At 54.7% G+C, this 114227-nt stretch carries 106 protein-coding genes, 5 tRNA genes, 3 rRNA genes, 1 pseudogene and 1 riboswitch (2 of these 116 cut by a window edge); of the genes and pseudogenes, 71 read left to right on the top strand and 44 right to left on the bottom strand.

Going from position 1 to position 114227, the window contains the following annotated elements; genetic code table 11:
- A protein-coding gene (gene moeB / locus K0J45_RS00230) for a molybdopterin-synthase adenylyltransferase MoeB (protein WP_220043826.1) crosses the window boundary here: on the top strand, nt 1–701 show its 3' portion. 67 nt of this gene lie to the left of the window's left edge; only the last 701 of its 768 coding nucleotides appear in the window; the start codon falls outside the window, past its left edge; it ends in the stop codon at nt 699–701.
- A 137-nt stretch (nt 702–838) separates the two neighbouring features.
- Here moeB and folM read toward each other — a convergent pair whose 3' ends face one another.
- On the bottom strand, nt 839–1546 hold the full coding sequence (gene folM / locus K0J45_RS00235) for a dihydromonapterin reductase (RefSeq protein ID WP_220043827.1): 708 nt from the start codon (nt 1544–1546) through the stop codon (nt 839–841).
- A 380-nt stretch (nt 1547–1926) separates the two neighbouring features.
- Between folM and K0J45_RS00240 the strand changes: the two genes are divergently transcribed.
- The gene (locus K0J45_RS00240) at nt 1927–3498 is read left to right on the top strand and encodes a BCCT family transporter (RefSeq protein ID WP_220043828.1); all 1572 of its coding nucleotides are present in this window, start codon (nt 1927–1929) and stop codon (nt 3496–3498) included.
- A gap of 103 nt (nt 3499–3601) precedes the next feature.
- Here K0J45_RS00240 and K0J45_RS00245 read toward each other — a convergent pair whose 3' ends face one another.
- The 4 genes from K0J45_RS00245 to K0J45_RS00260 form a co-directional block, all read right to left on the bottom strand.
- On the bottom strand, nt 3602–4321 hold the full coding sequence (locus K0J45_RS00245) for a 3'-5' exonuclease (protein ID WP_220043829.1): 720 nt from the start codon (nt 4319–4321) through the stop codon (nt 3602–3604).
- Between the two features lie 7 nt (nt 4322–4328).
- Nucleotides 4329–6218, bottom strand: coding sequence for a DUF294 nucleotidyltransferase-like domain-containing protein (locus tag K0J45_RS00250; protein WP_220043830.1), 1890 nt, complete (start codon nt 6216–6218; stop codon nt 4329–4331).
- Nucleotides 6219–6313: 95 nt separating this feature from the next.
- Nucleotides 6314–7219, bottom strand: coding sequence for a substrate-binding domain-containing protein (locus tag K0J45_RS00255; protein ID WP_220043831.1), 906 nt, complete (start codon nt 7217–7219; stop codon nt 6314–6316).
- A 23-nt stretch (nt 7220–7242) separates the two neighbouring features.
- Complete coding sequence (locus K0J45_RS00260; protein ID WP_011863863.1) at nt 7243–8088, bottom strand: formate dehydrogenase accessory sulfurtransferase FdhD; 846 nt, start codon at nt 8086–8088, stop codon at nt 7243–7245.
- Between the two features lie 294 nt (nt 8089–8382).
- Between K0J45_RS00260 and K0J45_RS00265 the strand changes: the two genes are divergently transcribed.
- The 13 genes from K0J45_RS00265 (at nt 8383) to K0J45_RS00325 (ending at nt 22748) form a co-directional block, all read left to right on the top strand.
- Nucleotides 8383–8853, top strand: coding sequence for a DUF3305 domain-containing protein (locus K0J45_RS00265; protein WP_144202355.1), 471 nt, complete (start codon nt 8383–8385; stop codon nt 8851–8853).
- A complete protein-coding gene (locus tag K0J45_RS00270; RefSeq protein ID WP_220043833.1) occupies nt 8853–9443 on the top strand; it encodes a DUF3306 domain-containing protein in 591 nt (196 codons plus the stop codon). Before K0J45_RS00265 ends, K0J45_RS00270 begins: the two co-directional genes overlap by 1 nt.
- Before the next feature lie 187 nt (nt 9444–9630).
- Complete coding sequence (locus K0J45_RS00275; protein WP_220045178.1) at nt 9631–11301, top strand: 4Fe-4S binding protein; 1671 nt, start codon at nt 9631–9633, stop codon at nt 11299–11301.
- A 10-nt stretch (nt 11302–11311) separates the two neighbouring features.
- A complete protein-coding gene (locus K0J45_RS00280; RefSeq protein ID WP_011863867.1) occupies nt 11312–11977 on the top strand; it encodes a TorD/DmsD family molecular chaperone in 666 nt (221 codons plus the stop codon).
- 167 nt (nt 11978–12144) lie between these two features.
- Entirely contained in the window at nt 12145–12345 is a 201-nt protein-coding gene (locus tag K0J45_RS00285; protein ID WP_011863868.1) for a twin-arginine translocation pathway signal, read from the top strand.
- Nucleotides 12346–12396: 51 nt separating this feature from the next.
- Complete coding sequence (locus K0J45_RS00290) at nt 12397–15246, top strand: formate dehydrogenase subunit alpha (protein WP_220045179.1); 2850 nt, start codon at nt 12397–12399, stop codon at nt 15244–15246.
- A 27-nt stretch (nt 15247–15273) separates the two neighbouring features.
- Nucleotides 15274–15864: a formate dehydrogenase FDH3 subunit beta gene (gene fdh3B, locus K0J45_RS00295; protein ID WP_011863870.1), complete on the top strand. Its 591-nt coding sequence runs from the start codon at nt 15274–15276 to the stop codon at nt 15862–15864.
- Between the two features lie 50 nt (nt 15865–15914).
- Nucleotides 15915–16922, top strand: coding sequence for a formate dehydrogenase subunit gamma (locus K0J45_RS00300; RefSeq protein WP_220043834.1), 1008 nt, complete (start codon nt 15915–15917; stop codon nt 16920–16922).
- A gap of 491 nt (nt 16923–17413) precedes the next feature.
- Nucleotides 17414–17611 (top strand): twin-arginine translocation signal domain-containing protein, encoded by a 198-nt coding sequence (locus tag K0J45_RS00305; protein WP_011863872.1) that lies wholly within the window; start codon nt 17414–17416, stop codon nt 17609–17611.
- A 17-nt stretch (nt 17612–17628) separates the two neighbouring features.
- Complete coding sequence (locus tag K0J45_RS00310; RefSeq protein ID WP_220043835.1) at nt 17629–20484, top strand: molybdopterin-dependent oxidoreductase; 2856 nt, start codon at nt 17629–17631, stop codon at nt 20482–20484.
- Nucleotides 20485–20504: 20 nt separating this feature from the next.
- The gene (fdh3B, locus tag K0J45_RS00315) at nt 20505–21074 is read left to right on the top strand and encodes a formate dehydrogenase FDH3 subunit beta (RefSeq protein ID WP_160795662.1); all 570 of its coding nucleotides are present in this window, start codon (nt 20505–20507) and stop codon (nt 21072–21074) included.
- Between the two features lie 68 nt (nt 21075–21142).
- On the top strand, nt 21143–22135 hold the full coding sequence (locus K0J45_RS00320; RefSeq protein WP_144202365.1) for a formate dehydrogenase subunit gamma: 993 nt from the start codon (nt 21143–21145) through the stop codon (nt 22133–22135).
- Between the two features lie 247 nt (nt 22136–22382).
- Nucleotides 22383–22748 (top strand): hypothetical protein, encoded by a 366-nt coding sequence (locus K0J45_RS00325; RefSeq protein WP_220043836.1) that lies wholly within the window; start codon nt 22383–22385, stop codon nt 22746–22748.
- Nucleotide 22749: 1 nt separating this feature from the next.
- On the opposite strand, the gene K0J45_RS00330 is transcribed toward K0J45_RS00325, so the two are convergent.
- Entirely contained in the window at nt 22750–23247 is a 498-nt protein-coding gene (locus K0J45_RS00330; RefSeq protein WP_220043837.1) for a type II secretion system protein, read from the bottom strand.
- 226 nt (nt 23248–23473) lie between these two features.
- Between K0J45_RS00330 and K0J45_RS00335 the strand changes: the two genes are divergently transcribed.
- The gene (locus K0J45_RS00335; RefSeq protein ID WP_220043838.1) at nt 23474–24853 is read left to right on the top strand and encodes a class II fumarate hydratase; all 1380 of its coding nucleotides are present in this window, start codon (nt 23474–23476) and stop codon (nt 24851–24853) included.
- 44 nt (nt 24854–24897) lie between these two features.
- Here the strand turns inward: K0J45_RS00335 and K0J45_RS00340 are convergent, their stop codons facing one another.
- Both K0J45_RS00340 and K0J45_RS00345 read right to left on the bottom strand, forming a co-directional pair.
- Nucleotides 24898–26001: a hypothetical protein gene (locus K0J45_RS00340; protein WP_220043839.1), complete on the bottom strand. Its 1104-nt coding sequence runs from the start codon at nt 25999–26001 to the stop codon at nt 24898–24900.
- A 181-nt stretch (nt 26002–26182) separates the two neighbouring features.
- The gene (locus K0J45_RS00345; protein ID WP_220043840.1) at nt 26183–27346 is read right to left on the bottom strand and encodes an iron-containing alcohol dehydrogenase; all 1164 of its coding nucleotides are present in this window, start codon (nt 27344–27346) and stop codon (nt 26183–26185) included.
- 204 nt (nt 27347–27550) lie between these two features.
- Between K0J45_RS00345 and K0J45_RS00350 the strand changes: the two genes are divergently transcribed.
- Nucleotides 27551–28417, top strand: a complete 867-nt coding sequence (locus K0J45_RS00350) for an AraC family transcriptional regulator (protein ID WP_011863881.1) — start codon at nt 27551–27553, stop codon at nt 28415–28417.
- A gap of 7 nt (nt 28418–28424) precedes the next feature.
- Here K0J45_RS00350 and K0J45_RS00355 read toward each other — a convergent pair whose 3' ends face one another.
- Nucleotides 28425–28946, bottom strand: coding sequence for a hypothetical protein (locus tag K0J45_RS00355; protein WP_220043841.1), 522 nt, complete (start codon nt 28944–28946; stop codon nt 28425–28427).
- Between the two features lie 373 nt (nt 28947–29319).
- Between K0J45_RS00355 and K0J45_RS00360 the strand changes: the two genes are divergently transcribed.
- Together K0J45_RS00360 and K0J45_RS00365 are read left to right on the top strand one after the other, a co-directional pair.
- On the top strand, nt 29320–30663 hold the full coding sequence (locus K0J45_RS00360) for a coproporphyrinogen III oxidase family protein (RefSeq protein WP_220043842.1): 1344 nt from the start codon (nt 29320–29322) through the stop codon (nt 30661–30663).
- A 99-nt stretch (nt 30664–30762) separates the two neighbouring features.
- Nucleotides 30763–31386, top strand: coding sequence for an HD domain-containing protein (locus K0J45_RS00365; RefSeq protein WP_220043843.1), 624 nt, complete (start codon nt 30763–30765; stop codon nt 31384–31386).
- Here K0J45_RS00365 and K0J45_RS00370 read toward each other — a convergent pair.
- Nucleotides 31383–31598 (bottom strand): hypothetical protein, encoded by a 216-nt coding sequence (locus K0J45_RS00370; protein WP_220043844.1) that lies wholly within the window; start codon nt 31596–31598, stop codon nt 31383–31385. The genes K0J45_RS00365 and K0J45_RS00370 overlap by 4 nt on opposite strands.
- A 293-nt stretch (nt 31599–31891) precedes the next feature.
- Between K0J45_RS00370 and K0J45_RS00375 the strand changes: the two genes are divergently transcribed.
- From K0J45_RS00375 to K0J45_RS00390, 4 genes and pseudogenes are all read left to right on the top strand, one after another.
- Nucleotides 31892–32179, top strand: coding sequence for a putative quinol monooxygenase (locus K0J45_RS00375; RefSeq protein ID WP_220043845.1), 288 nt, complete (start codon nt 31892–31894; stop codon nt 32177–32179).
- Nucleotides 32180–32200: 21 nt separating this feature from the next.
- Nucleotides 32201–32725, top strand: a pseudogene (locus K0J45_RS00380) (GNAT family N-acetyltransferase); the annotation flags it as partial.
- A gap of 153 nt (nt 32726–32878) precedes the next feature.
- On the top strand, nt 32879–33154 hold the full coding sequence (locus K0J45_RS00385; protein WP_258406811.1) for a GNAT family N-acetyltransferase: 276 nt from the start codon (nt 32879–32881) through the stop codon (nt 33152–33154).
- Between the two features lie 136 nt (nt 33155–33290).
- On the top strand, nt 33291–34151 hold the full coding sequence (locus K0J45_RS00390; protein ID WP_220043846.1) for a PfkB family carbohydrate kinase: 861 nt from the start codon (nt 33291–33293) through the stop codon (nt 34149–34151).
- A 202-nt stretch (nt 34152–34353) separates the two neighbouring features.
- Here the strand turns inward: K0J45_RS00390 and K0J45_RS00395 are convergent, their stop codons facing one another.
- From K0J45_RS00395 to K0J45_RS00410, 4 genes are all read right to left on the bottom strand, one after another.
- Nucleotides 34354–35811, bottom strand: coding sequence for an alpha/beta fold hydrolase (locus K0J45_RS00395; RefSeq protein ID WP_220043847.1), 1458 nt, complete (start codon nt 35809–35811; stop codon nt 34354–34356).
- Between the two features lie 264 nt (nt 35812–36075).
- Nucleotides 36076–37368, bottom strand: a complete 1293-nt coding sequence (locus K0J45_RS00400) for an ATP-binding protein (RefSeq protein ID WP_220043848.1) — start codon at nt 37366–37368, stop codon at nt 36076–36078.
- Between the two features lie 6 nt (nt 37369–37374).
- On the bottom strand, nt 37375–38109 hold the full coding sequence (locus K0J45_RS00405) for a response regulator (protein WP_258406736.1): 735 nt from the start codon (nt 38107–38109) through the stop codon (nt 37375–37377).
- A gap of 52 nt (nt 38110–38161) precedes the next feature.
- Nucleotides 38162–38611: a CC0125/CC1285 family lipoprotein gene (locus K0J45_RS00410; protein ID WP_220043849.1), complete on the bottom strand. Its 450-nt coding sequence runs from the start codon at nt 38609–38611 to the stop codon at nt 38162–38164.
- Nucleotides 38612–38745: 134 nt separating this feature from the next.
- On the opposite strand from K0J45_RS00410, the gene K0J45_RS00415 reads away from it, so the two are divergent.
- Nucleotides 38746–39438 (top strand): MOSC domain-containing protein, encoded by a 693-nt coding sequence (locus K0J45_RS00415; protein ID WP_220043850.1) that lies wholly within the window; start codon nt 38746–38748, stop codon nt 39436–39438.
- 81 nt (nt 39439–39519) lie between these two features.
- Complete coding sequence (locus tag K0J45_RS00420; protein ID WP_144202491.1) at nt 39520–39840, top strand: DUF4870 domain-containing protein; 321 nt, start codon at nt 39520–39522, stop codon at nt 39838–39840.
- Nucleotides 39841–39914: 74 nt separating this feature from the next.
- Here the strand turns inward: K0J45_RS00420 and K0J45_RS00425 are convergent, their stop codons facing one another.
- Together K0J45_RS00425 and K0J45_RS00430 are read right to left on the bottom strand one after the other, a co-directional pair.
- Nucleotides 39915–41831 (bottom strand): methyl-accepting chemotaxis protein, encoded by a 1917-nt coding sequence (locus K0J45_RS00425; protein ID WP_220043851.1) that lies wholly within the window; start codon nt 41829–41831, stop codon nt 39915–39917.
- 260 nt (nt 41832–42091) lie between these two features.
- Nucleotides 42092–43741, bottom strand: a complete 1650-nt coding sequence (locus K0J45_RS00430) for an electron transfer flavoprotein-ubiquinone oxidoreductase (protein WP_220043852.1) — start codon at nt 43739–43741, stop codon at nt 42092–42094.
- Between the two features lie 226 nt (nt 43742–43967).
- Nucleotides 43968–44102, top strand: a riboswitch (molybdenum cofactor riboswitch).
- Between K0J45_RS00430 and moaA the strand changes: the two genes are divergently transcribed.
- From moaA to gltS, 17 genes are all read left to right on the top strand, one after another.
- The gene (moaA, locus tag K0J45_RS00435) at nt 44090–45070 is read left to right on the top strand and encodes a GTP 3',8-cyclase MoaA (RefSeq protein ID WP_220043853.1); all 981 of its coding nucleotides are present in this window, start codon (nt 44090–44092) and stop codon (nt 45068–45070) included. It overlaps the preceding riboswitch by 13 nt.
- 111 nt (nt 45071–45181) lie before the next feature.
- Nucleotides 45182–45712 (top strand): molybdenum cofactor biosynthesis protein B, encoded by a 531-nt coding sequence (gene moaB / locus K0J45_RS00440; RefSeq protein WP_220043854.1) that lies wholly within the window; start codon nt 45182–45184, stop codon nt 45710–45712.
- Nucleotides 45705–46181 carry a cyclic pyranopterin monophosphate synthase MoaC gene (gene moaC, locus K0J45_RS00445; RefSeq protein WP_041509675.1) on the top strand — a complete coding sequence of 159 codons (477 nt, stop codon included), beginning with the start codon at nt 45705–45707 and terminating at the stop codon, nt 46179–46181. Before moaB ends, moaC begins: the two co-directional genes overlap by 8 nt.
- A gap of 61 nt (nt 46182–46242) precedes the next feature.
- On the top strand, nt 46243–46494 hold the full coding sequence (moaD, locus tag K0J45_RS00450) for a molybdopterin synthase sulfur carrier subunit (RefSeq protein ID WP_220043855.1): 252 nt from the start codon (nt 46243–46245) through the stop codon (nt 46492–46494).
- 1 nt (nt 46495) lies between these two features.
- On the top strand, nt 46496–46963 hold the full coding sequence (gene moaE, locus K0J45_RS00455) for a molybdopterin synthase catalytic subunit MoaE (RefSeq protein ID WP_220043856.1): 468 nt from the start codon (nt 46496–46498) through the stop codon (nt 46961–46963).
- Between the two features lie 33 nt (nt 46964–46996).
- Nucleotides 46997–47821, top strand: coding sequence for a molybdate ABC transporter substrate-binding protein (gene modA / locus K0J45_RS00460; protein ID WP_220043857.1), 825 nt, complete (start codon nt 46997–46999; stop codon nt 47819–47821).
- Nucleotides 47821–48501 carry a molybdate ABC transporter permease subunit gene (gene modB / locus K0J45_RS00465; RefSeq protein WP_011863902.1) on the top strand — a complete coding sequence of 227 codons (681 nt, stop codon included), beginning with the start codon at nt 47821–47823 and terminating at the stop codon, nt 48499–48501. Before modA ends, modB begins: the two co-directional genes overlap by 1 nt.
- Entirely contained in the window at nt 48482–49591 is a 1110-nt protein-coding gene (locus tag K0J45_RS00470) for an ABC transporter ATP-binding protein (RefSeq protein ID WP_220043858.1), read from the top strand. The genes modB and K0J45_RS00470 overlap by 20 nt, the downstream gene beginning before the upstream one ends.
- Nucleotides 49592–49694: 103 nt before the next feature.
- Entirely contained in the window at nt 49695–50054 is a 360-nt protein-coding gene (locus K0J45_RS00475) for a NirD/YgiW/YdeI family stress tolerance protein (protein WP_258406737.1), read from the top strand.
- Between the two features lie 150 nt (nt 50055–50204).
- A complete protein-coding gene (locus K0J45_RS00480; RefSeq protein ID WP_144202406.1) occupies nt 50205–50741 on the top strand; it encodes a PepSY domain-containing protein in 537 nt (178 codons plus the stop codon).
- Nucleotides 50742–50744: 3 nt separating this feature from the next.
- The gene (locus K0J45_RS00485) at nt 50745–51422 is read left to right on the top strand and encodes a response regulator transcription factor (RefSeq protein WP_011863906.1); all 678 of its coding nucleotides are present in this window, start codon (nt 50745–50747) and stop codon (nt 51420–51422) included.
- A 49-nt stretch (nt 51423–51471) separates the two neighbouring features.
- A complete protein-coding gene (locus tag K0J45_RS00490) occupies nt 51472–52731 on the top strand; it encodes a sensor histidine kinase (protein WP_011863907.1) in 1260 nt (419 codons plus the stop codon).
- A 12-nt stretch (nt 52732–52743) separates the two neighbouring features.
- On the top strand, nt 52744–53418 hold the full coding sequence (locus K0J45_RS00495) for a TIGR01621 family pseudouridine synthase (protein ID WP_220043859.1): 675 nt from the start codon (nt 52744–52746) through the stop codon (nt 53416–53418).
- A gap of 21 nt (nt 53419–53439) precedes the next feature.
- The gene (locus K0J45_RS00500) at nt 53440–53607 is read left to right on the top strand and encodes a YqaE/Pmp3 family membrane protein (protein ID WP_011863909.1); all 168 of its coding nucleotides are present in this window, start codon (nt 53440–53442) and stop codon (nt 53605–53607) included.
- A gap of 182 nt (nt 53608–53789) precedes the next feature.
- On the top strand, nt 53790–54191 hold the full coding sequence (locus K0J45_RS00505; RefSeq protein ID WP_220043860.1) for a RidA family protein: 402 nt from the start codon (nt 53790–53792) through the stop codon (nt 54189–54191).
- A gap of 101 nt (nt 54192–54292) precedes the next feature.
- Nucleotides 54293–54448: a DUF2986 domain-containing protein gene (locus K0J45_RS00510; protein WP_011863911.1), complete on the top strand. Its 156-nt coding sequence runs from the start codon at nt 54293–54295 to the stop codon at nt 54446–54448.
- A gap of 206 nt (nt 54449–54654) precedes the next feature.
- Nucleotides 54655–55878 carry a sodium/glutamate symporter gene (gene gltS / locus K0J45_RS00515; protein ID WP_011863912.1) on the top strand — a complete coding sequence of 408 codons (1224 nt, stop codon included), beginning with the start codon at nt 54655–54657 and terminating at the stop codon, nt 55876–55878.
- Nucleotides 55879–55930: 52 nt separating this feature from the next.
- On the opposite strand, the gene K0J45_RS00520 is transcribed toward gltS, so the two are convergent.
- Both K0J45_RS00520 and K0J45_RS00525 read right to left on the bottom strand, forming a co-directional pair.
- Entirely contained in the window at nt 55931–56182 is a 252-nt protein-coding gene (locus tag K0J45_RS00520) for a putative hemolysin (RefSeq protein WP_220043861.1), read from the bottom strand.
- 75 nt (nt 56183–56257) lie between these two features.
- Nucleotides 56258–58795 carry a M14 family zinc carboxypeptidase gene (locus K0J45_RS00525; protein WP_220043862.1) on the bottom strand — a complete coding sequence of 846 codons (2538 nt, stop codon included), beginning with the start codon at nt 58793–58795 and terminating at the stop codon, nt 56258–56260.
- A 207-nt stretch (nt 58796–59002) separates the two neighbouring features.
- On the opposite strand from K0J45_RS00525, the gene nfuA reads away from it, so the two are divergent.
- Nucleotides 59003–59581 carry a Fe-S biogenesis protein NfuA gene (nfuA, locus tag K0J45_RS00530; protein WP_144202418.1) on the top strand — a complete coding sequence of 193 codons (579 nt, stop codon included), beginning with the start codon at nt 59003–59005 and terminating at the stop codon, nt 59579–59581.
- A 33-nt stretch (nt 59582–59614) separates the two neighbouring features.
- Here the strand turns inward: nfuA and K0J45_RS00535 are convergent, their stop codons facing one another.
- Nucleotides 59615–60967 carry an MATE family efflux transporter gene (locus K0J45_RS00535; protein WP_220043863.1) on the bottom strand — a complete coding sequence of 451 codons (1353 nt, stop codon included), beginning with the start codon at nt 60965–60967 and terminating at the stop codon, nt 59615–59617.
- 22 nt (nt 60968–60989) lie between these two features.
- Between K0J45_RS00535 and K0J45_RS00540 the strand changes: the two genes are divergently transcribed.
- On the top strand, nt 60990–62036 hold the full coding sequence (locus K0J45_RS00540; RefSeq protein WP_220043864.1) for a polysaccharide deacetylase family protein: 1047 nt from the start codon (nt 60990–60992) through the stop codon (nt 62034–62036).
- A 58-nt stretch (nt 62037–62094) separates the two neighbouring features.
- Here the strand turns inward: K0J45_RS00540 and K0J45_RS00545 are convergent, their stop codons facing one another.
- From K0J45_RS00545 to K0J45_RS00600, 12 genes are all read right to left on the bottom strand, one after another.
- Nucleotides 62095–63141: a protein-glutamate methylesterase/protein-glutamine glutaminase gene (locus tag K0J45_RS00545; protein ID WP_220043865.1), complete on the bottom strand. Its 1047-nt coding sequence runs from the start codon at nt 63139–63141 to the stop codon at nt 62095–62097.
- A 28-nt stretch (nt 63142–63169) separates the two neighbouring features.
- Nucleotides 63170–64000, bottom strand: coding sequence for a CheR family methyltransferase (locus K0J45_RS00550; RefSeq protein ID WP_220043866.1), 831 nt, complete (start codon nt 63998–64000; stop codon nt 63170–63172).
- A 108-nt stretch (nt 64001–64108) separates the two neighbouring features.
- Nucleotides 64109–66703: a methyl-accepting chemotaxis protein gene (locus K0J45_RS00555; RefSeq protein WP_220043867.1), complete on the bottom strand. Its 2595-nt coding sequence runs from the start codon at nt 66701–66703 to the stop codon at nt 64109–64111.
- A gap of 22 nt (nt 66704–66725) precedes the next feature.
- Nucleotides 66726–67283 (bottom strand): chemotaxis protein CheW, encoded by a 558-nt coding sequence (locus K0J45_RS00560; RefSeq protein ID WP_011863921.1) that lies wholly within the window; start codon nt 67281–67283, stop codon nt 66726–66728.
- Between the two features lie 28 nt (nt 67284–67311).
- The gene (locus K0J45_RS00565; RefSeq protein WP_220043868.1) at nt 67312–69396 is read right to left on the bottom strand and encodes a chemotaxis protein CheA; all 2085 of its coding nucleotides are present in this window, start codon (nt 69394–69396) and stop codon (nt 67312–67314) included.
- Between the two features lie 21 nt (nt 69397–69417).
- Nucleotides 69418–69780 carry a response regulator gene (locus K0J45_RS00570; protein ID WP_011863923.1) on the bottom strand — a complete coding sequence of 121 codons (363 nt, stop codon included), beginning with the start codon at nt 69778–69780 and terminating at the stop codon, nt 69418–69420.
- Entirely contained in the window at nt 69777–70076 is a 300-nt protein-coding gene (locus tag K0J45_RS00575) for an STAS domain-containing protein (RefSeq protein ID WP_011863924.1), read from the bottom strand. The genes K0J45_RS00570 and K0J45_RS00575 overlap by 4 nt, the downstream gene beginning before the upstream one ends.
- Nucleotides 70077–70239: 163 nt before the next feature.
- Nucleotides 70240–70875, bottom strand: coding sequence for an SCO family protein (locus tag K0J45_RS00580; RefSeq protein ID WP_220043869.1), 636 nt, complete (start codon nt 70873–70875; stop codon nt 70240–70242).
- Nucleotides 70876–70879: 4 nt separating this feature from the next.
- Nucleotides 70880–71782 carry a heme o synthase gene (gene cyoE / locus K0J45_RS00585; protein WP_220043870.1) on the bottom strand — a complete coding sequence of 301 codons (903 nt, stop codon included), beginning with the start codon at nt 71780–71782 and terminating at the stop codon, nt 70880–70882.
- 12 nt (nt 71783–71794) lie between these two features.
- Entirely contained in the window at nt 71795–72778 is a 984-nt protein-coding gene (locus tag K0J45_RS00590) for a COX15/CtaA family protein (RefSeq protein WP_220043871.1), read from the bottom strand.
- Nucleotides 72778–73329 (bottom strand): redox-active disulfide-containing membrane protein, encoded by a 552-nt coding sequence (locus K0J45_RS00595; RefSeq protein WP_220043872.1) that lies wholly within the window; start codon nt 73327–73329, stop codon nt 72778–72780. Before K0J45_RS00595 ends, K0J45_RS00590 begins: the two co-directional genes overlap by 1 nt.
- Before the next feature lie 172 nt (nt 73330–73501).
- Nucleotides 73502–74263 (bottom strand): SURF1 family protein, encoded by a 762-nt coding sequence (locus K0J45_RS00600; RefSeq protein WP_220043873.1) that lies wholly within the window; start codon nt 74261–74263, stop codon nt 73502–73504.
- On the opposite strand from K0J45_RS00600, the gene K0J45_RS00605 reads away from it, so the two are divergent.
- On the top strand, nt 74262–74480 hold the full coding sequence (locus tag K0J45_RS00605) for a DUF2909 domain-containing protein (RefSeq protein WP_041406252.1): 219 nt from the start codon (nt 74262–74264) through the stop codon (nt 74478–74480). The two genes, K0J45_RS00600 and K0J45_RS00605, sit on opposite strands and share 2 nt — an antisense overlap.
- A gap of 15 nt (nt 74481–74495) precedes the next feature.
- On the opposite strand, the gene K0J45_RS00610 is transcribed toward K0J45_RS00605, so the two are convergent.
- The 7 genes from K0J45_RS00610 to yrfG form a co-directional block, all read right to left on the bottom strand.
- On the bottom strand, nt 74496–75371 hold the full coding sequence (locus tag K0J45_RS00610; RefSeq protein WP_220043874.1) for a cytochrome c oxidase subunit 3: 876 nt from the start codon (nt 75369–75371) through the stop codon (nt 74496–74498).
- Nucleotides 75368–75937 (bottom strand): cytochrome c oxidase assembly protein, encoded by a 570-nt coding sequence (locus tag K0J45_RS00615; RefSeq protein WP_220043875.1) that lies wholly within the window; start codon nt 75935–75937, stop codon nt 75368–75370. Before K0J45_RS00615 ends, K0J45_RS00610 begins: the two co-directional genes overlap by 4 nt.
- A gap of 1 nt (nt 75938) precedes the next feature.
- Nucleotides 75939–77549, bottom strand: a complete 1611-nt coding sequence (gene ctaD / locus K0J45_RS00620) for a cytochrome c oxidase subunit I (RefSeq protein ID WP_011863933.1) — start codon at nt 77547–77549, stop codon at nt 75939–75941.
- Between the two features lie 9 nt (nt 77550–77558).
- A complete protein-coding gene (gene coxB, locus K0J45_RS00625; protein ID WP_220043876.1) occupies nt 77559–79124 on the bottom strand; it encodes a cytochrome c oxidase subunit II in 1566 nt (521 codons plus the stop codon).
- 398 nt (nt 79125–79522) lie between these two features.
- Nucleotides 79523–80032 carry a cell division inhibitor SulA gene (locus tag K0J45_RS00630; protein WP_220043877.1) on the bottom strand — a complete coding sequence of 170 codons (510 nt, stop codon included), beginning with the start codon at nt 80030–80032 and terminating at the stop codon, nt 79523–79525.
- Nucleotides 80029–80646 carry a transcriptional repressor LexA gene (gene lexA, locus K0J45_RS00635; RefSeq protein ID WP_011863936.1) on the bottom strand — a complete coding sequence of 206 codons (618 nt, stop codon included), beginning with the start codon at nt 80644–80646 and terminating at the stop codon, nt 80029–80031. The genes K0J45_RS00630 and lexA overlap by 4 nt, the downstream gene beginning before the upstream one ends.
- Before the next feature lie 96 nt (nt 80647–80742).
- Nucleotides 80743–81417: a GMP/IMP nucleotidase gene (gene yrfG / locus K0J45_RS00640; protein ID WP_220043878.1), complete on the bottom strand. Its 675-nt coding sequence runs from the start codon at nt 81415–81417 to the stop codon at nt 80743–80745.
- 97 nt (nt 81418–81514) lie between these two features.
- On the opposite strand from yrfG, the gene nudE reads away from it, so the two are divergent.
- From nudE to K0J45_RS00665, 5 genes are all read left to right on the top strand, one after another.
- Entirely contained in the window at nt 81515–82060 is a 546-nt protein-coding gene (nudE, locus tag K0J45_RS00645) for an ADP compounds hydrolase NudE (RefSeq protein ID WP_011863938.1), read from the top strand.
- Between the two features lie 53 nt (nt 82061–82113).
- Nucleotides 82114–82926 carry a 3'(2'),5'-bisphosphate nucleotidase CysQ gene (gene cysQ, locus K0J45_RS00650; RefSeq protein ID WP_220043879.1) on the top strand — a complete coding sequence of 271 codons (813 nt, stop codon included), beginning with the start codon at nt 82114–82116 and terminating at the stop codon, nt 82924–82926.
- Nucleotides 82919–83374 carry a GNAT family N-acetyltransferase gene (locus K0J45_RS00655; RefSeq protein WP_220043880.1) on the top strand — a complete coding sequence of 152 codons (456 nt, stop codon included), beginning with the start codon at nt 82919–82921 and terminating at the stop codon, nt 83372–83374. The genes cysQ and K0J45_RS00655 overlap by 8 nt, the downstream gene beginning before the upstream one ends.
- A gap of 107 nt (nt 83375–83481) precedes the next feature.
- Nucleotides 83482–84153 (top strand): TetR/AcrR family transcriptional regulator, encoded by a 672-nt coding sequence (locus K0J45_RS00660; RefSeq protein WP_220043881.1) that lies wholly within the window; start codon nt 83482–83484, stop codon nt 84151–84153.
- On the top strand, nt 84144–86006 hold the full coding sequence (locus K0J45_RS00665) for an MFS transporter (RefSeq protein WP_220043882.1): 1863 nt from the start codon (nt 84144–84146) through the stop codon (nt 86004–86006). Before K0J45_RS00660 ends, K0J45_RS00665 begins: the two co-directional genes overlap by 10 nt.
- A gap of 58 nt (nt 86007–86064) precedes the next feature.
- Here K0J45_RS00665 and mnmH read toward each other — a convergent pair whose 3' ends face one another.
- The 3 genes from mnmH to K0J45_RS00680 all read right to left on the bottom strand — a co-directional run bounded on the left by mnmH (nt 86065) and on the right by K0J45_RS00680 (nt 89509).
- Nucleotides 86065–87183 carry a tRNA 2-selenouridine(34) synthase MnmH gene (gene mnmH, locus K0J45_RS00670; RefSeq protein WP_434086945.1) on the bottom strand — a complete coding sequence of 373 codons (1119 nt, stop codon included), beginning with the start codon at nt 87181–87183 and terminating at the stop codon, nt 86065–86067.
- A complete protein-coding gene (gene selD / locus K0J45_RS00675) occupies nt 87183–88226 on the bottom strand; it encodes a selenide, water dikinase SelD (RefSeq protein ID WP_220043883.1) in 1044 nt (347 codons plus the stop codon). Before selD ends, mnmH begins: the two co-directional genes overlap by 1 nt.
- Nucleotides 88227–88402: 176 nt before the next feature.
- Nucleotides 88403–89509: a fatty acid desaturase gene (locus K0J45_RS00680; protein ID WP_011863945.1), complete on the bottom strand. Its 1107-nt coding sequence runs from the start codon at nt 89507–89509 to the stop codon at nt 88403–88405.
- A gap of 142 nt (nt 89510–89651) precedes the next feature.
- Here K0J45_RS00680 and fabR point away from each other — a divergent pair, with 142 nt between their 5' ends.
- The gene (gene fabR, locus K0J45_RS00685) at nt 89652–90266 is read left to right on the top strand and encodes an HTH-type transcriptional repressor FabR (RefSeq protein ID WP_041406854.1); all 615 of its coding nucleotides are present in this window, start codon (nt 89652–89654) and stop codon (nt 90264–90266) included.
- 78 nt (nt 90267–90344) lie between these two features.
- Here the strand turns inward: fabR and trmA are convergent, their stop codons facing one another.
- Nucleotides 90345–91442, bottom strand: coding sequence for a tRNA (uridine(54)-C5)-methyltransferase TrmA (gene trmA, locus K0J45_RS00690; RefSeq protein WP_220043884.1), 1098 nt, complete (start codon nt 91440–91442; stop codon nt 90345–90347).
- A gap of 207 nt (nt 91443–91649) precedes the next feature.
- Between trmA and murI the strand changes: the two genes are divergently transcribed.
- Complete coding sequence (murI, locus tag K0J45_RS00695; protein WP_220043885.1) at nt 91650–92450, top strand: glutamate racemase; 801 nt, start codon at nt 91650–91652, stop codon at nt 92448–92450.
- 68 nt (nt 92451–92518) lie between these two features.
- On the opposite strand, the gene K0J45_RS00700 is transcribed toward murI, so the two are convergent.
- Nucleotides 92519–92977 (bottom strand): RNA recognition motif domain-containing protein, encoded by a 459-nt coding sequence (locus tag K0J45_RS00700; RefSeq protein ID WP_220043886.1) that lies wholly within the window; start codon nt 92975–92977, stop codon nt 92519–92521.
- A 616-nt stretch (nt 92978–93593) separates the two neighbouring features.
- On the opposite strand from K0J45_RS00700, the gene K0J45_RS00705 reads away from it, so the two are divergent.
- From K0J45_RS00705 to birA, 7 genes are all read left to right on the top strand, one after another.
- Nucleotides 93594–95136, top strand: a 16S ribosomal RNA gene (locus tag K0J45_RS00705).
- Nucleotides 95137–95340: 204 nt separating this feature from the next.
- Nucleotides 95341–95417, top strand: a tRNA-Ile gene (locus K0J45_RS00710).
- A 114-nt stretch (nt 95418–95531) separates the two neighbouring features.
- Nucleotides 95532–95607, top strand: a tRNA-Ala gene (locus K0J45_RS00715).
- A 245-nt stretch (nt 95608–95852) separates the two neighbouring features.
- A 23S ribosomal RNA gene (locus K0J45_RS00720) occupies nt 95853–98745 on the top strand.
- A gap of 229 nt (nt 98746–98974) precedes the next feature.
- Nucleotides 98975–99090, top strand: a 5S ribosomal RNA gene (gene rrf / locus K0J45_RS00725).
- Together the 16S, 23S and 5S rRNA genes with 2 tRNA genes alongside form the textbook arrangement of a ribosomal RNA operon.
- A gap of 577 nt (nt 99091–99667) precedes the next feature.
- Nucleotides 99668–100708: a UDP-N-acetylmuramate dehydrogenase gene (murB, locus tag K0J45_RS00730; RefSeq protein ID WP_220043887.1), complete on the top strand. Its 1041-nt coding sequence runs from the start codon at nt 99668–99670 to the stop codon at nt 100706–100708.
- Nucleotides 100701–101660, top strand: a complete 960-nt coding sequence (gene birA / locus K0J45_RS00735; protein ID WP_220043888.1) for a bifunctional biotin--[acetyl-CoA-carboxylase] ligase/biotin operon repressor BirA — start codon at nt 100701–100703, stop codon at nt 101658–101660. Before murB ends, birA begins: the two co-directional genes overlap by 8 nt.
- Nucleotides 101661–101723: 63 nt before the next feature.
- Here birA and coaA read toward each other — a convergent pair whose 3' ends face one another.
- Nucleotides 101724–102674: a type I pantothenate kinase gene (gene coaA / locus K0J45_RS00740; protein WP_011863952.1), complete on the bottom strand. Its 951-nt coding sequence runs from the start codon at nt 102672–102674 to the stop codon at nt 101724–101726.
- Between the two features lie 235 nt (nt 102675–102909).
- Here coaA and K0J45_RS00745 point away from each other — a divergent pair.
- From K0J45_RS00745 to rpoC, 12 genes are all read left to right on the top strand, one after another.
- Nucleotides 102910–102985 (top strand) — tRNA-Thr (locus K0J45_RS00745).
- Nucleotides 102986–102992: 7 nt separating this feature from the next.
- Nucleotides 102993–103077 (top strand) — tRNA-Tyr (locus tag K0J45_RS00750).
- Nucleotides 103078–103113: 36 nt separating this feature from the next.
- Nucleotides 103114–103187: transfer RNA gene (locus K0J45_RS00755), tRNA-Gly, on the top strand.
- A 189-nt stretch (nt 103188–103376) separates the two neighbouring features.
- The gene (gene tuf / locus K0J45_RS00760; protein ID WP_011863965.1) at nt 103377–104561 is read left to right on the top strand and encodes an elongation factor Tu; all 1185 of its coding nucleotides are present in this window, start codon (nt 103377–103379) and stop codon (nt 104559–104561) included.
- Nucleotides 104562–104843: 282 nt separating this feature from the next.
- On the top strand, nt 104844–105215 hold the full coding sequence (gene secE, locus K0J45_RS00765) for a preprotein translocase subunit SecE (RefSeq protein ID WP_011863954.1): 372 nt from the start codon (nt 104844–104846) through the stop codon (nt 105213–105215).
- 9 nt (nt 105216–105224) lie between these two features.
- Nucleotides 105225–105767: a transcription termination/antitermination protein NusG gene (gene nusG / locus K0J45_RS00770; protein ID WP_144204495.1), complete on the top strand. Its 543-nt coding sequence runs from the start codon at nt 105225–105227 to the stop codon at nt 105765–105767.
- A gap of 126 nt (nt 105768–105893) precedes the next feature.
- Entirely contained in the window at nt 105894–106322 is a 429-nt protein-coding gene (gene rplK / locus K0J45_RS00775; RefSeq protein ID WP_011863956.1) for a 50S ribosomal protein L11, read from the top strand.
- 4 nt (nt 106323–106326) lie between these two features.
- Nucleotides 106327–107028, top strand: a complete 702-nt coding sequence (rplA, locus tag K0J45_RS00780; protein ID WP_011863957.1) for a 50S ribosomal protein L1 — start codon at nt 106327–106329, stop codon at nt 107026–107028.
- Nucleotides 107029–107295: 267 nt separating this feature from the next.
- On the top strand, nt 107296–107793 hold the full coding sequence (gene rplJ / locus K0J45_RS00785; RefSeq protein WP_144204494.1) for a 50S ribosomal protein L10: 498 nt from the start codon (nt 107296–107298) through the stop codon (nt 107791–107793).
- 53 nt (nt 107794–107846) lie between these two features.
- Nucleotides 107847–108215: a 50S ribosomal protein L7/L12 gene (gene rplL, locus K0J45_RS00790; RefSeq protein ID WP_011863959.1), complete on the top strand. Its 369-nt coding sequence runs from the start codon at nt 107847–107849 to the stop codon at nt 108213–108215.
- A 238-nt stretch (nt 108216–108453) separates the two neighbouring features.
- Nucleotides 108454–112485 carry a DNA-directed RNA polymerase subunit beta gene (gene rpoB / locus K0J45_RS00795; RefSeq protein WP_011863960.1) on the top strand — a complete coding sequence of 1344 codons (4032 nt, stop codon included), beginning with the start codon at nt 108454–108456 and terminating at the stop codon, nt 112483–112485.
- Between the two features lie 82 nt (nt 112486–112567).
- Nucleotides 112568–114227, top strand: partial view of a DNA-directed RNA polymerase subunit beta' gene (rpoC, locus tag K0J45_RS00800; protein ID WP_220043889.1) — the start only. The gene runs 2555 nt beyond the window's last position; only the first 1660 of its 4215 coding nucleotides appear in the window; the start codon lies at nt 112568–112570; its stop codon lies off the right edge, out of view.

Below are 114227 nucleotides of genomic sequence, written 5' to 3' on the forward strand. Positions count from 1 at the left end.
CCATCAAGGCGATGGACTTCGAAGGCCAGGAGCGACTCAAGCAGTCCAAGGTGCTGGTGATAGGGGCCGGCGGCCTAGGCTGTGCCTCTACCCAATATCTGGCGGTCGCCGGAGTGGGTCAGCTAACCCTGGTGGATTTCGATACCGTCGAGCTGTCGAACCTGCAGCGGCAGGTGCTGCACCACGACGCCACTATCGGCCAGCCCAAGGTGGAGTCGGCCAAGACCTCCTTGATGCAGCTCAATCCCCATCTCAGGGTCGAGACCATCAACGCCGTGCTCGATGACGAGCAGATCCTGGCGCTGGTGGGCGAGCATGATCTGGTGATGGACTGTACCGACAACATAGTGGTGCGCGAGCAGCTCAATCAGGCCTGTTTTCAACATAAGGTGCCTTTGGTGTCGGCCGCTGCCATCCGCATGGAGGGTACGGTCACCGTATTCGACTATGGTGAGCAGAGCCCCTGTTATCATTGTTACAGCAAGCTGTTTGGCGACCAACAGCTGACCTGCGTCGAGTCGGGCATTCTGGCGCCCGTGGTGGGCATGATAGGTTGCCTGCAGGCGGTGGAAGCGATCAAGGTGCTGGCCAAGATGGGCAAGACCCTAAGCGGTCGCATCCTGATGATAGATGCCATGACCATGGAGTTTCGCGAGATGAAGCTGCCTAAGCAGCCTCATTGCCATGTTTGCGGTGTGTGAGCGTTTACTTACTGTTGTGGTGTTGCCTGAGAGTTTGATATCGCTAGTTAAGTAAGAAGCGAGGCTAAGGCCTCGCTTTTTTGTGTCTTACCACCGATTTTTCACGGCAAACTGACAATGTAGTTCTTGATTCAGGCCTATTTTAAGTGTCTGCCACCATCCAGTGCCAGGGAACGCCCCGTCACATACTGGCTCTGCATCAGGTAGTCTATCGCCTGCAGCACCTCGACTTCGCCACCCTCTCTGGCTAATACCGACTTGGCCCTGGCCTTTTCGCGATAGGCGGCATCGTCCTGCTCGTTGAAACAGATCAGCGCCGGGGCGATGGCGTTGACCTTCACCTTTGGGGCTAACTTGGCGGCGAAGGAGAGGGTCATGTTTTCCAGCGCGGCCTTGCTGGCGGCGTAGGCGATATGTTTCTTGCTGCCCTTTTGCGCCACATAGTCGGTGATATGGATGATATCCGTCATGGCCTGCTGGTTTTGCAGTAGCGGTGCTAGGGCGAGGTTGAGCTGGTAGGGCGCATAGACATGAACCTGCATCATCTGGGCGATCACCTGATCGGCGCCCGCTGGGTCATTGTCATCTAGCCAGAGCGAGGCGTTGTGGATCACCGCATCTAGCTGACGATAGTTCTGCTTCAGCGTCTGGATAAGCTCTTCGAGCTGGCTTTGAACGGTGAAGTTACAGGGGTAGAGGTCGGCGCCCAGTTCTGTGAGGGCATCTATGCTGGGGTAGTGGCTGCGATAGGTGCCTATCACCTTGTGTCCACGGGCGAGAAAGGCCTCGGCCAGATAGAGGCCAATACGCTTGCCTACGCCTGTGATGAGTATGGTTTTTTGCATCCTGATGCACCCTTTGATTCCCGATATTGCAGCCGATAGTAGCTTTCGCGGCTCGACGGATTCAAGTGTTTTTAGGGAATATGAGTCCTATCCTCGGCCTGATTCATGTGAATAGTCGTAAGTTTAATCTCTATCCATAATCACCTTTATTGTTTGTATTCAAATCAATGTGTCGTTCATCCATATGCAGTATAAATCGGGTTTTTAGCGCTTAAATTGGATCTAAATGGTCGAAAACTGGCTGTGATTTGGAATAAAAGCGCTATGGCGTTACAATAGTGCCGAATATTTCTATTGTATTGCTATGAGTTCAAATCATTTTAATCAAATCTAAATGATGGCCTGGTGGCGATTCTTTGAGGTCTTAACGGAGAGAATCGATGACGAAAGGTATTGATAAATACAGCATTGAAAGCACCGACTATACGATCGGCCAGGACAATGTGCAGAAGTGGGGGTTCGATGTACACAACCCCGTATTTGGGGTGAGTGCCGGGCTAATTGCCGCCTTCCTGCTGGCGACCCTGTTGACCGATGCCGAGACAGCCAAGTCTGTGCTCGATGGCATCAAGTGGAAGATTATCGGCGCCTTCGATTGGCTGTTTATCTGGTCGGGGAATATTTTCGTGATCTTCTGCCTGGGCCTGATCCTCTCGCCCTACGGCAAGATACGTCTCGGCGGTAACGAAGCCACCGCGGACTACTCCTTTCTCTCCTGGTTATCCATGCTATTTGCCGCCGGTATGGGGATAGGCCTGATGTTCTGGAGTGTGGCCGAGCCCGTGGCCTACTTTACCGGTTGGTATGAGACGCCGCTTGGGGTCGAGCCCAACACGCCGGAGGCGGCCAAGTTGGCGCTGGGGGCCACCATGTTCCACTGGGGCCTGCATCCCTGGGCCATCTATGGTGTGGTCGCCCTGTCGTTGGCCTTCTTCACCTATAACAAGGGGATGCCCCTCTCTATCCGCTCCATCTTCTACCCTCTGCTGGGTGACAGAGCCTGGGGCTGGGCGGGACATATTGTCGATATCCTGGCCGTGCTGGCCACCCTGTTTGGTTTGGCGACCTCGCTAGGCCTAGGTGCCCAGCAGGCCGCCAGCGGTATCCACCATGTGTTTGGCATAGATGCCGGCCTTGGGCTGCAGATGATAGTGATAGTCGTCGTGACCCTGCTGGCAGTGGTCTCAGTGGTGCGCGGGATCGACGGCGGCGTTAAGGTGATCAGTAATATCAATATGATAGTTGCCTTTGCGCTGCTGATCCTGGTGGCCATGATAGGTTACGCCGTCAGCCTGGGCAGCATTCCTACCACCCTGATGGCCTACGTGGAGAACATTATTCCGCTTAGTAATCCACACGGGCGCACCGATGAGGCCTGGTTCCAGGGCTGGACAGTATTTTACTGGGCCTGGTGGATCTCTTGGTCACCATTCGTGGGCATGTTTATCGCCAGGGTCTCTAAGGGACGTACAGTGCGTGAGTTCATTACCGCAGTGCTGCTGGTACCGACCGGCGTGACCCTTATCTGGATGTCGGTATTTGGTGGCATGGCGATCGATCAGGTGGTCAACAAGGTGGGTGAGTTGGGGGCCAAGGGCCTGACCGACGTGCCGCTGGCCATGTTTGAGATGTTCGATGTGCTGCCGTTCGGCACTCTGCTCTCTATCATCGCCGTGGTGCTGGTACTGGTGTTCTTTATCACCTCGTCGGACTCAGGTTCTCTGGTGATCGACAGCATCACCGCCGGCGGCAAGATAGACGCGCCTGTGCCACAGAGGGTGTTCTGGGCGCTGCTCGAGGGTGCAATTGCGATGGCGCTGCTGTGGATCGGTGGTACCGAGGCGATTCAGGCTCTGCAGGCCGGCGCCATCTCGACTGCACTGCCCTTTACCGTGATACTGCTGCTGATGTGTGTCAGCTTGCTGAAGGGGATGCGCACCGAGCGCTTCTAACGCGGGAATCGTGGAAAATAGAGGAGGCCCTTGGCCTTCTTTTTTATTGCCTGCGCCTATGTCAGAGCAAGTATAAACGGCAATACCAGAGCTTAGACAAGCGCTAGCACCAGAACTCTTTGATGGGGCGGTTGGGGTCGAAGTGATGGGCGATCTGCGCCTGCAGCAGCTCGGCGGTGGCGATGGCGTCGCTCAGGGCGTTGTGGGGCGGATAGCTGGGCAGGCCGTATCTCGACCGGCTCTGGCCCAATCGCACCGAACCCGGCTTGTCTCCTTTTAGGCGTTGTAGCAGGCCGCCGTGCTGGCGCTTCTGTATCTCAGACTCTAGCGCCATAGTATCTATCAGGGGGAACTCTATCCCCTGATGAATGCGGCGGATCAGTGCCTTCTCCAGGAATAATCTTTCTATTGCTTGATAGTGCACCACCATGATCTTGCCCGCCATCTGCTCCAACACCTGTTCGAAGATGGCGGATAGATCCGGTGCGTCCAGTATGTCGCTGTGGGTGATGCCGTGGATGATCACCGACTCCTCGGCCAGCTGTTCTCTTGGCCTGACGGTCCAGTGCTGGGCGCGATTGAGAAAGATCCGTCTCAGATTGAAGGGCACAGTGCCTATGCTGACGATATCGTCCTTGTCGACGTTCAGGCCCGTGGTCTCGAAGTCCATCGCCAGCAGCTCGACCTCCGCCAGCGGCGTGTCGGGGTCCGGCAGGCCGCCCAGGTAATACTGGCGTAAACCCTGATGCTCAGTGGTCTTGAGCCGCTGCTCAAATTTACCCGGCCAGTCGATGCTAGGTGGTGACAATAGCTTCTTCAGCATCTTAGGCTCACTTAAACTGGTTGCTGGCGTTGTAGCGGAACTTGAGGAAGTTCTGGGCGTTACTCAAGATCTGAAACGCATCCTTGAGGTTGCGGCGCTCGAAATCCGACAGGTGCTCTGGCTCTATGTTGTTGTCGGGATCGATTCCTTGTTCAACGTCTAGGGCCTGATGGCGGATGCGCACCATGGAGATGAACTCCATGGCGTCCCGCAGATCCTCGCCGCGCCCCTTAGGCAAGATGTTGGCGTCTATGATGTCGTCCAGACGCTCGAAGGAGTTGCGGGCGCGTGAACCCACCGCCAGGGCGTGTACCCGGATGAGATCCGCCAGCGGCGCCGTGCCGCGGCGCTTGAGGTTGATGGAGTTGTTGTGACGGCCATCTTTCTCCATCACGAAATCTTTGAAGAAACCCAGCGGCGGGGTGCGATTCAGGGCGTTGCGGGCGAGGCAGGCCAGGAAGCGGTTGTTCTTGCGTGCCCGGCGTACGATGAAGCCGTTGAGCTGCTCGGCCCACTTGAGGCGGCCATAGACGCCGTCGAGATCGAAGAAGATGGAGGCATTCAGTAGCGCCTTGGGGTTTGGATCGTCGATCCAGTCGGCGAAACAGGCCTCCCATTCTTTGCGCGTCATGCGCCACATGGGGTTGGTGGCCATGATATCCCCGGTGCAGTAACTGTAACCGCAGCTATCTAGCCCATCGCAGACGAAGTTGGCCAGCTGGCTGAAGTAGTCGTCGTGCTTCGCTTCGTCGAATTCGTCGTCGAGTATGATGGCGTTGTCCTGATCGGTGACGATTAGCTGCTCGTCGCGGCCCATGGACCCCAGTGCCAGGAAGCAGTATGGGATGGGCGGTGGGCCTAGTTTCTCTTCGGCCAGCTCGAGTATTCGCTGCTTGAAGCTGCGGCCGATCACCGACATGGCGCTACCCACCATGTGAGAGTTGGCGTCTTCGTTCACTAGGCGCACGAAGCTGTCTTTGACCTGGGTGGCGAGGGCGGCCAGCTCCTCCAGACTCTGTTGCTGGAAGATGCTGCTCACCAACAGCAGGGAATTTTGCGACTCGTATCTGACGATATCCGTGGCCTCGATGATGCCTATCGGCTTGCGTCCCTTGCACACAGGCAGATGATGCACGTTGTAGCGCAGCATGGTGAGCATGGCCTCATAGACATAGGCGTTATGATCTAGGGTGATCACCTCTGTGCTGACCACGCCGGCCAGCTCGGTGGCCGGGTCTATCCCCTCGGCCACGACTCGGGTGCAGAGATCCCTGTCTGTGATGATCCCAAGCAGCGGGCTGGTGTCGCCGTCCTCATCCTCCAGGACATTAGGGTCGATCACCAGGAGGGCAGAGACATTCTCCTGGGCCATCATGATGGCGGCCTGCTGTATGCTTTCGCCCTTGTGGATCACAGGGGCATCGCGGGTGAGCAATGTCTTCACCTTAGAGGTGGTCAGGTCATTCTGTTCGCTGGTGTTAGAGACTGTCTGGCGCAGGCGGGCGCTGTCCTCCACCTCGACGAAGTCGGCAAAGGTGTCGTACTGATCGTAGAGCTGCTGGAAGATCGCCTCTGGGATGCAATAGACTAGGGTGTCCTCGATCGCCTTGACCGGGAAGCGCACCTTGTTGTTGGTGAGCAGGCCCATCTGGCCGAAGAGATCGCCGCTGTCCAGGCGGTTATAGAGCTCCCCCTTGCGGCGGTAGACCTCCACCACGCCGCTGCGCACCATGTAGAGGTCATGGATCTGATCGCCGAAGTGGATGATGGGGGTGTCTTGGCGGTAGTAGGCGATCTCCACATGGTGGCTCACCATGGCGACCACCTCGTCGGGCAGGGCATTAAACGGGGGATATTGGCTTAAGAAGTTTTGGATCTCGTTTAACTCTGCTTCCATAGATCTGCCTGTGGCTGATTTTCTCCTGTCATGGCTAACATACTACCCCATAGACCAGGCTATGTGTGGCGCCTGGCCTAAAAAGATCCCTTAGCTTAGTGGGCCGTCCACAACATCTGGCCGCACTGGCTGAGATCATAGCCGCCGAGCTGGGCCGCCAGTTGGCGGGTCTGGGTGCTGCCGAGCATCTCGAACAAGGCCTGGAGCTGACGACGGAAGTAGATCCCCTGGGGCATCACGAAGTCGAAGGATTCGGTCACCAGAGGCACGAAGCTCAGGCCGCTCTCCAGCGCTACCGATTGACAGCCGAAGCCGATATCGGCCTCGTTGCGGGCGATGAAGCCCGCCAGTTCTCGCTCGCTATAGGCGGTGATCTGCGGATTGAGCTGCTCTATGCTGGCGCCTTGCTTGATCAGCCAGTGTTCTAGGTGTTGTTGGCTACCGGCGCCGGCTTGGCGGCCGACCCAGCGCCAGGGGAGGCCGATCACTTTCTCCTCTTCCTGGCATCTGTGGTGCATCTCGCTGCGCATCATCAGCCCCTGCTGGCGGGTGTAGCCGTGCACCATCACCCACTGTTGGTGGTTGGGGTAGCCCTTGAGCAGGGCGGGGTGACGTATGTTGCGCTCCTCCACATTGCCCCAGTGCAGGGTACAGACGTCGGCGTAGCCGCGCGACAGGAGATCCAGCCCCATGCGGGAGCCGGTTGAGCTATAGCTGATGAGATCGCTCTTGCCTATCTTAGACATGAGGCGGGCCACCAACATGGAGAGCAGGGGGTCGTCGCTTCCCGTGATATGCATGCGATCCGACAGCATGCCGCTATGGCAGGAGTCCATGACCCAACGGTCGATCAAAATCTTGGGAAACAACCATTTACCCGTCACCTTGGTGGCGGGCAAAATGCGGTCATTGGCCATGGAGTAGACCTTCTTCTCGTTCAGGTCGAGATACTCGGCGACCTGTTTGGCGCTCATGTAGACGAGTTCGCTGGGTTCAGTCATGGATAATCCTTTAACCTTCTCCGTTAACCTAGGTTACGCTTCGGCGGTGTGGCATCAAATTCGATATTTTCCGCACCATGATAGATGAGGAAGTGGCGCCCCTTGGCGCGGGCGATCATGGTGATCCCTAGCTTCTGGGCCAGTTCCAGCCCCATCTGGGTGGCACCGCTGCGCGAAAGCAGGACGGGGATGCCCATCTTGGCCACCTTGATCACCATCTCTGAGGTGAGACGCCCTGTGGTGTAGAACAGCTTGTTGCCGCCGCCCTGTTGCTTGAGCCACATCTCGCCGGCGAGGGTGTCGACCGCGTTGTGACGGCCGACATCTTCGACGAAACCGATGATCTGATCGCCCTCGCACAGGCCACAGCCATGCACTGCACCGGCATTCTTATAGGTCTCGTTGTAGGCGCTGATGTTATTGAGCAGGCTGTAGAGCATGCTCTGTTTCAGCTGCGGCGTGGGCAGGCGAATATCCTCGACGCCATCCATGAAGCCGCCATAGACAGTGCCCTGGCCGCAACCTGTGGTGACTGTCTTCTCCGCCAGTTTCTCTTCCAGGTGCGCCGTCGACTCCTTGGTGATCACCGCCGCCGAGTTAACCTCCCAATCCACAATCACAGACTCGAGCTGATGGACGTCGCTGATGAAGCCCTGGTTCTTCAAATAGCCCAGTGCCAGCGCTTCGGGACGGGCACCCAGTGTCATCAGAGTCACTATGGGGCGCCAGTTCAGGTAGAGGGTGAGGGGGCGCTCGCAGGCGATATATTTGTCGACTACTTCGCCCTGCTCGTTGATGGCTTTCACCGCCATGGTGAGCGGGGCATCAGCTTGGGTCTTGACCAGTGTGGGGTGTTTGAAACTTGTCATTGCTCTCGTCTTGTTGCATTGGGGCGCATTGAGCATAGCAAGTATCGTTCCTACGCAAGGATTTCGAGTGTAAATGCGTGATCCAGGCGTCGACTTTGTGCGATGTCGCCCTTTTCTGTCCCGGCCAAAATGGCTTTTAGGACAAATTGTCCTACGCTTGTTAGGGATTTGATGATCCAGTTCAAACTATTCCCCTTCTAGCGATGGCATGTAAATTGCTTTGTTAGGTCTATCGCTAACCCAATGCCCGGCGAATCAGCAATACGCCGGCCTGCTAGGCAAAACGGAGACGCAATGCAACATACCGAAAGTCAATGGCCCATGTATGTCTCACTGAAAAAGGTGGAGAAACAGATGGGGCGCTGGACCGCTGAAAGTTGGGAATTAGATCAGATAGTTCCCGCCACTCAGCCCGCGCCTGCCGGGGCCCACATAGTGATGCTTGAACTCTACAAAGATGAGCGCGGCAGCTATCGCATCAACCTGGATATGGACAACGCCATGCTCTACGTGGTGTGCGACGAGCTGGAAGATGGCACCTGGGTGCCCGCCTATATCTCGGCCGACCAAAATGTCGCAGCCGGTTGCCTGGAGGGTGACACCCCAGTGCTGAACTTCCCCATGCCCAAGGCGATCGCCTGCTGGATAGAGGCCTTCATCACCCGTCACGGCGAGGTGGAGATCTGCGCCCATAGGCGCAAGCATGTCAATCGCCGTAAGAACGAGGGGCCGAGTACCAATCCGGATAGGGGGCTAGTGTCCTGATGAGTGATAAGCCAAGCGGACTCTTCGCACGCTGGACCCAGCGTCGCCAACAGGTGCAGGCCGAGGAAGAGGCGGCGCGTCTGGCCGAACAGGCCCAGGAAACGCCGGTCGAGCCATCGCTTGAGGCCGAAGGTGCGGATGGTGTCGAAGCTAGCGACCAAGTCGCTCCCGAAGAGAAGAAGATACTGACCGCCGAGGACCTGCCGGATCCCGAGAAGATAGAGGTGGGTGGCAGCTTCGCCAGTTTCATGGCCGACAACGTCGATCCTGATGCCAAGACGGCGGCCCTGAGGGCGCTTTGGAAGCAGCCACACTATCACGAGATCGATGGCCTGCTGGAATATGCCCTGGACTATACAGATCAGCCCAAGTTGACCGCCGAGGTATCGGCCGAGTTAGCCAAGAAGGTCTTCAGGCATCTGACCAAGGATGAAGAGGCGGTCGAGGCGGCTGCCGAGACGGCGGAAACCCAGCTAGCACAGCAGGAAAATGCTGCGGCGCAGGTCGAGGACAATTTGGACAGGGCATCCGACGAGGTGTCCCAAAATGAACCAGAAATACAGGCCTCAACCAAGCCTCCTGTTGTTTAAGGTAAGTTTAGAGTGCTTTTAAATCCATAAATTTGGTACGTGATTTGCTGTATTAACGACAATTAACAACGAGTTAGATAATCGTTGAACTCAGGGTGAAGCTGGCGCAACAAGCGCATGCCGTTAGAGCACAACAGCCACCCGGCTGATACAGCAGCCAAATACTGCTTAGGAACGCAATGTGAGCATGCATTTAGAGACGAGCGACAATTTGGCCCACCTGAAGCAGGTGCGCCAGCAAGTGTTGGGACAGACACAAATCCTGCAAAACCTGATCCCACCTACAGTGAGTTACACCACAGAGGGCAATGTGTTGATCATTGGCCCGGAAGACTTGGCACGCCTGGCGGCCGACAAGCTGGCCAACATGGGTCAGCGCGCCATTCTGGCTAACGAGTCGATCACCAGCCAGGATGAAGACCACCTGGAGAAGGTGATGAACGCCGCCGAAGATGTCGAGAGCTATTACAACAAGCTTATCGAGATCAAAGGCTTCCTGGGTCAATTCCAGGTCAAGGTTGAGCACGACAACGGCACCGCTGACCTCAGCCTGGTGGCCATTCGTAAGGCCCATTTCGATCTTATCCTCGACCTTAGCCAAGCGCCCTGCATCAACCTCGAGATGCTGCCTCCGGGTTACTTCTACGTGGGGCAGGATGAGGCCAAGTTGATGGATGCCATCGCCCAGTTGCCCGAGCTGATCGGTGAGTTCGACAAGCCGCGCTACGTCAAGGTGAACAGCGATATCTGTGCCCACCACAGAAACGGTATCGATGGCTGTAACCGCTGCCTCAACTTCTGTCCCGCCGATGCCATCGCCAGCGTGGACCATAAGATAGAGATCGACCCTTACCTCTGCCACGGTGCGGGCAGCTGTACCAATGCCTGCCCGACCGGCGCCATCAGCTATGACCTGCCGACGCCACAGGCGCTGCACTCCTACCTGAACAAGTTGGTGACACGTTTTCGCAGTGCGGCGCAGACCGCGCCTGTGATCCTGTTCCACGATGCCAGCCTGGGTGCCACGCTGATCGGCGACGAGCTGCCCGGTGCCATCTTGCCGGTGGAGCTGGAGGAGATCACGGTCGCCAGCATGGATCACTGGATGGCGGCCCTGGCCTGGGGCGCGCGTCAGATCTTGGTGCTCAACACAGAGGCCACGGCGCCAACCCTGACCCAGATGCTCAACGGCGAGCTCAAGCTGGCCAACGAGATCCTCGACGAGATGGGTCAGCCACAGCGTGTCAGCGTGGTTGAGGCCAGTCAGATTGCCGACCTGGCCACATTGATCGAGCCGAGCGCCAGCTGGCCCATGATAGTGCCGGGCGAATTTGCCGCCACCACCAAGCGTGAGACCCTCTACGCGGCGATCGATCACCTCAACAGCCAGGCGGCCTCTACCGATGCCTGCCTGAGCAAGAGTAATATTCCTTACGGTAAGGTGAGCGTTAATACCGATAACTGCACCCTGTGTCTCTCCTGTGTGTCGACCTGTCCGACTCAGGCGCTGACCGACGGCGGTGAGAAGCCGGCGCTCTATTTTGTCGAGCAAGCCTGCGTGCAGTGCGGCCTGTGTGAGTCGGCCTGTCCGGAGAAGGTGATCAGCCTGACACCACAGATTAATTTCGATGCGACTGCTCGTCAGAGCCGTCAAACCCTGAATGAGGAGGCCCCGTTCGAATGTATTCGTTGTGGTACCCCATTCGCCACCCAATCCATGGTGCAACGGATGCTGGATGTAGTCGGCGGACACAGTGCCTTCAGTGCCAATACCGAGCGTCTGAAGATGTGTAGCGACTGCCGGGTAAAAGACATGTTTGAAGACATACTTCAAGATCCTGAAAAGCAACTGCGATAAGAGTTTAGCCATGACCGAATTAGTAAGAGAAGTTTCAGAAAACGATCAGTTAAGAGCCGATATCTACCAGCTTTTGGCGGCGCTTTTACGCAAGCAGCCAAGTGCTGAACTTTTGCAGTTCCTTTCCACCCTGGAGATAGATGCCGACGATGACAGCGACATGACCAAGGCCTGGTTGGCGCTGAAATTGGCGGCGGAGCAGTTTACCCCTGAGCAGCTGGAAGATGAGTACTTCAACATCTTCCTCGGCGTGGGTAGCGGTGAGATCTTGCCCTATGGCAGCTGGTTCATGACGGGCTCGCTGATGGACAAGCCGCTGGCCCTGCTCAGACAGGATCTGGCTCAGCTGGGGTTTGAGCGCAGCGAAGAGGTGAAGGAGCCGGAAGATCATGTGGCCGCCCTGTGTGAGGTGATGGGCACCCTGATCCTCGAGGCGCCTGGCTTCCGCCAGTTGGCGTTTTACCAACGCCACATCGGCAGCTGGATCGAGCGCTTCTGTGACCACCTGGGACGGGCGCCGAGCGCGGCCTTCTATGCCACCGTGGCCCAGCTAGCCAAGGCGTTTTTCGTTATCGAAGCCAACGAATTTGAGCAACTTAAGTTAGATATTCCGGTGAACTGCCCTGGCAGCGAAGCGGAGAAGATTGAACCGACAGCCAGCGAACTCGCGTCCTAGGTTGTGGTTTAGCTTAGTGGTCGGCGCCAACGCGCCGACATATTGAAACCGAGGGGCAACCCTCACCAAGCGTCGGGTTCTGGTCTTAGTGTCGACTTGTCTGCAAAGCCTAATCGACCGAGATGATGAGACTAGAGCCTAAATTGAGTCAACATCAAGGAGACACTATGAAGAAGCAAGCTTCTGATATGGGTCGTCGTCAATTGCTAAAAGCATTAGCCCTGGGCAGTGCAGCGGGTGCCGTGGCAACCGTGAGTGGCCAGGCCGCGGCGGCAACGCCTGCACCTCAAAAAGATGCAGCGCACGGCGATGGTTACCACGAGACAGATCATATTCGTAGTTATTACGCGTCTTTACGTACCAAGTAAGCCTTGGACGAGTAATTACGCAGTAATTCAATAACATTAGGAGAGTGTGTGATGCGATTAACCCGCAAAACAGACCAGGCAGAAGTCGCTAAAAAGCCTGCCCTGGGTCTAAGTCGTCGTCAGTTCCTTCAGTCTGCAGGTCTTGCTACTGGTGGTATTGCCGCGGCCTCTATGCTTGGCGCTGGAATGATGCGCAAAGCCGAAGCGAAAGAAGTGCCACATGATGCGCCAACCGAAGTGAAGCGTACCATCTGTTCTCACTGTTCAGTGGGCTGTGGTATCTATGCCGAAGTACAAAATGGTGTGTGGACAGGCCAAGAGCCAGCTTTCGACCATCCTTTCAATGCCGGCGGCCACTGTGCCAAGGGTGCGTCTCTACGTGAGCACGGCCATGGTGAGAAGCGTCTCAAGTACCCCATGAAGCTCGAAGGCGGTAAGTGGAAGCGTATCTCTTGGGATCAGGCTATCGAGGAAGTGGGCCAGAAGGCACTGGATATCCGTAAGGAATCGGGCCCGGATTCAGTCTTCTTCATGGGTAGTGCTAAGTTCTCTAACGAGCAGGCTTACCTCTACCGTAAATTCGCTGCCATGTGGGGCACCAACAACGTCGACCACTCGGCACGTATTTGTCACTCTACCACTGTAGCCGGTGTTGCCAACACCTGGGGCTATGGTGCGCAAACCAACTCGTTCAACGATATCCGCAACGCCAAGGCGATGATGTTTATCGGTTCTAACCCTTCAGAAGCTCACCCGGTTGCCATGCAACACATTCTGGAAGGTAAAGAGCGCGGCGCGAAGATTATCGTTGTCGATCCTCGTTTCACCCGTACTGCGGCTAAGGCCGACGAGTACGTGCATATTCGCCCAGGTACCGATATTCCTTATATCTACGGTCTGCTGTGGCATATCTTCGAAAACAAGTGGGAAGACCAGACCTTCATCGATCAGCGTGTCTACGGCATGGAGCGTATCCGCGAGGCTGCCGCTAAGTGGAACCCTGAAGAAGTTGAAAACGTGGTCGGTGTACCGAAAGAGCAGATGTACCGTGTGGCCAAGACACTGGCCGAGACTAAGCCTGGCACCATAGTCTGGTGTATGGGTGGTACTCAGCACCACATAGGTAATGCCAACACCCGCGCTTACTGTATCCTGCAGTTGGCCCTGGGTAACATGGGCGTTTCTGGTGGCGGTACTAACATCTTCCGTGGTCACGATAACGTACAGGGCGCAACCGACTTCGGTCTGCTGTTCGACACCCTACCTGGTTACTATGGCCTCAAGACAGGTTCTTGGAAGCACTGGTGTAACGTATGGGATCTGGACTATGAGTGGGTGAAGGCTCGCTTCGACCAGGAACAGCGTCTGGGTCAGGATCCTATGACCTCTACCGGTATACCTTGTTCTCGTTGGCACGATGGCGTGCTGGAAGACAAGTCTAAGATCGCTCAGAAAGACAACATCCGTATGTCATTCTTCTGGGGTCAGTCGGTCAACACCGAAACCCGTGGCCGTGAGGTGCGTGAAGCACTGAACAAGATGGACACTGTAGTGGTTGTGGATCCATTCCCAACTATGGCGGGTGTGATGCATACCCGTAAAGATGGCGTCTATCTGCTGCCGGCGGCGACTCAGTTCGAAACCTATGGTTCGGTATCTGCCTCTAACCGCTCACTGCAGTGGCGTTCACAGGTTATTGAGCCGCTGTTCGAATCTAAGCCTGACCACGTCATCATGTACAAGTTGGCGAAGAAGTGGGGCATAGAGAAAGAACTGTGTAAGCATATCCAGGTGAATGGCGACGAGCCGTTGATTGAAGATATTGTTCGTGAATACAACAAGGGTATGTGGACCATCGGTTACACAGGTCAGAGCCCAGAGCGTCTCAAGATGCACCAGGAAAACTGGGGCACCTTCGACATCAAGAGCCTGGAAGCACCGGGTGGCCCAGCTAAGGGCGAAACCTACGGTCTGCCTTGGCCATGTTGGGGCACACCTGAGATGAAACACCCAGGTACCCAGATCCTCTACCGTACCGACCGTGAAGTCCGCTTCGGTGGTGGTAACTTCCGTGCCCGTTACGGTGTTGAGCACGATGGTAACAACATCCTGGCCGAAGGCTCTTACTCTAAGGGCAGTGAGATCAAGGACGGTTACCCAGAGTTTACCGACAAGATGCTCAAGCAACTTGGCTGGTGGGACGACCTGACCGCAGAAGAGAAAGCGGCTGCCGAAGGTAAGAACTGGAAGACAGATATCTCTGGTGGTATCCAGCGTGTCGCCATCAAGCACGGTTGTATTCCATTTGGTAACGCTAAGGCCCGTTGTATCGTTTGGAATTTCCCTGATGACATTCCGGTTCACCGTGAGCCTCTGTATACGCCTCGTCGTGATCTTGTGTCTAAGTACCCAACTTACGATGACCGTATGGTTGCGCGTCTTCCTACCCTGTACAAGTCAATTCAGGATCAGGACTTCGCCAAAGAGTTCCCACTCGCCTTGACCTCTGGTCGTCTGGTTGAGTACGAGGGCGGTGGTGAAGAGACACGTTCTAACCCTTGGTTGGCAGAACTTCAGCAAGAGATGTTTATCGAAATCAACCCTGCTGATGCGGCGGATCGTGGTCTACGTGATGGCGATGTCGTATGGGTTCACAGCCCAGAAGGCGCCAAGATCAAGGTGCAGGCAATGGTGACACCGCGTGTGATTGAAGGCGAGTGTTTCATGCCGTACCACTTCGCGGGTATGTTCGAAGGCGAGAGCCTGGAGAAGAGCTACCCAGAAGGTACAGTGCCTTACATCATTGGTGAGTCGGCCAACACCGTATTGACCTATGGCTATGACGTGGTGACCCAGATGCAAGAGACTAAGTCTAGCTTGTGTCAGATCACTAAAGCCTAACGGAACTTGATGAGGAGATAAGCCATTATGGCAGTCATGAAATTTCTATGTGACACCAAACGCTGCATCGAGTGTAACGGTTGCGTCACAGCATGTAAGAACGAAAACGATTCCGCTCTCGAGTGGGGTATCCAACGCCGTCGCGTCGTGACCATCAACGATGGTCAACCCGGTGAAGCCTCGATCTCTGTGGCTTGTATGCACTGTACCGACGCCCCTTGTCAGGCCGTTTGCCCAGCAAACTGCTTCTACAAGACGGAAGATGGCCTAACACTACACAACAAAGATACCTGTATCGGTTGTGGTTACTGCCTATACGCCTGCCCATTCGGTGCGCCTCAGTTCCCTAAGAAGAGCACCTTTGGCAGCCGCGGCAAGATGGACAAGTGTACTTTCTGTGCCGGTGGCCCAGAAGAGACCTTCTCCGAAGCCGAGCGTAAGAAGTACGGCGCAAACCGTCTGGCCGAGGGTAAATTACCTATGTGTGCCGAGCTTTGTTCAACCAAGGCACTGCTCGCCGGTGATGCGGAAGTGGTTTCCAACATCTACCGTGAGCGTATTGCGGCCCGTGGTAACCCTAATGCGATCTGGGGCTACACCCCTAAGACTGGCGTTTAAAGTGAATAGTACCGTAAGCCTTCGGGCTTACGGTCTGTAAAGGAGTGACTATGTTATTAAAATCACTGCGCAGCCTATTCACTGTGTTGTTATTGCCATTGGTCTTGGCAATGGGCTTAGGCTTGACGACGTCAGCCTATGCCGTTGACGAACAGACCAGTCAACAGATGGCAAATACCAGCGACGCTGAGCTATGGCGAGCCGTGAAGTCAGGAGACAAGGGATACACCACAGCCAAAGGCGCTGAGGGTGGGGTCATGATTAACGTGTCGGCTATCGAAGGCACTAACGTTAAGAACGACTATCTCACCCCAGTGATGGCGCTGGCCGTTTGCGGTGTGTTCGGTGCTTTCCTGATCTTCTATCTGGTGAATGGCCCTTCAAAGCTAAGTCATGGTTTCTCTGGCAAGATGGTATTGCGCTGGAGCAAGGCCGATCTTTGGATTCACTGGGTGATGGCGCTTTCCTGCCTGGCGTTGATCTTTACCGGTCTTAACATCATGTTGGGTAAGCATGTGCTACAACCCTATGTGGGCACAGGCATTTGGGGCTCGCTGATCTACGGCAGCAAGACGATCCACGATTACGCGGGTCCCTTGTTCATCGTGGCCTGGGCTATCTGTGTGGTTAAATGGATGCCGTTGCAGACATTTAAGCTGTATGACCTTAAGTGGTTCCTGGTGGTTGGTGGCTACATCAACTTCGGACCCTTCAAGGGCAAGCACCCAGACAGCGGCTTCGCCAACGCCGGTGAGAAGATGTGGTTCTGGACGCTAACCCTGTTCGGTCTGTTCATCGCGGTATCCGGTATCATGCTGGTGATGCCGGGCCTGGAACTGCCACGTGAAGCCTCTATGGCGGCACTGCTGGTTCACGGCCTCAGCGCCATCATCATCATCGCCTTTACTATCGTCCACATCTGGATGGCGACGGTACTGAGTGAAGGTGGTATGGAGTGCATGAAGTCGGGTTACTGTGATGAGAACTGGGCAGTACAGCACCACAACCTTTGGTACGATGAGATCAAAGATAACGGTACCCTGACTTACAGGGACTAGATCTACAGCGACTAGACTCAAAGCGCAGACGCGTTATTGAATAAAAGCGCATAGATGAAGCACCCCACCTAGGCATTAGGCGGGGTGTTTTTTTATGGTTAAAGGTTGAGAAATTTAGCGGATCTAGATCACCTTTGGCTTTTTTTTGAACGCGCTTTTTATTTTCAATAACAACAACTTCATTACATCTACTGGATCCCGGTTTTAGCTATTTTTAGGGATTGCCAGCAAAGTGTATTGGCTAAAGTATGACTGGCTTAACACTTTGGCCATTTATTCATTTTTTCCGCTTATTGACCCCTGTTTAGATCAATATCTCTGCCTCGCTTCTTACCTATATTGCAACGGCAATTAATCGGATGTTTTTAAAAAACATAGCATTTTTACTAAACCGACACCTGTGAATAACATTGCCTTAACCAAGGTGCCGATGGCGGTTTTGAATAAATCATCCCTACCAATCGAAACTTCCTAATCCACTAGGAGCAAGAATGAAGAAGCAACAGCCCGATCTGAATCGCAGATCTTTGCTGAAAGCACTCACTATAGGTGGTACGGCCGGTGTGGCCATCGCCGCGAGTGGTGTGAGTGTTGCCAATGCAACCGAAAGTAAATCTCAAGAAAAACATGCCGATGGCTACCATGAAACTGCACATATCCGCAGTTATTACAATAGCTTGCGTAGCTAATTAGGAGAATTTGAGCGATGAAGTTAACGCGCAAAACAAACGAGGCAGTCGCCGCGGCTAAGCCAAGCTTAGGCATCAGCCGTCGTCAATTCATGAAGCATGCGGGTATCACAACCGGTGGTATTGCTGCAGCCTCTCTTCTCGGTACCGGCATGATGCGCCGCGCCGAAGCGAAAGATATTCCACACGATGCCCCAATCGAGATCAAGCGCACCGTATGTAGTGCCTGTGCCGTGGGTTGTGGTCTGTATGCCGAAGTCCAAAATGGTGTCTGGACGGGTCAGGAACCAGCATTCGATCACCCATTCAACGCCGGTGGTCACTGTGCCAAAGGTGCTGCGCTGCGTGAACATGGTCACGGCGAGAAGCGTCTTAAGTACCCAATGAAGCTGGTCGACGGTAAGTGGAAGAAGCTCTCTTGGGAGCAGGCCTTCAACGAAGTCGGCGACAAGATGCAGAGCATCCGTCAAGAGTCGGGCCCAGATTCACTCTACTTCATGGGTAGCGCTAAGTTCTCTAACGAAGGATGCTACATGTACCGTAAATTTGCGGCCATGTGGGGTACCAACAACGTCGACCACTCGGCACGTATCTGTCACTCTACCACTGTAGCCGGTGTTGCTAACACCTGGGGTTATGGTGCGCAAACCAACTCTTTCAACGACATTCAGAATGCGAACGCGATCTTCTTCATCGGTTCAAACCCTGCCGAGGCACACCCTGTTGCCATGCAGCATATTCTGATCGCCAAAGAGAAGAACAACGCCAAGATCATCGTGGTTGACCCACGTTTCTCTCGCACCGCGGCTCACTCAGACCTGCACTGTGCACTGCGTCCAGGCACCGATATTCCGTTCATCTACGGTATGTTGTGGCACATCTTCGAAAACGGTTGGGAAGACAAGACCTTCATCCAGCAGCGCGTGTTCGAGATGGACACCATCCGCGAAGAGGTGAAGAAGTTCCCACCACAAGAAGTGGCTAACATCACAGGCGTGAGCGAGGAGCAGGTTTACCAAGCGGCTAAGCTGATGGCGGAAAACCGTCCTGGTACTGTGGTTTGGTGTATGGGTGGTACCCAGCACCACGTTGGTAACGCCAACACCCGTGCCTACTGTATCCTGCAGCTGGCTCTGGGCAACATGGGCGTATCTGGCGGCGGTACTAACATCTTCCGTGGTCACGATAACGTACAGGGCGCAACCGACCTTGGTCTGCTGTTTGATACCCTGCCTGGCTACTATGGCCTTAAGACAGGTTCTTGGAAGCACTGGTCACACGTTTGGGACTTGGACTTCGACTGGGTTAAGGGTCGCTTCGACCAGAACGAATACCTGGGTCGCATCCCAATGAACACTCCTGGTATTCCATGTTCTCGTTGGCACGACGGCGTATTAGAGACGCCTGAGAAGCTGGCGCAGAAAGATCGCGTACGTATGGCCTTCTTCTGGGGTCAATCTGTTAACACAGAAACCCGTCAGCGCGAGGTGCGTGATGCCCTGGATAAGATGGACACAGTAGTGGTTGTGGATCCATTCCCTACTATGGCGGGTGTTATGCACCGTCGTAAGAACGGTGTCTACCTATTACCTGCGGCGACTCAGTTCGAGACCGAAGGTTCGGTATCTAACTCTGGCCGTAGCCAGCAGTGGCGTGAGAAGGTGATCGAGCCGCTATTCGAATCTAAGACAGATATCGAGATCATGTATCGCCTGTCGCAGAAGCTTGGCTTCGACAAGGAATACACTAAGCGCATCGCTAAAGATGCCAAAGATATGCTAGTGATCGAAGACATCACCCGCGAGATCAACCGCGGTATGTGGACTATCGGTATGTCTGGCCAGAGCCCAGAGCGTCTGAAGCTGCACACCCAAAACTGGGGCACCTTCAGCAACAAGACGCTTGAGGCAGAAGGCGGCCCAGCCAAGGGCGATACCTATGGTCTGCCATGGCCATGCTGGGGCACACCAGAGCAGAAGCACCCTGGTACCCAGATCCTCTACAACACAAGCAAACACGTGCTGCAGGGCGGTGGTAACTTCCGTGCCCGTTATGGCGTCGAATACCAAGGCAAGAACCTGCTGGCCGAAGGCAGCTTCTCTAAGGGCAGCGAGATCCAAGACGGTTACCCAGAGTTCAGCGACAAGCTGCTCAAGCAACTGGGCTGGTGGGACGATCTGACCGCCGAAGAGAAGGCCGAAGCCGAAGGCAAGAACTGGAAGACCGACCTTTCTGGCGGTATCCAGCGTGTGGCCATGAAGCATGGCTGTATCCCATTTGGTAACGCTAAGGCGCGTTGTATCGTGTGGACCTTCCCGGATCAAGTGCCTGTGCACCGCGAGCCGCTGTACACACCACGTCGCGATCTCGTGTCTAAGTACCCAACTTATGACGACATGCAGGTACATCGTCTACCGACGCTGTACAAGTCTATCCAAGAGAAAGACACGGCAACCAAGTACCCACTGGGTCTGACTTCTGGTCGTCTGGTTGAGTACGAGGGTGGTGGTGAAGAGTCTCGCTCTAACCCATGGCTGGCCGAGCTACAACAAGAGATGTTTGTTGAGATCCATCCAGGCGATGCCGCCGACCGTGGCATTCGCAACGGTGACACTGTATGGCTAGAAGGCGCCGAGGGCGGCCGCATCAAGATCAAGGCCATGGTTACCCCACGCGTTAAGCAAGGTGTTACCTGGATGCCATACCACTTCGCCGGTGTGATGCATGGTGAGAGCCTAGAGAATAACTATCCAGAAGGTACTGTGCCTTATGTGATTGGTGAGTCTGCGAACACGGCATTGACCTATGGTTATGACCCTGTCACGCAGATGCAAGAGACCAAAGCGTCGCTTTGTCAGATCACTAAAGCTTAAGTATCGGGAGATTTGCCAATATGGCTACAATGAAATTTTTATGTGATACCAAGCGCTGCATCGAATGTAACGGCTGTGTCACGGCATGTAAGAACGAAAACGACTCTGCGCTGGAGTGGGGTATTCAACGTCGCCGCGTGGTGACCATCAATGACGGTCAACCAGGCGAAGCCTCTATCTCTGTGGCTTGTATGCACTGTACCGACGCCCCTTGTCAGGCAGTTTGTCCGGCAAACTGCTTCTATAAGACGGAAGATGGTCTGACGCTGCACAACAAAGACACCTGTATCGGTTGTGGCTACTGTCTGTACGCCTGTCCGTTCGGCGCGCCTCAGTTCCCTAAGCAGGGCGCCTTCGGCAGCCGCGGCAAGATGGACAAATGTACCTTCTGTGCCGGTGGTCCTGAAGAGAATCACTCAGATGCAGAGCGTCAGAAGTACGGTTCTAACCGTATTGCCGAAGGCAAGCTGCCTATGTGTGCCGAGTTGTGTGCGACTAAGTCGCTACTTGCCGGTGATGCTGAGGTTATCTCAAACATCTTCCGCGAGCGTGTTGCATACCGTGGTTCGAAAAATGCGATTTGGGGTTAATCCCCAGCTTGTATAAGGCCACAACAATCCACACCGGGCTCGCCCGGTGTGGACGATAAGGATGTAATATGAACAAATGGTTCAAACAATTTAGCGTGATCTTAGCGCTAGTGATAGGTACCACATTCAGTGCCCTGTCGTTCGCCCATGGCGACGCGACCGACCATACCCATGCCGCTACCGAGGGGCAGATCTGGTCTGAGATTCAGGCGGGTGCCACCGGATACACTACCTCTCACGGTCAGTTCCACAACCAGCCAATCAACAGCTATGATCTGCGGGTACTCGAGCTTCGCAGCGACTGGCTGGCACCTGCCCTGATGGCGGCGCTGTTTGGCATGATCATCATCTTCGTGCTGTTCATCAAGGTGAACGGTATCTCCAAGTTGCATCATGGCTTCTCGGGCAAGATGGTGTATCGCTGGTCGAAGTTTGATGTCTCTATCCACTGGCTGGGGGCTATCCCTTGTCTGCTGCTGATCCTCACGGGTTTGACGCTGCTGGCGGGACGCTTCTTCTTCCAGCCATACCTGGGTGAAGGCTTCTGGGCCGGTCTGGTCTATGGCGCCAAGCAGATCCACGACTACATGGCGATCCCCTTCATGATTGGTTGGGCGCTGATGACCACGCTGTGGGCCAAGAATCAGCTGCCTAAGATGTATGATGTTAAATGGTTCCTGGTTGTTGGTGGTTACATCAACTTCGGTCCCTTCAAGGGTAAGCACCCGGATGCAGGCTTTGCCAATGCCGGTGAGAAGATGTGGTTCTGGGCCTTTGCCCTGTTCGGCCTGATCATCTCGGCCTCTGGCATGTTGCTGCTGTTCCCGAACCTGTTCGAGCCTAGCCGCACCCTGAGCCTAATCGCCCTGGTACTACACTCTGTCAGTGCCATCGTTATCTGCGCCTTCTCTATCGTACATATCTTCATGGCGACCGTGATGTCAGAAGGTGGTATGGAGTGTATGGTGTCGGGTTACTGTGATGAAAACTGGGCGACTCAGCATCACAACCTTTGGTATGACGAGATCAAGGCCAACGGCACGCTGAAGTACAAAGCGTAAGGCGTTCGCCGCTCGCAACAGCGTTTCTGTTACCATGAAAAAACACCTCACCGGGTTGCCGGCGGGGTGTTTTTTTATGCCTGCTGTTAAATGTCAGTGGTTTAATGTCTGGAGCAGAGAGTAGCTGCTAGCTAGAGTAGCTTTTAGAAACATTAGCCGTTAGAAATATTAGTCATTGAGAATGTTGACAATAACCGCAAAGCCACTAAGTTGTGAGGAAAGCAATTTCACCATAAAGGAGCTGAATATGATCAGAAGGATCTTGATGGCGCTCGCCCTGAGTGTGAGTGTTAGTTTGAGTTTAAGTGTGAGCTTTAGCAGCCTTGCCGATACCTTTCGAGTTACCTCGGAGGTCAGCCTGCAGGGCGAGGTGGTTGGCGCGCCGACGCTAGTGATCGATAAGGCCGAGGCCGAGCGGGTGATGCTGGCGGATAAGTACCAGTTCAGCGTTAAGGTTACGCCACACGATGCGGCTCAGGTGTTGGTGGATTTTAGCCTGAGCGGCGAGGGCTATGAGACAGAATCACAGGCGATAGTCGACCTGGACAAGGCCGCCTTGTTCACCTTTGGCGACCAGACATTTAGCTTTCTCATCAACAGGGTAGGCGACTGACTTAACAGTCGTTGTCCATGATTTTGGTGGTCACGCTATCGGCAGTCGTGTCGACCCTCAGATAGCAGGCGAGGGCGCCGTCTGCCATGAGATCCCCCGGGGTCTTATACAGGCTGCGATCGCCGATGCGCAGCTCGATATCTTCCACCGTCCAGCGCCCGCCATAGAACCATTCTCTCATGGTGACAGTTAGCAGCTGAGTTACCGCATCGCCGCCCCATACCGGGTTGCCATATCTCACCTGGATTTTTTGGCTGTCGCCTGGGTTGAGGAAGAAGCTGGCCTTAGGCTGTTTCTCTAGCCCCAGGATGGCCGAGCGGGCATAGACAAGTTGATTTGCGGCCTGCACCGAGGCCTCGAGCTGCTTGAGCTGGGCGATCCTCGCCTCTCGCGTCAGGCTTATCCACCTGCTGGCGGCCGCTACGCTGAGAATGGCCAGTATGATGATCACCACCACCATCTCTATCAGGGTAAAGCCAGAGGCTCCTTTATGTCTCATGGTTACTCGCATCTAAAGGTTAACGCTTAGCATTAAATAAAGTGGAGGCAGCCTAACTGCTTGGGAGACATTTGCAAGCGAAATTGAGTCGATTCTTGCAATAACACATTGAATGATAATGGGTTGTTTGCTGCCTGTTGCAGCCAGGTTTGCGCCGTGTTGCCGGGTCGCGACCCGGCAGAAATTGACCTAAGATCAAGCTAGTCTCAATAAGCAGGAGAGAGAGATGGAGAGTAAAGCGGTAAGCGACAGCATGGGCGATCTCAATATTCCCGCCGATGCCCTCTACGGCGCGCAGACGGCGCGGGCGATCAAGAACTTTCCCGTGAGCGGTCGTCCCATGCCCCGCAGCTTCATCCGTGCCTTGTTGCTGGCTAAGCTCGCCGCCGCCGAGGCCAACGTGGCACTTAGGCTGCTGCCGCCCAGTATCGCCCCTGCGGTCGCCCAGGCGGTGCAGGAGCTGCTGGCGGATCCCCAGATGATGCGCCATTTCCCCATCGACATGTTTCAGACTGGCTCGGGCACCAGCAGCAACATGAACGCCAACGAGGTGCTTGCGACCCTGGTCTCGAAGAGCATAGGCCAGGCGGTGCATCCCAACGATGTGATCAACCTGGGGCAGAGCAGCAACGACATCATTCCCAGCGTCATACATATCAGCGCTTTGTTGGCGGTAGAGCAGTCGCTGCTCCCTTCGCTAACCCTGCTGTCGCAGACCATCACCACTAAGGCGCAGCAGCTGGCCGATGTTACCAAGACGGGGCGAACCCACCTGATGGATGCCATGCCGGTGCGTTTCGATCAGGTGTTGGGGGGCTGGGCGAGTCAGATCGATGATTGCCGCGAGCGGATCGCCAGCCAAGGCGACGCCCTGGCCCAGCTGCCCGTGGGCGGCACGGCGGTGGGAACCGGGGTCAACACCCACGAGGAGTTCTCCCGGCTGTTCTGCGAGAGACTCAGCGCTCTGACCCGCACCCAGTTTCGTCCGGCGGATAATCTCTTTAGTCGCATGGCGAGCCATGATACCTCCGTCGCCCTTTCGGGCCAGCTGAAGACGCTGGCAGTGGCCATCATGAAGATCAGCAACGACCTGCGCTGGATGAACTCCGGCCCACTGGCGGGTCTGGGTGAGATTAGCCTGCAACCTTTGCAGCCGGGATCTTCCATCATGCCGGGCAAGGTCAACCCAGTGATCCCCGAGTCCGCCTGCATGGTGGCGGCCCAGGTGATGGGCAAGGATATGGCGATCACCATCGCCGGTCAGTCCGGTAACTTCGAGCTCAACGTGATGCAGCCGCTGATCGCGGTTAACCTGCTAGAGAGCATAGAGATCCTCAGCAATGTCTCGCGCCTGTTGGCGGACAAGGCGATTGCGAGTTTCGTGGTGAATCGAGGCAAGATAGCCGACTCCCTGCATCGCAATCCCATACTGGTTACCGCACTAAGCCCCAGGGTCGGCTATGTGCAGGCCGCTAAGATAGTCAAGCAGGCCTATCAGGAGCAGAGGCCCATACTCGAGGTCGCCATGGAGCTCACAGACCTTAGCGAGGAGGAGCTCAGGCGTCTGCTGGATCCCGAACGCCTGACCCGTGGCGGCCTGGCGTAGAGGCCGATGCCGTCAAGCGATGGCAGCATAGCCCAGCGTGCCCGTCAGCGGATCTCTGTGGTGAGACGATAGCGCGCCATCTCCTGTTGCGTCATCCAGTGTGCGCCTTCAGATGGCGCCGAGGTGAGGGTAAACAGGTAGAAGGGGATCCCCTGTTTACCCAGCATGCGGCTGAAGTAGGTGGCCTGGCTGCGGTGAGCGGCGTCGCTGTAGGAGATCTCTGTGGCGTCGCGGCCAAGCTCACCATCGCTCCAGCTGTGCACGCCAACCTGTTGGTTTCCTGCGACACTAAACTTGGTATTTTTCAATTCCAGGGTGCGCCTTACCCCGGCGGCAAACAGATCCGTGGCGCCGGAGAAGACGCGTCCCGCGCGGCTGACCTTGGTATCAAGCCCCTGCTCGCGGATCAGCAAGCCGGTATACATGTTGACCTCATCGTCGGCGGAGCCGCCGACAAAGTTATCGAACACCAGCACCTTCTTCCTCTTAGGGTAATGATCCACCAAGCGTTTAAGCGCCTGATAGCTGGTGACCCCCAGGGTCGAGCTAGCTGGGTTGTCGCAGTCCGCCGTGCACCACTGGTTGTTGATCAGCGGCTCGAAATAGTTGCTGGTGAGGATCTCAATACCCGTGTCATCTTCCCGAGGCGAGAAGAGGGTCGAGCCTATCGAGGAGGCGTACTCCAGCCAGTCGCTGACAAAGCTAAGGCGTAGGTATTGCTGCTTCTCTCGGGTGCGCAGCTCGAAGATGCTCTTGTCATCCTGGGTCAGTCGCTGGGCGTCAGAGCAGTCAAAGCTGTCGATGCGGTGGGGGCCGGAAAAGATCTGACAATCCAGCAATTGCGACTCGTCAAACTTGATCCCTAAGGTGAGGCTATGACCCTTCTCGCTGCTCAGTGCCAGCAGCAGATATGGAATCTGTTTCTGGGTGTCGACGAAGATGTCAGCGTATTCCAGCCTGTCGTAGTGGGTGTGTTGGTACTCGAGTTGAATCGATGAGAATATCGGTTCGCGTTCCTGGATCAGCGCCTCGAGCTTCTCCTGATTAAAGGCGAAGTTCGCCAGCGGCGGCTGCACTCTGGGTTGGTCGGCGTTACAGCCCAGTAGGCTACTGAACACCAGCAGCAGGGGTAGGGTAAGGCGTGGCATGGCGGTCTCCTGCGATAAAAATATCAGTGTAATCATGGCCGCGGGTGATTACTGTCAGCAGTTTGTATCGCTTTGTCAGTCGACCGGAATGGCGAGGAGTTGATGGAGGAGTTGCTGCTGGAGGCGGCATAACAAAAAAAGGCATCCCTGAGGATGCCTTTATCGTGTGGTGTTTTGCGCCTTACCAGGCCAGCTGCAGGATCTCGCGGCTGATATCCAGGCCGAGATCGCCTGACTCTGACAGGGCGGTCATGCCGTGGGCTTCAAGCGCCGCGACTATGTCGTCAATCTGCTCCTGGGCGATATCATAGTCGCGCAGGCGGGTCTTGAGGCCCAGTTGTTGGAAGAACTGCTCCGTCTTGTCGATCGCCAGGTCGACACGGTTGGCTTCGTCGCCCTCTGTGATGTCCCACACGCGCTCGGCGTATTGCAGCAGCTTGGCGTGCTTCTGGGTCTTGCGTACGCGCCAGACAGACGGCAACACGGCGGCCAGGGTCTGGGCGTGGTCGATGCCAAACTGGGCCGTCAGCTCGTGACCAATCATGTGGGTCGTCCAGTCAAACGGCACGCCGGCACCTATCATGCCGTTGAGGGCCGAGGTGGCACTCCACATCAGGTTGGCGCGGGCGTTGTAGTTCTCCGGCTCTTCCAGTGTGATGGGGCCAATCTCGATCAGGGTTCGCATGATCCCTTCGGCGGTTCTGTCCTGTACCCGGCCATCTACCGGATAGGTGGCATATTGCTCTAGCACGTGGACAAAGGCGTCGACCACACCGTTAGCCACCTGAATCTTTGGCAGGGTAAAGGTCAGGGTTGGATCCAGCAGCGAGAAGGTGGGGTAGATGCTGGGATGGTTAACCGGGAACTTGCCGCCGTTATAGCTGACCACGCCGAAGGCGTTCATCTCAGAGCCCGTGGCAGGCAGCGTGGCTATGGTGCCCAGTGGCAAGACCTGATCTGCCTCGACCGGCACAGGGGCGAAACCGTGGAACAGCAGGCTGGCGCTGTCACCCTCGAAGCGTGTCGCCAGGGCGATAAACTTGGTACCATCCATCACAGAGCCGCCACCGACCGCCAGCAGGAAGTCGATAGACTCTTCTCTTGCCAGCTTGGCCGCCTTGGCCAGGGTCTCATACTGTGGGTTGGCTTCGATGCCGCCGAATTCGACGACGGTGCGATCGCCTAGGGCGCTGAGTACTTTGTCCAGGGTGCCGAAGCGTTTCACGCTGCCGCCGCCATAGGTCACCATGACGCGGGCGCCGGCGGGGATCAGCTTGTCTAGCTCGGCCAGGCGGTCTTTACCGAAGACGATCTGTGTGGGATTGCGATAATCGAAGTTAAGCATGGGGATACCTTGTGTCACCTAATAATATGCTGCACATACTAGTCTCTTGGCGCGAGTTTTAAATACCTATTGCTGCACGACTCTTGCCTATTTCTGCTTTATTGAGTTTAAAAGGCATGAATTTGATAAATTTTGATGCCTTTTTCTGCTTGGGTGATATTATCGCCATCAGTTGAATCCTTATCCTGTCCCAAGAGGTGAAGTGTGAAGAGTATTGCCGAGTTGATGTCTGAGCTGGCCCCAGATGAGGGGATGAACGACAGCGTATTGCCAGGTATCAAGCTGTTTCGCTGCTCCGCCTACGGTGCCCGAGGCCCCTTGTGTTACTCCCAGGGGATCATGATAGTGGGGCAGGGCAAGAAGCGTATCTATCTGGATAACAGGGTGTTTGACTATGATCCCCAGAACACCCTGGTGATGACAGTGCCCATGCCGGTGGAGTGCGAGACCTTCGCCAGCAAGGAGGAGCCAGTGCTGGTGATGATGATAGATATCGATCTGGCGCAGCTTAATCGCCTCATCCCCGTTATGGATAATCACCACAGGGTGCCCCAGGCCCTGAACGAGTCGCGACTGCCCGGCTATTTCATCGCGCCGACCGGCGAGGCGATAGAGTGCAGCATTCATCGTCTGCTGCAGGCGTTGCAATCGCCGCTGGAGGCCGAGGCGCTGGGTGAGGCCATGGTGCTGGAGATCCTATATCGCCTGCTGGCTCTGCCCAACGCGGCCCCCCTCTATGCCCTGGCGCTGAGTCATACGAGATTGTCGCGCATCGACAAGGCGCTCAGCTATCTACATAAACACTATGCCGCGAGCATAGAGGTGGATCAGCTTGCCGCCCTGGTGAACATGAGCCCCTCGGCGTTTCATCGCTGCTTCAAGGAGGTGACTGCCTCATCGCCCATCCAGTACCTGAAGAAGGTGCGCCTGAACAAGGCCAAGGAGCTGTTGCAGCGCCCCGGAGTGAAGGTGAAGCAGGCTGCCATCGAGGTGGGCTACGAGAGCCCGGCCCAGTTTAGCCGTGAGTTCAAACGTTACTTCAGCCACAGTCCGGGGGAATGTGCCAGATAAGGTTTTCTTACTGCTTGATGCATTGCAATAGCACGACGAAAGGCGGCATATTGTTGTGGGCGACGCTGTGGCCTTCGGGTTCGGTGCGACGCTTCTGATGTTGGCGCATGCCCACATCGTCCCCTTCGCCTGTCGCGTATTCCGGTTCGTCGCCCGAATCATAGTAGTACCAGTCGTCATAGACGTGGGTGTGCTTGGGTAGTTCGGCGAGTGTCAGTTTATGTTTCTCCTCGCCGCCTTTGTCATTGAGCTTACGGACCGACAGCGCATTCTCCTGATGATTCACGGCTAAGGTAAAGCGGCCACGCCCCTCGCTGTAGGGCTGCCACCCCTCGGGGCAAGCGGCTAGATCGAAATAGGCCACCATCTTGGCCGGTATGATGCTACCGGTTTCGGCGATCTGTTTGCTCAGGGCGGAGAGTCCTTGGGTGTTGGCGAGGTTGTTGGCCGCGAGTTCTGTGTACTTCACATAGCCAAAGAGTGCCAGCGATGCGGTGAGCAGCACCGAAACCAATAGATTCCATTTCATTTTTAACGTCCTTGTGTCGAATAGTGCTCCACTGAAACAGCCGGAGTCTATATCATTATTTTTATTAACTATTTAACCTACGCTATTTATTTTATCGCCGCAACAGGTCGATGCTTGCTGTCCACTCGTCGCGTCATCTCTTTGCCTCTATTGGGTCAAAATGGGCGATCACATTTATTCAACATTCCCTAAAACATGACATGCTTAACAATTCTTCGGCTAATCTAATGCTAGGTGTTGTAACTCCAAGCCAGTTCACGTTTTATATATTCCTTAAGTGATACTTTTGTGTTCCGCAAATGGATGTGTATCGCTTTAAGTCCTTATTTATTAAAAGGCTTTGTTCTCAAGGCCGGTTCAGCTAGGAATATCTATGTCTTCGTCTTCTATTATTCAAACGGCGCCAGGTGCATTGATTAAGCCGTACCAAGCTAACATTACCGTCCCTAACTGGATGCTGAGCTCGATGGAACGAGTGATGCAGTATTATGTCGACAAGAATCTGCGACTCGATACTCAGTCCGCCTCCATGATGCCGGCGCCCGTCGAAGGCAAGAAGTACATGCTCTATGCCCATGTGCCTTTCTGCCATACCCTGTGCTCCTTCTGCACCTTCCACCGTTTCCTGTTTAAGGAGGAGAAGGCGCGCGCCTATTTCGTCTCGCTGCGTAAGGAGATGGAGATGGTTAAGGCGCTGGGCTATGACTTCGAGTCCATGTATATCGGAGGCGGCACCACAACCGTATTAGAAGATGAGCTGGCGCGCACGATTGAATTTGCCAAGAAGCTGTTCCCAAGCATCAAAGAGGTCTCCTGCGAGTCGGATCCTCAGCATCTGGACAGCCCTGGCTTTAAGCAACTGGAAGGCCTGGTGGATCGCATGTCTATCGGGGTGCAGAGCTTCGACGACGACATACTGGCGATGACAGATCGTCTGGAGAAGTTTGGCTCGGGTCAGCAGACCTTCGATAAGATCATGGCGGCCAAGGAGCTGTTTCCTATCATCAACGTGGATCTTATCTTCGGCTTCCGCGGCCAGACAGATGAGGTGATTCAGCACGACCTGGATATGGCCTCACGTCTGGATCCCCGCCAGATCACCACCTATCCGCTGATGATCACCCATCAGACCCGTAAGAGCGTCAAGGGCAAGCTGGCCGCGCCTCAGGGTGACATGGCGCGTCAATATCGCCAGATCCTCAACAGCCTGAATGGTCAGTACAACCAGCTGTCGGCCTGGGCATTTGGCAAGGCTAACAACGAAGGCTTCGACGAGTATGTGATCGACTATGACGAGTATCTTGGGGTAGGTTCGGGCTCCTTCAGCTTCCTCAACGACACCCTGTATGTGAACACCTTCTCCCTGCGCAAGTATCAGGAGAATATCGCCTCGGGTCGCATGGGCGTCGAGCAGCAGAAAAACTACAGCCAGAAGGATGTGATGCAGTATCGCTTCCTGCTGGGCATGTTCTCGGGTCGCCTGTCGCGCAAATATTTCCGTGACACCTTCGGCGTTAACCTGGATTGGGCCCTGTTTAAAGAGATGACCTCGATGAAGGCCATCGGTGCCATCAAGAACGACCCGAATGATCCCGATAATCTCATCGTCACGGATAACGGCAAGATGATGGGCCTCTTGATGATGAAAGAGTTCTACTCAGGCATGGACAACGTGCGGGCGCAGCTGCGTAAGCCGCTCAAGCCGTGCGATATGTAGCCATGTGATATGTAGCCCTGCGAGATGTAAGGGGTATTTGCTATCCGAGCGAAAGAGGCCGATCATAGATCGGCCTTTTTTATTGTCGGAGCTCTATCCATGCAGGCCTTTGAGACCCTGTTTGCCCAGTTTATCGCCGCCGAGTTACCCGCCGATGCCGCCCACGATCTCAATCATGTGAAGCGAGTGGTGAAGACGGCCAAGCGCCTGTGCGATCTCGAATCTGCCTCCGCCGAGGTGGTGGTGCCAGCCGCCTGGCTGCATGATTGTGTCACCCTGGCAAAAGACGATCCGAGGCGCAGTCAGAGCTCTAGGATGGCGGCCGATAAGGCGATCGCCCTCCTCATCGAGTTGGGTTATCCGCAGCAGTACTTGGCCGCCATTCACCATGCCATTCTCGCCCATAGTTTCAGCGCGGGTATTGCCCCCGAGACGCTGGAAGCCAAGATAGTACAGGATGCCGACAGGCTCGATGCCCTGGGGGCGATTGGTGTGGTGCGTTGCCTACAGGTGGGCACCGCCTTGGAGCGGCCCCTGTATGCTGCGGAAGATCCCTTCTGTCGGGAGCGGGAGGCGGATGATAGTCGCTACACCTTAGATCATTTCACGCAGAAGCTGTTTACCCTGGCGGATACCATGCAGACGGCGGCAGCAAGGGAAGAGGCGCGCCATCGCACCCGGGTGATGCAGGACTTTCTCGATCAGCTGGCGCAAGAGATCTAGGGGCGCCGCTTGGGCGCCTGCTTGTGATTAACTTTAGCGCGGCGGGCTAACTTCTGCTCAAGCTGGCGAGTCTCCTGGCGTATCTGTTCGATAAAGAGATCTTGGTAGCCCAGCAGCTCAAATTCTCTCAGGCACTGCTGGTAGCGGCGCAGTTTTTCTTCCTTGCATAGGGGCTTATCCATCAGCTCTTCTAATGTCAGTATTGAGTCCATTCAATAACCTCACAACCTCTTGTGCTTGTTAGCCTAACGTCAAGTTGGCAGCTTGTAGAGGCTGATTTTTATCCTAGAACCTCATAAGCCGAAAGATTGATGAGTTTTTTGTTAACTTTTTCAACTGCTTATTTCATTACCAAAGTTGGCTAAGGTAAGAGGTCGCATATCACCTAAGCTAATATGGGCGATCGCTTACGCACTCATTGGTCGAAAAGCTCATAAGAGACGTTTGTGGAGCACCCGGTAATAGGGTAGCTTGGTGAATTGTTCATTTTGTACAGGGAAATCAGATGATAGTACGTATTGGCGAGTTTCAGGCCGCGCCGGGCCAGGCAGAGGCATTGAAGGCCTTCCTCCTCTCATTGAGCGATTATATTTGCCACTCACCGGGCTGCCTCAGCTATGAGGTATTGTGTCCGGTCGATGAGGCGGACCGCCTGCTGGTGATCGAGCGTTGGGAATCTGCCGAGCAGCACAGGGCCTCGGTGCAGGCCTATCCAAAGGATAAGATGCAGGCCGCCATGTCGCTGTTCGCCGCACCGCCGAGCGGCGGTTACTATTCGCTGGCTCAGGCTTAGGCTTACGGCAGGGCTTTAGTGATGATCTATTTCGAGACAGAGCGGCTTATCTGCCGCGCCTTCGAGCGGGCCGATCTTCAGGCCTTCACCGCCTACCGCGCCGATCCTGAGGTTGCCCGCTACCAAAGCTGGCAAGATTACCAGTATCAGGATGCCCTGGCGCTGTTTGAAAATTTGCAGCAGACACCCTTTGGAACAATCGACACCTGGATGCAGCTGGCCCTCGAGTGTCGTCAGACCCAGGCCCTGGTGGGGGATCTGGCGCTGCATTTCATCGATGCGCAGCAGGTCGAGATAGGCTTTACCCTGGCCAGCGAGCATCAGGGGAAGGGCTTGGCGCGAGAGGCGCTGCAGGGGTTGTTGGTGTATCTATTTGAGCGCCTAGGTAAGCACAGAGTCTCGGCCATCACAGACGTGCAAAATCACGCCGCCTGGGGGCTGCTTGAGCGGTTGGGCTTTCGCCGCGAGGCTCATTATCGCGATAACATCTTCTTCAAGGGCAGCTGGGGCAGCGAGTATGGCTATGGCCTGCTGGCGCGGGAGTGGCGCGACGCGCAAACGGGCGAGCCACTGCAGGAGTTTCGCCTGATCAAACGTGTGGCGCCTCTTAATGATTTCCTGCGCCTTCGGCAGATAACAGGCCTGACCCCAAGGTCTCGCGCCGCGGCAGAACTTGGCCTGCCTCTGAGTCTGTTTGGGGTGCATCTTTTGGCGGGTGACAGGGTGATCGCCATGGGCCGGGTAGTGGGCGACGGCGCCCTCAATTTTGAGCTGGTAGATATCGCCGTGGATCCCGAATATCAGGGGCGCGGCCTGGGCAGCGCTATCATGAGCGCCATCATGGGCTATCTCGACGAGACGGCGCCTAAGGGGGCCTACATCACCTTAATGGCTGATGTGCCTGCCCTTTATCTCAAATTTGGCTTCGAGTACTCGCGCCCGGCGAGCGAAGGCATGTATAAGTTACAGGCCTAATTGGTTGAGAAGCCCCGCGGGCCTTGATATAAAGGAGGCTCGGCGGGCCCCAAAGTATTAGGTTTCCGGGGCTAATTTTCTCAACCCGTTTAGGCGAGCTTCTTTTTCTCCTGATCCGCTGTTACTCGGAGCATGCATGGCCAAAATTCTGCTGGTAGCCAACCTCAATTGCGATCGTATTCTCAGACTCGATAAACCCTTGAAGATGGGGGGGCGGTTTCACTATCAAGATGGTGGCCAGCGCCTGGGAGGCGGCGGTGCCAACACAGGCATAGGCCTGGTGTGGGCCGGGCATGAGGTAGCGCTGGTGAGTCAGGTGGGCCGCGACGAGATAGGCGATTGGCTGCTGGCCGAGACCAGCACCCTGGGAATAGATTGCCGCCTGATGCAGCGCTATCAGCAACATACCTGTGAGATGCTGCTGGTGATGACCCCGGATGGCGAGCGCACCATCATACGTCCCGAGCGCCCCAGATTCGAGCTGGCGGCGCCGCCGAACTGGCGCCAGTGGGATGCACTCTATATTAACTCTTCCGCCGAAGGCGCGGTGAGCTGGGCCAAGACAGCCTTGCCCCACAGCCTGGTGGTGGCGCAGCTGGCCAAGGATAACCGTGAGCGTCCCTGCCACGTGCTGATTGCCTCGCGGGCCGACATGCAGGGTCGCAGCGAACTGTCGCCCTGGCAGTATGGCCTCTCCATCGCCGGCGACTGCCTGCAGGCCTTCATAGTGACAGATGGTGAGTCGGGCGCCATTCTCTATCAGGCAGATTCGCAGACTCATGTGGCGGCCGAGTCGGCCAGTGTGGTGGATACCACAGGGGCGGGAGATGCCTATGCGGCGGGCCTGATCCATGGGCTGGTGCGTGGCGATGAGTTTTGTCAGGCCATGGCCGAAGGTGCCCGTTGGGCCGCCTTTGCGGTGGCCACAGAGAGTTCGATACCGGGAGCAGAACTGAAAAACTATCTGGAAAATGAGCGAGCAAAAGAAGAGGCTTAGCGGGCACAACTTGTCATCATAATGTCATTAACTCGGCTTAGAGTATCGGCATTGGTCGCAAGCAGTTCCCTGACCTTGTTTTGTGTAGCTTCTTTTCTAACATAGTGTGTTTTTCTGTTCTCTCGCCCCATCTTCTGGGGCTTTTTTTTGCCCGAAAAAAAGCCCCGACCTTTTGGTCAGGGCTTAGGCCGAACGCTTGTTATTAGTTGTATTTAAATACCGGGATCATGCTGGTGCACTGAGTCTTGATCTTCTGAACCGGCGCCGCCAGGAAGGCCATGGTGATGCCGTCGATACAGTTGCGATAAGGGTTCTGTGAAGTCAGCTGTACGTGGCCACCCTGAGGGTTGGTGAACAGCTGGGCATTAGGCATGTTCTTTACCACTAACTCGCCCCATGCCGGTGGCGTCTGATGATCGTTGCCGCCGTTGATCACCAGGATCGGCAGATTACTGGTCACGGCCTGGGTCTCTATGCTGTCGGCCGCGGCCACATCCCACGCTTTACAGCTGTCGATATCGAATCCCTCATGGAACATCTTGTTCACTGTCAGCGTGGTCGTGGTGGACCAGTTTTTGTCGTTGCGACCCTCTAGAGCCGTCTGGTTGAGGAAGGCATATTCCTCGGAGCAGACGACTGACAGTGCCATAGGGGCAAAGTAACCCTCGGCCTCTTCGTTGTCTTTCTCATTGATGATGATGTTCAGGTCCTTATCGATCGCCAGTATCAGGGGGACGACCCTGGCATCACCCGCTAGACTGGCGATGTAGTTGACGAAACGGATGGCTGCCTGCTCCTCCCCCTGATTCTGTAGTCGCTCGATGATGGACTCGATCATCGGCTTGAGGATCTCTGATGCACAATTAATCGAGGCATCGCAGTTGGCGACGATGCGATCCAGCGTGGCATAGGTGGCCCAGGGCGTGTCTGACAGGCCGTTGACTTCGATGGGGAATACACCGTCGAGGATGACGCTGCGAATCCCTTGGCTATCTTCGCGTATGATGGTCTCAGCTAAGCGGGTGCCGTAGGAGGCGCCGTAGAGATTCCAGCTGTCGAGCTTGAGCGCCTTTCTCAGCATGATGAAATCGTGGGCGCTCTGCACGCTCTGATAGGCGCTGAAGTCGACGCCCTTGGCCTTGAGGCGAGCCTTACAGGCCTTGACCTGCTCGATTGAGCCCTTGACCGTGTTAAATTCGGTGCACTTGTAGGCGGGTTTGGCGTGGCCTGTGCCGCGCTGATCCACCAGATAGAAGTCGCGGTCGTTCCAGAGGTATTTCGCCTTGCTCTGGGTGAAGTCTTCCAGGCTGTCGATGGCCGAGTAGCCTGGACCGCCCTGCAGGTAGACCACGGGATCGGCCTTGGCCTCAGTCTTAATCGCCGGGATCTTCAGCACGGCGATCTCCATGGTTTTCTTGGAGGCACTCTGGCCCTTGAGGGCGTGTTTTTCCGGGACCGTCAGATAGCCGCAGCTGGCGCCTTTGGGCAGATCCTTACTCTTGGTGAACGTGCTGCAGTCAACGCTGGCGTAGGTGCCCACCTTGCTGGCGACCTCCTTCTTAGTGTCAGACTTGCTCGATTGGTTACAGCCGCCGAGGAGGGCGGTTGCCATGACGAGTGTGCCAAAGGCCAATAGATTGGGCTTGTGTGTCAGGCTCATATACAACTTCCTTATGGGTTACAGACGAAGGCAATGAACCTGGCGAGCCTTAGGGACTCGACGCCTTTGGGTTCTGTGCCGTGATTATCTGTAGCGCATTATGGGGAGGCGGGCGCCTGGGAAACAGAAGCACTCTGTATGGCTTTGTCTCGGCTTTGTATCGGAAGGCTTTGAATAGAAAAGCTTTGAATGGGATAGCGCTAAATGGGAAAGTGCTAAATCGGTGAATTTAGTTATCGCCTGGGCACCGAGCCCTTAATGGACTCATTCTGCCTTGGGCAGGCGCAGGGTAAAGCTGGGGCCGCCCAGCTCGCTGTCGCCTAAGGTCAGCTCGCCCTGGTGCTGACGCACTATCTGCTTGGCGATGGCCAGCCCAAGGCCGTGGCCACCACTCTGCCTGTCTCTGGCCTTATCCAGACGCACGAAGGGCTCGAAGATAGACTGCCAATAGTCCTGAGGGATGGGCGGGCCGTCGTTGGCTATCTCGATCAGCACGCTGGTCTCGTCGCTGCTAAGGGTCACGTTGACGCAGCTTTGGGCATACTTGTAGCCGTTGCGTATGATGTTGCTGGTGGCCCGCAGCAGCAGGTGGTTGGCGATGGGAGCCATCAGGCTGTCGTCACCGCTAAGCTGCAGGCGTTTGGGGGTCTCGAACTGCAGGTGTTCCAGCTGGCTGGCCAGCAGCGGGTAGAGCCTGGTTGGTGTCAGGCTGAGTTGGGCGTCAGGCCTTTCCAGCTTGGCGAAGTGCAACAGCTCCTCGATCATTCCGCCCAGTTCGTTGAGATCTTCCTGAATTCCCTCCAAATACTGCATCTGCTCCGGGCGTACGCCCGAGTCGTCCAGCATGTCCAGGTTGCACTGGATGCGAAAGATGGGAGTGCGTGACTCGTGAGCGATGGCGTTGGTGAGGTTCTTGTGGCTCTGGATCAGCTGAGAGATGCGATCGGCCATGATGTTGAACGACAGGTTAAGCTGACCCACGCTGTGAAGGCTGCTGGTGGAGGCGCGGGCGCTAAAATCGCCATAGGCGAAGGCGATGCAAGTCTTCTCCAGTCGCGCCAGTCGTCGGGAGATCACAAACAGCACCATGATGCTGATCAGCGCCAGTGCCGCACACAACTCGACGAAGACAAACCACTCTTTGCGGTTGAGGGTGTTGATAAAGGGGGAGTCCGGGTCGTTGATGATGCCAAAGACCACCTCTGGGTTGCTCTTCAGGCTGAAGTAGGCCTGATTCTCGTCCACATCTTCAATGTAGAGGCCGTAGTCTTTAACCCCCTGTTTGATCGCCTCGCTCAGGGTGTCATCCTTGATGTCATAGCGGGTCAGTGCCAGGTGGATATCCTTGGCAAAGCCTTGCAGTGCCTGCTCTGCCGCTTGCGCTCCTTGAGTTTCGCCTATCTTGTCTACTAATTTGCGGGTGGCGGTGATCTCGTTGGCTAGCGAGGTGGCGTCCAGTGAGTCGGTGGAGAAGAGCTCAAACTGGTCCATGGCGATCACCGCAATGAAGAAGATCGCCAGGGCCGTGCTATAGATGAGGATAAACAGACGCGTCACAGGAGATCACCAACGGTCGGGGACAAACAGATAGCCCCTGGCCCTGACGGTGATGATGCGCCGGGGCAGGGCGGGGTTGTCGCCCAGCTTCTTGCGCAGCACCACTATCTTGTTGTCTATGGTGCGGTCGATGCCGTCGTACTCTATGCCGCGGATCTGTTTGACCAGATATTCCCGGGTGAGGATCTCATCGGCATGGGCGGCCAGCAGCCAGAGCAGGTCGAACTCGCTGGTGGTCAGGCTGACTTCTTCTCCCGCCAACAGACACTGCTTGCGCTGCTGATTGAGCTCAAGCTCGCCGAAGCTGAGATGATGCTGCTCCTGGGGAGCAGACACCTTTGCCCGGCGCATCAGCATGCGGATACGTGCCAGTAGGACCCTGGGTTGTATCGGCTTGATGATGAAGTCGTCGGCGCCCATCTCCAGTGCCGCCACCTGATCCATGTCGTCCTCGCTGGCGGTGAGAAACAGTATTTTGCCATCGAAAACGGGTTGCAGCTGACGGCAGATGCTGAAGCCGTCCAGATTGGGTAGCATGAGATCTAAGATGACCAGATCCGGCTGCTCGGCCAGTATGGTGGCGACGGCGTCGGCGCCATCATGGACACAGAGAGTCTCTATCTGCTGCATGGTCAGATAGGAGGACAGCAGCTGGCTGATCTTTTCGTCATCTTCAACGAGTACAACTTTGATGCTCATGTCGAGTGAGTCGTCGTGGGAGTGTGTTGATAAATCTAACATTATTTATCTAGCTCCAACAGTGACGAGTTCACACTCTTTTTGAGGGCCCGGCCTACCATGTGAGGTGATCGATCAGGTAGGCGGCGTCATACACCTTGGTTGTCTGCATCGATGCCTTATCCTGCAGGCCGGTAACTTCGACAATTACCGAGGTCTCATTTTCCACCTTACCCAGGCCATAGCCCCAGTCCTTGTGGCCAAAGCCCAGAGTGTCATTGCCGATTGCATCGCGGTGGTTCTGCTCTGTGGTGAGGGCAAAGTAGGGATAGCCATGGGCCTGGGCTATCTCGGCGGACTTGCGCAGAACATATTTGCGGGCCAGGGCGCGGTCTGTCATGTCGTTACCGACGAAGCTTATCTGCCAGCTATCATCGGCTATCTGTACCACGTCGAAGCCTTCGCCGAAGCTCCAGAAGGATTTTTCTGTGTCGTAAGAGGTGGCGCAGCCGCTCAGCAGGAGTATGAAACTCAGTATGAAGACGGCCAATGGAGTTGTTTTCATGATATCTTTCCCAAGGAGAACTAAGCCGCTATTGTGCAGGGGCGATCCCCGTGGCGACAGAGGGAGTTTGTATTGAATTGTCTCGCCTTTGTCAGCGGGCGAGACGAGTAGACAGTGGTCAGGGGGAGAAAGTGATGACGCGTTTGGTAAACAAGATTTCGGGCCTGTATCGTGGTGACAAGGCCGAGGCGTTCGAGGGAATACCCAGCATGATCGACGCCAAGCGGGCGTGCACTGGTTTGGTGGTGGGTGAGCTGGGCGTCGAGGGTGACGGCCAGGCGGATCCCAAGCATCACGGCGGCGCCGACCGTGTGCTACACCATTTTCCTCGCGAGCATTATGGTCAGTATCGTCGCTGGGATATGATGCAGGGATTCAAGGATGTGCCCGCCATGGGCGAGAACATCAGCACCGTTGGGCTGGACGAGACCCAGGTGAATATCGGCGACATCATAGCCATCGGCGAGGTGCGTCTGCAGGTGACTCAGCCGCGCTCCCCCTGTTTCAAGCTCAATCATCAGTTCGGTCATCCCGAGTTTGCCCTCGCCATGCAGACCAGCGGCCTGTGTGGCTGGTTCTATCGGGTGATCACGCCGGGTGAGATCACCCTGGAAGACGATATCAGGCTTATCGAGCGCCGCACCGACATCAGTCTGCGCGAGGCGATGAGTATCTATTTCTCGCCCACCTTTGATGCCGGCGCCTACGATCGCCTGGCCAGTTGTGAAGGGCTGGCGAAGTCTTGGGTAAATAGCTTGCAGCGCCGCCTGGAAAGTCGCAAGATTGAGCCTTGGGAAATGCGTTTATTTGGGCCTAACCGCCTGTAGCAATACGTAAAATTGATAATGAATCATCAAGGAGTGTAATTCGTGTCTGATATTGAACAACTGTCCCGTGACGATAGAAACATGGGCGTGGCGGTGCATCTGGCCAGCTTTTCCGGCTATCTGATCCCCTTTGGTTCTATACTAGGGCCGCTGATTGTCTGGCTGATGAAGCGAGAGGAGATCGCCTTCGTCGACAGCTGTGGTCGCAACTGCCTGAACTTCAAGATCAGCGTGATGGTATATGCCATCATCAGCATGATCCTCATGTTCGTCGGTATCGGTTTTATCCTGCTGGGAGTGCTGGCGATCTTCGATATCGTAGTCACCATCATCGCCGCCATGAAGGCCAGCGAGGGCATTAGTTACCAGTATCCGCTGACGATCAAGTTTCTTAAGCCTTGATGATTGCTTGGCAAAATAAAAAAGCCCGCGATTGCGGGCTTTTTTGTGGCTGAAGCCTTTAAGCAGTGAACCGCCTAGACCTTGAAGCCGGCGACCAGAGTATCTAGCCTGTGGGCCAGCTGGTTGAGCGACTGGCTGGCCTGGGCCACCGCCTGGGAGGTCTCGCTGGTACGCTGGGTGATCTCGCTGATCTCCGTGACGTTGCGGTTGATATCTTCCACCACGGTAGATTGCTCCTCGGTGGCCGCCGCGACCTGAATATTCATGTCTGTGATGGCGCCGATCTGTTGGCTGATCTCCGTCAGGGTGTGGCTGGCCTCATCGACCGCCTGCACTCCTTGCTGGCTGCGGCTCTTGCTCTGGGTCATCGCCTCGACGGCGCGGGCCGCCTCGCTTTGTAGGTTGTCGATCATCTTCTGCACCTCGTCGGTCGACGCGGCGGTGCGTGAGGCCAGGTTACGTACCTCCTCGGCGACCACGGCGAAGCCTCGTCCAGCTTCACCGGCACGGGCGGCCTCGATGGCGGCGTTGAGGGCCAGCAGGTTGGTCTGATCCGACACGGCGCGGATCACATCCAGGATGCTGCCGATGGAGGTGGTATGGGTGGCCAGGGACTCGATCACATTGCCCACCTGTTCCACATCCTGAGACAGCTGATTGATGGTGTCGCGGGCGCGGGTCACCACTATCTGGCCGTTGCTGGAGGCGTTGTCGGCGTCCTTGGCGTTGTCGGCGGCCTGGGCGGCGTTGCCGGCGATCTCATGCACGGTCGCGCCCATCTCGTTGATAGCGGTGACCACCATCATGGTCTGATCTTTCTGCAGCTGGCTGTCGTCCTGAGTCTGCTGGGCCTGATTGGCCACATCCTTGGCGGCGTGACTCAGCTGCACGCTGGTGTCTGTCACCTCTATGATGGAGTGCTGGATCTTCTCGATGAAGCTGTTGAAGCCCTTGGCCAGCTGTGCTAGCTCGTCGTTACCCTCTACCGGCAGGCGTTGGCGCAGATCCCCTTCACCCTGACCTATGTCCTGTAGCATGTCGGCCACCTTGGCGATGGGCTGACTCACCGAGGCGGAGACGAAGGTGGAGAGGCCGATAAAGGCGGCGGCGATCAGCACTGTCCAGATGAGGATCTGATAGGCCGACTCTTCTAGCAGGGCAAATACCTCGGCCCTGGGCACCTGGGCCACCAGATACCAGTCCATTGAGGGGATATAGCTGCTGGCGACCAGCAATGTCTCGCCGTCGAGCTCCGTCTGTGTCAGGCCAAAGTCGCCCTTGTTGAGCAGCTCTCTGGTCACGTTACCGCCATAGAGCGAGCTCAGGCTGGCCTTGCCTATCTGGCTGGTGTCCGAGTGCAGCTTGACGTCACCCTTGGCATCGACCAGGTAGACGAAGCCTGTGTCTTCAATCTTGAAGGATTTCAGCAGGCGTACCATGTCGTCCAGCGACTTGGCCAGTCCCACCAGGCCGCGGTCGTTGGGCTGTTGGTAGTTGATGAAGAGCTTCACCTCGCCATTGGCCTCGGTGAACACGTTGAGCATGCGCTCTGTGCCGCTGTTTTTATAGTTGAAGAACCAGCCATCCTGATCCGGAGTGAGGATCCGCAAGAAGCCGTCCTGGGTGTAGTAGGCGGCGGTCTGTCTGTCGGCATAGGAGGCCTGCACCAGCTTATATTGCTGCTGCACATCCTTGAGCTGGGCGATCACCAGAGGCTCTGTCTCGGCAGGGCGGCCCTCGACCAGCCACTGCTTGAGCATCTTGCTGCTGGCGAGCTGCTCGGCGGCGTTCATCAGGGTGGCGATATCCATCTCTACCTTGTTGCGGATCGCCTGCAAGGTGTTGGGCAGCTCGGAGGTGAGCATGCGCTGCTCGACGACTTCTTTGGCGCTACGTTGACTCAAGACTCCCACGAGCACGGTCGACAGCAATACCGCGACGGTAACCGTGAGTAAGATCTTCTGCTTGATGGTGAGCATGTTTAGTTTCATCGTTTATGACTCGCATCTACTCTGTCCGAGCATGCCTCGGATGTGTGAATACTAGATTATTAAGGTTAGTCGCTGTTTTCTAAACACGCTAAACCATTGAACTTTTTTGAGGGCAGGAGGATCCTTTAGGATCGCTTAGTGCGTCTTGGTAACGCTTGTAGGTATGGCGCCATTATGGTGGCCTGGGATGTTAAGCGCAAGTAAAAACGCGCCCTAAGGCGCGTTTGCATTTGTCTGTTTGCCGAGCAACAAGGCCAGGCTTACATGTTCGGATAGTTAGGTCCGCCGCCACCCTCTGGGGTGACCCAGGTGATGTTCTGGCTTGGATCTTTGATGTCACAGGTTTTGCAGTGGATGCAGTTCTGACCGTTGATGACAAATTTCTTCTCGCCGGCTTCTTCCACCACCTCATACACACCCGCCGGGCAGTAACGCTGGGCCGGTTCGTCGAACTTGACCAGGTTCACCTCGATAGGGATACGCTCGTCTTTGAGACGCAGGTGACACAGCTGATCTTCCTCGTGGAAGGTATTCGACAGGTAGACGGAGGAGAGCTTGTCGAAGCTGAGCTTACCGTCAGGCTTAGGATAATCTATCTTGCTGTAGGCGCTGACCTCGGCCATCTGGGCATAGTCGGCCTTCTCATCCCGCAGGGTGATAGGGAACTTGCCGCCAAACCAGTTCTGGTCGATATAGTTGAAGGCGCCGCCCAGGTATGCTCCGAACTTGTGCATCGCCGGGCCGAAGTTGCGTGAGCAGTATAGCTCATCCTGCAACCAGCTCTGTTCGAATTTCTCCTGGTAGCAGTCGAGATCTTTGCCGCCTTCTACGCCGGCATGCAGGGCGTGGCAGATGGTTTCGGCCGCAATCATGCCGCTCTTCATCGCCGTGTGGGTGCCCTTGATCTTGGCGAAGTTCAGGGTACCTGCGTCACAACCTATGATCAGGCCGCCAGGGAAGCTCATCTTAGGCAGCGAGTTGAGACCACCCTTGGTGATGGCGCGGGCGCCATAGCAGAGTCGTTCACCGCCCTGTAGGTACTGGCTGATCACTGGATGTGTCTTGTAGCGCTGGAACTCATCGAAGGGGCTCAGATGTGGGTTCTGATAGTTGAGATCTATGATGAGACCCACGGCGATCTGGTTGTCTTCCATATGATAGAGGAAGCCGCCTCCCGAGGCGCCGTCTGTCAGTGGCCAGCCACCCGTGTGAACTACCTTGCCTTGCTGGTGTTGCTCCGCAGGCACCTTCCAGATCTCCTTGAAGCCCAGACCGTAGTGTTGCGGCGTCTTGCCGTTATCCAGGTGGAACTTCTCGATCAGCTGCTTGCCCAGGTGGCCGCGGCAGCCTTCGCTAAATACAGTGTACTTGGCGTGCAGTTCCATGCCGGGTTCATAGCTGTCTTTGGGCTGGCCATCGGCGCCGACGCCCATGTCGCCTATGATGATCCCCTTGACGCTGCCATCTTCGTTAAACAGCAGCTCGCTGGCGGGGAAGCCAGGGAAGATCTCGACGCCCAGGGCCTCGGCGCGCTCGGCCAGCCAACGGGCCAGGTTGCCGACGCTGATGATATAGTTGCCATCGTTGTGCATCGTCTTAGGGATAAAGGCATTGGGCATGGCACGTGAGGCCGAGTCTGAGCTAAGCATAAACAGCTCATCATGGGTCACGGCCGTGTGTAGCGGTGCACCTTGCTCTTTCCAGTCACCAAATAGCTCTTCGAGCACCTTAGGTTCGAACACGGCACCCGAGAGAATGTGCGCGCCCACTTCCGAGCCTTTCTCGACCACACAGACAGTCAGCTCCTGGCCGGCGTCTTGTGAGATTTGCATTAGTCGACATGCGGTAGCCAGGCCAGCTGGGCCTGCGCCAACGATAACGACGTCGAACTCCATCGATTCGCGTTCCATCACTTCACCTCTTTTAGCTTTCCCCCGATTGAAACGGGTGTTTTATTCTTTGTCTCCACCTTACCCTAAAATAGCGAAATGGCACAGAGTTTAAGCAGTCAGGATAGACTAATTGATGGTATTTATCTTCGTGAGCGGTGTCACATTATGTTAACGCCCGATTGATCTTAAACAAAAAACGGGAAGTTTCTGCTATAAAACCCGGTCTATATCGGCCTATAATTGAGAAACGACGGTTCTCCGAGCTTTCTCTCCTACGTCCACAGATAGGGAGATTAAGCCGTGGCAATTGTGCCACCGGGGTGAGGAAAGAAATTGACTCACCTCCCCTTACTTGGAAAGGTGATCATGTCTCAACTACAAGACAATTTTGGTCGAAGATTTCACTATTTACGGATGTCGGTAACCGATGTCTGTAACTTCAAATGCACATACTGCCTCCCAGATGGTTATCGCCCCGACGGTAAGCCTAAGTTTTTAGATCTCAACGAGATCGAGAATCTGGTGGGCGCCTTTGCCGAGGTCGGCACCCAGAAGATCCGCATCACGGGCGGCGAGCCCACGCTGCGTAAAGATTTTACCGACATCGTGCGTATCGTCGCCGACAACGACAAGATCAAGACGCTGGCGACTACCACCAATGGCTATCGTTTGGAGAAGCATGCCAAGGAGTGGTTCGATGCCGGTCTGAGACGCATCAACGTTTCGGTAGACAGCCTGGACCCACGCATGTTTTATCAGATCACCGGCGAGAATAAGTTCGACGAGGTGATGCGTGGCGTCGATGCAGCTCTGGAGGCGGGCTTCGAGCGGGTGAAGATCAATGCCGTGCTGCTCAAGGGCTTAAACGACAAAGACTTACCGCGCTTCCTGCACTGGATCAAGCACACCCCAATCGACTTGCGTTTCATCGAGCTGATGGAAACCGGTCTGGGACGCGAGTACTTCAAGGCCCATCATCTGGCGGGCGCCGACATCAAGTCGCAGCTTGTTCAGGATGGCTGGCAGCTGGATCAGTCGGCGGTCGACGATGGCCCGGCGCAAAACTTCAGCCATGACGACTTCAAGGGACGCATAGGGCTGATCATGCCCTACGAGAAGAACTTCTGCGCCAGCTGTAACCGCCTGCGTGTCTCCGCCAAGGGGAAACTGCATCTCTGCCTCTTCACCGAGCACGGTGTGGATCTTAGGGATCTGTTGCAGTCTCATGAGCAGCGCGCTGAGCTGATCGAACGGCTCCATGGCCAGCTTAGGGCGAAGAAGGAAACCCACTACCTCCACGATGGCATCACAGGCGTAACGCAGCATCTGGCGTCTATCGGCGGCTAGAGGGCTTGCGCTAGCGCAATAACTTGCGTTTGCCGTGTGGGTATACTCTGGCCATATTCCTGTGGGCGCATCTGTTAATCGCAAACCACACCAAGAGTGAAGAGAGACGTTATGGGTCATTGCACGAGAACTCAATTTGAACCGCTCAATATCGCGGTATTAACCCTTTCTGACTCCCGGGATCTGAGCCAGGACACTTCGGGACAATTTTTACAAGACGCCTTGTTAGAGGCGGGGCACAAGCTGGCGGATCGCCGCCTGATTAAAGATGACAAGTATCAGATACGTTCGGTATTGTCTCAGTGGATCGCATCGAATGATGTGCAGGTGATCATCACCACGGGCGGCACAGGTTTTACCGAGCGCGACAACACGCCTCAGGCGGTCAGACCGCTATTCGATCGTGAGATTGAAGGCTTTGGTGAGCTGTTCCGTCATATCACCTATACCGAGCTGGGTACCTCGACGGTGCAGTCCCGCGCCCTGGGCGGCTTTGCCAACAAGACAGCCATCTTCTGTCTGCCGGGCTCAACCGGCGCCTGCAAGACGGGCTGGAACAAGATTTTAAGAGAACAACTGGATGCCACTCACAGACCCTGTAACTTTGTGATGCACGTGAAGAAGGTAGCAATTGATGAGTAGTGAATTTACCCATATTAATGCCGATGGCAATGCCCACATGGTGGATGTCACCGAGAAGGCGGTCACCGAGCGCGAGGCCCGCGCCGAAGCCTTCATCGAGATGGCGCCCGAGACGCTGGAGATGATCATGAGCGGCAGCCACCACAAGGGCGATGTGTTCGCCACGGCCCGCATCGCCGGGATCCAGGCGGCGAAGAAGACCTCAGATCTGATCCCGCTGTGCCACCCCCTGATGCTGACCAAGGTCGAGGTGGATCTCGAGGCACAGCCCGCACACAACCGCGTGCGTATCACCAGCCTGTGTAAGCTGTCCGGTAAGACAGGTGTCGAGATGGAGGCGCTTACCGCGGCCTCGGTAGCGGCGCTGACCATCTACGACATGTGCAAGGCGGTGCAGAAAGATATGGTGATCTCTCAGACACGCCTGCTGGAGAAGCGTGGCGGCAAGTCGGGACATTTTAAGGTTTAGGTCAAGGTTTAGTTCAAGGTTTTAGCCAAGGTTTAAGCGACAAGTATTTAGGGTAAAGATTATGATAAATGTGCTGTTTTTCGCCCAGGTGCGCGAACTATTAGGTGAGAGCACCATAGAAGTCGAGGCAAGCGAGGAGACCACTACAGCCGAAGGCCTGCGTGCCTTGCTGGCGGCCAAAGATGACAAGTGGGGCAAGGTATTGGCTTCCGACAAGCTACTGGTGGCGGTCAATCAGACCATCAGCAGCTGGGATACCCAGATCGAAGATGGTGACGAGGTCGCCTTCTTCCCCCCAGTCACCGGAGGTTAAGATGAGCCAAGCGATCGACCGGGTATTGGTGCAGACCCAAGACTTTAGCGTTCCGGATGAATACGCCCGTATCGCCGGGGACGACAGCGATGGCGCCGTGGTCACCTTCGTGGGTAAGGTACGCGACTTCAACGATGGCAGCGCGGTGACCGATCTGACCCTGGAACACTATCCAGGCATGACAGAGGCGGTGCTGAATCAGATTGCCGTCGAGGCAAGAGAGCGCTGGCCGCTCACCCACGTGACCATCATTCACCGGGTCGGCACCATGGCTTTGGGCGAGCAGATCGTCTTTATCGGTGTCACCAGTGCCCATCGCAAGGCGGCGTTCGCGGCCTGTGAATTCCTGATCGATTTCCTCAAGACCAAGGCGCCATTCTGGAAGTTAGAGGCGGGCGATCAGGGCAAGAACTGGGTCGAGGCTAAAGATGCCGACGAACAGGCCGCCAAGATGTGGGAAAAGCAGTAAGCCGGGACGAGTACCCGGTTGATGAGGGTTGAAATGGATTTACTCAGAGGTTTTGTCTTAGGTTGCCTGCTGCTGTTGGGAGTTACCCCAAGCTGGGCGGCCGAGGTGCCGGCCATCGCCGCCGCCTCCAACATCAAGTTTGCCTTGGATAAGATCGCCGCCGACTTTACCCAGGATACGGGCAAGCGGGTGCGCATCTCCTATGGCTCCTCGGGCAACTTCGTGGCGCAGCTGCGTCATGGCGCGCCATTTGAGCTGTTCTTATCGGCTGACGACAAATATATCTATCAATTACATAAGCTTGGTGTAACTCAGAGCGACGGTGAGATCTACGCCATAGGTCGTCTGGCACTGGCGGCGCCCAAGCGTTCGCCTTTGAGCCTAGATGCCGAGCTTGTCGGCGTGAAGCGCTTGCTTGAGCAGGGTGGATTAAAGCGTTTTGCCATCGCCAATCCAGATCACGCCCCCTATGGCGAGCGCGCCCGGGAGGCGCTGCAACATCTGGGACTCTGGCAATCTTTGCAGCCTTATCTCATCTACGGCGAGAACGTGTCTCAGGCGGCGCAGTTTGCCCTGAGCGGTTCTACCGATGGCGGCATCGTCGCCTTGTCGCTGGCGATGGCGCCTCAGTTTCGCGCCGCCAGCCACTATGTGGCGCTGCCGAGCGAGTGGCATTCGCCCATGAATCAGCGCATGGTGCTCACGCCTAAGGCGGGGGAGACCGCCAAGGCCTTCTATGCCTACCTGTCGCAGGCGAAGGCGAGGGCGGTGTTCCTCGAGTTTGGCTTCGGCCTGCCCGCTGACAGCCAGGGTGATGAAGTCGTTGATGCTGCTAAAAAGCCGGCCGGAGACCACTGATGGATTGGCAGGCGCTGCTGCTTTCGATCAAGTTAAGCTGTGTCACTGTGCTGGTGTTGATCCCCTTTGCCATCTGGGCCGGTCGCTTCCTGGCTTACCGTCAGTTTAGGGGTAAGTCCTGGCTGGAGGCGCTGATCATGGTGCCTCTGGTGTTGCCGCCGACGGTGATCGGCTACTACCTGCTGGTGGGGCTGGGTAGCCAATCCTGGCTGGGTCAGACGTTAGAAGCCCTGCTGGGGCAGCAGCTGGTGTTCCACTTCTCTGGCCTGGTGGTGGCCTCAGTGCTGGTCAATATTCCCTTTGCCATACAGCCGATTCAGCGCGCCTTCGAGTCTGTGCCCGAAGAGGTACGCGACGCCGGTGCCTGCTGCGGCATGAGCCCGGCCAAGGTGCTGTTTAAGATAGAGCTGCCCCTGGTGTGGCCCGGTGTGCTAACCGCGCTGGTGCTCTGTTTCTCCCATGTGCTGGGCGAGTTTGGTGTGGTGCTGATGATGGGCGGCAATATCGCCGGCGAGACCAAGACGATCGCCATCTCCATCTATGACAGCGTGCAGGCGTTCGATTTCGCCGCCGCGGGGCAGATGTCACTGCTGCTCTTGCTGTTTGCCATCACAGCGCTGGCGCTCACCACGAGTCTGTCCCGTCGATTAGGAGGCGTGAGTGTCTCAAGACGTCGCTGATCTCAGTTGTAAGATCTTCCAGCAAGAGGGCATCGCCCTGGACGCCGAGTTTGTCTGCAAGGCGGGCGAAGTGCTGGCGGTTGTCGGCCCTTCGGGCGGCGGTAAGTCGACTCTGATGCGGATGATCGCCGGCCTGACCAAGCCTGAGTCGGGCGAGATTCGCTATGGTGACAGCGTCTGGTTCAGCAGCGAGAGTGGCCGTTATCTGACGCCACAGCAACGCCATCTTGGCTATGTACCGCAGCATTTTGGTCTGTTTCCCAACATGACGGCGCTGGCCAACGTAGTGGCGGCGCTGGATCATATTCCTAAGGCCGAGCGTGTCGCGCGGGCCAAAGACTGGCTCGAGCGGGTGAATCTTCACGGCCTGCCGGACAGACTGCCGGCCAACCTGTCCGGCGGGCAACGCCAGCGGGTGGCCCTGGCCAGGGCTCTGGCCCGTGAGCCCAGAGTCCTGTTGCTGGACGAGCCTTTCTCCGCCGTCGACAGGGAGACCCGCGAGCGTCTCTATCTCGAGCTGGCCCGGCTCAAGGAGCAGCTGGCGATCCCTGTGATCATGGTGACCCACGATCTTAACGAGGCGTTGCTGCTGGCGGATCGCATGATCCTCATCAGTCAGGGCACCTTGCTGCAGCAAGGCAGTCCGCGGGAGGTGTTGAGTCGTCCGCGCAACGAGGCGGTTGCCAAACAGATGGGGCTGAGAAACCTGTTCGACGCCCATGTGGTAGCCCTGGAGGCGGAGCGGCAGATCACCTGGCTCAGGTTTGGCGAGCACCTGATTGCCGGTAACTACTGCGAGCAGCTGGCTATAGGCGCCAAGGTGCGCTGGGTGATCCCCAATCAGGGAGTGAGGTTTAACTCCATCACCAAGGGACGCCTGTGCCGCAGCTTCAACAAGCTCAGCATCACCATAGAGTCCTGCCTCAGCATGGGGGAGACCATGCGCATCCTCGCCAGTATCAAGGGGGTGAAGCATCATCTCAATGCCGAGGTGCCGCTGCATTTCGCCCAGAAGATGGGCCTGGCGCCCGGCGTGGAGACAGAGGTGGCCCTCAAGTCTGAGCTGATCCATATCCTGGAAAATGACTAAGCTGTTGCGCCGCTGAATAGAATATGATCAATCCTTAATACGGCTTCCATCTCCCCGATATTTGCCGTCATCTATCCTTGGGTATTAAGACTCGAGGAGACACATGATGCAGAAGATACTCACCGGCACCCTAATCCTTTCTTGCGTACTCACCCTACCGGCCTTCGCCGCCTACAACGGCCCCAAGGCGGGCGGCGTGATCCAGCAGGCTAGCGACGCCCACACGGCTAAAGATGACACACCAGTGGAGCTGACAGGCAAGCTGATCAAGAGCCTGGGCGATGAGAAATACCTGTTCCGCGACAGCTGTGGCGAAGTCGAGGTGGAGATAGACAACGCCCTGTGGCGCGACATAGAGGTTTCCAGTGACACAACTGTCACCCTGAGGGGCGAGGTGGACGACGAATGGCGCGGTATCGAGATAGAGATCGACAGCATAGAGTTGGTGGATCAGGCGCATTAGGCCGAGACCAAAGCGCTGGCAGGGGTGAAATGGGCCAAATGAGTTTAAACTAAATTTAATCTTGAAAGCCCTAAGCCCCTCGTCTATCCCATTGGTACTGGGATTTTTTGCGTGTAAGATACCGATATTGAAGAATTTAATGGAGGAGCTATGGCTCGTTGGTTTATCAGTTTAATGCTGTTGTCTGGACTGGCGGGGGCGAATGCGGCCCAGGCCAATCCGGCAGTGCTTGAGTTGCTATCGGATAGCCAAAGCCTGACTCCACAGAAGATGATCCAGCAGGCGGAGAAGAGCTATCCTGGGGTGATATCCGAGTTTCAGATCGATGTGGAAAATGGTCAGTTGATCTATGAGATCAGCATGATCAACACCAAGGATGACACCATCAGCGAATTTGAGTTCTGGGCCAAAGATGGCCGACTCATTCGCCAGAAGGTAGAGGCCCTAGAGGCCGACGATAAGGATGAGCTCAAGGCGGTGCGCCTGCTCAAAGAGATGGAGCAGAGCTTCTCGCAACTGCTTAAGCTGGCCATGGGTGACAGCAACGCCCATATTCTCGAGGCGCAGCTGGATCACGACCTGGGCATCAGCTACTTGGAACTCAAGCTTATCGATGCCAACGGCAAACATAAGATAGCCTTCGATATCGAAAATCAGCGGCCTTTGCCCCTGTTGAAGTGGGATTAACAGATGAAAATATTACTGGTAGAAGATGATGCGACCACCACCGAGTATGTGGTCAAGGGATTTGCCGAACAGGGGCACAATATCGAAACCGCTAGCGACGGCCATCAGGGCCTGTTGCTGGCCACCAGTATGCAGTATGACCTGGTGATACTGGATCGCATGCTGCCGCAGCTCGATGGCCTCAAGCTATTGGCGGCGCTGCGTGCGACCGGCAACCAGACACCGGTACTCATCCTGTCGGCGCTGAGCCATGTGGATGAGCGCGTCAAGGGCCTCAGGGCCGGTGGCGACGACTACATGACCAAGCCCTTTGCCTTCTCCGAACTCCTGGTGCGCGCCGAGAAGCTGATGCAGCGTGGTAACTCCGCGCCGGCGCAGACAGAGCTTAAGGTGGGCGAGCTGGTCATGGAACTGCTGACCCGCAAGGTGACCCTGGCGGGCAGCGAGATCTTGCTGCAACCCAAAGAGTTTCAACTGCTCAAGTACTTGATGGAACACCCGAATCAGGTGATCAGCCGCACCCTCTTGTTCGAGGCTGTGTGGGATTACCATTTCGATCCTCGCACCAATGTGATCGACGTACATATCGCTAAGCTGAGACGTAAGTTTGAAGAGCTGGGCTTTGGCGAGCTGATCGAAACGGTTCGAGGGGCTGGCTATCGCCTCCGTCAAGGGCATTAGACCCTATCAGAGTAGTGCCTGGCGCATTACCATCATCTTCTCGGCCCTGGTGACCCTGATTATCGGCACCCTGTTGTTTGGCATGTATCGTCAATTGATCAACGAGCAGGAGCTGCAGACCAATCAGCACCTGGCGGCAGAAAAACTGCGTTATCAGCAGATGGCGCTCACCCTGGACAGACGCAGCTTTGCCACCCAGATCCGCACCGCCGACCCCAAGACGGCCTTGGTGGTGTGGCGCAGCTCGCTGGATTTGGTGGGGGCCCTGAGCCTGATGCCGGATGATATGCCACTGCTGCCGGAGACACGTGACTTCCCCATTCTCACCAGCGGGCCGGACAAGCTGCATATCTTAACCGGTGGCCTAGTGATCACCCGTTATGGTCCCGTACTGATCGCCACCCGTACCGATCAGCTGGCCACCCTTATCGAGCGCTTCGTCAACGCGGCCATCACGGCGCTGATGTTGACTATCGTGTTGACCCTGGCATTGGGCTACCTGTTTTCCAAGGCGATCCTGCGCCGCTTGGTGCAGTACAACCGCCTGAGTCGCCGCATCGAGCGGGGCGAGTATTCCACCCGTCTGCCGGTGAGCTGGCGCCAGGATGAGTTCGATATGCTGGCGGGCAACTTTAACCAGGTACTGGATACCCTGGAGGCTAACCTGCACGCGGTGCGCGGCGCCACCGACAATATCGCCCACGATCTCAGAACTCCGCTGTCCCACCTGAGGATAGGCCTGGAGCAGTTACCGCAGCGGCCCGCCGAGGAGCTGGACGAGGCCAGCGCGATTCTGATCGAGGAGTTGGATCACTGCTTGGCGACCTTCGATGCCATGCTCTCCCTCACTCGTATCGAGGAGGGTCAACAGGATCTCGAGCTACAACCCTTGAGCCTTAACGACCTGTGTCAGGACTTGTTTGAGATGGCCGAGGCGATGGCCGAATCCAACGGCCAGACCTTGAGCCTGTCGCTGGATCAAGACTATAGCGTGATGGGGGATAAATACCTGCTGTTCCAGGCGCTGTTTAACCTGGTGGACAACGCCATCAAGTATTCCGGCGAGGGCGCCAAGATTGAGATAATCCAGCAAGGCAATGAAATTCTGATCCGCGATAACGGGCCGGGGATCCCGGATGATGCCACCGAGAAGGTGTTCGATCGTCTGGTGCGTCTGGATCCGAGCCGTCACAACAAGGGTACGGGGTTGGGGCTTTCGCTGGTCAAGGCTATCCTGCAACGTCATAATGCGCGCATCGAGCTCTCCGATAACCAGCCTGGGCTGCAGGTGAGCATACGTTTTTCTTAGGGCCGACAATTCATGTACAAGATCATTGCCGATGAGACCGACTTTCTGGTGATCGACAAGGCGCCGGGCGTTCATTTTCATAGTCAGGACGGCAGCGCCGGTGTGATGGCGCAGCTGGAGCGGGATCTCGATATCAAGCTCTATTCTGTGCATCGCCTGGATACCATGACATCTGGCCTGCTGCTGTTTGCCAAGTCGAGCGAGGCGGCGGCAGCATTTACCCAGCGCTTTAGCGAACACAAGGTGCAGAAGTACTATCTGGCGCTGGCCAAGGGCAAGCCGAAGAAGAAGCAGGGTAGCATAGTGGGCGACATGGCCAAGTCCCGTCGCAGCATGTACAAGCTGCTGCGCAGCAAGGAGAATCCGGCGATCACCCAGTTTTTCTCTCAGTCGGTGGCCGAGGGGCTGCGTCTCTATCTGCTCAAGCCGCTGAGTGGCAAGACACATCAACTCAGGGTGGCGCTGGCTAGCCTGGGGGTGCCGATTCTCGGTGACCAACTCTATGGTGGCGAGGATGCCGACCGTGGCTACCTGCATGCCTACGCCTTAGGCTTTGAGTGGCAAGGGCAGGAGTATGCCTATCATCAGGTGCCGGAACAGGGTGAGGCATTTAGCCTAGATGGGGTAAAAAACCAGTTGCAAACATGGAGTAAGCCTGAGAAGTTAGATTGGCCAAAACGAAATTGAGTTAATTAAGGAAGCCCGTCTATGGATACCAATAAACTTCTGCTGGTCATCATCGCCATCCTGTTGCCACCGGTTGCCGTCTTCTTGAAGAGCGGTGTCGGCAAGGATCTGCTGATCAACATCATTCTCTGCCTGCTGTTCTTTATCCCAGGCCTGTTGCACGCCCTGTGGGTGGTGACTAAGTCTTAGGTGGGCTAAGTCTTAGGCTAAGTCTTAGCTTGTTTGAGATTAAATGATAGCGCGGCCTAGGCTGCGCTTTTTTATGGCTAATTGTTACCCTTAACCTGAACTATGAGTTCAGGTGTCCCGCCTTTTTCTCTGCATCCTTAGCGGCCAGACTAACTTCTCTTAACGTAAATGAGGGAGAGAAGATGAATAAGATCTGGAGTCCGGATACCCTGGCGGCCCCTGCGGCCAACTACCATCAATGTGCGCTAATTCCTGCTCCCTCGCGCTGGCTGAATATTGCCGGGCAGCTGGGCATAGACCCGCAAGGCACACTTGCGCCTGATACCGAGGGGCAGATAGTACAGGCGTGGGAAAATCTGCGCGCCGTGTTACGGGCCAACGACATGGACCTGCAAGACTTGGTATCGGTGCGTCTCTATCTGGTCGAGCGCGGCGATCTGTCTGCTTACCAAGCCGCCAAGGCGCGTTTAGGCTTCGATGTGGGCGGACTGCCGACCACCTTGCTCTTCGTTCAGGGGCTGTTCGACCCGCTGTGGCGGGTTGAGATAGAGGCGCAGGCGGCTAAGGTATTCGAGGGCGGCTAGGCGGCTTTCGCTGTACATAAGCTGAACTGACTTGCGGTAAAATTGTACTGTTAACTTTCTGATAACCCAATGGGGCGGCGTTTTAGGCTATAATCGCCGCCATGAACAGAAAGAAGAAAATCAATCAAACACTTAAGGCCAAGGCGAAGAAGGCGAACGCGAAACTTCATCGCTCAGGTAAGCCTAAGTATATCGCCAAAGCCGAACGCGAACGACTCGCCGAGGCGGCAGAAGCACCCGCTGAATTCGTCTCTTAGGTTAGAGACCTTCCTCAATCCATTTTCATTCGTCCCCTTGGGGCTTGTCGCCGACCACTTTCCCTCGTTAGCCTTTGGACGGGCTACACTTTGGAGATATGTCTGGCGTGAGCGACCCAAGACCGGGTAATGATTGGGCGGCCGAACAGCCCACCCAATGACAAGGCAAGATAGGCCGGCATGGCTATCGCCTAATAAGGAGAACCATGAATACTGTTTATACCGTTGGAGAGCTGGAGTCATTTCTAGTGGCGATCTTAGTGCTCTTTATTGGCCATTCGGTTAATCGTCACGTGGCATCGTTTCGTAAATATAATATTCCCGAACCCATAGTGGGTGGTCTGCTGGTGGCGGCGGTGATCACCATATTGCACTCCTACAATATCTCGCTTGAGTTTTCTCTGTCGATGCAAAACACCCTGATGCTGATGTTCTTCAGCAGCGTGGGGCTGGCGGCCAGCTACAAGCTATTGATGAAAGGGGGCAGCAAGGTATTCCTCTTCCTAGCGATCGCCTCGCTCTACATCATCATTCAGAATGCCGTCGGCGTCAGCATGGCGACCGCACTGGGGCTGGAGCCATTGATGGGACTGATCGCCGGGTCGATCACCCTGTCAGGCGGGCACGGCACGGGAGCCGCCTGGGCGCAGACCTTCTCGGATCAGTACGGCATCAACACCCTGGAGCTGGCGATGGCGGCGGCGACCTTCGGCCTGGTGATGGGCGGAATCATCGGCGGCCCGGTAGCTCAGCGTCTGATCAACAAGAATGGCCTGCTCTCCTCCTACGGTGTCGGGGGGAATCACCACAAGGACCATCCTGACTTGGTGACCTATGACCAGCTGGAAGAAGACAGGGTAACGGCCAAGAGTATCCTGGAGGTGCTCTTCATCCTCCTGCTGTGTGTCGCCGGTGCTAAGTGGTTTGGTTCACTGATCGCCTACCTGGATATCGGCTGGTTGAAGATGCCTGACTTTGTCTATGCGCTCTTCTTCGGTGTGGTGATCACTAACATCACAGAGGTGTCCCGCGGCTTTAAGATCAACCGTGAGTGTGTCGACGTCCTGGGTACCGTCTCGTTGGCGCTCTTCCTTGCCATGGCACTGATGAACCTTAAGCTATGGGAGATCTTCGACCTGGCGGTGCCGCTGCTTATCATACTCCTGGTGCAGACGGCCGTGCTGGCGGTATTTGCCTACTGGGTCACCTTCAAGCTGATGGGTGCCAACTATGACGCCGCCGTCATGGCCGGTGGTCACTGTGGTTTCGGTCTGGGCGCCACGCCGACGGCCGTGATGAACATGGGCGCCCTTGTGTCGCGTACGGGTCCATCGCCGCAGGCCTTCATGGTGGTGCCTATCGTCGGCGCCTTCTTCATCGACATAGTCAATGCCATCATATTGCAGGGCTATCTCAGTTTCATCGGCTAGCGCCGGTATCTGAGCATCAAGTATTAAAAAAGCACCCTAGGGTGCTTTTTTGTTATTGGTTTTGCGCCTGTGGATGATCCCGGCGATAGAGATCCCAGTGCTCGATCCGCTCTCCACTTGGCAGGGTGCAGATGCCGCTGTCGAGGTCGAGCACACCATCCAGGGATTCACAATAGACGGCCGCCGGGTTGGCCATAGACAGTGGTTTGGACTCTGCGGCGTCTTGCTCCTTGTCTACCTGCGTCTGACAAGCCGCTAAGCCAAGGGTGAAAAGCAGCGCCGCTATGGTGTGGGATATCTTCATGTCATTTTCCTATTCTCTGATTAGCGATTAACCCCTTATAACGTTGGCGCGTCGAAAAAGGGTTAAGCGCGAAGATCAATGTAGGGCCGGAATGAAGTAGAGGCTGTTGGCGTACACCTTCTGCGAGCCAAGCCAGATATTTCGAAACAAGAGGTTATCGGCCAAGGCGACCAGGGCGCCCTTGCCGTGTCGCTCCACCACAATGGCTGGAGTCTGACTCAGGCTGCGCTGATATTCCTCGGCCAAGAAACCATCCAGCAGGGGCTCGTCGGCATAGCTGGCGGCCGTGATGAAGGGGGTCTGGCTCTTACTCAGACCAAACACTTTGTTCTTCAGCACGGGCAGGCGATTAGTGCCCAGGCCGAAGGTGATCGGGTGGCTGGTGTCGAGATCTAGCGCCAATACGGCGCCGCCGATCGCCTGACGGGCATCCAGCTTAGCCTTATCGCCAAAAGCAAGGCCGTCGGTGGCAAACAGTTGGCTGAAGTAGCGTTTCTCTCTGATGTCGCTCTTGAGCAGGTTGCCCTTGGAGAGCCACTGCAGCGCACCTTTCTGCGCGACGATCACCCCGCCTTCGATGGCGAACTGTCCAAGCTTACGGGCATATTTCTCATCCAGATTGGCATAGTTGCCATCCATGAGGAACAGATGGGTGTAGGGTGTCAGCTCTATACTCGGCAGGCGGCTGACATCGACCTGAGTCAGGGGCGCGCCGATAAGATTGTCCATGAAATACCAGAGTTCACCCACCTCGGCCGATGAGGTGCCGTAGCCGGTGACAACCAAGGCCTTGATGGGGGCGATGTCATGAAAATCCGGGCTGCCAAGATCTATGCCTGAGCTGGCGAGTCCGCTATCGACTCCCTGTAGCTGCACCCGATACTGCTCGGCGAGCGATGTTAGCCTGTCGATCAGCTCTCTCGGCGTCATGGCGGCCTGGGCAACCGGGATCTGTAGGGTGCCGGCCTCCATGTTCAGGGGCTGGCCATCGACATTAAGGCTGAAGGGCTTGGCGGCAAATTTGACCCTAATGCCCTCGCTAAGCAGGGTCTGCAGCATGGGCGCGGCGTTCTGCTGTCGCCAATCGATCAACACCGCGACGTTATTGCTGCTCAGGGTGTCGGGCACTCTGGCTTGCGGCCCGGTGAGCAGGTCGTCGACATTCAGGTTAACGTTACGGGCCATCTGCAGGTTATAGGAGAAGGCGAGGTTCCAGCTGGAGACATCGTAGAAGGTGGCGTCTTCAAATTCGGTGCGCATATCGAACATCGCCAGCAGCAGAGTCTTCTGCGGCTGATTGATGGGGACAAACAGGCTGTCGTCCTGGCTGTATTGGTGTCTGCCCTGTTGCATCTTGTCCTTGAGATAGAAGAAGGCTATTCCATGACGGCTCAGTAGCTGGGCGAGATCGTCACGCCTGCCTGGATCCTCCGGTGCGCCGAGCAGGAAGCCAGCTTCGCGGCCCGAAGGTGGATGTTTGTCCTTGCGCTGGTAGAAGCGGTTCTGATACTGCTTTAGATCATCTGCCAGTGCCAGGGCCCCCTTGAGGCTGGAGAAGGAGGTGGCGATCTGGTTGTCTATGGCCTGACTAAAACGCAGCAGACCGTTTTCTGAATCCTGCTGCTGGCCGCGCACGCTGGCCTGTTCGAACAGTATGCCCACGGCGCCGTTGATGTCTGGATAGGTCGAGCCCTTGCCATAGTAGAAGTCATCAAACATCTGCTTGGTGAAGTAGCGTTGCTTGCTCTCATCCAGCGCCTTGGCGTGGAAACTGGCGAGCTTTGAGGTTATCGCCTGATTCTCTTTGGGGGTCAGCGGATGGGTACGTGTCGGTACGCCCGGCTGGAAGAAGAAGGTCTGGTTGTGGCCCATCTCGTGGAAGTCGCCCAGGTAGTGCGGCTGCCACTTATGGAACAGGGCGATGCGTCCCTGGGACTCTGGATGGCGCAGGAACAGCCAGTCGCGATTCAGGTCGGCAAAATAGTGGTTACGCCTGCCGGCCGGCCAGTTTTGTCTGTGCTCGTTGTGATTCTCATCGCTCACCTTCACCTTGCCTGTGTAGTTGTTGGTCCAGGTGGAGAAACGATCCAGGCCGTCGGGGTTTTGCGATGGAGTGATCAGCACCACGGCCTTGTCCAGCAGCTCCTGCACCCAGGGCTCCTGGCTCTGGCTGAGGCGGTAGCTAACCTCAAGCGCCGCATGGGCGCCGCTGGCCTCGTCGCCATGAATCGAATAGGCCAGCCAGATGATCAGCGGCCCGTCGGGCGCCTTACCCGCTTTCACTTGCTGACGTCCCTGGATGATCTCTGTCAGCCTGGCCTGATTGGCGGCTGAGGTGATCACCGCCGTAAGCTGCTGTCTGGCCTCGTGGCTCTGTCCCGTCGATTCCAGGCTGACTCTGGGGCTGTTTTGGGCCAACTGCTTGAGGTAGTAGTTGATCTGATCGTGGCGCAGATGCCACTGGCCGAGGGGATAACCGAGAAACTCGCTGGGCGACGCTAGGCTGCTGGTACTCTGGGTAGCGGACGCGACTGAGATCACGCTTTGGGCATTTGTCGCAAAGCTTACGAGCAGGGGGACGATAGAAAGCAGCAAAAGGCAGAGTCGCAGCATGGTAATGCTCTTTATTATTGTATATAAAGGCTAAATTAACAGTTAGGCCAATGAGTTTCCAGCATCAGGCCTGACTTTAGACCATACTGCCAAGGCAAAAATCTCGCGACTATTAGACAAAGGGGCTACAAAGCTGATGATAGTCGGAGTATTATAGGCTTAATTCTTACTAAATCACTCGGGTTTATCCTGACGGAGCATGTCTTAATGATCACCATTTCCGATGCAGCTCAGGCGCATTTTGTTAAGCTACTCGCTGACCAGCCTGAAGGAACTCATATTCGCGTTTTTGTTATCAGCCCAGGTACCCCTTCGGCTGAGTGTGGCGTGTCTTACTGTCCGCCGGATGCCGTAGAGGCAGACGACATCGAACTCGAATTTAATGGTTTCCATGCCATGGTGGATGAGAAGAGTGCTCCTTTCCTCGAAGAGGCTTCGATCGATTTCGTCACCGACCAGCTGGGTTCACAACTGACCCTGAAGGCACCCAACGCCAAGATGCGTAAGGTCGATGCCGACGCGCCGCTGAAAGAACGTATCGAGTATGTGATCCAGTCTGAGATCAACCCGCAGCTGGCTAGCCATGGCGGTAACATCATGTTGGTGGATATCGACGAAGCCGGTATTGCTATCCTGCAATTCGGTGGTGGCTGTAACGGTTGCTCCATGGTCGACGTGACCCTGAAAGATGGTATCGAGAAGCAGCTACTGGATATGTTCCCTGGCGAGCTCACCGGGGTACGGGATGTCACCGAACATCAACACGGTGAACACTCTTACCAATAATCTTGATGATTAGATACAGCGGGATGACTTAGGTCATCCCGTTTTCGTTGGGGTCAACATCTTGCTGAGACGATAGCGGTAATCCAGCGCCAGGCTGAGGCTGCGGGTCAGCATAAACAGGCTCATTGCGGCCCACAGGGCATGGTTGCCATAGCCCTGCAACAGTAACCATGTGGGGAAGAAGACCCCGAAGGTGGCGAGTATCATGGTGTTACGCATCGCCTTGCCTTGGGCGGCGCCGATATAGACGCCGTCGAACAGGTAGGAGCCGAAGGCGAGTAGCGGCAGGGCGACCACCCAGCCCAAGTAGGCCTGAGCCTCCTGGCGCACCTCAGAGATGTTGGTCAGCAGCTTGATGATCTGCTCGCCCCACAGGGCAAAAAACAGGGTAAACAGCAGGGCAAAGATGGCCGACCAGAGCCCGGCCAGGGTGACGCTCTGGGTCATGCGCTCATGGCTCTTTTCGCCCACGGCCCGCCCCACCTCGGCCTCACCATAATAGGCGATGCCATCCAAGGCGTAGGAGATGAGCAGCAGAAGGTTGAGCAGCACGGCGTTGGCGGCCACCGTATTGTCGCCCAGGTTTGCTCCCTGAAAGGTCATGAAGGCGAAGGCGAGTTGCAGGCAGAGGCTACGGATAAAGATATCCAGATTGAGGCGCACCAGGCGCTGGTAGCTATTGAGCGACAGGCTGCGGAGTAGGGGGAGAAGCTCGAAACCTCCCTCTCGCTTGATGGTGCGCACAACCATGCTGGCGGCCACGGCAAAGCCCGTCATGTCGGCCAGTACAGAGGCCAAAGCGGCTCCTTCGACGCCCCAGCCAAGTCCGATTACGAATAGCAGGTCCAACAGTATGTTAGTGAGGTTGGCGGCGATGAGCTGCCACATGGCGGCCTTAGGCTGCTGGCGGCCCAGCAGCCAACCCAGTAGTGCCAGGTTGACCAGGGCAAAGGGGGTCGACCAGATGCGGATGTTAAAATAGGCCTGGCTGTAATACTGCACCTGCTCACTGGCGTCGGAGAGCGCCATCGCCGCGGTGATTATGGGTTGCTGCAGGAGTAGCACCAGCAGGGAGAGCAGCAGCGCCAGGCTGGCCGACTGCATCAGGAGGCGGTATTGGGTGTGAATCTCCTTGGCGCCGAAGGCCTGCGCCACCAAGCCCGTCGTCGACATGCGCAGGAAGCCCAGAATCCATAAAATCAGGGTGATCACCGTTGACCCGACGGCGACTCCCCCTAAATAATAGGCGTTACTCAGATGTCCCACGACGGCAGTATCGACCAGCCCCAGCAGGGGAACCGTAATGTTAGACAGAATCATAGGCACGGCGAGCGCGAACAACTGGCTGTTTTTCTGTTTATTTAACAATAAGTTTAGTGGCGACATAGACTCTCAGAGGTTACTCAATATGTTTAGAAGCGTGATTGCAGCGCTATTGGCCTGTCTCAGTTATTCGGCTCATGCTGTGGTGATTCTACAATATCATCATGTATCCGAGGATACCCCTAAGGTGACCAGTGTGACACCTGCTCAGTTCAGAGAGCAGATGAGCTACCTGAGGGAGAATGGCTTCAAGGTCAAGCCCTTGACCCAAGTGGTCGAGGCGATAAAGCAGGGACGAGAGCTGGCGGACAAGACGGTGGCAATCACCTTCGACGATGGCTATCAGAACATTGCCGATACCGCTCATCCTATCTTGAAGGAGTTCGGCTATCCCTACACCATCTTTATCTCCATCGACCCTATAGAGCGCAAGCATAAGAATGTGATGAGTTGGGCGACCCTGAAACGCCTGAGTGATGAGGGGGTAACCCTGGCCAACCATAGCTGGGGTCATGAGCATCTTATTCGCCGTCTACACGGTGAGGATGAGCAGGTTTGGCTGAGTCGGATTACAGATAATCTGCTCGCCACCGAGGCCGAGATAGAGGCGAAAACCGGCCAGAGTGTGAAGATGTTAGCCTACCCCTATGGCGAATATAACACGGCCATAGAGGCGCTGGTCCAGAAGCTGGGCTTCGTGGGCTTCGGCCAGCAGTCTGGCGCCGCCGGCAGTTACTCTTCGCTTACCGCCTTGCCGCGCTTCCCTGTGGCGGGTGCCTATGCGGATCTCACCTCGCTCAAGGCCAAGCTCTATAGCCTGAATATGCCTGTGCTGGCGATCACTCCGCGCAATACGCAGCTCGAGCAGGGACAGTGGCGGCCCGAGATGCAGGTGACCTTAGATATGACAGATATCATCGCCAGCCAAGTGATGTGCTTCGTCCAGGGGCAAGGCGCCATGAAGCCGAGCTGGGAGAGTGAAGATACCTTCAGTATACAGGCGGTGACAGACCTGCCGCCGGGGCGTTCACGCTATAACTGCACGGCCCCAAGCAAGGCGAGCGGACGCTATTATTGGTTTTCCCAGGCCTGGGTGCGGCCGAAAAACGACGGCACCTGGGTGAAGGAGTAGCCCAGGTAGATGAGTCGACCTAGGTTATTGACTAGAGTCGCTAAATGAGTCGCAAGCCCTAGGAGATCTCCGCCGTCTTGTTGCTGTTGAGTAGCTGCATCAGCCGGGCGGGGATCTTATCCAGATGCAGTATCTCCCTGTGGGCATTGAGCTCGGCGGCCGCCCCCGGCATGCCCCACACCACTGAGCTGGCCTCATCCTGTATTATGGTGTGACTGCCGGCAGCCTTGAGGCGTTCCAGCCCCAGGGCTCCATCTTTTCCCATTCCTGTCAGCAGTATGCCTATGGTGTTGGCCCCAAAGCAGTCGGCGATACTGTTGAATAGCACATCCACCGCAGGTTTATGACGATTGACAGGATCTGAGTCCAGTAGCTTGGTATAGAGCCTGGCGCCGTGTTTCTCCACCGTGAGATGAGCATCCCCAGGGGCCAGATAGGCGGTGCCTGATGCTATGAGCTCGCCGCCCTTGGCCTCGATCACCTTCATCGCCGAATGGCTGTCCAATCGCTTGGCGAAGGAGAGGCTAAAGGCGGCAGGAATATGTTGGGTGATCACTATGGGCGGCGTATTTGCCGGCAGCGGGGTGATCACCCTCTGGATCGCCTCGGTCCCACCGGTCGAGGCACCGATGGCGATCAACTTGTCTCCGGTAAGGGAAAACTTATTGTTGGAAGCGACCTGAACAACCGGCCGGGTGAGCGGCTTAACATGGCTGACGGCGGCGGTGCGCACCTTGTCGATCAGCTCATCGGTATAATCCAGCAATGTATTGGTGAGATCCGACTTGGGCTTAGAGATGAAGTCCACCGCACCTAGAGCCAACGCCTCCAGGGTGATCTCGGCACCTTTGTGGGTCAGGGTAGAGACCATGACGACCGGCATGGGCCTGAGCTTCATCAGGTTGCGCAGGAAGGCGATGCCGTCCATCTTGGGCATCTCGATATCCAGCGTTAGCACATCTGGGTTGAACTGCTTGATCAGGCTTCTGGCCTCATAGGGGTCTTCGGCGGTGGCGACCACCTTGATATCCGGCGCTTGTGAGAGCATATGGGTAAGCAGCTGCCTGACCAGAGGTGAGTCATCTATGATCAATACTTTTATCATATGGCGCCATCCTTTTGCGTCATCTGGCTCATGCACCGACACCGAGTCGTTGCCGCACCAGGGCGGCGTGTTGAGGTTGATAGATGGTTTGGCCGATCAATTTGAAATCGCTCGAGATATTATGCAGCGTCTCCGAATGACCGATAAACAGGTGACCATCGTCGGCGAGCAGTCGTCGAAACTGGCGGATGATCTTCACCTTGGTCTGGGCATCGAAGTAGATGAGCACGTTGCGACAGAAGATGAGATCGAAGGGGCCATGCATGGGCCATTCGCCTAGTAGATTCAATTGCTTGAAGTGGATCAGCCGCTTGAGCGAGTCGCACAGCATGACCTCGCCGGGATGGGGCCCGGGTTCCACATATTGGTTCAGCAGCGCCTTTGGCAGGTTGGCCATCGCCTCCTGGCTGTAGATGCCGGCCCTGGCCTTGTCCAGCACATTAGTGTCGAGATCTGTAGCGAGGATCTTGAGATCCCAGCTGGCGGGCGGAAAGTGTTTCGCCAGGATCATGGCGATGCTGTAGGCCTCTTCGCCGGTGGAGCAGGCCGACGACCAGACGCGCAGGCGACGGTTGCGTCTCTGTTGCCATTGAGGCACTAGGTGCCGCTCCAGGTAGTCGAAGTGGTGGGCCTCGCGAAAGAAGGAGGTGAGGTTAGTGGTCAGGGCGTTGATGAAGTTGATCAACTCGCTGCCGTCGTCCTCTAGTCTCTGGCAATACTGATGGAAGTTGTTCAACTTGAGCGCACGCAGGCGTCTGCTGAGGCGCGAGTAGACCATGTGCTGCTTCCTGTCTGGCAACACTATGCCCGACTCGCGATAGGCAAGCTGTCGAATAAATTCGAAGTCTTGCTGCGCCATCGGAAATTCCTTTTCGTTGCTCTGTTCCAATTGCATCCCCTAGCCTGATATTGGCTGCTGGCTATCGAATCGACTCTATGGGGCGCCTTCCTCTGGCGCCCACAGTTCCTAAAACTCGTTCCACTCCTCGTTGCTGATGTTCAGGGGACCGTGGCTATCGCCGGCCACCAGGGAGAGCGGTGCCGAGGTCATGCCCGAATGCACCGGAGTCTGAGACTGGAAGAAGCCGAGCTGAGACTTCATGTTGCGTGCCTGTTCGGCCATGGCATCGCCGGCGGCCGATACCTGTTCGACCAGGGCGGCGTTTTGCTGGGTCATCTCATCCATCTGGGAGATCGCTTTGTTGACCTCCTGAATACCCGCCGACTGCTGATCCGAGGCGATGCTGATCTGGCTGATCATATCGGCGACCTTAGTCACCGCCTGTACTATGTCTTCCAGCGTCTCGCCAGATTGGTTCACCAGCTGGGTGCCGTCGGTCACCTTGGTCACGCTGTCGCGGATCAGCTCCTTGATCTCCTTGGCGGCGCCGGCGCTGCGTTGGGCCAGGTTACGCACCTCGCCGGCCACCACGGCAAAGCCGCGTCCCTGCTCGCCCGCTCTGGCCGCCTCGACGGCGGCGTTGAGGGCCAGCAGATTGGTCTGGAAGGCGATCTCATCGATCACCCCTATGATGTCGGCGATGCGCTTGCTCGATTCGTTGATTGCCTCCATGGCGGTTACGGCCTGCTCCACCACCTTGCCGCCGTGGGCGGCCTTAGTGTTGGCCTCCTGGGCCAGCTGGTTGGCGACCGTGGCGTTTTGTGCGCTCTGGGTGACGGTCGCCGTCATCTCTTCCATGCTCGAGGCTGTTTCTTCGAGGGAGGCGGCCTGCTCCTCGGTACGCTGACTCAGGTCGGCGTTGCCCTGGGCTATCTCTTCGGCGCCAGAGGTCACTGTATTGGCCGACTGGTTGATGCCATCGAGGACCTCGGTCAGCTTGGCAGCGGTGGCATTGGCATCGGCCTGTAGCTTACCGAACTGGCCTTGATACTCGCCCTGGATCTGACGATTGAGATCCCCCTTGGCCAGGCCGTCGAACATGTTCACCACATCGCCTATCACCTGGTCGGCGATGCCGACCAGACGGTTGAGGCCGTTGGAGAGGTTGAGGAAGAAGCCCTCCTTATCTTGGGTGCCGACTCTCAGGGAGAGATCCCCCTTGCTGGCGGCGCCTATGATGGAATCTATCTCATGTTCTATCGCCACCTCGGCGGTTCTGTCGGCCCACTCCACAACCGTGCCTATGCTTTCACCGTTAGGATCGCGGATGGGATTGGCGACCACCTGGAAGGTGCGTCCGCCAACCTTGAGCTGGCTGGTGTAGGTGGTGGTCAGCGTCTTGAGCAGGTTGCGCTGATGGCTGGGATTCTTGTGGAAGTTGTCTATGTTGACGCCCATGAGGTTGCTGGCGTCGAAGTTAGGCAGATCCTTGGCAATATCATTCTGCGCCTGCTTGAACATCTGGCTGACGGCCTTGTTCATGTAGATGATGTTCAGATCGGCGTCGGCCACCATGGTATTGGAGGAGACATTGTCCAGCGCCTGCTTGATGCGCGCATTCTCGGCGGCCAGTTGACGCTCCTTCGCCTCCTTGGCTAGCTTCTCGGTCACATCCTGCCACTCGACCACTGTCCCCGTGCGCACGCCATTCTCAAATACCGGGGTGGCGATCAGGGTGAAGTCGAGTCCCGCGACCTGGATGCTGGTGTCGTAGCTGCCGGTGAGCCTGTCGAGCATCTTACGTTGATGGGCCGGGTTCTGGTGGAAGAGATCGATATTGCTGCCGAGCAGGCTATCGGTATTGAATTTGGTCAGCGTCTGTTGCAGCGTCTGCTCATTGTCCTTAAGCATCTGGGTGACAGAGTCGTTGAGGTAGATGATGTTGTAGTCGGCATCCGCCACCATGACGTTGGCGCGGCAGACATCCAGCGCCTGCTTGATGCGGCTGTTCTCCTGGGCCAGCTTGTTCTCTGCATCGGCCTTGGCCAGGGCCTCGGTCTTATCCTGCCATTCGACCACAGTCGCGATGCGTTGATGTTCGTCGTCAAATACGGGAGAGGCGATCAAGGAAAAGATGCGACTACCCACCTTAATCTGCGCCGAGTGAGGGCGCTGCAGCTTAGCGATGATGTTTTGTTGATGGCTGGGTTGCTGGTGGAAGGTATCCATGTTGGTGCCGATAAGCGTGTCGACACTGAAGCTGGCTATCGCCTGCTGTATGTCGGACTCGGCCTTTTCCAGGGTCTGGCGCAGCGATTGGTTGAGGAAGTTAATATTGCCTTGGGGGTCGGCCAGCATCACGTTGGCCTGGCAGATCTCCAGTGCCCTGAGCTGTGCCTGATTGCCCTGGTTGGCATGCCATTGCTGGGTCAGGCTCTGGCTGATCTCAGGCCAATGGGGATAGTCGAAGGCGGAAAAGCTTGGCGGGTTCTTGCCGTCGAGTGCCTGGCGGATCTCCTCGAAGGCTTGCCGAAGACTGTGTTGCATCTGCCCCTGTTGTTGAATGCCCAGGGCGATGACGGCGATGGCAACCACCTGAGCTATGCCGACCCAGAGCGAGGGCTGCTGGGTAAAGGCCAATAGGGCTGCGACGCCAGCGATCAGCAGTCCAATGATCGGCAGATTGTTTGCGTTGCCAGTCTTGCTGTTCATTGCATCCATTCTCTGTTCCTCTCTTGCTGGGTTAGGCGCTGACAGCCTGTGTTGAAGCAGCGTCGATATTATTGATGATGTTTGACAGTTGGGCGGCCTCGGGCAGCACCTCACTGCTAAGTAGGGTGTCTATGTCCAGCAGGATCACCATCTTATCTGCCAGATTGGCGAGTCCCTTGATGAAGGTGAGATCTGTCTCTTCGCCGAAGTCGGGGGCGTCGCGCAGATCTCTGTGGTGGACACTGAAGACATCTGAGACGGCATCGACCACTATGCCGATCACCTTGTGTTCGTCACCGACACAGACTTTGATGACGATCACCACCGTCGTCGGGCCGTAGTCCAGGCTGGCGATACCGAATCGTTGCCGCAGATCTATGATGGGGACTATGGTGCCACGCAGATTGATGACCCCTTTGACATGGCTGGGGGAGTTGGGAATGACTGTCGTTGGCTCCCAGCCGCGGATCTCCTGCACCGAGAGTATGTCGACGCCATACTCCTCATCGGCCATGATGAAAGTAAGATACTGGTCGCTGGCATCGTCTTTGGCGGTGAGTGTGATGCCTGCTTCATCTGCCTGTGTCATGGATGAATCTCCCTTCTCATTTGGTTTCCTAGGCGGCGTGCTCTTGGGTACTGTTGATGCCCGCGAGGCTGACTAATCCGGCAATGTCTATGATCAAGGCAACGGTACCGTCGCCGAGTATGGTGGCGCCCGAAATACCGGCCACCTTGCTGTAGTTGTCTTCCAGGCTCTTGATCACCACCTGCTGCTGGGAAAGTAGCTCGTCGACCAGGAGTCCCACCTTGTCGTTGTTGGCATCGACCACCATCACCAAGCCATCTTTAATCTGTTTGGCATCTGCCTCGTGATGGAAGGCCTCATAGACCTTGAGCACTGGCAGGTATTCGTCCCGTAGACGGATCACCTCATGTTCTTCACTCAGGCGATTGATATGGGCGGCGGGCACCTCGAGCGACTCGTGAATCGCCACCAGGGGCACCACATAGGTGTGCGTGCCGATGCGTACCAACTGACCGTCGAGAATCGCCAGGGTGAGTGGCAGGCGTATGGTAAAGCGACTGCCCTTGTCCTGGGTGGATTTCAGCTCTATGGTGCCGTTGAGTTCGTGAATGTTTCTCAGCACCACATCCATGCCAACGCCGCGGCCGGAGAGGTCTGAGACCGTCTCTGCGGTAGAGAAGCCGGGTTTGAAGATCAGCTGGTGAATAGCCTCTTCGCTCAGCTCTTCGTCGCTGCCGACCAGTCCCTTGGCGCGTGCCTTATCGAGAATCTTCTGGGTGTTGAGACCGGCACCGTCATCGATGATCTCTATGATGATGTTGCCGCCCTGATGGAAGGCATTGAGGGTAAGGGTACCGGTTTCGGGTTTGCCCTTCTGACGGCGCACCTCAGGGGTCTCCAGGCCATGGTCGAGGGAGTTTCGCACCAGGTGCACCATAGGATCGACTATCTTCTCCATCACAGTCTTATCCAGCTCGGTATCCTCCCCCTTGAGGACCAGCTCTACTTGTTTGCCCAGTTGCTGGCCTATGTCCCGTACCAGGCGGGGGAAGCGGTTGAAGGCGAAGCTGATGGGTAGCATGCGGATCTGCATGACACTCTCCTGCAGATCCCGGGTGTGGCTGGCGAGCTGCTCCAGCCCCTGCTTCATGGTGATGAAGGACTCGGGTGTCATCTCTTCCTGCTGACCGATCTGCCCCAGCATGGCCTGGGTGATCACCAGCTCGCCCACCATGTTGATCAGCAGATCTATCTTCTCTATGCTGACGCGGATGGAGCCGGCGTCCTGGGTCTTGCTGCTGACTACGCTGGGCCTGGCCTGACTTGCAGGCTTTTCGGGTTGGATGCTAGCCGGGGTCGTTGTTTGAGCAATGGCTTGAGCATTGGCCTGGGGACTGGCCTGAATATTGTCTTCTGCCGCCGCCTCTATCTCTTTCTCAGTCGTTATCTCACTGGCCTCGGTCGCCTTGGGCTGAGCCTGATAGTCAATGTCGCACTCATCTTCGACCCATTCGAAGGCTTCCTTGAGACGCGAAAGGGGTTGGTCTGTGGTGAGGGTGAGCGACCAGGCGAGGTAGCAGGCCTCGGGGTCATACTGGGTGAAGTCGGGGATCTCCTGCGGCTGCAGCTCGACACTGAGTTCGCCACACTGACCCAGCTCATTGAACATCAGCAGGGGGTCATTTCCGTACTTGAGGATGTCCGTGCCCGCCTTGAAGCCGATCTGCCAGGTCGTCTGTTCTGGCGTCTCGGGTTCGCGCGAAGCCGCATCTTCTTGTGACTCGCCCTGGGATAGCTCGGCGGCAAACTTCTGCTCCAGATCGGCGAGCATGGGATGGTCGAAGGTTTGCTGATGCATCACGGCGTCGAGCATGTTGCGCAGCAGGTCGACCGACAGCAGGAGTATGTCCTGATGATGGCTGGTCATCTCGCGGCGGCCGTCGCGGATCTCATCCAGCAGCGTCTCTAGCAGGTGGGTGTAGTTGGCGACCTGGTTAAAACCGAAGGTGCCGCTGCCCCCCTTGATGGAGTGGGCGGCGCGAAAGATGGTGTTGATCGCCTCGGGATCCGGCGCGGCGATATCTAGCTTCAGCAGCTCGGACTCCATGCTTTCCAAGCCCTCAAGGCTTTCTTCAAAGAAGACTTGGCTGAATTGACTCAGATCGATTTCCATATCCCACCATCCAGACTCAGATTAACGTAACACCTTGTTGACCGTGGCAAGCAGCTGGTCGGGGTTAAAGGGTTTGACTATCCAGCCGGTGGCACCGGCCGAGCGTCCCTCCTGCTTCTTTTCGCTGCCCGATTCTGTGGTCAGCATAAGCAGAGGGGTGAACTTATAGTTGGGCAGGCTGCGTAGGTTGCGGATCAAGGTGATGCCGTCCATCACTGGCATGTTGACGTCTGAGATCACCAGGTCATAGTCCTGGCTCTTCGCCTGGGTCAGCGCCTCGTCACCGTTGCAGGCTTCGGTCACATCGAATCCCGCCGTCTTGAGGGTAAAGCCCACCATCTGACGCATGGAGGCTGAATCATCTACTGCGAGTATCTTCTTCATTCCTGAATTCTCTCCTGAGCAAGCGCAAAGATCTGTGTCGCGTCGAGCCCCAACTCGGCCAGGGTATGTTCGACCTCCTCTGCGGGCGGCGTCCATTCGATGGCATGGTGGTGCGTCTGGCAATAGTGATGCAAAAAGTAGAGCAGCTGCGCACCTGAGGTATCGACCCGGGTCAACTGGCTGGCGTCGATACACAAGGTGTCGGACGCTGTGAGTTGTTCGGCAATATCGTGGTGGACCTGCTGGATGTTACGAATCGTCAGCTCGGACGCTAAGCGAATCGGACTCTGGGTCATCGGGGGGCTCCTCTACAATCCCTGTCAATAAGACTCCACTAGGATCAAAAGATAGACGGTAAATAAGAGGCTTGCCTGAAAAATAACAGTTTTTTAACTAAATGGGCTCCCAGGAGGGGAGCCCATTAGCGGTGATGAGAGTAATTTTGACGAGTGAGTCTCGCTATTCACCATAGTGAGTCGCAAGGGCGATCACATCATGAATGAGGTTCTTGTTGCGGATCTGCGGCAGCTGTCGCGGATCCAGGCTGGTTGGTTTAACCGTGGCCACCCGGGTGCCGTCGGGAGAGATGAGCACCATGGAGGCGCTGTGATCCACCTGATAGTTTTCGCCTTCGCCCACCATTGTATAGACGAAGCCCAGCTCACGGGTCAGCGGCAGTAACTGGCTGTGGGGCGCCGTGACCGCAACGAAGTTGGGATTGAAGAAGTTGATGTAATCCTTGAGTTTTGCCTGGGTATCCCGCGCAGGATCGACCGACAGAAACACCACCTGCAGATCCACCACGCCTTCCAGTTGTTGATAGGCCGCCGCCAGCTTGCCCAGGGTGGTAGGGCAGACATCCGGGCAGGAGGTGTAGCCAACGAAGAACAGGCTCCACTTGTCTTTTAGCCGGGCGTTGGTGAAGGCCTCGCCGTTCTGATCTGTCAGCTCGAAGGGGGATAGCGGTCGCTGCTGGGGATAGCGATAGCTGGTGAGCAGCTCGGGCGGCGTGGCTTGACCAGTGAAGTTAACCGCCGCGATCGCCCCCAGGCCACTGAAGATGAGTAAGGTTAGGACTATCCATAGCGGTTTCATCGCGTTAGCTCCAGAGATAGTGGTCGACCAGGAGCAGCAAGAAGAGCAGCATCAGATGGTAGATGGAGAAGCGAAACACCTGCATTGCCAGACCCGGCTTGTCTCGATACTTGAGCTGCCACGCCTTATAGATGAAGCCACAACTCAACAGGGTCGACCCCACCAGATAAAGGGGGCCGCACATGCCGACCAGCACTGGGTAGAGGCAGGCCAGCGCCAGCAACACCGTATAGAGCATGATGCAGGTCTTGGTAAATTCGACGCCGTGGGTGACGGGCAGCATGGGCACATCGACCTTGGCATATTCGGCGCGTCTGTGGATCGCCAGCGCCCAGAAGTGGGGCGGGGTCCAAGCGAAGATGATGATCACCAGCAGCAAGGCATGGCCGTGAAACTCACCGGTGATCGCCGTCCAACCCAGTAGGGGGGGCATGGCGCCGGCCAGGCCGCCGACGACGATATTCTGGGGGGTCGCGCGCTTGAGATAGGCGGTATAGATCACCGCGTAGCCGATGAGACTGGCGAAGGTGAGCCAGGCGGTGAGCGGATTGACGGCCCAGTAGAGCAGCGCAAAGCCGAGAATAGCCATGGCGGTGGCAAAGGTGAGCGCCTTGGTGATAGAGACCCGGCCTTTGGGGAGCGGACGGTTATAGGTGCGGGCCATCAGGCCGTCGATGCGGCGGTCGATCAGATGGTTATAGGCCGCAGCGGCCCCCGCCATCATGCCTATGCCCACCAGGCCGGCGATCAGTGGCTGAACAGGTACCGCGCCTGGCACCGCCAGACACATGCCGACCAATACGGTCAGCAGCATCAGGGCAACTACCCTAGGCTTAGTCATCTCAAGGTAGGCGCGCCAAGGGAGCTGGGTGGCGACAGGCTTAGTGATTGTCATAGGTTTGGCCATGGCGATGCCTCCTTATGCCTTACGCCACAGGGCGTAGTTGATGAAGACCAAGGTGAGTAACAGGAGTGCGGCGCCCGCGTTATGGGAGACGGCTATCCCCAGGGGAAGATGCAGCACCACGTTGCTGATCCCCAGGGCTATCTGCAGGCACAATAACCCCAGGAGTACCCAGGCGCTGCGTCTCAGCAGCTGAGAGTGTGAGAATTTGATCATGCGATACACCAGCCAGAGCAGTGCGGTCGCCGTGATGATGGCGCCGAATCTGTGAGCCACATGAATCGTCATGCGGGAGGAGTAATCCAGGATGCCGAACTCGTAGCTACCTTCCGTCTTATGCAGGGGATAGAAGGCATGCAGCGGGTCTAGGTTGCTTACCCAGTCTCCTTCGCAGATGGGCAGTGTGGTGCAGGCCAACGCCGCATAGTTAGAGGAGGTCCAGCCGCCCAGAATGATCTGCAGCACGAGTAGGCTAAGGCAGAAGAGGGCGTAGGGTGCCAGTTTTCGCAGCCTTGGCTCGCCGCCGGGCAATCGTAGCGGCTTGGTCCTGAGGTAGAGGAGCCACAATAAGGAGATCAGGGTAAAGCCGCCGATCAGGTGGGACATCACCACCACGGGCATAAGTTTCATGGTGACGGTCCACATCCCCAGCGCCGCCTGGAACAGGATCAGCAGGGCGATAAAGCTCGGCAGTTTCTTCGGGGCATCAGGCCGCCTGAAGCTGATAAAGAGGATGAAGGCGACCAGCAGGCCCAGGGTGCCAGCAATATATCTGTGGATCATCTCCAGCCAGGCCTTCTCGGATTCTACCGTATGTTCGGGAAAGCTGTCCTGGGCTTTGGCCAGCTCATGGCTCTGGGTAGGCACCTTGATCATGCCATAGCAGCCGGGCCAGTCGGGGCAGCCAAGGCCAGCGTCAGACAGTCGGGTGTAGGCACCCATAAGTATCACGCACAGGGTAAAGACCAGGGTAAGTTTGAGTAGGGAAGTCATCTGCATTAGCCGACCCTCGATAGTTTAAGCATCTTTCTTAAGTCGGCGATCATCGCCTTACCCAGCATCAGCTGGGCCTGCTCATCTTCAACCTGGGCATAGCGCATCACCAGGGAGCCCAGGGGATCCACTATGATGATCTCTTCCCGGGTCAGCATCTGGCTGAGCGCCTCGGTAGCCTGGGCTGTGGTGAAGTTGAACTCACTCTCTTGCAGCGCCGCAAGATCGCTGTCTGCCTGTAGCAGTATGATGGGGTTGACCCTGTGTTGGTCCCGTCCCAGGGCGATCTGGCTTTGATGCAGTATGTAGAGTCGGCTCATGCAGGCCTGATCACATTGGCTCGGCAACAGGTAGATCATCTGCCAGTGCTTGGGCATGGGGTTGGCCATCGCCAGGCGGGCGTAGTTGGTATCGGGCGGCAGGAGTTCGCCCTTGTTGGTGACGCCACCATGGTAGAGATTCAGACTCAGCACCAGCTTTGCCACCGCAACGGGCAAGACAAATACCAGTAGCAAGATCAGTAGGGGTTTTGCGCCTCGGCTCTTTGGGGATCTCATCTTAATCCTCTGTTGATTATTTTATGGGTTAGCGCGTGCCAGACACCGAAAAATATCAACTCCCCGAGACGGCTAGGAAGTGACCATTTACCTGGGTGAGCCCCCCGTTAATTTGGGGTGCCTATTGTTTAACCTACAGGGTCAGCTGGTTTTGCGCAACAAGTTACGAAACTCATTTGTCTTTACTGGATTCTTTATTTTTCCTCTTAAATATCAGAAGGTAAGCCATAAGTATCAGAAACGCGGTCGCCATGGAGAACCACTGCAGGGCGTAGCCCTGATGCTTCTGGGCACTCATGGGGATCGGCTGCCAGGGATGGGGTAGCGCGCTGCCCGGAATTGTCTTGGGTTGAAGAATGGCGGGCGCGAGCGGCAGCCCAAGTGTTTGCGATAACTCCGGCAGGTTAAGGTTCTGGATCCGCATGGGGGAGCCCGTCTCGGCCAGCAGATGTTGACTCAGGGGATTGCTGGCTCGCTGATAGACGCGACCGCTCAGTGTTACCTCTTGGCTTAGCTCAGTTAATTGGGGCAGTTTCTGTCTGTCCAGGCCGCTGTCGATAAAGCCAAGCTCGACCAGCAGCAAGGGATCATCGGCCTCGATCTCGGTCTCGGTCTCGACACGCATCACCTGGTAGGCAAGATAACCGATGTAGCCCTCATATACCTGGTTGTCTAGCAGTATGATGGGGGCGTCCACAGGAGTCGCCTTAACTGCCAGACGATAGCCGGTGAGGGATTCACTTTTGGCTAGGGCGAGCAGACTCTGATAATCCAGTGGTGCGGCGGCCTGCTTGAGGGTGAGCGCCTGTTGCAGCGCCTGTTTCTCAGCGGCCCTGTCTAACTGCCACAGTCCCAGCTTGACCAGAATGGTGAATACCAGCAAAGTAACTAAAACGAGAAAAATCGTGCCACCGCGAACCGTGGGAGCCTTCATGAGCGAAATACTGCTATTTAAGATCGTCTTAGTACTGCTATTGGTCTTCATTATCTTTAATCTTGGCCGGGCCTTATTTGTCTTGGTGAAGGGAGAGGGCAAGGCGCCCATGAGTCAGTATCTGGGGCGGCGTGTGCTCTTCTCTGTGCTGGTGGTGCTCCTGCTATTGATTGCCCTGGGACTGGGGATCATCACCCCCAATCCCAGACCCTATTAGTCTCTCGATTCGTCGCTAAAGCACATAGACGAACACGAACAGGCAGAGCCAGACCACATCCACAAAGTGCCAATACCAACTGCCCGCCTGGAAGGCGAAATGCTTATCCGGCGTGAAATGCCCCCTCAGTACCCGCAAGAAGAGGACGAACAGAAAGATGGTCCCCAGGGTCACGTGCATGCCGTGAAATCCGGTGAGCAAGAAGAAGGTGTTGCCATAGACACCGGATGACAGGGTCAGCCCCATCTCCTGATAGGCGTGGGCATACTCTTTGGCTTGGAGGAAGAGGAAGGCAAGACCTAAGAGTATGGTGATGCCTAACCAGAGGGTGAGCGCGGTGCGTTTGCTCTTTTCCAGGCTCACATGGGCGAAATGCAGGGTGACCGACGAGGTCAGCAGTATGATGGTGTTGTACAGAGGCAGACCCGTCCAGCCCATGGCCTCTGTCTTGGTGCCATCGGGTGTGGTGACCAGGGGCCAGCCCGCCTGGAAGTTAGGCCAAAGTACCTCGTGGGTCATGGCATTGTTTGAGGCGCCGCCGAGCCAGGGCACGGCTATGGTGCGGGCATAGAGCAGGGCGCCGAAGAAGGCGGCAAAGAACATCACCTCGGAGAAGATAAACCAGCTCATTCCCTGACGGAAGGAGCGATCCATCTGTTTGGAATAGAGGCCAGACATGGACTCGCCGATCACTGTCCTGAACCAGCCGAAGACCATATAGAGGATGACGGCGATCCCAGCAGTCAGGATATAACCGCCGCTGGTCTGCTCCGTCTGTAACTGCTGTACATAACTGCCGGCGCCATAGGCGATGAGGAAGAGGCCGAAGGCACCTATGATGGGCCAGGCACTCTGGGCGGGGACATAGTAGTGTTCATGTTTGCTTGTCATTTCGCAGCTCCTTGCTCAACATCATCTACGTACCCCTTGTCGGTGATGTTGTATAGCGTATAAGAGAGAGTCAGTGTCGAGATCTGCTCGGGCAGCTCGGTATCGACATAGAAGATCAAAGGTAATTGCGCATCGGCATTGGCATCGAGTTTCTGCTGGTTAAAGCAGAAGCACTCTGTCTTGTGGAAATAGGCCGCGCCCTGTCCCGGAGAGACAGAGGGAATAGCCTGTCCGACAATCTGCTGCGCCGAGAGATTTTTGGCGTGAAACTGAGTACGAATCACCTCACCCGGATGCACCTGAATGCGTTTCATCTCGGGGGTGAAGACCCAGGGCATATCTTTCTGGGTCTGTGCCATAAATTCCACTGTTACCGTGCGGCTGGTGTCTATGGTCACCGCCTTATATTCGGCGGCGGTCGATTGCGTCTTACCATTGATGCCTAATTTTTCACATAGCACATCGTATAGGGGCACCAAGGCGAATCCGAAGCCGAACATGCCCACGCAACCTAACAGCAATAGGCCGATCAGCTTACGGTTGGAGTACGCCTTAGTGTCCGTCATGCTATTTCACCTCGGGTGGTGTCGAGAATGAGTGGTAGGGCGCCGGACTCGGCAATGTCCACTCCAGTCCCTCGGCGCCATCCCATGGCTTGCTGGGTGCCGGCTCGCCGCCGCGGATGCACTTGATCACCACCACCAGGAAGATCAGCTGTGACAGGCCGAAGGCGAAGCCGCCGATAGAGACTATCTGGTTGACGTCGGCAAACTGAATCGAGTAGTCCGGAATGCGTCGCGGCATGCCCGCCAGCCCCAGGAAGTGCATGGGGAAGAAGAGCACGTTCACCGAGATCACCGAGCACCAGAAATGCAGCTTGCCTAGCTTCTCGCTGTACATATGCCCAGTCCACTTAGGTAGCCAGTAGTAGGCCGCCGCCATGATGGAGAAGATAGCCCCTGAGACCAATACATAGTGGAAGTGGGCCACGACGAAGTAGGTGTCGTGGTACTGGAAATCCACCGGCGTGATGGCCAGCATCAGCCCAGAAAAGCCACCTATGGTGAAGAGTATGATAAAGGCCAGCGCAAACAGCATGGGCGTCTCGAAGGTGAGCGAGCCGCGCCAGAGGGTGGCGACCCAGTTAAATACCTTCACCCCTGTCGGCACGGCGATCAACATGGTGCAGTACATGAAGAAGAGCTCAGCGAACACAGGCATACCTGTGGTAAACATGTGGTGTGCCCAGACCAGGAAGGAGAGGATCGCGATACTGGCGGTGGCGTATACCATGGAGGAGTAGCCAAACAGCTTCTTGCGGCTGAAGGCCGGTACTATGGCGGAGATGATGCCGAAGGACGGCAAGATCATGATGTAGACCTCGGGATGGCCGAAGAACCAGAAGATATGCTGGAACATCACAGGGTCACCACCACCGGCGGCATCGAAGAAGCTGGTGCCGAAGAACTTGTCGGTCAGTACCATGGTCACCGTACCTGCGAGTACCGGCATCACGGCGATCAGCAGAAAGGCGGTGATCAACCAGGTCCAGACGAACAGTGGCAACTTCATCCAGCTCATGCCGGGAGCGCGCATGTTGACTATGGTCACGATCACGTTGATGGCGCCCATGATGGAGCTGATACCCATGATGTGTACCGAGAAGACAAACAGCGCCGTGCTATCCGGGCTATAGGCCGTCGACAGCGGGGCGTAGAAGGTCCAACCAAAGTTAGGCCCGCCACCCTCCATAAACAGCGAACTGAGCAGGATCGCAAAGGCGAAGGGCAAGATCCAGAAACTCCAGTTGTTCATCCGCGGAAGGGCCATGTCTGGCGCGCCTATCATCATAGGGATCAGCCAGTTGGCGAGGCCGGTAAAGGCCGGCATCACGGCGCCAAACACCATGATGAGGCCGTGAACCGTGGTCATCTGATTGAAGAAGTTGGGCTCCACCAGTTGCAGACCCGGCTGGAACAGCTCGGCACGGATCACCATGGCCATGGCGCCGCCGGTCAAGAACATGATGAAACTGAACCAGAGATACAGGGTGCCAATATCTTTATGGTTGGTGGTAAACAGCCAACGTTTTATACCCGTCGGGTGCTCCTCATGGTGGGTCGAATGTTCGCCAATATGAGTGGCATCCATATCTGCTTCACGCGTAATTGCATTCATAATGCCTCCCTATTGACCCTGTTGATTGACGTCTGTTGCCTGAACCATGTCGCCTGTGTTGTTACCCCAGGCGTTACGCTCATAGGTGATCACAGAGGCGATTTCCTGTGGCGTTAACTGACTGGCGAAAGCCTGCATGGCGGTGCCAGGCTTACCGTGAAGCACTATGTCTAGGTGATTCTCAACTGGTCCTGTGGCGATGGCGCTGCCTTTTAGGGCGGGGAAGGCGCCGGGTAATCCCATGCCGGTGGCCTGATGACAGGCGGCGCAGTGGCCGAGATATACCCTTTCACCCTTGGCCATCAGCTCGTCCATGGTCAGATCGTCTAACACAGGTGCTTGAGATTCCTCGGCGGCGGAGCTTGCTGCCGCACTCGATTCGGCTGCCGGGGTAGGCACAGATTGAACCGCTTCGGCAGCTGTATCTGCTCCTGTATTAGCCCCGTTCGATGCGCCTGAGTTTGCCTGGTTGACATCGGCTGCCTGCACCGTATCGCCCGTGTCGTTACCCCAGGCGTTTCGCTCGAAGGTAACCACTGCGGCAATCTCTGTGGCGGTGAGCTGCTGGGCGAAGGCCTGCATCGCTGTGCCGGAGCGGCCGTGTAGCACCACATCTAGGTGATCGGCAACAGGGCCCTTGATGATTGGGCTGCCTATGAGTGACGGGAAGACGCCAGGTAAGCCGGCACCATTTGGCTGGTGGCAGGCGGCGCAGCGCGCCATATAGACCTGTTCGCCCTGAGCCATCAGCTCTTCTTTCGACAGGGTTTTCGACAGTGCGGCCTGCGCCTCGGCGGCGGCCGCGCTGGCCTGTGCCTCCTGCTCGACAATCCAGTTGTCGAAATCGGCCTCGGAAAGCACCTGCACTACGATCGGCATGAAGCCGTGATCCTTACCGCAAAGTTCGGCGCACTGGCCACGGTAGATGCCTGGCTTGTCGATGCGGGTCCAGGCCTCGTTGATAAAGCCGGGATTAGCATCCTTCTTCACTGCGAAGGCCGGCACCCACCAGGAGTGGATCACATCTTCCGAGGTCATCAGGAAGCGTATCTTACGATTAACCGGCAATACCAGTGGCTTGTCGACCTCAAGCAGATAGTGTTCGCCTTTGGTCTCCTTGCCCTCTATCTGTTCTCTGGGAGTCGCCAGCAGGCTGTAGTAGCTGATGTCTTGATCAAAATAGCTGTAGTGCCATTTCCATTGGGAGCCAGTGATCTTGATGGTGAGATCGGCATTGCTGGGATCTTCCATGGCGATGAGGGTCTTGGTGGCTGGGATGGCCATGAGGATCAAGATGACAAAGGGGACGAGCGTCCAGGCGATCTCTACCTTAGTGCTCTCATGAAAGTTTGCCGCGACGGCACCCTTAGAGCGCCTATGGTTGATGATGGCGTAGATCATCACCCCAAAGACGACTAGGCCTATGGCACAACAGATATAGAGAATCGTCATATGAAGGCTAAACACCTTATTGCTGATCTCTGTGACCCCTGATGTCATATTCAGGGGCATATCTGCTGCGAGTATGGTGGGCGTAAATAGCAACGCCAGCAAACAACACAACACTTGCTTCACTAGACTTCTCCTCTGTCAATTGCGAAGGCAACTACAAAGAAGAGCCACACAGTATGTCTCGGCTCTATGCAAACTCTTCAGTTCCCAAAAAAGCAACGATGACTTCAAAGTGCGTCGGTGGTGAATCTCTTGTTCTGCTGGTGGTGACCACGCTTGCACTTACGGCTGAATATATCAGACCAATTTCAGCTTCTGTGGGCGAGGTATTACAGGTTCATTTTCGCCGCTCAAGCCGACAACCAAATTGTGCGATATAACAAATAATCGTTGATATCTCTTACTAACTTAATGGCTGTTTAAATATTGATCAAGATCACTTTTATTTTATTTTGCTAAACAAAACAGACACAAAAACGCCCCTTGCGGGGCGTCTGTATGGAAAGGTAGAGCGCGGAATATCAGTGTATTGAACCGAACAGACTCAAGGTCTGGCCGCCGAGATCCTCTTGGGGAAAAGGGTTGGCAGGTAAGTGACCGTTCGCATCTTCGATCACCACTCCCAGGGCGCGGGTATTCTTGGCAACTATCTGTAGGCGACGACTGTCACGGGCATCCAGGGTTTGTGCCCAGCAGATCACCGCACTGGATGTACCACTTGTGAGGGCTTTTTCCATCGCCCACAGGGTTTCGACCTCATCTTTGCTGTGTACCAGTAGGATGCGATCCATACGCACACCGCCGTCGGCCAGCATCTGCTTGTAGCCTATGTTAGGTGGGCTGATCAACACCACCCATTGCCCCTGCTGACTGAGTCTGGCTAGCTCCGGGGTGAGGGCCTGCAGCTCTTGCTTGCCCTGGGTCGAACTTGCCGTAGTCGAGATAGTGTTGCCATCGCCGCGCTTTAGTGAGCTGTCGAGATCGACCCACAGCCCTGGATGGCGTGGCGCCATGCCCATTAGGTTGTTCATTGCCAGTCTCCATTTCGAATCACGCCGACGGCCAGGCCTTCGATGCTCAGGCTCTGGGTGGTGAGATCCACCACGATAGGGGAGTACTCTTCATTCTCAGCATGCAGGTAGACGGTACTGCCACGTTTCTCGAAGCGTTTAACCGTTACATCATCTTCCACGCGGGCCACGACTATCTGGCCGTTTCTTGCCTGTTCTACCTTATGTACCGCCAGTAGGTCGCCCTCGAGAATACCTATATCTTTCATACTGTCCCCCCTGACGCGCAGCAGAAAATCGGCGCTGGGGCGGAACATGCTAGGGTCAACCTGATAGTGTTGCTCCACATGCTCCTGGGCCAGGATGGGCTCACCGGCGGCTACCTGACCTATAAGGGGCAGGCCGAGATCTTCTGGCTCTTCCTCTTGGGTCAGCTTGATGCCACGTGAGGTGCCGGGCATGATTTCGATGCAGCCTTTCTTTGCCAGGGCCTTGAGGTGTTCCTCGGCGGCGTTGGCACTCTTAAAGCCTAATCGACGCGCAATCTCGGCACGGGTAGGCGGCATGCCCGTGTCGGCAATATTGCGTTTTATCAGATCTAAAATCTCGGCTTGTCTCGGGGTTAAGGGTCTCATGATTAATCCTGTCTTTCCATACAGTACCTGTCAGTATATACAGTATTTTATACAGTGCAAGTATTAACCAGATTTTCTCCCAATCCCATCAAGCGATTAGCCGAGTCTGGCCTTTTCAAGGGAGAGCAGCAGATGATGATAATCGTCGATGGCCGGGAAGTCGGCAAACTGTTTGTGAGGCTTCTGGCTGTCGGGATTCTTGATCCCCAGCTGGTAGCCGACGCCGGCCTGCTTGGCTGCCTGCAGTATGGGCTCGCTGTCGTCGATAAACAGGCAGCGGCTGGGATCCAGGGAATACTGATTAAACAGGTGGCGCCAAAATTGTGGGTGTTCCTTGGGATAGCCGGTGGCGTGACTCGAGAGCATCTCATCGAGCCCGTTAGCCAGATCTGTATGCTCGAGTTTCAGTGCCAGGCTGTGGGGATGGGCGTTGGTGACCAAGATGCGCCGCTTGCTGTGTCTGGCCAGTGCAGTGAGAAAGGGCATGCTGTCCTGACGCAGCTGGATCCTGTCCACCAGAGTGTGGTGCAAAGCCAGGATGTCTAAACCCAGCTCCTGTTGCCAATATTCCAGGCAATACCACTCCAGGGTGCCGAACACCTTGGCGTAGGCATCCTCCACCAGTTGTTGGGCGTCGGCCTTTGGGATCTGCCTTTGTTCACACAAGGCCTGAGGCACCAGGCTAAGCCAGAAATGGTTGTCGAAATGCAGATCCAACAGGGTGCCGTCCATATCCAGCAGCACGGTATCTATCTTATTCCAGGGAAACATAAAGCGAGTAAAAAAATTCCTTGGTTTGAGTTGTGGATTAGGCCCATCATAGTAAGATTGAGTGGTTAAGCAAACGCCATTTTTATCAGGAAGTTTCATGCCGGACAAAAAGCCGCAGATCCTACATGCCGAAGTTGTTGCCCAGAGCCGTCTGTTTCAGATAGAGCAGGTGCATTTAAAATTTTCGAACCAGGTTGAGCGCCAGTATGAGCGCATGAAGGGCAACGCCCGTGGCGCCGTGATGGTGGTGCCTGTGCATGGCGAGGAGCTATTGCTGGGACGCGAATATGCGGCGGGCACCCACAGCTATGAGCTGGGTTTCCCCAAGGGCCTGGTGGATCCCGGCGAGACCCATGCTGAGGCGGCCAACCGTGAGCTGCAGGAAGAGATAGGTTTTGGTGCGCGTAAGTTGACCCATCTGATGGAGTTGAGCCTGGCGCCAGGCTACTTTGCCAGCAAGATGCAGATCTTCGTCGCCGAAGATCTGTATGAGAGTCGATTGCAGGGTGACGAGCCCGAACCCATAGAGGTGGTACGCTGGCCATTGAGCCAGTGGTCTGAGCTGTTATTAGAAGATGATTTTTCCGAATCTCGAAGCGTTAGCGCCTTGTTTTTGGCACAGAAACATCTAAAACTAAAGTAGTTAAACCGAATTATCATATTAGGCATTGCCAGATGTAGGCTGTTGGAGTTGTGATGAAGCCAGAAGAGTATGTTGAGCAGGCGATTTCGATTGCCATCGAGGCGGGTGAGGCCATCAAAGGGATCTACCTCGAGGGCAGTTTTGACAAAGAGGTGAAATCCGACAATACCCCGGTAACCTCTGCCGATATCGCGGCCCACAAGATCATCTCTTCTCAGCTAAGCAGCCTTACCCCTGAGATCCCTGTCCTCTCTGAAGAAGATGCCGATATTCCTTTCTCCGAGCGCGCCGATTGGCAGCGTTACTGGTTGGTAGACCCTCTCGATGGCACGGGTGAGTTTATCGCCGGTAGCGGCGACTTCTCGGTGATCATCGCCCTGGTCGAGCACAATCGTCCCATCATGGGAATCGTCTATGTGCCCATGACGGGTGTGGTTTACTATGCCGTGGCAGGCCTGGGTGCCTACAAGCGTAGCAGCAAGGGCGAGGTGCGTATCGCCAGCAAGCAGCTGACCAAAGACGATGAGCCCTGCCTGCGTCTGGCGGTGAGCCGCCGTCAGGATCCTCAATCTGTGTTGAAGCTTTTCAATCATCCTAAGCACTGTGAACTCGTGGTGCTGGGCGGTGCGGCGCTAAAGAGCTGCCTGGTGGCAGAGGGCCGCGCCGACTGCTATGTGCGCATTGGCCCAACCGGCGAGTGGGACACAGGTGCGGCGCAGATCATCATCGAAGAGGCCGGTGGCCAGGTGATGGATCTCGAGTTGCAGCCGTTGAGCTACAACGAGCGCGAATCACTAGAGAACCCCAACTTCATCGTCGTGGGCTCGACTTACCTGCCATGGGATGAGCTGTTAACCGGTGAATAATCCTAATCTTATCAGTGTCGAGGCGGCTTGTAAGACTCAGCTGCCGGCGATCTATCGTCTCGAGCAGGGGCTCTTTGGCGACCATGCCTACCCGGATTTTTTCTTTCGTCAGAGCTTCGATTGCTGGCCGAGCGGGCTGCTTGTCGCCTGCGATAACGCTGAACGCCTGCTCGGTTACATCTTGCTGGCAAGGAGTGAACAGGCCGACTGTGCCTGGATCCTCTCTGTGGCCGTCGACGATGCCGCTCAGGGTCGGGGCATAGGCAGGCGCCTGATCACCGAGTCTCTGAGTGCGCTGCCAGATGGTGTGGCTCAGGTGAAACTCACAGTTGCGCCGGAGAATCCCGCAAGACACCTCTATGCTAAGCTGGGCTTTGTCGAACAGGAGTTGGAAGCCGATTATTTCGGCCCGGGCGAAGACAGGATCCTCATGATACTCCAGCGATAAAATCCTACCTATTAACTACCCGGTGAAAAATAATCTTATTGTGAACATTGTTTTTTATTTTGCTTGCTGGTAACTTGTGCACAAATTGACAGCGCGATGGAGCCGAGATGGCAAGACGCAAAGAACATACTCATGATGAGATTCGGGCGATGGCGACCGCCGCCGTGCTGCGCCACCTGGAGGTCGAGCCGCTCGATAGCCTGAGCCTGCGCAAGGTCGCGGCGGCCATAGGTTATGTGCCCAGCACCCTGGTGAATCTCTTCGGTAGCTATCAGGGCTTATTGCTGGCGGTTGCCGAGCAGACTCTGGACGAGCTGTATCGGCGCCTGGCCGCGAAAGCTCAAGCTTTTCAAGATCACGCCTCTCAAGATCATGCCTCTCAAGATCTAGCCGTTCAAAGCCAAGCGTCTGAGTCGAGTCAGCTTGAGGCGATGGCCACGGCCTATCAGCAATTTGCCTTCGACCAGCCAAGGGCGTTTCAGTTGGTCTTCGAGCTAAAGGCGACGGAGGAGCAGGGACTGAGCGATCACCATGCCCAGCTAATCGCGCAGCTGTTCGGCCTGATTGAGTCATGCCTTGCGCGTCTGCTGCCCGAGCTTTCTGCCGAGCAACTATTACTGGCGAGCCGCGCCCTGTGGGGCGGCGTCCATGGTTTGGTGAGTCTGGCGCTGGACGATAAGCTCTTTGCCCCAGGTATCGGTATTGAGCAGGCCATTAGTCATCATCTCGCGGTACAACTTAAAGGATTGGGTTATGACAAGGAGGCGTTATGTTGTTAACCAAGCGGTTTTTCCCTTATTTTGCGACCCAGTGTCTGGGCGCGCTTAACGATAATATCTACAAGAATGTGCTGCTGCTGATGGTGACCTACAGCCAGATAGAGAGCCTGCCCATCAGCGTCAACCTGTTTGTTAACCTCGCCGCCGGCGTGTTTATCCTGCCTTTCTTCCTGTTTTCAGCTCACGCCGGTGTGGTGGCAGATAACATGGATAAGGCCAAATTGATCAGACGCTTAAAGCAGCTTGAGTTGGTGATCATGTCCTGCGCCGCCATGGCGATCTTGACCCAGAGTTACATGATGATGTTGCTGCTGCTCTTCTTGACCGGTAGCCAGTCGGCCTATTTTGGGCCGGTCAAATACTCGCTGTTGCCTCAGGCTTTGGCGGAAGATGAGCTGGTGACGGGCAATGCCTGGGTAGAGATGGGCACCTTCTTGTCGATCTTGATAGGTACACTCAGTGCCGGGCTTCTGGTGGCCAGCGACAAGGGCATTATAGCTACCGCGGCGACCGTGTTTGTGCTGGCCGTTGCCGGTTACCTGGCCAGCCGTGCGATCCCTGCCATGCCGCCACAGGGAAATGTCACTAAGATACGTTTCGCGCCTCTGTCTGGCACCTGGCGCAGCATCGCCAAGGTGAGGAAGACGCCGAGTATCTGGATGGCCATCTTAGCGATCAGTTGGTTCTGGTTCCTCGGGGCGACCTATCTGACCCAGTTCCCCAACTTTGCCAAGTTGCATCTGCACGCCGATGCCACCGTGGTCTCACTCCTGTTGGCGCTCTTCTCTATCGGGATTGCCGCGGGCTCCTTCCTGTGTGAGCGCTTCTCCTTCGGTCATGTGGAGCTGGGGCTGCTGCCCTTTGGCGTGGCTGGGCTAACTCTGTTTGGTGTGGATCTGCTGTGGTCGCTGCCCGAGTTGCCCGCCCAGGCCGAGACCATCTATAGCTTTAGCAGCTTTATCGCCGAGTCACAGCACTATAGGGTGATGTTTGCCCTGTTTATGGTGGGGGTGAGCGGTGGCCTGTTTATCGTGCCCCTGTACGCCTTTATTCAGTCGCGCGCCGACCGGGGCGAGTGTGCTCAGGCGATTGCCGCGAACAATATCATGAATGCCCTGTTCATGGTGGTCTCGGCGGTCATGTCTATCTTGTTGCTAGAGGTGTTTGGCTGGCAGATCACAGAACTCTTCCTGTTGCTGGCGCTGCTCAATGCCGTCGTCGCCCTCTATGTCTATAGTCAGGTGCCCGAGTTTACCCAGAGATTTGTCAGTTACCTGCTGAGCCATATCCTGTATCGCGTGAAGGTTACCGGCCGTGACAAGCTGCCCAGCGAAGGCGCCGGCATCATAGTGTGCAACCATGTGAGCTATGTGGATGCCTTGATCATCATGGGCGCCTCGACCCGCCCGATCCGTTTCGTGATGGATAAATCTATCAGCGAGATGCCGCTGCTCAAGTATCTGTTTCGCCATGCGGGGGTGATCCCCATCTGTTCGCCGCGTCAGAGTGAGGCCACCTATAATCAGGCGTTCGAGTCTATCCATCAGGCGCTGGCCGATGGCGAGCTGGTGTGTATCTTCCCCGAGGGGCGTCTGACGCCTAACGGTGAGCTGGGCGAGTTCCGTCCCGGTATCGACAAGATCCTCGCCCGCGATCCCGTGCCTGTTATCCCTATGGCCCTTAACGGCCTCTGGGGTTCCTATTTCAGCCACAAGGATGGCCATGCTCTGAGTACTAGGCCAAAGCGCTTCTGGTCTAAGATCTCGGTTGATCTGGATGATGTGGTGTCGGGCACAGAGGCTAACCGCCATCTGCTGCGAGAGCGGGTCGAGGCCATGTTGACCGCATCCTAGTAGGTTGCTGCTTGAGATTAAATAGTGAAAAGCCAGGCTGATGCCTGGCTTTTGTTTGCTAGCGAGTGGCGTATTCATCCAGCCACTGGTGCATGGCCTGATGGTCCCCCTGGAAGATCACCCTGTCGGCCTTCTTGCCAATCTGATACTGATACATGGGGTCGTAATACTTGCTCAGCAGCAGGGTGATCCATTCGAGGTGCCCCTGGGTATCGCCGCGCTGGGTCTGCACCGCTAATGCGTCTGTGATCATCTGTTGCAGCTCATCGTGCTGCTTGCCGCCCAGGCGTTTTTTGATGCCACTGATGCTGTTGGCCAGGTACTCGGCAAATGCCTCAAAGCCTGCTTCTTCGCCCAGACGCTCGACATAGCCTCGATGCATCTTGTGGACATACTCGTCCAGCAGACGTGTCAGCCTTGCCTCCAGTGGTTCCTCTAGAATGACCACGCTGGCGGCTTGCATTCCCATGTAGAAGGCCTTGGGCAGCGCCGAGCGTCCGATAAGGTAGCTCTCATCTTCTAACAGCAGGGTTCTCGCCGCGCTCTGTTGGTGTCTGAGCAGGGCGACGCCCAGACTGTTTTCGAAGTTGATCTGCGTCGGCTGTCCCTCGTGATAGCGGCCGAAGCTGGATCCCCTGTGATGGGCCAGTCCTTCGAGGTCCACCGCCTCTTGGCGCTGCAGCAGAAAGTCTGTCTTACCACTGCCGGTGATGCCGCTGAGGATCAGCATAGGTTTCGCCTCTGGCGCCCTGTCTATGGTGTCGATAAGGTATTGGCGCATCGCCTTGTAGCCGCCCTGGATATAGGGGACGTCTCTGCCGGCCTCGGCCAGCCATTGCTGGGTCAGTTGAGAGCGCAGGCCGCCGCGAAAGCAATAGAGGTAGGCGTCTGGATGGGCGTCGAGATAGGCAAGCCAGGCGTCTACGCGCTGCTGTTTGATCTCGCCACACACCAGTGAGTGGCCCAGGGCGATGGCGGCATCCTGGCCATGCTCCTTATAGCAGGTGCCCACTTGTTGTCGCTCATCGTCGCGCATCAGGGGATGGTTGCTGCTGGCCGGAAAGGCGCCCTTGGTGAACTCTATCGGCGCGCGCACATCCATGATGGGATGGCCGCTGGCAAGGATACGGCCATATTCGCTTGCCGGAATGACGTTAGCCAATTGATGATTACGCATTAGATCAGCTCTACCAGTGGCTGCGACTCGGTCTGCGGCGCCAAGTGGCCGATGCATTGGGTCGGCAGTCCCTCTTTTTCCAGCAGTGCCAGCAGCTCGGCCTCATGGCTGTTAGATACGGCGATCAGCAAACCGCCGCTGGTTTGTGGGTCGCACAGCAGGGCTTTCTGCTCGTCGTTCACTTCTGGCAGGTGTTTGCCATAGCTGTCGTAGTTTCTATGGGTGCCGCCGGGGATACAGCCGAGCCTGAGGTAATCCATCGCCTTTGGCAGCATGGGCAGTGCATTCAGGTCTATCTTGGCCGCCAGCGTGGCGCCCTGGCACATCTCGATCAGGTGGCCAGCTAGGCCAAAGCCGGTGACATCCGTCATGGCGGTAACCCCAGGGATCTTGGCGATTGCCGCGCCAATCTTGTTGAGCTGGCACATGGCACCCGGCGCGATGTCGATATCCTCGTCCGCCAGCTTCTTCTGTTTCTGCGCCGTGGTCAGTATGCCGATACCCAGAGGCTTGGTCAGGAACAGCCTGTCGCCCGCCTTGGCGGTATCGTTCTGCTTAAGCTCGTCTAACGGGATCTGTCCGGTCACGGCGAGGCCGAAGATAGGCTCGGGCGCATCGATACTGTGGCCGCCTGCCAACATGATGCCGGCATCCTTACAGGCCTGGCGTCCGCCATCGACCACCTGCTGGGCGATCTCGGCGGGCAAGACGTTGACCGGCCAGCCCAGAATGGCGATGGCCATCATAGGGGTGCCGCCCATGGCGTAGATATCGCTGATGGCATTGGTGGCGGCAATACGGCCGAAGGTAAAGGGGTCATCCACGATCGGCATGAAGAAGTCAGTGGTGCTGATGATGCCTGTCTCATCGTTAAGTCGGTAAACGGCGGCATCGTCGCGGGTCTGATTGCCTACCAGGATGTTGGGGTCGTCAAAGCTGGGTAGCTGAGAGGCGAGTATGGTGCCCAGTACCTTAGGTGAAATCTTGCAACCACAGCCGGCGCCATGGCTGTATTCGGTGAGTTTAATCTTTTCTACTGACATAACCGCAAACTATCTCTGGATGAAGTGGAGAGCCGCTCATGATAGACCCATAGGTGCGCCACTTCAATCGCCGGTGGTGTTAGATGTGAGACACTGGAAGCCGCAAGGCAATTACTTGCTTAGCTGTTTTTAGGTGTAAAAAAAGCCACCCTGGGGGTGGCTTTTTCGAGATTGGATTAGGCAAAGCCTGTGGTGAGGGACTTCCACTGCTTCTGGCGTGCCAGCAATTCCTGCTTCAGGTGCTCTACCTGCTGCATCAGCTGATGTGTGGTCAGCTGTTTGCGCTTGGCTTCCAGCAGCTCCTTATGGGCCTGATAGTAATCGGCAATATGGGTCTTGAGCAGCTCATATTCCGCATGGATCTTCTCGAGGATCTCTTCGTGGTTGGCCAGCTGTGTGACCTTATGCTGCGCCTTCTTCAGTTGCATCTGCAACTTGGCACTCTCGATTCGCTCCTGTGGCGTGACCCTGAGGTTGTTGGCCAGTCCAGTCCAGGCCATAGCGTTGATCAGCCATTTGGTGGGATCATAGTGCCACCAGAGGATGCCGTTGCGATAGTCGTTCTCGAAGATGTGGTGGAAGTTATGATAGCCCTCGCCATAGGTAAACAGTGCCAGCACGCCGTTGTCACGTGCCGTGTTTTTGTCTGTGTAGGGCTGGCTGCCCCAAATATGGGCCAGCGAGTTGATGAAGAAGGTGCAGTGGTGTACGACCACCAGACGCAGCAGACCAGCCATTAGCAACATGGCCCAGACATCGCCATTGAGCCAGCCCAGCAGCGCCGGCAGGCCTATGTTCATGATGATGAGGAGCGGCAGATAATATTTGTGCTGCCACATCACAATTTTCTCATTCTGCAGATCACGGACGTTCTTATAATCGTGATAACGCTGCGCCTGATACTCCCTCAGCATCCAGCCGATATGGCTGTACCAGAAACCCATGTTAGCCGAATAGGGGTCTTTGTCGTTGTCATCCACATGCTTGTGATGGATACGATGATCCGACGACCAGTGCAGGGCGCTGTTCTGCAGTGCCAGGGCGCCACCCAAGGCAAACAGAAAACGTACCGACCAGTGTGCCTTGTAGGTGCGATGTGACCAGAGCCTATGGTATCCGGCGGTTATCGACAGACCGCTGGCGAAGGCTAGGCCGACAAAGGCAACCCATTCTGCCATGCCATAGCCATAGGTGATGCCATACCAAGGCACCAGGATGACAGCACCTAAGAAGGTGATGGCAAAGAGTAAAATGTTGGTCCAGATGAGGGGAGGCTTTTTCATTATAATGTCCAGGTTCTCTTCATTGAGCGTACAGCTGTAAGCCAATTCTACTGACTTAATGGAGCAGGTCAAGGCGGGCTGCGTTTTTGCCTCAAAGAAGGTATGATTGCCAGATTAAGTTTTATCTAGTGGATTCATCATGATGGGTATCAGAGCACAGCAAAAAGAAAAAACGCGTCGCGCCTTGGTCGATGCGGCATTTAATCAATTAAGTGCCGAACGCAGTTTTTCTAGCCTGAGTCTGCGGGAAGTGGCTCGTGAGGCCAACATAGCGCCAACCTCCTTCTATCGTCACTTTAAGGATATGAACGAGCTGGGGCTTACTATGGTGGATGAAGGCGGCCTGACCCTGAGGCAGATGATGCGCAAGGGACGTCAACGCGCCGAGGCCGGCGGCAGCGTGATTCGCATCTCAGTCGATACCTTTATGGAAGTCTTGGAGTCTAACCCCAACGTCTTTCGCATATTGCTGCATGAGCGTTCGGGCACCTCGGCGCCGTTTCGTGCGGCGGTGGCGAGAGAGATAGAACACTTCATCTCTGAGTTGGCGCACTATACCGAGGCGACCACCAAGCGCACCCCCGAACTGGCAAGAGCCCAGGCGGAGGCCTTAGTGACCTTAGTCTTCAATGCTGGCGCCGCGGCGCTGGATATGAAGCGGGTCGATCGCAAGATATTGGCGGATCGCCTGGTTATCCAGCTGCGCATGGTGGCTAAGGGCGCCGAGTCCCTGCAGCAGAAGATGGAACACCGTTAGCCGGTAATAAATCGGACAAATAAGCAACAAAAAAGGGCCATTGGGCCCTTTTTTACTGTTTGACTTATAGCTAGCCGATTAACGACGTTCCAGCAGGACGCCAGATTCCATATGATCTGTATAGGGGAACTGGTCAAACAGCGCGAAGCGGGTGATCTTATGGGTTTTGTCCAACACCTTGAGGTTGTCCAGCAGGGTATTGGGATTACAAGAGATATAGAGAATACGCTCGTAGCCCTGCACCATAGATAGTGTGTTGTCATCTAAGCCTGCTCTTGGCGGGTCGACGAAGATGGTGTTGCAGTCATAGCTGTCCAGATCCACACCTTCTAAGCGTCTGAAGCTGCGCTTCTTGGCCAGCGCATCGGTAAAGTCTTCCGCCGACATACGGATGATCTGCAGATTATCTATCTGGTTCGCTTCTATGTTGTACTGGGCCGAGTCCACAGATGGCTTGGCCAGTTCGGTAGCGAGCACGCGGTTGAAGTTCTGTGCCAGGGCGATAGAGAAGTTACCGTTGCCGCAGTAGAGCTCCAACAGGTCACCACTGCTATTGCGGGTGATGTCTATGGCCCACTCCAGCATCTTGATTGCCACCTCGCCGTTAGGCTGAGTAAAGCTGTTCTCGACCTGCTTGTAGGTAAGCTGTTTGCCGTTGACGGGTAGGGATTCGATAACGAAGTCGCGATCCATCACCAGCTTCTGCTTACGAGCGCGGCCTATGATGTCCACCTTAAATTTGCTCGACAGTGTCTGTTTCAGCGCCTGAGCTTCCTCTTGCCACTGAGCATCGAGCTGCTTGTGGTACAGGAGTGACACTAAGATCTCTCCGCTGAGGGTAGAGAGAAAATCAACCTGGAACAGCTTGTGTCTCAGGACCGGGTTAGGACGCAGCGCCGCCATCAGCTCTGGCATCATGTCGTTGACCAACTGACTTGCCGGTAAGAACTGCTCGCAGCGTATCTTCTGGTTCTGCGCCTTATCGAACATGTAATAGTAGAGATCCTCACCCTCATGCCAGACGCGGAACTCGGCGCGCATGCGGTAGTGGGCCTTCTGTGAGGCAAACACTTCCAGTTCGGGTGTCTCGAAGTCGACAAATAGCTGGGCTAGTTTCTGACGTTTCACATCAAGTTGTGCGTCATATTGCTGGGGATCCATTGCGTCTACATTCATTTCTTAACACCGTTACTGTCTCTGGGGGCGCAAATAGTATACTACTTGTCGTTGATGTCTAGGGGTTGGCTAACATTGTAGCGGACTTTCCCGGCGGATTAAGCCGCCATAAAAGCCAATTGTGAGGCCTATGGCTTTAGCTTTTATCGCGAATGTGAAAAAATCGCCCCTTTAGTGTGTCTGCGTTTCTATGATGGGAGAGCCAATTTGTCAGCAAATATACTCGTGTTCGATTCTGGGGTAGGCGGCCTGTCGATATTGGCGGCGGTGCGAGAGCAGCTTCCCAGTGCGAACTACTGTTATCTGTTTGACAATGCCAGGCTACCCTATGGCGAACTCGACGAACAGGAGCTGATCCAAGGTTGCGTAAGCTTAATTAGTCAGGCGGTTATTCAGTGCCAGGCAGATATCGTGGTCGTGGCCTGTAACAGTGCCAGCACACTCATATTGCCAGCGTTAAGAGCCTGCCTGAAGGTGCCTGTGGTCGGCGTTGTTCCGGCCATTAAGCCCGCGGCGGTGTTATCAAAGAAGAAACACCTTGGGCTATTGGCAACGCCCGGTACTGTCAATCGCCAATACACCCAAGATCTTATCGATCAGTTTGCCAGTGATTGTCGCGTGGACAGATTTGGCTCCTCCGAGCTGGTCTATCTGGCCGAGGATAAGATGGCGCAGCGGCCTGTGGATAGCGAGGCTCTGCATCATATCCTCGCACCAATAAAAGCATCCGGGTTAGACACCCTGATCCTTGGCTGTACTCACTTTCCGATTCTAAGAGAGGAGCTGCAAAGCTACTTGGGTGAGGGCGTGCATCTATTAGATTCATCCAATGCGATTGCGGCCAGGGTGGTGAGCCTGCTCAAGCCGAGCATGAGTGGAGAGATAGGTAAGAGTCAGGCGCTTTACACGACAGATAGTATTTCCGAGGGATTAAGGAAGACCTTAGCTGCCTGGGGATTCAGATCGGCTACCGCCTTTCGCGATAGCCTGATGCCAACAGGCAGCTAGGTTATGACGATGCTAAATATAAGCTGACTTTCTAATATCAAATTAATATCAATTAAGTCGGGTTAAATTTAGCTGGCCTGTGCTGCTTCGTTTTTCTCTGCGTCTTGCGACTTAGCTTCACGAACCTTGAGGGTGCGTTCCTGGAACTCGAATTCGTTTAGCTTGGTCATCGCCTTCTTGGCGCCCGCCTCTGACATCTCGATAAAGCCGAAACCCTTACGACGTCCTGTCTTGCGGTCGCGAACCAATCTGACCGAGCTAACAGGACCATACTTGCCAAATAACTCTTTCACTTCACCTTCATGCACACGGTATGGCAGGTTGCCTACATAGAGTGTCATTGTGGGTCCTGTATAAGTGTCGCCTCCGGTAGCGTTAGCGGCAGAGGGTTGAAGTGTAAAAATAACACTCGCAATAATAGCACCAGTAAAAAATGCGACCGCTGAATAAAGCTCTGGTGTGAACTGAGATATTGCCAATGCGCCCAGGATGGCGACAATCAAAACAATAAGAAATGGCTTTTGCATATAATAGGTTCTCTGAGGAATTGATAATTAACTGTTAACAGCTCGTATATGGTAATGAATTATTAGCAATTACACTAGCATATTGATGAAAAAACGAACTTTAGCGGCCTTTGATATTGCGAGATCTCGATCCATTCTGTGTGATTTCCCCTCGTTTTGTTTCTTAATTCAACGAAGCGATTAAAAGATCGACTTGCGATCGCCGATCCTTGAAAAAGCCCTTGCGCCCAAATCAGAACTGCCTATAATGCGCATCCACTGACACGGCAAAGCAGACAACGCAGCGTCGAAACACTTGGTAGCTAAGGCGATAAGGTGGTCAGTCACTGAAAAGTGAAGCCTCAAAAAGTTTGCAAAAACTGCTTGACGCGAACAAGGGATTGCGTAGAATACGCAGCCCTAGCCACTCGGGAATCACCGGGATGTGCTAACGCTCTTTAACAATTTATCAAGTAATCTGTGTGGACACTCACAGGTATTGAGTTAATCGAAAACGATTTAAATCTCAATGCAACGATGAGTGTTCATAGCAATATGTACAAACATCCTTAGATTCTTCCGAGTCTAAGTGATGAATCAGAATTCATTGAGTCGGACTTAGGTCCACAAAAACTTTTAATTGAAGAGTTTGATCATGGCTCAGATTGAACGCTGGCGGCAGGCCTAACACATGCAAGTCGAGCGGTAACAGAAAGTAGCTTGCTACTTTGCTGACGAGCGGCGGACGGGTGAGTAATGCCTAGGGAACTGCCCAGTCGAGGGGGATAACAGTTGGAAACGACTGCTAATACCGCATACGCCCTACGGGGGAAAAGAGGGGATCTTCGGACCTTCTGCGATTGGATGTACCTAGGTGGGATTAGCTAGTAGGTGAGGTAATGGCTCACCTAGGCGACGATCCCTAGCTGTTCTGAGAGGATGATCAGCCACACTGGGACTGAGACACGGCCCAGACTCCTACGGGAGGCAGCAGTGGGGAATATTGCACAATGGGCGCAAGCCTGATGCAGCCATGCCGCGTGTGTGAAGAAGGCCTTCGGGTTGTAAAGCACTTTCAGCGAGGAGGAAAGGTTAACGGTTAATACCCGTTAGCTGTGACGTTACTCGCAGAAGAAGCACCGGCTAACTTCGTGCCAGCAGCCGCGGTAATACGAGGGGTGCAAGCGTTAATCGGAATTACTGGGCGTAAAGCGTACGCAGGCGGTTGATTAAGCGAGATGTGAAAGCCCCGGGCTTAACCTGGGAACTGCATTTCGAACTGGTCAACTAGAGTCTTGTAGAGGGGGGTAGAATTTCAGGTGTAGCGGTGAAATGCGTAGAGATCTGAAGGAATACCGGTGGCGAAGGCGGCCCCCTGGACAAAGACTGACGCTCAGGTACGAAAGCGTGGGGAGCAAACAGGATTAGATACCCTGGTAGTCCACGCCGTAAACGATGTCTACTCGGAATTTGGTGTCTTGAACACTGGGTTCTCAAGCTAACGCATTAAGTAGACCGCCTGGGGAGTACGGCCGCAAGGTTAAAACTCAAATGAATTGACGGGGGCCCGCACAAGCGGTGGAGCATGTGGTTTAATTCGATGCAACGCGAAGAACCTTACCTACTCTTGACATCCAGAGAACTTTCCAGAGATGGATTGGTGCCTTCGGGAACTCTGAGACAGGTGCTGCATGGCTGTCGTCAGCTCGTGTTGTGAAATGTTGGGTTAAGTCCCGCAACGAGCGCAACCCTTATCCTTACTTGCCAGCGGGTAATGCCGGGAACTTTAGGGAGACTGCCGGTGATAAACCGGAGGAAGGTGGGGACGACGTCAAGTCATCATGGCCCTTACGAGTAGGGCTACACACGTGCTACAATGGTCGGTACAGAGGGTTGCGAAGCCGCGAGGTGGAGCTAATCTCACAAAGCCGGTCGTAGTCCGGATTGGAGTCTGCAACTCGACTCCATGAAGTCGGAATCGCTAGTAATCGTGGATCAGAATGCCACGGTGAATACGTTCCCGGGCCTTGTACACACCGCCCGTCACACCATGGGAGTGGGCTGCACCAGAAGTAGATAGCTTAACCTTCGGGAGGGCGTTTACCACGGTGTGGTTCATGACTGGGGTGAAGTCGTAACAAGGTAGCCCTAGGGGAACCTGGGGCTGGATCACCTCCTTACCTATACGATTGACTGATATTTGTTGAGTGTTCACACAGATTACTTGATAGAAGATAGAGCAAAGATATACACGTCTATTTAGACGCTGTTAATTTGTTTCAGCGCTAGGCGTTTGAATTGCTAACGAAGGAATGTAGATAACTACATGACTGAGTGAGTAATGAAAAACAACAACGCGATGGAGCAAAGAAACAAGTATAAATGGGTCTGTAGCTCAGCTGGTTAGAGCGCACCCCTGATAAGGGTGAGGTCGGTGGTTCAAGTCCACTCTGACCCACCAATTCTTCGTTGATACTGCGTTATGTATTTAGTCGTTTAGCAGGCTAAACGTCCTCAATACATGCCTTGTTTCAACTCGAATTGGCAAATGTATACTTTGTTCGCTGCATGTAATGGGGCTATAGCTCAGCTGGGAGAGCGCCTGCCTTGCACGCAGGAGGTCTGCGGTTCGATCCCGCATAGCTCCACCATTTGCTCTTAAAGAGAGCATGCAGTTATGGTTAGAGATGCCAAAGATAAATGCAGAATTTATCTTTGGCTTTTTTAAGCCCGCTCTTTAAAAATTTGGAAAGCTGATAGTAATAACCGAAAGGTTATTGCGAAAAATAATTGAGTTCTCAAAACACACTTTAATCAAGTGACTTGAGTATTCTTTTGGCGAAAGTAGAAACCGTTAGTTGCGATGCGACTCAGATGAAACTCATTTGGGTTGTATGGTTAAGTGACTAAGCGTATACGGTGGATGCCTTGGCAGTCAGAGGCGATGAAGGACGTAGTAACTTGCGAAAAGCGTTGGCGAGCTAGTAACAAGCATTTGAGCTAACGATGTCCGAATGGGGAAACCCGGCACCATAAGGTGTCATCACTAAGTGAATACATAGCTTAGTGAGGCGAACGAGGGGAACTGAAACATCTAAGTACCCTTAGGAAAAGAAATCAACCGAGATTCCCCTAGTAGCGGCGAGCGAACGGGGATTAGCCCTTAAGCCTAGAGGGTGTTAGTGGAATGTGTTGGAAAGCACAGCGATACAGGGTGATAGCCCCGTACATGAAAACTAACTTTAGGTGAAAACGAGTAGGACGGGACACGTGATATCTTGTTCGAATATGGGGGGACCATCCTCCAAGGCTAAATACTCCTGACTGACCGATAGTGAACCAGTACCGTGAGGGAAAGGCGAAAAGAACCCCTGTGAGGGGAGTGAAATAGAACCTGAAACCGTATACGTACAAGCAGTGGGAGCGGTTCTTGAGACCGTGACTGCGTACCTTTTGTATAATGGGTCAGCGACTTACATTTTGTAGCGAGGTTAAGCGAATAGCGGAGCCGTAGGGAAACCGAGTGTTAACTGCGCGTTTAGTTGCAAGGTGTAGACCCGAAACCCGGTGATCTAGCCATGGGCAGGTTGAAGGTTGAGTAACATCAACTGGAGGACCGAACACACGTATGTTGAAAAATGCGGTGATGACTTGTGGCTGGGGGTGAAAGGCCAATCAAACCGGGAGATATCTGGTTCTCCTCGAAAGCTATTTAGGTAGCGCCTCGAGCGAATACCATTGGGGGTAGAGCACTGTTAAGGCTAGGGGGTCATCCCGACTTACCAACCCTTTGCAAACTCCGAATACCAATGAGTACTACTCGGGAGACACACGGCGGGTGCTAACGTCCGTCGTGAAAAGGGAAACAACCCAGACCATCAGCTAAGGTCCCAAAGTTATTGCTAAGTGGGAAACGATGTGGGAAGGCTTAGACAGCTAGGATGTTGGCTTAGAAGCAGCCATCATTTAAAGAAAGCGTAATAGCTCACTAGTCGAGTCGGCCTGCGCGGAAGATATAACGGGGCTAAGCAATACACCGAAGCTATGGGTACTAGCGCTTGCGCTGGTGCGGTAGAGGAGCGTTCTGTAAGCCGTTGAAGGTGAAGGGGTAACCCACGCTGGAGGTATCAGAAGTGCGAATGCTGACATGAGTAACGATAAAGGGGGTGAAAAACCTCCTCGCCGAAAGACCAAGGGTTCCTGTCCAACGTTAATCGGGGCAGGGTGAGTCGACCCCTAAGGCGAGGCCGAAAGGCGTAGTCGATGGGAAACGGGTTAATATTCCCGTACTTCTGCTAACTGCGATGGAGAGACGGAGAAGGCTAGGCTAGCGCGGCGTTGGTTGTCCGCGTTTAAGGCTGTAGGTAGGGTACTTAGGCAAATCCGGGTACCTAATACTGAGAGTTGATGACGAGTCACTACGGTGATGAAGTAGTTGATGCCATGCTTCCAGGAAAATCTTCTAAGCTTCAGGTTAGTAGGAATCGTACCCCAAACCGACACAGGTGGTCGGGTAGAGAATACCAAGGCGCTTGAGAGAACTCGGCTGAAGGAACTAGGCAAAATGGTACCGTAACTTCGGGAGAAGGTACGCTCCTGTTGGTGATGAGACTTGCTCTCTAAGCTGACGGGAGTCGCAGATACCAGGTGGCTGCAACTGTTTATCAAAAACACAGCACTGTGCAAAATCGCAAGATGACGTATACGGTGTGACGCCTGCCCGGTGCCGGAAGGTTAATTGATTGGGTTATCTTCGGAGAAGCTCATGATCGAAGCCCCGGTAAACGGCGGCCGTAACTATAACGGTCCTAAGGTAGCGAAATTCCTTGTCGGGTAAGTTCCGACCTGCACGAATGGCGTAATGATGGCCACGCTGTCTCCAGCCGAGACTCAGTGAAGTTGAAATTGCGGTGAAGATGCCGTATACCCGCGGCTAGACGGAAAGACCCCGTGAACCTTTACTATAGCTTGGCACTGAACATTGACCCTACATGTGTAGGATAGGTGGGAGACTTTGAAGCGGGAACGCCAGTTCTCGTGGAGTCATCCTTGAAATACCACCCTTGTAGTGTTGATGTTCTAACTCTGGCCCCTGAATCGGGGTTGAGGACAGTGCCTGGTGGGTAGTTTGACTGGGGCGGTCTCCTCCCAAAGAGTAACGGAGGAGCACGAAGGTTGGCTAAGTACGGTCGGACATCGTACGGTTAGTGCAATGGCATAAGCCAGCTTAACTGCGAGACATACACGTCGAGCAGGTGCGAAAGCAGGTCATAGTGATCCGGTGGTTCTGAATGGAAGGGCCATCGCTCAACGGATAAAAGGTACTCCGGGGATAACAGGCTGATACCGCCCAAGAGTTCATATCGACGGCGGTGTTTGGCACCTCGATGTCGGCTCATCACATCCTGGGGCTGAAGTCGGTCCCAAGGGTATGGCTGTTCGCCATTTAAAGTGGTACGCGAGCTGGGTTCAGAACGTCGTGAGACAGTTCGGTCCCTATCTGCCGTGGGCGTTGGATGATTGAAGGGAGCTGCTCCTAGTACGAGAGGACCGGAGTGGACGAACCGCTGGTGTTCGGGTTGTCATGCCAATGGCATTGCCCGGTAGCTACGTTCGGAATCGATAACCGCTGAAAGCATCTAAGCGGGAAGCGAGCCCTAAGATGAGTCATCCCTAGACCTTTAAGGTCTCTAAAGAGCCGTCCGAGACTAGGACGTTGATAGGCAGGGTGTGTAAGCGTTGTGAGGCGTTGAGCTAACCTGTACTAATGACTCGTGAGGCTTAACCATACAACCCAAAAGGGTTTCGTATAATGGTTACTGAATCAAAAGAATACAAAGTACTTGATTGAAGTGCGAACTCAAACAGCTTTCTAAATTTACTATTTTGGTTAATTACGCAGGTAATTGTTTGGCTGACAAAGCCGTAACGAAGCAAAGCGCGGAGTGTACTAGAGTACATGAGCACTGTAGCGAGGAAACAATGCCGTCAGACGAAGAATTAACCAGTAAGAATTTGTCTGGAAACCATAGCATTGTGGTCCCACCTGATCCCATCCCGAACTCAGAAGTGAAACGCAATCGCGCCGATGGTAGTGTGGGGTCTCCCCATGTGAGAGTAGGTCATTTCCAGGCGCCTAATAAACGAGAAATCCCCAGCACTTAGTGCTGGGGATTTTTTCGTTTAACAGCTTTTGAAATATCTACTCGAACATGGGGAAAAAGAGAGTGCATGCAAAGCATGCCACCTTTCCATGTGAAGTAGGGTGAATCGCTTGCGTTTATCAAACGAAGTTTGATGCAAGGGCTGAACGCGGAGAGCTCTGCTCGAAGCTGGCCATGACAGGCGCCTTTTCTCTTGATTCATTAGACCCTCAGCTCGCAGCATTGCTGCTTCGCGCTCCAGTCATCCATCAAGCTGCGCTTGATAAGCGGATGTCTTGCACCCTCATGTGAGATACGACTTTCTATAATCGTGAACGAAAAAATGGTTTTAGCTGCTCGATACTCTTCGCAGCTCTGTTAGCAACTGTGTGGGTACCCTTTTTAAAGGTGTCGATTGCCGAACAGTACGGTCCTTCCCATTTTCAGTGTCGATTCATAAGTGAATCATGAGCTTCATCAAGATTAATCTTTGTTGGGATTTAGGTTGCCGGGGTTAGATACGTTACAATGGCTTTTTTGGCTGACAGACATAAATCACGCTTCCTCTATGGATTCCAAGAACACTGACTCTTTAACGCAATTTAATACCCTGGGCCTTAAGGTTGACTGCTCTCGTTTGGTAAGAGCAAGGCAGGAGGCCGAGCTTATTGCCGTCTGTTTGCAGGCCTTTAAGCAGCAGGAGCCGCTATTGCTGATAGGTGGTGGCAGCAACATTGTCTTGACCGAAACCTTCCAGGGCACTGCGGTTTTAGTGCAGACCAAAGGGATAGAGGTGAGTCAGGATGACGAACATTACTACCTCAAGGTGGAGGCTGGCGAGGTGTGGCATGATCTTATCAAGTTCTGTCTCGATAATGATATGCCAGGACTCGAGAACCTCGCGTTGATTCCAGGTTCTGTCGGCGCAGCGCCTATTCAGAATATTGGTGCCTATGGCGCAGAGTTGGCACAGTTCTGCGATTGGGTCGAATATCTCGACCTCGCTAGCGGTGAGATAAAGCGGATAAAAGGTGCTGAATGCGAGTTTGCCTACCGAGAATCCATCTTCAAGAATGCCCTAAAGCATAGCGCCGTGATCTTGCGGGTGGGCTTTATGCTACCCAAGGCGTGGCAACCTAATCTGAGCTATGGCCCATTGCAGGCATTGAGCGAACGTACCCAAGGGGTGACCCCAAGAGAGGTGTTCGATTGCATCTGCGAGACGCGCATCGCCAAACTGCCCGATCCTGCCGTGTTGGGTAACGTCGGCAGCTTCTTTAAAAACCCTGTGGTGAGCCAGCAAACATTCGACGCGCTTAAGCAGCAATATGCCGACATAGTCGGTTATGCGGTCGCGGATTCAAAGGTCAAGTTAGCGGCTGGCTGGTTGATCGACAAGGCAGGGCTCAAAGGGCAGTCTGTCGGCAATGCAGCGGTTCATCTTAAACAGGCCTTAGTCATAGTTAACAGAGGGGGCTGTAGCGGTCAGGACGTGTGTGACTTGGCAAGGCTGGTGATAGATAGGATATTCGAACAATTTGGCGTAAGGTTAGAGGTCGAACCTAGGATCATAGGCGCAATCGGACAGAAGGAATTAGTAGATGCATGATCAGTGGGCCCGTCGCCGGGATATTATTCGTTTGTTGAGTCAGGGACAGTTTGTGTCTGGCGAGGCGCTGGCCAGTGAGCTCGGCATCTCTCGGGCGGCAGTCAGCAAGCAGGTAGCTAACTTAGAAGAGTTTGGTGTCGACATCTATAGCGTGAAAGGCAAGGGCTATAAGTTAGCCACACCTATCTCGCTTATTGATGAGGCTAAGCTTAAGGCCGCTATCAAGAATCGCTGCTTCTATTTTAATGAAATCAACAGCACCAACGGATTCCTACTCGAGCATGTGAAGGATCTCAGCAGCGGCGATATCTGTGTGGCCGAGTATCAGTCTGCGGGCCGCGGACGTCGGGGGCGCCAATGGGTATCTCCCTATGGCTGCCACCTCTATACCTCCTTCTATTGGCAGTTTTCTCAGGGGATGGCCCAGGCGATGGGGCTTAGCCTGGTGGTTGGCTGCTCTTTGGTAACAGTGCTTCGTTCACTGGGAGTCGATGGCATAGGGGTTAAGTGGCCGAACGACATCTACCTCAACCATAAGAAGCTTGCGGGGATACTGATCGAGATGAGTGGCCAGGCTGATAGCGTCTGTGACCTAGTGATAGGTATAGGCATCAACCTCTCTATGTCGCCGGCGCAAGCGGATAAGATAGATCAGCCCTGGAGCGATCTGTCAGAGTTGACGCAGTTGCCGGACAAAACGGAGCTGATGATAGCGCTGCAGCAGCAGTTGGTGACAGATCTCGAACTGTTTCAGCGAGAGGGGCTTAAGGCATTCCAGGCAAGGTGGCGCGAGGCCGATCTGTTCGACGGTGAGCCTATCAAGCTGTTGATGGGCGAGAATAGCGTCGAGGGGATCTGCTGCGGTATCGACGAGCAGGGTGCAATATTGCTTAAGACGGAGGAAGGTACCAAGGCCTTCGTCGGCGGTGAGATCTCCATGCGTCCTGCATAACAAAACGGCTATCTTTTGATGGCCGTTTATCTATCTATAGGTGCTTGGCTATCTACTTTAAACCTATTTACGCATCAGCACCTGGTGCATCATATGATCTGTGCCCTTGCGCAGGATAAGATGCGCCCTGTCTCGGGTAGGCAGAATATTCAGATTCAGGTTAGGGCCGTTGATGCTGTCCCAGATGTTGGCGGCTATCTTGGTGGCCTCATCGTCAGTCAGTTCTGAATAGTGATGGAAGTATGAGTTAGGGTCGCTAAAGGCACCGGTGCGGAATTTGAGGAAGCGGGAGATATACCACTCCTTGAGCAGCGGCTCTTCGGCATCCACATAGATAGAGAAGTCGACAAAGTCGGAGACGAAGGGCTGCTGTATGGCTACATGGGTATCTTGGCCCGTTTGCAGCACGTTGAGCCCTTCGATGATCAGGATGTCGGGCTGTTCTATGGCCTGCTGGGTATCGGCCACTCTGTCGTAACTGATATGAGAATAGATAGGCGCATGTACCAGACTCTCACCTGCCTTGATCTTGGAGATGAACTCGACCAGCAGTTTCATATCATAGCTTTCGGGAAATCCCTTACGCTGTAGCAGTCCGCGGCGTTTGAGTTCGGACAGTGGATAGAGGAAGCCATCTGTGGTGACCAGGTCCACCTTGGGATGCTCGGGCCATTGACGCAACAGCGCCTGAAGGATACGCGCCGTTGTACTCTTGCCCACGGCGACACTGCCGGCGATGCTGATAATATAGGGGCGCTTAGGCGGCACACGACCGAGGAACTGATTCAAGACCAGTCCTCTTTGCTGCTTGGCGCCGACGATTAGATTCAGCAGGCGGCTCAGGGGCAGATAGATGTCGGTGACTTCATCTAGGGAGATAGATTCGTTGATACCGCGCAGATCATCGAGATCGGATTCGCTGAGTGTCAGAGGCACAGATTTTCGCAGCTCGGCCCACTGCTGGCGGGCAAATGCGAGATAGAGTGCATTGTGAATTTGGTTGTTGGCGCGCATGAATGAAATCTCCCCTTAGGCAAGGCACAGTACACCATAGACCTCGGTGGAACAACATCAAAAACACGATTCCATAATGGCTTATTAACCTGTCGGCGCTTAGTGGGTAAATAGTGCACTTTCTGAGGTTTGCGTGGCGGAAAAAACGACGTTTAGGCGATTTTTTTGCAGATTTTTAAAATTAGGTATTGCACTTGTGCTCGCGATTACCTAATATCCGCTACCGAAATGACACGCCGGCATAGCTCAGTTGGTAGAGCAACTGACTTGTAATCAGTAGGTCCCGAGTTCGACTCTTGGTGCCGGCACCATTTCTCTGGAGGGGTTCCCGAGTGGCCAAAGGGATCAGACTGTAAATCTGACGGCTCAGCCTTCGAAGGTTCGAATCCTTCTCCCTCCACCATTTTTCTAGGTAGTTAGGTAACCTTAGTTAGGTTGCGCGGATGTCGTATAATGGTATTACTCCAGCCTTCCAAGCTGATAACGCGGGTTCGATTCCCGCCATCCGCTCCAATTTTCGCTGATTGTGCCCGTATCTATGAGCCAGCCCAACAGGGTCCCGTTCACGATAAACTGCCTTCAGCCTTCCCAACTAAGCTTCCGTAATTATCTTAATTAAATCGATTCGATGACATAATAGGCATCGGATTTTTTGTTGTATGTAGATTTCATCACCAAGTATCTCTTAATTGGGGCAATACCATGGCTAAAGAAAAATTTGAACGTAGCAAACCTCACGTAAACGTGGGCACCATCGGTCACGTTGACCATGGTAAAACAACTCTTACAGCTGCTATCTCTCACGTACTGACTAAGACGTACGGTGGTGAAGCTAAAGATTTCGCACAGATCGATAACGCTCCAGAAGAGCGTGAGCGCGGTATTACCATCAATACCTCTCACATCGAGTACGACACTCCAACTCGTCACTACGCACACGTAGACTGCCCAGGCCACGCTGACTATGTTAAAAACATGATCACTGGTGCTGCACAGATGGACGGCGCTATCCTAGTAGTAGCTTCTACTGACGGTCCAATGCCACAGACTCGTGAGCACATCCTGCTTTCTCGTCAGGTAGGTGTACCTTTCATCATCGTATTCATGAATAAATGTGACATGGTTGACGATGAAGAGCTGCTAGAACTAGTTGAGATGGAAGTTCGTGAACTGCTATCTGAATACGACTTCCCAGGTGATGACCTACCAGTTATCCAAGGTTCAGCTCTGAAAGCCCTAGAAGGCGAGCCAGAGTGGGAAGCTAAGATCCTAGAACTAGCTGAAGCACTAGACTCTTACATTCCAGAGCCAGAGCGTGCTATCGACGGTGCATTCATTCTGCCAATCGAAGACGTATTCTCAATCTCAGGCCGTGGTACTGTAGTAACTGGTCGTGTTGAGCGCGGTATCGTTAAAGTTGGTGACGAAGTAGAAATCGTAGGTATCAAAGAAACTACTAAGACTACTTGTACTGGTGTTGAAATGTTCCGTAAGCTGCTTGACGAAGGTCGTGCAGGTGAGAACTGTGGTGTACTACTACGTGGTACTAAGCGTGATGAAGTTGAGCGTGGTCAAGTACTGGCTCAGCCTGGTTCAATCACTCCACACACTCAGTTCGAATCAGAAGTATACGTACTGTCAAAAGAAGAAGGTGGTCGTCACACTCCATTCTTCAAGGGCTACCGTCCACAGTTCTACTTCCGTACAACTGACGTAACCGGTACTATCGAGCTGCCAGAAGGCGTTGAAATGGTAATGCCTGGTGACAACATCAAGATGGTTGTTACTCTGATCTGCCCAATCGCGATGGACGAAGGTCTACGTTTCGCTATCCGTGAAGGTGGCCGTACAGTTGGTGCTGGTGTTGTAGCTAAGATCATCGCTTAATAGCATTTGATTTTACAAACACACTGAAAAAGGCAGCTTAGGCTGCCTTTTTTGTTTTAGAACTCCCAGATATTGTGCTTATCCTTGTGCGGCTTAGCCTTGCTTACTGCGCGGAATAAGAATACAATCTATGGCCGATTTTTGACCCTCTGGGCTTACTGCTTGCTCTGGGAGTAAGTTCGGAGAATGTTAGTGGTATGGACTGGGCAATCTCAGCACTTGCGAGTTTTTTATGCCCGGCCAGACTTAAGCTCAGGTCGTAGTGAGTAACGGAATTAACCGATGACAACAAATACTGAAAACCAGGGAAGCTCTCTGGATATCGTTAAATGGGGCATAGTAGTCGTACTGCTAGCGGCCGCCATTATTGCTAATCAGATGTATAGCGAAGCTAGTGTATTAGTTCGTGCTATCGGTGTCGTAGTGGCATTTGCTATAGCAGGTTTTATCGCGCTTCAAACCGAGAAGGGTAAACAAGCGCTGACTTTCGCTCGCGAGTCTCACATTGAAGTGCGTAAAGTGGTATGGCCGACGCGTCAAGAAGCCCTAAACACGACATTTATCGTACTACTGGCAACAGGTGTACTGGCATTGGTTCTGTGGGGAATGGATGCGGTACTGCTGAGAATTGTTAATTTTATTACGGGCGTATAGGCATTTCATATGACTGAAGCTAAAAAAAGATGGTATGTGGTTCAGGCCTTTTCTGGTTATGAAGGTCGTGTATGCAAATCATTGCTTGAACACATCAAAATGCACGGCATGGAGCATTACTTCGGCGAGGTACTAGTACCTACAGAGGAAGTGGTTGAGATGCGTGCAGGCCAGCGTCGTAAGAGCGAGCGTAAGTTCTTCCCTGGCTATGTGTTGGTACAGATGGAAATGAACGATGAAAGCTGGCACTTGGTGAAGAGCATCCCTCGTGTGATGGGCTTTATCGGTGGTACCTCTGATCGTCCAGCGCCTATCTCTGATCGCGAAGCTGAAGCGATTCTGCAGCGTCTACAAGAGACGACAGAGTCTCCGACTCATCGCGTGATGTTCGAGCCTGGTGAAGTGGTTCGCGTAACCGACGGTCCTTTTGCCGACTTTAACGGTACCGTTGAAGAGGTCGACTACGAGAAGAACCGCGTTAAGGTGTCTGTAATGATCTTCGGTCGTTCAACACCGGTAGAGCTAGATTTCAGCCAGATCGAAAAAAGCTGATTAAATAAAGCACAAAACGTATTGGAAATGGGTGCGGATTTTTGTATAATCCGCACCCATTATTTTCGGGGAGCTAATCGGCATGTCGCCGCTAGCGTTTGTACCCAAACTTGAGGAAAATGTCTCATGGCAAAGAAAGTTGATGGTTACATCAAACTACAAGTAGCAGCCGGTGCTGCAAACCCGTCGCCACCAGTTGGTCCTGCATTGGGTCAAAAAGGTGTCAACATCATGGAATTCTGTAAAGCATTCAATGCTCGTACTGAAAAGTTCGAGAAAGGTATGCCAATTCCTGTTGTGATCACTGTTTACACTGATCGCTCTTTCACTTTTGAAACTAAGACTCCACCTGCTTCATTCCTGCTGCTTAAAGCTGCTGGTCTTAAGTCTGGTTCAGGCCGTCCTAACACTGAAAAAGTGGGAACTATCAAGCGTAGCGCTGTCCAGGAAATCGCTGAGACTAAAGCCGCTGATATGACTGGTGCTGACATTGAAGCGATGACTCGCTCAATCGAAGGTACTGCGCGTTCAATGGGTTTGGTAGTAGAGGATTAATATCATGGCAAAGCTAACTAAACGCGCGCGTTTGATCCGCGAAAAAGTAGAAGCGACTAAGAGCTACGACATCAACGAAGCTGTTGCACTACTGAAAGAACTAGCTACTGCTAAGTTCGTTGAAAGTGTTGACGTTGCGGTTAACCTAGGTGTTGACCCACGTAAATCAGACCAAAACGTTCGTGGCGCGACTGTTCTGCCACACGGTACTGGTCGTGAAGTACGTGTTGCTGTGTTTACTCAAGGTGCTAACGCTGACGCCGCTAAAGAAGCCGGTGCTGAGCTAGTTGGTATGGACGAGCTTGCTGCACAAGTTAAAGCTGGTGAAATGAACTTCGACGTAGTTATCGCATCTCCAGATGCAATGCGCGTTGTTGGTCAGTTAGGCCAAATCCTGGGCCCACGTGGTCTGATGCCTAACCCTAAGACTGGCACTGTAACGCCTAACGTTGCTGAAGCTGTTAAGAACGCTAAAGCTGGTCAGGTTCGTTACCGCAACGACAAGAACGGTATCATCCACACTACCATCGGTAAAGTGGACTTCGAACCAGTTCAACTGAAAGAAAACCTAGACGCTCTGCTAGGCGCGCTTATCAAAGCTAAGCCAGCTGCAGCGAAAGGCGTTTTCGTTAAGAAAGTAAGCATCTCTACCACTATGGGTGCAGGTGTTGCGGTTGATCAGAGCACTCTGAACCCAACTGCTTAATTTCTTAGCTTGTTTTACAAGGTGCGGGGATTAGTCTATAATGCGCGCACCTTGTGGGTTGAGGACCATTTTCATTCGTGCAAATGGTTCACGTCCAAGACCGTAGGTGTTAACGAATATGCGTTAGCTTAATTCCCTACGTAGACGGTGTCGGACCCCAGATAGATTTATTCTGCCTGGATATTCGCGCCGTAAGTAACTGAGTATTAAATACTTAGTTTGGTAATTGCTAGGGATATCCCTAGATTGAATCCAGGAGTAAAGCCAATGGCATTAAGACTCGAAGACAAAAAAGCGATTGTTGCTGAAGTCAACGAAGCTGCCAAAGGTGCTTTATCTGCAGTTGTAGCCGATTCTCGCGGTGTGACTGTAGGTGATATGACCGGTCTTCGCAAAACCGCTCGTGAAGCTGGTGTTTACATTAAAGTTGTACGTAACACACTAGTTAAGCGCGCTGTTGAAGGTACTGATTTCGAGTGCCTAAGCGAAACATTTACTGGTCCTACTTTGATTGCATTCTCTAACGAGCACCCAGGTGCCGCTGCGCGTCTTCTTAAAGATTTCGCGAAAGCTCAAGGGAATTTTGAAATCAAAGCAGCAGCCTTTGAAGGGGAATTAATCCCTGCAAGCGACATTGATCGTTTAGCAAAACTACCAACATACGAAGAAGCACTAGCACAGTTCATGATGACTCTGAAAGAAGCATCTGCTGGCAAGTTCGTTCGTACATTGGCCGCTCTACGCGATCAGAAAGAAGCTGCTTAATTTTACAAGCCGCTTAAATAAATTGAATTCAGTACAATTAGGAATTTTTTGTTATGTCTATCACTAAAGACCAAATCTTAGAAGCCCTTGCAGCTATGTCTGTAATGGAAGTTGTTGAACTAATCGAAGCAATGGAAGAGAAGTTCGGCGTTTCTGCCGCTGCTGCTGTTGTTTCTGGTGGTGCTGATGCAGGCGCTGCTGCTGAAGAGAAGACAGAGTTTGACGTAGTTATGACTTCTCACGGCGACAACAAAGTTGCAGTAATTAAAGCTCTTCGTGGCGCTACAGGTCTAGGCCTGAAAGAAGCCAAGGGTATGGCTGAATCAGCTCCAGTAGCTGTTAAAGAAGGCATCTCTAAAGAAGAAGCTGAAGCACTGAAGAAAGAGCTTGAAGAAGCTGGTGCTCAAGTAGAGATCAAGTAAGTTATACTCTAACTTACAACCTCCCGAGTGATCGGGCGGAGGCTGGCGGTTTTTTAACCGTCGGCCTTTTTTGCGCTGTAAGCGTAGGCGATTTTTTATTCACCGTTTGTCGCCAGATTTCGCAGTCCCTAGCAGAGATTATTGGTTAGGTTCTTGCTTTCAACGGTGATGGGCAAACGTGCTGTTGCAACCCAGCGTTGTTTCAGTCTTGGTCACATCTCGCAATCAGAGGAAACCCATGGTTTACTCCTATTCTGAAAAGAAGCGTATTCGCAAAGACTTTGGTAAGCGTCCACAAGTGTTGGATATCCCTTACCTTCTGTCAATCCAGTTGGACTCGTTTAAGAAGTTCACCGATCAAGATCCTACAGGTGAGCGTGGTTTAGAAGCCGCTTTCCGTAGCGTTTTTCCCATCAAGAGCTTTTCTGGTAATTCAGAGCTGCAATATGTCAGCTATAAGCTAGGTGAGCCAGTTTTTGATGTGAAAGAGTGTCAAATTCGCGGTGTTACATACTCTGCTCCACTACGCGTTAAACTGCGTATGGTGCTGTATGATCGTGAAGCTGCGCCTGGCACAGTTAAAGACATTAAAGAACAAGAAGTCTACATGGGGGATATCCCTCTGATGACTGAAAACGGTACCTTTGTAATCAATGGTACTGAGCGTGTTATCGTTTCTCAGCTGCACCGTTCTCCTGGTGTATTCTTCGATCACGACCGTGGTAAGACCCACTCTTCAGGTAAGGTGCTTTATAACGCACGTATTATTCCTTACCGTGGCTCATGGTTGGACTTCGAGTTCGATCCTAAAGATGCACTGTTTGTACGTATCGACCGTCGTCGTAAGCTTGCGGCGTCTATCATACTGCGTGCACTTGACTACTCTACTCAAGATATTCTAGATCTGTTCTTCGAACGTGTTCAGTACAAGATCAAGAAAGATAGCCTAGTCATGGCACTGGTTGCCGATCGCCTACGTGGTGAGACAGCCAGCTACGACATCAAAGATGCTGAAGGTAACATCATAGTTGAGAAGGGCCGCCGTATTACTGCGCGCCACATTCGTCAACTTGAAAAGACTAACACCACAGAGCTTGAAGTACCTGTTGAGTACATCTCAGGCAAGATCGCTGCACAAGACTACATCGACCCAGATACTGGCGAAGTACTGGTTTCTGCTAACGCCGAAATCAGCCTGGAAGATCTTGCTAAGCTGTCTATGGCCGGCATCAAAGATATCGACACCCTATACGTCAACGAGCTTGACCACGGTGCCTATATCTCTGACACCCTACGAATCGATTCGACCACTAACCGTCTAGAGGCGCTGGTTGAGATCTATCGTATGATGCGTCCTGGCGAGCCGCCAACCAAGGATGCTGCCGAAGCGCTATTCCAAAACCTCTTCTTCAGTGAAGAGCGTTACGACCTGTCTAAAGTGGGTCGTATGAAGTTCAACCGTCGTCTCGGTATCGATGACGATGAAGGTACAGGTATCCTGACCAAAGAAGATATCGTTGCAGTAATGCAGAAGATCATCGAAATCCGTAACGGTAACGATGAAGTCGACGATATCGACCACCTGGGTAACCGTCGTATCCGTAGTGTTGGTGAAATGGCTGAGAACCAGTTCCGTGTTGGTCTCGTTCGTGTAGAACGTGCCGTACGTGAGCGTCTGTCTCTTGGCGATCTTAACGAGCTGATGCCACAAGATCTGATCAACGCTAAGCCGATTTCTGCGGCAGTGAAAGAGTTCTTCGGTTCTTCTCAGCTGTCTCAATTCATGGACCAGAACAACCCGCTGTCAGAAGTGACACACAAGCGTCGTATCTCTGCGCTTGGCCCAGGCGGTCTGACCCGTGAGCGTGCAGGTTTCGAGGTTCGAGACGTTCACCCAACTCACTATGGTCGTCTATGTCCAATTGAGACCCCTGAAGGTCCAAACATCGGTCTGATCAACTCGTTGGCAAGCTTCGCGCGCACCAACTCTTACGGCTTCCTCGAAACACCATACCGCAAAGTGGTTGATGGTGTGATCACAGATCAGGTGGATTACCTGTCTGCTATCGAAGAAGGTCGTTACGTGATCGCACAGGCTAACATCGAAGTCGATGCCGATGGCCGTATGGTTGAAGAGCAGATCGCTTGTCGTCATAAGGGTGAATCTACCTTTATGCGTGCAGCAGACGTTCAGTACATGGACGTATCACCACAGCAGATCATCTCTGTGGCAGCCTCTCTGATCCCGTTCCTAGAACACGATGACGCGAACCGTGCATTGATGGGTGCGAACATGCAACGTCAGGCAGTACCAACACTTAGAGCTGACAAGCCGCTAGTAGGTACTGGTATTGAGCGTACATTGGCCGTTGACTCAGGCGTAGTTGTTGCCGCTAAGCGTGGTGGTTACGTTGACTATGTCGATGCGAGCCGCATCGTGGTTAAGGTTAACGAAGACGAGCTGACTCCTGGTGAAGCCGGTATCGACATCTACAACCTGACCAAGTACACACGTTCTAACCAGAACACCTGTATCAACCAGCGTCCATGTTGTAGCGTTGGCGAGCCAGTGGTTCGTGGTGACGTACTTGCAGATGGTCCATCTACCGACCTGGGTGACCTGGCGCTTGGTCAGAACATGCGTATCGCATTCATGCCTTGGAATGGTTACAACTTCGAGGATTCGATCTTAATCTCTGAGCGCGTTGCGCAAGAGGATCGTTTCACCACTATCCACATTCAAGAGCTTTCTTGTATCGCTCGTGATACTAAGCTGGGTAGCGAAGAGATCACCGCCGATATTCCAAACGTAGGTGAGTCTGCGCTGTCTAAGCTGGATGAATCAGGTATCGTTTACATCGGTGCAGAAGTGAAGGGTGGCGACATCCTGGTTGGTAAGGTTACGCCTAAGGGCGAGACTCAACTGACCCCTGAAGAGAAGCTGCTACGCGCTATCTTCGGTGAGAAGGCTTCTGACGTTAAAGACAGCTCACTGCGTGTCCCTAACTCTGTTAAGGGTACCATCATCGACGTTCAGGTATTTACCCGTGACGGCGTTGAGAAAGACAAGCGTGCTGTAGAAATCGAAGAGATGCACATCGCTCAGGCTAAGAAAGACCTGACCGAAGAGTTCAAGATCCTTGAAGAAGGTGTCTTCGGCCGTGCGCGTAACCTTCTCATTGGAGCAGGTTTTGCCGAAGCCGAGCTTGATGCTCTGCCACGTCCTCAACTACTGGTACAAACCATTGAAGACGAAACTAAGCAGACTGAACTCGAGCAACTTGCCGAGCAGCATGAAGAGCTGAAAGCCGATTTCGATAAGAAATTTGAAATCAAACGCCGCAAGATCACCCAAGGTGATGACTTGGCACCTGGCGTACTGAAGATCGTTAAGGTTTACCTGGCGGTTAAACGTACTATCCAGCCTGGTGACAAGATGGCGGGTCGTCACGGTAACAAGGGTGTGATCTCTAAGATCAACCCAATCGAAGATATGCCGTATGACGAAAATGGTAACCCAGTGGACATCGTACTGAACCCACTAGGTGTACCATCACGTATGAACATAGGTCAGGTTCTCGAAGTGCACTTAGGTGCCGCGGCCAAGGGCATTGGTGATCGCATCACCGCTATGCTCGAAGAGCAGCGTGAACTTGCAGAGCTTCGTGGCTACATCAAGAAGGTGTACGAACTGGGTGAAGACGTGCAGCAGCAGGTCGACATCGACTCGTTCACCGATGAAGAAGTTCTACGTCTTGCTAAGAACCTCAAAGGCGGTATTCCGACTGCGACTCCAGCATTCGACGGCGCGAAAGAGAAAGAGATTAAGGACATGCTTGAACTAGCAGGTCTGCCAACCTCTGGACAGCTGAAGTTGTTTGATGGTCGTACCGGTAACGAGTTTGAACGTCCGGTAACCGTAGGTTACATGTACATGCTTAAACTTAACCACTTGGTTGACGATAAGATGCACGCGCGTTCAACAGGTTCTTACAGTCTTGTTACTCAGCAGCCTCTGGGCGGTAAAGCTCAGTTTGGTGGTCAGCGTTTCGGTGAGATGGAAGTATGGGCACTTGAAGCATACGGTGCCGCTTACACGCTACAAGAAATGCTTACTGTTAAGTCTGATGACGTTAACGGTCGTACTCAGATGTATAAGAACATCGTCGACGGTAACCATCAGATGCAACCAGGTATGCCTGAGTCCTTCAACGTATTGCTGAAGGAGATCCGTTCGCTCGGTATTAACATCGAGTTGGATCAAGAGTAAGACTTGGCCATCGCCGAAGTTTGGCAATAAACGGTGCTCTGCGAGAGCAGGGCACCTGGTTTAACTCCTTCAGGAGAGAAACGTGAAAGACTTATTAAAGTTTCTGAAACAGCAAAGCAAGACTGAAGAATTTGAAGGCATCAAGATCGGCCTAGCGTCGCCTGATCTGATCCGCTCTTGGTCATTTGGTGAAGTTAAGAAGCCAGAAACCATCAACTACCGTACTTTCAAGCCTGAGCGTGAAGGTTTGTTCTGTGCGCGTATTTTTGGTCCAGTTAAAGACTACGAGTGTTTATGCGGTAAGTATAAGCGTCTTAAGCACCGTGGTGTGATTTGTGAGAAGTGTGGCGTAGAAGTTACCCAGACTAAAGTACGTCGTGAGCGTATGGGTCACATCGATCTAGCCAGCCCAGTAGCGCACATTTGGTTCTTGAAGTCTCTGCCGTCTCGTATCGGTTTGATGCTGGATATGACTCTGCGTGATATCGAACGTGTGCTTTACTTCGAATCTTTCGTAGTGATCGAGCCTGGCATGACCAGCCTCGAGCGCGGTCAGATGCTGACCGAGGAAAACTACCTCGACGCACTCGAAGAGTACGGTGATGAGTTCGAAGCTAAGATGGGTGCCGAGGCAGTACTTGAGCTGCTGCGTGCTATCGATCTTGAGAAAGAGATTGAAGAGATGCGCGAAGAGCTGCCATCTATCAACTCTGAGACTCGTCGTAAGAAGATCACTAAGCGTCTGAAGCTGATTGAGGCCTTCTACCAGTCTGGCAACAAGCCAGAGTGGATGATCCTTAAGGTGCTACCGGTTCTGCCACCTGATCTGCGTCCATTGGTTCCACTGGATGGCGGTCGTTTCGCGACTTCAGATCTGAACGATCTGTATCGCCGCGTGATCAACCGTAACAACCGTCTGAAGCGTCTGTTAGACCTGGCTGCACCGGACATCATCGTACGCAACGAAAAGCGTATGCTGCAAGAGTCTGTTGATGCGCTATTGGATAACGGTCGTCGCGGTCGTGCGATCACGGGTTCTAACAAGCGTCCTCTGAAATCTTTGGCCGACATGATCAAGGGTAAGCAGGGTCGTTTCCGTCAGAACCTACTGGGTAAGCGTGTTGACTACTCAGGCCGTTCGGTTATTACCGTAGGTCCTACTCTGCGTCTGCATCAGTGTGGTCTGCCTAAGAAGATGGCACTCGAGCTGTTCAAGCCATTCATCTACGGCAAGCTGGAAGGTCGTGGCCTGGCTACTACCATCAAAGCTGCTAAGAAGATGGTTGAGCGCGAAGTACCAGAGGTTTGGGACGTACTCGATGACGTGATCCGTGAGCATCCTGTGATGCTTAACCGTGCACCAACACTTCACCGTCTTGGTATCCAGGCGTTTGAGCCGGTACTGATTGAAGGTAAGGCGATCCAACTGCACCCATTGGTGTGTGCGGCATACAACGCTGACTTCGACGGTGACCAGATGGCGGTTCACGTGCCACTGACGCTAGAAGCTCAGTTGGAAGCACGTTCACTCATGATGTCTACCAACAACATCCTGTCACCTGCGAACGGTGAGCCGGTGATCACACCGTCACAGGACGTTGTATTGGGTCTGTACTACACCAGCCGTGAGCGTATCAACGGCCGCGGTGAAGGCATGGCATTCGAATCTGTTGCCGAAGTAGAAAAGGCATACCGTACTGGCGTAGCCGAGCTGCACGCTCGCGTTAAGGTACGTATTACTG

It is taken from the genome of Shewanella alkalitolerans, assembly GCF_019457575.1.
GTDB lineage: Bacteria > Pseudomonadota > Gammaproteobacteria > Enterobacterales > Shewanellaceae > Shewanella > Shewanella loihica.

Bases quoted from the DNA above. Each gene is read 5' to 3' on its own strand.
- folM (WP_220043827.1), bottom strand. From the start codon at position 1,546: ATGCAAAAAACCATACTCATCACAGGCGTAGGCAAGCGTATTGGCCTC.
- K0J45_RS00240 (WP_220043828.1), top strand. From the start codon at position 1,927: ATGACGAAAGGTATTGATAAATACAGCATTGAAAGCACCGACTATACG.
- K0J45_RS00245 (WP_220043829.1), bottom strand. From the start codon at position 4,321: ATGCTGAAGAAGCTATTGTCACCACCTAGCATCGACTGGCCGGGTAAA.
- K0J45_RS00250 (WP_220043830.1), bottom strand. From the start codon at position 6,218: ATGGAAGCAGAGTTAAACGAGATCCAAAACTTCTTAAGCCAATATCCC.
- K0J45_RS00255 (WP_220043831.1), bottom strand. From the start codon at position 7,219: ATGACTGAACCCAGCGAACTCGTCTACATGAGCGCCAAACAGGTCGCC.
- K0J45_RS00260 (WP_011863863.1), bottom strand. From the start codon at position 8,088: ATGACAAGTTTCAAACACCCCACACTGGTCAAGACCCAAGCTGATGCC.
- K0J45_RS00265 (WP_144202355.1), top strand. From the start codon at position 8,383: ATGCAACATACCGAAAGTCAATGGCCCATGTATGTCTCACTGAAAAAG.
- K0J45_RS00270 (WP_220043833.1), top strand. From the start codon at position 8,853: ATGAGTGATAAGCCAAGCGGACTCTTCGCACGCTGGACCCAGCGTCGC.
- K0J45_RS00275 (WP_220045178.1), top strand. From the start codon at position 9,631: ATGCATTTAGAGACGAGCGACAATTTGGCCCACCTGAAGCAGGTGCGC.
- K0J45_RS00280 (WP_011863867.1), top strand. From the start codon at position 11,312: ATGACCGAATTAGTAAGAGAAGTTTCAGAAAACGATCAGTTAAGAGCC.
- K0J45_RS00285 (WP_011863868.1), top strand. From the start codon at position 12,145: ATGAAGAAGCAAGCTTCTGATATGGGTCGTCGTCAATTGCTAAAAGCA.
- K0J45_RS00290 (WP_220045179.1), top strand. From the start codon at position 12,397: ATGCGATTAACCCGCAAAACAGACCAGGCAGAAGTCGCTAAAAAGCCT.
- fdh3B (WP_011863870.1), top strand. From the start codon at position 15,274: ATGGCAGTCATGAAATTTCTATGTGACACCAAACGCTGCATCGAGTGT.
- K0J45_RS00300 (WP_220043834.1), top strand. From the start codon at position 15,915: ATGTTATTAAAATCACTGCGCAGCCTATTCACTGTGTTGTTATTGCCA.
- K0J45_RS00305 (WP_011863872.1), top strand. From the start codon at position 17,414: ATGAAGAAGCAACAGCCCGATCTGAATCGCAGATCTTTGCTGAAAGCA.
- K0J45_RS00310 (WP_220043835.1), top strand. From the start codon at position 17,629: ATGAAGTTAACGCGCAAAACAAACGAGGCAGTCGCCGCGGCTAAGCCA.
- fdh3B (WP_160795662.1), top strand. From the start codon at position 20,505: ATGGCTACAATGAAATTTTTATGTGATACCAAGCGCTGCATCGAATGT.
- K0J45_RS00320 (WP_144202365.1), top strand. From the start codon at position 21,143: ATGAACAAATGGTTCAAACAATTTAGCGTGATCTTAGCGCTAGTGATA.
- K0J45_RS00325 (WP_220043836.1), top strand. From the start codon at position 22,383: ATGATCAGAAGGATCTTGATGGCGCTCGCCCTGAGTGTGAGTGTTAGT.
- K0J45_RS00330 (WP_220043837.1), bottom strand. From the start codon at position 23,247: ATGAGACATAAAGGAGCCTCTGGCTTTACCCTGATAGAGATGGTGGTG.
- K0J45_RS00335 (WP_220043838.1), top strand. From the start codon at position 23,474: ATGGAGAGTAAAGCGGTAAGCGACAGCATGGGCGATCTCAATATTCCC.
- K0J45_RS00340 (WP_220043839.1), bottom strand. From the start codon at position 26,001: ATGCCACGCCTTACCCTACCCCTGCTGCTGGTGTTCAGTAGCCTACTG.
- K0J45_RS00345 (WP_220043840.1), bottom strand. From the start codon at position 27,346: ATGCTTAACTTCGATTATCGCAATCCCACACAGATCGTCTTCGGTAAA.
- K0J45_RS00355 (WP_220043841.1), bottom strand. From the start codon at position 28,946: ATGAAATGGAATCTATTGGTTTCGGTGCTGCTCACCGCATCGCTGGCA.
- K0J45_RS00360 (WP_220043842.1), top strand. From the start codon at position 29,320: ATGTCTTCGTCTTCTATTATTCAAACGGCGCCAGGTGCATTGATTAAG.
- K0J45_RS00365 (WP_220043843.1), top strand. From the start codon at position 30,763: ATGCAGGCCTTTGAGACCCTGTTTGCCCAGTTTATCGCCGCCGAGTTA.
- K0J45_RS00370 (WP_220043844.1), bottom strand. From the start codon at position 31,598: ATGGACTCAATACTGACATTAGAAGAGCTGATGGATAAGCCCCTATGC.
- K0J45_RS00375 (WP_220043845.1), top strand. From the start codon at position 31,892: ATGATAGTACGTATTGGCGAGTTTCAGGCCGCGCCGGGCCAGGCAGAG.
- K0J45_RS00390 (WP_220043846.1), top strand. From the start codon at position 33,291: ATGGCCAAAATTCTGCTGGTAGCCAACCTCAATTGCGATCGTATTCTC.
- K0J45_RS00395 (WP_220043847.1), bottom strand. From the start codon at position 35,811: ATGAGCCTGACACACAAGCCCAATCTATTGGCCTTTGGCACACTCGTC.
- K0J45_RS00405 (WP_258406736.1), bottom strand. From the start codon at position 38,109: ATGTTAGATTTATCAACACACTCCCACGACGACTCACTCGACATGAGC.
- K0J45_RS00410 (WP_220043849.1), bottom strand. From the start codon at position 38,611: ATGAAAACAACTCCATTGGCCGTCTTCATACTGAGTTTCATACTCCTG.
- K0J45_RS00415 (WP_220043850.1), top strand. From the start codon at position 38,746: ATGACGCGTTTGGTAAACAAGATTTCGGGCCTGTATCGTGGTGACAAG.
- K0J45_RS00420 (WP_144202491.1), top strand. From the start codon at position 39,520: ATGGGCGTGGCGGTGCATCTGGCCAGCTTTTCCGGCTATCTGATCCCC.
- K0J45_RS00425 (WP_220043851.1), bottom strand. From the start codon at position 41,831: ATGAAACTAAACATGCTCACCATCAAGCAGAAGATCTTACTCACGGTT.
- K0J45_RS00430 (WP_220043852.1), bottom strand. From the start codon at position 43,741: ATGGAACGCGAATCGATGGAGTTCGACGTCGTTATCGTTGGCGCAGGC.
- moaA (WP_220043853.1), top strand. From the start codon at position 44,090: ATGTCTCAACTACAAGACAATTTTGGTCGAAGATTTCACTATTTACGG.
- moaB (WP_220043854.1), top strand. From the start codon at position 45,182: ATGGGTCATTGCACGAGAACTCAATTTGAACCGCTCAATATCGCGGTA.
- moaC (WP_041509675.1), top strand. From the start codon at position 45,705: ATGAGTAGTGAATTTACCCATATTAATGCCGATGGCAATGCCCACATG.
- moaD (WP_220043855.1), top strand. From the start codon at position 46,243: ATGATAAATGTGCTGTTTTTCGCCCAGGTGCGCGAACTATTAGGTGAG.
- moaE (WP_220043856.1), top strand. From the start codon at position 46,496: ATGAGCCAAGCGATCGACCGGGTATTGGTGCAGACCCAAGACTTTAGC.
- modA (WP_220043857.1), top strand. From the start codon at position 46,997: ATGGATTTACTCAGAGGTTTTGTCTTAGGTTGCCTGCTGCTGTTGGGA.
- modB (WP_011863902.1), top strand. From the start codon at position 47,821: ATGGATTGGCAGGCGCTGCTGCTTTCGATCAAGTTAAGCTGTGTCACT.
- K0J45_RS00475 (WP_258406737.1), top strand. From the start codon at position 49,695: ATGATGCAGAAGATACTCACCGGCACCCTAATCCTTTCTTGCGTACTC.
- K0J45_RS00480 (WP_144202406.1), top strand. From the start codon at position 50,205: ATGGCTCGTTGGTTTATCAGTTTAATGCTGTTGTCTGGACTGGCGGGG.
- K0J45_RS00485 (WP_011863906.1), top strand. From the start codon at position 50,745: ATGAAAATATTACTGGTAGAAGATGATGCGACCACCACCGAGTATGTG.
- K0J45_RS00495 (WP_220043859.1), top strand. From the start codon at position 52,744: ATGTACAAGATCATTGCCGATGAGACCGACTTTCTGGTGATCGACAAG.
- K0J45_RS00500 (WP_011863909.1), top strand. From the start codon at position 53,440: ATGGATACCAATAAACTTCTGCTGGTCATCATCGCCATCCTGTTGCCA.
- K0J45_RS00505 (WP_220043860.1), top strand. From the start codon at position 53,790: ATGAATAAGATCTGGAGTCCGGATACCCTGGCGGCCCCTGCGGCCAAC.
- K0J45_RS00510 (WP_011863911.1), top strand. From the start codon at position 54,293: ATGAACAGAAAGAAGAAAATCAATCAAACACTTAAGGCCAAGGCGAAG.
- gltS (WP_011863912.1), top strand. From the start codon at position 54,655: ATGAATACTGTTTATACCGTTGGAGAGCTGGAGTCATTTCTAGTGGCG.
- K0J45_RS00520 (WP_220043861.1), bottom strand. From the start codon at position 56,182: ATGAAGATATCCCACACCATAGCGGCGCTGCTTTTCACCCTTGGCTTA.
- K0J45_RS00525 (WP_220043862.1), bottom strand. From the start codon at position 58,795: ATGCTGCGACTCTGCCTTTTGCTGCTTTCTATCGTCCCCCTGCTCGTA.
- nfuA (WP_144202418.1), top strand. From the start codon at position 59,003: ATGATCACCATTTCCGATGCAGCTCAGGCGCATTTTGTTAAGCTACTC.
- K0J45_RS00535 (WP_220043863.1), bottom strand. From the start codon at position 60,967: ATGTCGCCACTAAACTTATTGTTAAATAAACAGAAAAACAGCCAGTTG.
- K0J45_RS00540 (WP_220043864.1), top strand. From the start codon at position 60,990: ATGTTTAGAAGCGTGATTGCAGCGCTATTGGCCTGTCTCAGTTATTCG.
- K0J45_RS00545 (WP_220043865.1), bottom strand. From the start codon at position 63,141: ATGATAAAAGTATTGATCATAGATGACTCACCTCTGGTCAGGCAGCTG.
- K0J45_RS00550 (WP_220043866.1), bottom strand. From the start codon at position 64,000: ATGGCGCAGCAAGACTTCGAATTTATTCGACAGCTTGCCTATCGCGAG.
- K0J45_RS00555 (WP_220043867.1), bottom strand. From the start codon at position 66,703: ATGGATGCAATGAACAGCAAGACTGGCAACGCAAACAATCTGCCGATC.
- K0J45_RS00560 (WP_011863921.1), bottom strand. From the start codon at position 67,283: ATGACACAGGCAGATGAAGCAGGCATCACACTCACCGCCAAAGACGAT.
- K0J45_RS00565 (WP_220043868.1), bottom strand. From the start codon at position 69,396: ATGGAAATCGATCTGAGTCAATTCAGCCAAGTCTTCTTTGAAGAAAGC.
- K0J45_RS00570 (WP_011863923.1), bottom strand. From the start codon at position 69,780: ATGAAGAAGATACTCGCAGTAGATGATTCAGCCTCCATGCGTCAGATG.
- K0J45_RS00575 (WP_011863924.1), bottom strand. From the start codon at position 70,076: ATGACCCAGAGTCCGATTCGCTTAGCGTCCGAGCTGACGATTCGTAAC.
- K0J45_RS00580 (WP_220043869.1), bottom strand. From the start codon at position 70,875: ATGAAACCGCTATGGATAGTCCTAACCTTACTCATCTTCAGTGGCCTG.
- cyoE (WP_220043870.1), bottom strand. From the start codon at position 71,782: ATGGCCAAACCTATGACAATCACTAAGCCTGTCGCCACCCAGCTCCCT.
- K0J45_RS00590 (WP_220043871.1), bottom strand. From the start codon at position 72,778: ATGCAGATGACTTCCCTACTCAAACTTACCCTGGTCTTTACCCTGTGC.
- K0J45_RS00595 (WP_220043872.1), bottom strand. From the start codon at position 73,329: ATGAGATCCCCAAAGAGCCGAGGCGCAAAACCCCTACTGATCTTGCTA.
- K0J45_RS00605 (WP_041406252.1), top strand. From the start codon at position 74,262: ATGAGCGAAATACTGCTATTTAAGATCGTCTTAGTACTGCTATTGGTC.
- K0J45_RS00600 (WP_220043873.1), bottom strand. From the start codon at position 74,263: ATGAAGGCTCCCACGGTTCGCGGTGGCACGATTTTTCTCGTTTTAGTT.
- K0J45_RS00610 (WP_220043874.1), bottom strand. From the start codon at position 75,371: ATGACAAGCAAACATGAACACTACTATGTCCCCGCCCAGAGTGCCTGG.
- K0J45_RS00615 (WP_220043875.1), bottom strand. From the start codon at position 75,937: ATGACGGACACTAAGGCGTACTCCAACCGTAAGCTGATCGGCCTATTG.
- ctaD (WP_011863933.1), bottom strand. From the start codon at position 77,549: ATGAATGCAATTACGCGTGAAGCAGATATGGATGCCACTCATATTGGC.
- K0J45_RS00630 (WP_220043877.1), bottom strand. From the start codon at position 80,032: ATGAACAACCTAATGGGCATGGCGCCACGCCATCCAGGGCTGTGGGTC.
- lexA (WP_011863936.1), bottom strand. From the start codon at position 80,646: ATGAGACCCTTAACCCCGAGACAAGCCGAGATTTTAGATCTGATAAAA.
- yrfG (WP_220043878.1), bottom strand. From the start codon at position 81,417: ATGTTTCCCTGGAATAAGATAGATACCGTGCTGCTGGATATGGACGGC.
- nudE (WP_011863938.1), top strand. From the start codon at position 81,515: ATGCCGGACAAAAAGCCGCAGATCCTACATGCCGAAGTTGTTGCCCAG.
- cysQ (WP_220043879.1), top strand. From the start codon at position 82,114: ATGAAGCCAGAAGAGTATGTTGAGCAGGCGATTTCGATTGCCATCGAG.
- K0J45_RS00660 (WP_220043881.1), top strand. From the start codon at position 83,482: ATGGCAAGACGCAAAGAACATACTCATGATGAGATTCGGGCGATGGCG.
- K0J45_RS00665 (WP_220043882.1), top strand. From the start codon at position 84,144: ATGTTGTTAACCAAGCGGTTTTTCCCTTATTTTGCGACCCAGTGTCTG.
- mnmH (WP_434086945.1), bottom strand. From the start codon at position 87,183: ATGCGTAATCATCAATTGGCTAACGTCATTCCGGCAAGCGAATATGGC.
- selD (WP_220043883.1), bottom strand. From the start codon at position 88,226: ATGTCAGTAGAAAAGATTAAACTCACCGAATACAGCCATGGCGCCGGC.
- K0J45_RS00680 (WP_011863945.1), bottom strand. From the start codon at position 89,509: ATGAAAAAGCCTCCCCTCATCTGGACCAACATTTTACTCTTTGCCATC.
- fabR (WP_041406854.1), top strand. From the start codon at position 89,652: ATGGGTATCAGAGCACAGCAAAAAGAAAAAACGCGTCGCGCCTTGGTC.
- trmA (WP_220043884.1), bottom strand. From the start codon at position 91,442: ATGAATGTAGACGCAATGGATCCCCAGCAATATGACGCACAACTTGAT.
- K0J45_RS00700 (WP_220043886.1), bottom strand. From the start codon at position 92,977: ATGCAAAAGCCATTTCTTATTGTTTTGATTGTCGCCATCCTGGGCGCA.
- murB (WP_220043887.1), top strand. From the start codon at position 99,668: ATGGATTCCAAGAACACTGACTCTTTAACGCAATTTAATACCCTGGGC.
- birA (WP_220043888.1), top strand. From the start codon at position 100,701: ATGCATGATCAGTGGGCCCGTCGCCGGGATATTATTCGTTTGTTGAGT.
- coaA (WP_011863952.1), bottom strand. From the start codon at position 102,674: ATGCGCGCCAACAACCAAATTCACAATGCACTCTATCTCGCATTTGCC.
- tuf (WP_011863965.1), top strand. From the start codon at position 103,377: ATGGCTAAAGAAAAATTTGAACGTAGCAAACCTCACGTAAACGTGGGC.
- secE (WP_011863954.1), top strand. From the start codon at position 104,844: ATGACAACAAATACTGAAAACCAGGGAAGCTCTCTGGATATCGTTAAA.
- nusG (WP_144204495.1), top strand. From the start codon at position 105,225: ATGACTGAAGCTAAAAAAAGATGGTATGTGGTTCAGGCCTTTTCTGGT.
- rplK (WP_011863956.1), top strand. From the start codon at position 105,894: ATGGCAAAGAAAGTTGATGGTTACATCAAACTACAAGTAGCAGCCGGT.
- rplA (WP_011863957.1), top strand. From the start codon at position 106,327: ATGGCAAAGCTAACTAAACGCGCGCGTTTGATCCGCGAAAAAGTAGAA.
- rplJ (WP_144204494.1), top strand. From the start codon at position 107,296: ATGGCATTAAGACTCGAAGACAAAAAAGCGATTGTTGCTGAAGTCAAC.
- rplL (WP_011863959.1), top strand. From the start codon at position 107,847: ATGTCTATCACTAAAGACCAAATCTTAGAAGCCCTTGCAGCTATGTCT.
- rpoB (WP_011863960.1), top strand. From the start codon at position 108,454: ATGGTTTACTCCTATTCTGAAAAGAAGCGTATTCGCAAAGACTTTGGT.